Source organism: Uliginosibacterium aquaticum (assembly GCF_012972705.2).
In the GTDB taxonomy this organism is placed as follows: domain Bacteria; phylum Pseudomonadota; class Gammaproteobacteria; order Burkholderiales; family Rhodocyclaceae; genus Uliginosibacterium; species Uliginosibacterium aquaticum.
The window spans coordinates 670627-782932 of the sequence record NZ_JABCSC020000003.1; the positions used below are offsets into that span (position 1 = coordinate 670627).

The 112306-nt window shown below is 63.4% G+C and carries 100 protein-coding genes, 3 tRNA genes, 1 pseudogene and 1 riboswitch (1 of these 105 cut by a window edge); of the genes and pseudogenes, 54 read left to right on the plus strand and 50 right to left on the minus strand.

Annotated elements, in window-relative coordinates:
• Nucleotides 1-244 precede the first annotated feature (244 nt).
• Nucleotides 245-1483 carry a diaminopimelate decarboxylase gene (lysA, locus tag HJ583_RS14500; protein ID WP_170022557.1) on the plus strand — a complete coding sequence of 413 codons (1239 nt, stop codon included), beginning with the start codon at nt 245-247 and terminating at the stop codon, nt 1481-1483.
• A 115-nt stretch (nt 1484-1598) separates the two neighbouring features.
• On the opposite strand, the gene HJ583_RS14505 is transcribed toward lysA, so the two are convergent.
• The 4 genes from HJ583_RS14505 to HJ583_RS14520 are packed head-to-tail and all read right to left on the minus strand — an operon-like array spanning nt 1599 to nt 5678.
• Nucleotides 1599-2558 carry a CapA family protein gene (locus HJ583_RS14505; RefSeq protein ID WP_170022558.1) on the minus strand — a complete coding sequence of 320 codons (960 nt, stop codon included), beginning with the start codon at nt 2556-2558 and terminating at the stop codon, nt 1599-1601.
• A complete protein-coding gene (locus HJ583_RS14510) occupies nt 2555-2908 on the minus strand; it encodes a hypothetical protein (protein WP_170022559.1) in 354 nt (117 codons plus the stop codon). Before HJ583_RS14510 ends, HJ583_RS14505 begins: the two co-directional genes overlap by 4 nt.
• A gap of 41 nt (nt 2909-2949) precedes the next feature.
• Complete coding sequence (locus tag HJ583_RS14515) at nt 2950-3429, minus strand: cyanophycin metabolism-associated DUF1854 family protein (protein ID WP_170022560.1); 480 nt, start codon at nt 3427-3429, stop codon at nt 2950-2952.
• Nucleotides 3429-5678 (minus strand): cyanophycin metabolism-associated ABC transporter, encoded by a 2250-nt coding sequence (locus HJ583_RS14520; RefSeq protein ID WP_170022561.1) that lies wholly within the window; start codon nt 5676-5678, stop codon nt 3429-3431. Before HJ583_RS14520 ends, HJ583_RS14515 begins: the two co-directional genes overlap by 1 nt.
• Before the next feature lie 282 nt (nt 5679-5960).
• Between HJ583_RS14520 and HJ583_RS14525 the strand changes: the two genes are divergently transcribed.
• From HJ583_RS14525 to HJ583_RS14535, 3 genes are all read left to right on the plus strand, one after another.
• Nucleotides 5961-8108: a cyanophycin synthetase gene (locus tag HJ583_RS14525; RefSeq protein WP_217423425.1), complete on the plus strand. Its 2148-nt coding sequence runs from the start codon at nt 5961-5963 to the stop codon at nt 8106-8108.
• Between the two features lie 26 nt (nt 8109-8134).
• Nucleotides 8135-10705: a cyanophycin synthetase gene (gene cphA, locus HJ583_RS14530; RefSeq protein WP_170022563.1), complete on the plus strand. Its 2571-nt coding sequence runs from the start codon at nt 8135-8137 to the stop codon at nt 10703-10705.
• Between the two features lie 65 nt (nt 10706-10770).
• Nucleotides 10771-11229: a DUF2846 domain-containing protein gene (locus tag HJ583_RS14535; protein ID WP_170022564.1), complete on the plus strand. Its 459-nt coding sequence runs from the start codon at nt 10771-10773 to the stop codon at nt 11227-11229.
• Nucleotides 11230-11295: 66 nt separating this feature from the next.
• Here the strand turns inward: HJ583_RS14535 and HJ583_RS14540 are convergent, their stop codons facing one another.
• Nucleotides 11296-11883 carry a hypothetical protein gene (locus tag HJ583_RS14540; protein WP_170022565.1) on the minus strand — a complete coding sequence of 196 codons (588 nt, stop codon included), beginning with the start codon at nt 11881-11883 and terminating at the stop codon, nt 11296-11298.
• 266 nt (nt 11884-12149) lie between these two features.
• Between HJ583_RS14540 and HJ583_RS14545 the strand changes: the two genes are divergently transcribed.
• From HJ583_RS14545 to HJ583_RS14575, 7 genes are all read left to right on the plus strand, one after another.
• Nucleotides 12150-13694 carry a phospholipase D family protein gene (locus HJ583_RS14545; RefSeq protein ID WP_170022566.1) on the plus strand — a complete coding sequence of 515 codons (1545 nt, stop codon included), beginning with the start codon at nt 12150-12152 and terminating at the stop codon, nt 13692-13694.
• Nucleotides 13695-13890: 196 nt separating this feature from the next.
• Complete coding sequence (locus HJ583_RS14550) at nt 13891-16098, plus strand: EAL domain-containing response regulator (RefSeq protein WP_170022567.1); 2208 nt, start codon at nt 13891-13893, stop codon at nt 16096-16098.
• Nucleotides 16099-16167: 69 nt separating this feature from the next.
• A riboswitch (S-adenosyl-L-homocysteine riboswitch) is annotated at nt 16168-16272 on the plus strand.
• Nucleotides 16273-16340: 68 nt separating this feature from the next.
• Nucleotides 16341-17753 carry an adenosylhomocysteinase gene (gene ahcY / locus HJ583_RS14555; RefSeq protein ID WP_170022568.1) on the plus strand — a complete coding sequence of 471 codons (1413 nt, stop codon included), beginning with the start codon at nt 16341-16343 and terminating at the stop codon, nt 17751-17753.
• 44 nt (nt 17754-17797) lie between these two features.
• Nucleotides 17798-18637 carry a TlyA family RNA methyltransferase gene (locus tag HJ583_RS14560; protein WP_170022569.1) on the plus strand — a complete coding sequence of 280 codons (840 nt, stop codon included), beginning with the start codon at nt 17798-17800 and terminating at the stop codon, nt 18635-18637.
• Between the two features lie 9 nt (nt 18638-18646).
• Complete coding sequence (gene metF / locus HJ583_RS14565; RefSeq protein ID WP_170022570.1) at nt 18647-19483, plus strand: methylenetetrahydrofolate reductase [NAD(P)H]; 837 nt, start codon at nt 18647-18649, stop codon at nt 19481-19483.
• Nucleotides 19484-19552: 69 nt separating this feature from the next.
• A tRNA-Lys gene (locus HJ583_RS14570) sits at nt 19553-19628 on the plus strand.
• A 27-nt stretch (nt 19629-19655) separates the two neighbouring features.
• Nucleotides 19656-19731, plus strand: a tRNA-Lys gene (locus tag HJ583_RS14575).
• Nucleotides 19732-19838: 107 nt separating this feature from the next.
• Here HJ583_RS14575 and zapD read toward each other — a convergent pair.
• The 9 genes from zapD to glnA form a co-directional block, all read right to left on the minus strand.
• Entirely contained in the window at nt 19839-20594 is a 756-nt protein-coding gene (gene zapD, locus HJ583_RS14580; protein ID WP_170022571.1) for a cell division protein ZapD, read from the minus strand.
• Between the two features lie 60 nt (nt 20595-20654).
• Nucleotides 20655-21302, minus strand: a complete 648-nt coding sequence (gene coaE, locus HJ583_RS14585; protein ID WP_328824902.1) for a dephospho-CoA kinase — start codon at nt 21300-21302, stop codon at nt 20655-20657.
• Nucleotides 21280-21996: an SPOR domain-containing protein gene (locus HJ583_RS14590; RefSeq protein ID WP_170022572.1), complete on the minus strand. Its 717-nt coding sequence runs from the start codon at nt 21994-21996 to the stop codon at nt 21280-21282. Before HJ583_RS14590 ends, coaE begins: the two co-directional genes overlap by 23 nt.
• 22 nt (nt 21997-22018) lie before the next feature.
• Nucleotides 22019-22753: a type III pantothenate kinase gene (locus tag HJ583_RS14595; RefSeq protein ID WP_170022573.1), complete on the minus strand. Its 735-nt coding sequence runs from the start codon at nt 22751-22753 to the stop codon at nt 22019-22021.
• A 1-nt stretch (nt 22754) separates the two neighbouring features.
• Complete coding sequence (locus tag HJ583_RS14600; RefSeq protein WP_170022574.1) at nt 22755-23558, minus strand: biotin--[acetyl-CoA-carboxylase] ligase; 804 nt, start codon at nt 23556-23558, stop codon at nt 22755-22757.
• A gap of 52 nt (nt 23559-23610) precedes the next feature.
• Entirely contained in the window at nt 23611-25029 is a 1419-nt protein-coding gene (ntrC, locus tag HJ583_RS14605) for a nitrogen regulation protein NR(I) (protein ID WP_101943302.1), read from the minus strand.
• Between the two features lie 41 nt (nt 25030-25070).
• Nucleotides 25071-26147 carry a nitrogen regulation protein NR(II) gene (glnL, locus tag HJ583_RS14610; protein WP_101943303.1) on the minus strand — a complete coding sequence of 359 codons (1077 nt, stop codon included), beginning with the start codon at nt 26145-26147 and terminating at the stop codon, nt 25071-25073.
• Nucleotides 26148-26180: 33 nt separating this feature from the next.
• Nucleotides 26181-26657, minus strand: coding sequence for a DUF4124 domain-containing protein (locus HJ583_RS14615; RefSeq protein ID WP_170022575.1), 477 nt, complete (start codon nt 26655-26657; stop codon nt 26181-26183).
• A gap of 162 nt (nt 26658-26819) precedes the next feature.
• Nucleotides 26820-28229, minus strand: a complete 1410-nt coding sequence (glnA, locus tag HJ583_RS14620) for a type I glutamate--ammonia ligase (protein WP_101943305.1) — start codon at nt 28227-28229, stop codon at nt 26820-26822.
• A gap of 319 nt (nt 28230-28548) precedes the next feature.
• Between glnA and HJ583_RS14625 the strand changes: the two genes are divergently transcribed.
• The 4 genes from HJ583_RS14625 to clsB all read left to right on the plus strand — a co-directional run bounded on the left by HJ583_RS14625 (nt 28549) and on the right by clsB (nt 32255).
• A complete protein-coding gene (locus HJ583_RS14625) occupies nt 28549-29004 on the plus strand; it encodes a rhodanese-like domain-containing protein (RefSeq protein WP_170022576.1) in 456 nt (151 codons plus the stop codon).
• A 228-nt stretch (nt 29005-29232) separates the two neighbouring features.
• Nucleotides 29233-30330, plus strand: a complete 1098-nt coding sequence (gene nadA, locus HJ583_RS14630) for a quinolinate synthase NadA (RefSeq protein ID WP_170022577.1) — start codon at nt 29233-29235, stop codon at nt 30328-30330.
• 18 nt (nt 30331-30348) lie between these two features.
• The gene (locus HJ583_RS14635; RefSeq protein ID WP_170022578.1) at nt 30349-31095 is read left to right on the plus strand and encodes an endonuclease/exonuclease/phosphatase family protein; all 747 of its coding nucleotides are present in this window, start codon (nt 30349-30351) and stop codon (nt 31093-31095) included.
• Complete coding sequence (gene clsB, locus HJ583_RS14640; protein WP_170022579.1) at nt 31092-32255, plus strand: cardiolipin synthase ClsB; 1164 nt, start codon at nt 31092-31094, stop codon at nt 32253-32255. The genes HJ583_RS14635 and clsB overlap by 4 nt, the downstream gene beginning before the upstream one ends.
• 30 nt (nt 32256-32285) lie before the next feature.
• On the opposite strand, the gene gluQRS is transcribed toward clsB, so the two are convergent.
• From gluQRS to HJ583_RS14690, 10 genes are all read right to left on the minus strand, one after another.
• A complete protein-coding gene (gene gluQRS / locus HJ583_RS14645; protein ID WP_170022580.1) occupies nt 32286-33206 on the minus strand; it encodes a tRNA glutamyl-Q(34) synthetase GluQRS in 921 nt (306 codons plus the stop codon).
• 35 nt (nt 33207-33241) lie between these two features.
• A complete protein-coding gene (locus HJ583_RS14650; RefSeq protein ID WP_173863645.1) occupies nt 33242-33826 on the minus strand; it encodes a response regulator in 585 nt (194 codons plus the stop codon).
• A gap of 155 nt (nt 33827-33981) precedes the next feature.
• On the minus strand, nt 33982-35073 hold the full coding sequence (ychF, locus tag HJ583_RS14655) for a redox-regulated ATPase YchF (RefSeq protein WP_170022582.1): 1092 nt from the start codon (nt 35071-35073) through the stop codon (nt 33982-33984).
• 267 nt (nt 35074-35340) lie between these two features.
• Nucleotides 35341-35931 carry an aminoacyl-tRNA hydrolase gene (gene pth, locus HJ583_RS14660; protein WP_170022583.1) on the minus strand — a complete coding sequence of 197 codons (591 nt, stop codon included), beginning with the start codon at nt 35929-35931 and terminating at the stop codon, nt 35341-35343.
• A complete protein-coding gene (locus HJ583_RS14665; RefSeq protein WP_170022584.1) occupies nt 35931-36542 on the minus strand; it encodes a 50S ribosomal protein L25/general stress protein Ctc in 612 nt (203 codons plus the stop codon). Before HJ583_RS14665 ends, pth begins: the two co-directional genes overlap by 1 nt.
• Nucleotides 36543-36634: 92 nt before the next feature.
• A complete protein-coding gene (locus tag HJ583_RS14670; RefSeq protein WP_101943315.1) occupies nt 36635-37591 on the minus strand; it encodes a ribose-phosphate pyrophosphokinase in 957 nt (318 codons plus the stop codon).
• A 78-nt stretch (nt 37592-37669) separates the two neighbouring features.
• Nucleotides 37670-37743, minus strand: a tRNA-Gln gene (locus HJ583_RS14675).
• Nucleotides 37744-37796: 53 nt separating this feature from the next.
• Complete coding sequence (gene ispE, locus HJ583_RS14680; protein ID WP_170022585.1) at nt 37797-38672, minus strand: 4-(cytidine 5'-diphospho)-2-C-methyl-D-erythritol kinase; 876 nt, start codon at nt 38670-38672, stop codon at nt 37797-37799.
• Nucleotides 38660-39226: a lipoprotein insertase outer membrane protein LolB gene (gene lolB, locus HJ583_RS14685; RefSeq protein ID WP_170022586.1), complete on the minus strand. Its 567-nt coding sequence runs from the start codon at nt 39224-39226 to the stop codon at nt 38660-38662. The genes ispE and lolB overlap by 13 nt, the downstream gene beginning before the upstream one ends.
• A gap of 2 nt (nt 39227-39228) precedes the next feature.
• Nucleotides 39229-40848, minus strand: a complete 1620-nt coding sequence (locus HJ583_RS14690; RefSeq protein ID WP_170022587.1) for a tetratricopeptide repeat protein — start codon at nt 40846-40848, stop codon at nt 39229-39231.
• A gap of 102 nt (nt 40849-40950) precedes the next feature.
• Here HJ583_RS14690 and mutM point away from each other — a divergent pair, with 102 nt between their 5' ends.
• The gene (gene mutM / locus HJ583_RS14695) at nt 40951-41784 is read left to right on the plus strand and encodes a bifunctional DNA-formamidopyrimidine glycosylase/DNA-(apurinic or apyrimidinic site) lyase (protein WP_170022588.1); all 834 of its coding nucleotides are present in this window, start codon (nt 40951-40953) and stop codon (nt 41782-41784) included.
• 123 nt (nt 41785-41907) lie between these two features.
• Nucleotides 41908-43872, plus strand: coding sequence for a dynamin family protein (locus tag HJ583_RS14700; RefSeq protein WP_170022589.1), 1965 nt, complete (start codon nt 41908-41910; stop codon nt 43870-43872).
• Nucleotides 43873-43933: 61 nt separating this feature from the next.
• Here the strand turns inward: HJ583_RS14700 and HJ583_RS14705 are convergent.
• From HJ583_RS14705 to HJ583_RS14725, 5 genes and pseudogenes are all read right to left on the minus strand, one after another.
• Nucleotides 43934-44233: pseudogene (locus tag HJ583_RS14705) on the minus strand (YfhL family 4Fe-4S dicluster ferredoxin); the annotation flags it as partial.
• Nucleotides 44234-44248: 15 nt separating this feature from the next.
• Nucleotides 44249-44737, minus strand: a complete 489-nt coding sequence (coaD, locus tag HJ583_RS14710) for a pantetheine-phosphate adenylyltransferase (protein WP_101943322.1) — start codon at nt 44735-44737, stop codon at nt 44249-44251.
• On the minus strand, nt 44734-45285 hold the full coding sequence (gene rsmD, locus HJ583_RS14715) for a 16S rRNA (guanine(966)-N(2))-methyltransferase RsmD (protein ID WP_170022590.1): 552 nt from the start codon (nt 45283-45285) through the stop codon (nt 44734-44736). The genes coaD and rsmD overlap by 4 nt, the downstream gene beginning before the upstream one ends.
• Nucleotides 45286-45386: 101 nt before the next feature.
• Nucleotides 45387-46700, minus strand: a complete 1314-nt coding sequence (locus HJ583_RS14720) for a M16 family metallopeptidase (protein ID WP_217423428.1) — start codon at nt 46698-46700, stop codon at nt 45387-45389.
• A gap of 80 nt (nt 46701-46780) precedes the next feature.
• The gene (locus HJ583_RS14725; protein ID WP_170022592.1) at nt 46781-48145 is read right to left on the minus strand and encodes a M16 family metallopeptidase; all 1365 of its coding nucleotides are present in this window, start codon (nt 48143-48145) and stop codon (nt 46781-46783) included.
• Between the two features lie 72 nt (nt 48146-48217).
• Between HJ583_RS14725 and ftsY the strand changes: the two genes are divergently transcribed.
• Nucleotides 48218-49210 carry a signal recognition particle-docking protein FtsY gene (gene ftsY, locus HJ583_RS14730; protein ID WP_170022593.1) on the plus strand — a complete coding sequence of 331 codons (993 nt, stop codon included), beginning with the start codon at nt 48218-48220 and terminating at the stop codon, nt 49208-49210.
• Nucleotides 49211-49238: 28 nt separating this feature from the next.
• Complete coding sequence (locus tag HJ583_RS14735; protein WP_170022594.1) at nt 49239-50396, plus strand: dienelactone hydrolase family protein; 1158 nt, start codon at nt 49239-49241, stop codon at nt 50394-50396.
• A 42-nt stretch (nt 50397-50438) separates the two neighbouring features.
• Here HJ583_RS14735 and HJ583_RS14740 read toward each other — a convergent pair whose 3' ends face one another.
• Nucleotides 50439-51986, minus strand: coding sequence for an AAA family ATPase (locus HJ583_RS14740; protein ID WP_170022595.1), 1548 nt, complete (start codon nt 51984-51986; stop codon nt 50439-50441).
• Nucleotides 51987-52156: 170 nt separating this feature from the next.
• Here HJ583_RS14740 and HJ583_RS14745 point away from each other — a divergent pair, with 170 nt between their 5' ends.
• From HJ583_RS14745 to HJ583_RS14765, 5 genes are all read left to right on the plus strand, one after another.
• The gene (locus HJ583_RS14745) at nt 52157-52810 is read left to right on the plus strand and encodes a cell division ATP-binding protein FtsE (protein WP_170022596.1); all 654 of its coding nucleotides are present in this window, start codon (nt 52157-52159) and stop codon (nt 52808-52810) included.
• On the plus strand, nt 52807-53715 hold the full coding sequence (gene ftsX, locus HJ583_RS14750; RefSeq protein WP_170022597.1) for a permease-like cell division protein FtsX: 909 nt from the start codon (nt 52807-52809) through the stop codon (nt 53713-53715). The genes HJ583_RS14745 and ftsX overlap by 4 nt, the downstream gene beginning before the upstream one ends.
• A gap of 215 nt (nt 53716-53930) precedes the next feature.
• Entirely contained in the window at nt 53931-54947 is a 1017-nt protein-coding gene (gene xylF, locus HJ583_RS14755; protein WP_170022598.1) for a D-xylose ABC transporter substrate-binding protein, read from the plus strand.
• 85 nt (nt 54948-55032) lie between these two features.
• Entirely contained in the window at nt 55033-56562 is a 1530-nt protein-coding gene (locus tag HJ583_RS14760) for a xylose ABC transporter ATP-binding protein (protein WP_170022599.1), read from the plus strand.
• 80 nt (nt 56563-56642) lie between these two features.
• A complete protein-coding gene (locus HJ583_RS14765) occupies nt 56643-57788 on the plus strand; it encodes a sugar ABC transporter permease (protein ID WP_170022600.1) in 1146 nt (381 codons plus the stop codon).
• Nucleotides 57789-57810: 22 nt separating this feature from the next.
• Here the strand turns inward: HJ583_RS14765 and HJ583_RS14770 are convergent, their stop codons facing one another.
• Nucleotides 57811-58677: a metallophosphoesterase family protein gene (locus HJ583_RS14770; RefSeq protein ID WP_170022601.1), complete on the minus strand. Its 867-nt coding sequence runs from the start codon at nt 58675-58677 to the stop codon at nt 57811-57813.
• An 85-nt stretch (nt 58678-58762) separates the two neighbouring features.
• Here HJ583_RS14770 and HJ583_RS14775 point away from each other — a divergent pair, with 85 nt between their 5' ends.
• Genes HJ583_RS14775 through recG form a run of 3 tightly spaced genes read left to right on the plus strand, consistent with a single transcriptional unit; the run spans nt 58763 to nt 61970 of the window.
• Nucleotides 58763-59434 carry a MarC family protein gene (locus HJ583_RS14775; protein WP_170022602.1) on the plus strand — a complete coding sequence of 224 codons (672 nt, stop codon included), beginning with the start codon at nt 58763-58765 and terminating at the stop codon, nt 59432-59434.
• A gap of 52 nt (nt 59435-59486) precedes the next feature.
• Nucleotides 59487-59867, plus strand: coding sequence for a RidA family protein (locus HJ583_RS14780; RefSeq protein ID WP_170022603.1), 381 nt, complete (start codon nt 59487-59489; stop codon nt 59865-59867).
• 6 nt (nt 59868-59873) lie between these two features.
• Nucleotides 59874-61970, plus strand: a complete 2097-nt coding sequence (gene recG / locus HJ583_RS14785; RefSeq protein ID WP_170022604.1) for an ATP-dependent DNA helicase RecG — start codon at nt 59874-59876, stop codon at nt 61968-61970.
• Nucleotides 61971-61976: 6 nt separating this feature from the next.
• On the opposite strand, the gene HJ583_RS14790 is transcribed toward recG, so the two are convergent.
• Nucleotides 61977-62807, minus strand: a complete 831-nt coding sequence (locus HJ583_RS14790; protein ID WP_170022605.1) for an HDOD domain-containing protein — start codon at nt 62805-62807, stop codon at nt 61977-61979.
• Nucleotides 62808-62926: 119 nt separating this feature from the next.
• Here HJ583_RS14790 and ubiA point away from each other — a divergent pair, with 119 nt between their 5' ends.
• The 4 genes from ubiA (at nt 62927) to HJ583_RS14810 (ending at nt 66378) form a co-directional block, all read left to right on the plus strand.
• Nucleotides 62927-63793, plus strand: coding sequence for a 4-hydroxybenzoate octaprenyltransferase (gene ubiA / locus HJ583_RS14795; RefSeq protein ID WP_170022606.1), 867 nt, complete (start codon nt 62927-62929; stop codon nt 63791-63793).
• Complete coding sequence (locus HJ583_RS14800) at nt 63793-64248, plus strand: MEKHLA domain-containing protein (RefSeq protein WP_170022607.1); 456 nt, start codon at nt 63793-63795, stop codon at nt 64246-64248. Before ubiA ends, HJ583_RS14800 begins: the two co-directional genes overlap by 1 nt.
• 2 nt (nt 64249-64250) lie before the next feature.
• Entirely contained in the window at nt 64251-65744 is a 1494-nt protein-coding gene (gene ubiD / locus HJ583_RS14805; protein WP_170022608.1) for a 4-hydroxy-3-polyprenylbenzoate decarboxylase, read from the plus strand.
• Between the two features lie 211 nt (nt 65745-65955).
• A complete protein-coding gene (locus HJ583_RS14810) occupies nt 65956-66378 on the plus strand; it encodes a DUF4870 family protein (RefSeq protein WP_217423429.1) in 423 nt (140 codons plus the stop codon).
• Here the strand turns inward: HJ583_RS14810 and HJ583_RS14815 are convergent, their stop codons facing one another.
• The 4 genes from HJ583_RS14815 to HJ583_RS14830 form a co-directional block, all read right to left on the minus strand.
• Nucleotides 66379-66561 carry a DUF3079 domain-containing protein gene (locus tag HJ583_RS14815; RefSeq protein WP_101943342.1) on the minus strand — a complete coding sequence of 61 codons (183 nt, stop codon included), beginning with the start codon at nt 66559-66561 and terminating at the stop codon, nt 66379-66381.
• An 85-nt stretch (nt 66562-66646) separates the two neighbouring features.
• Nucleotides 66647-67651: a CobW family GTP-binding protein gene (locus tag HJ583_RS14820; protein ID WP_170022609.1), complete on the minus strand. Its 1005-nt coding sequence runs from the start codon at nt 67649-67651 to the stop codon at nt 66647-66649.
• A 156-nt stretch (nt 67652-67807) separates the two neighbouring features.
• The gene (locus HJ583_RS14825) at nt 67808-68002 is read right to left on the minus strand and encodes a YbdD/YjiX family protein (RefSeq protein WP_101943344.1); all 195 of its coding nucleotides are present in this window, start codon (nt 68000-68002) and stop codon (nt 67808-67810) included.
• 105 nt (nt 68003-68107) lie between these two features.
• Nucleotides 68108-70168, minus strand: a complete 2061-nt coding sequence (locus tag HJ583_RS14830; RefSeq protein WP_170022610.1) for a carbon starvation CstA family protein — start codon at nt 70166-70168, stop codon at nt 68108-68110.
• Nucleotides 70169-70444: 276 nt separating this feature from the next.
• Here HJ583_RS14830 and HJ583_RS14835 point away from each other — a divergent pair, with 276 nt between their 5' ends.
• The 4 genes from HJ583_RS14835 (at nt 70445) to HJ583_RS14850 (ending at nt 74609) form a co-directional block, all read left to right on the plus strand.
• Nucleotides 70445-71809 carry a cache domain-containing protein gene (locus tag HJ583_RS14835; protein ID WP_170022611.1) on the plus strand — a complete coding sequence of 455 codons (1365 nt, stop codon included), beginning with the start codon at nt 70445-70447 and terminating at the stop codon, nt 71807-71809.
• Nucleotides 71810-71823: 14 nt separating this feature from the next.
• Nucleotides 71824-72453 carry a response regulator gene (locus HJ583_RS14840; protein ID WP_170022612.1) on the plus strand — a complete coding sequence of 210 codons (630 nt, stop codon included), beginning with the start codon at nt 71824-71826 and terminating at the stop codon, nt 72451-72453.
• Nucleotides 72454-72581: 128 nt separating this feature from the next.
• Complete coding sequence (locus tag HJ583_RS14845; RefSeq protein WP_217423430.1) at nt 72582-73592, plus strand: hypothetical protein; 1011 nt, start codon at nt 72582-72584, stop codon at nt 73590-73592.
• A 156-nt stretch (nt 73593-73748) separates the two neighbouring features.
• Nucleotides 73749-74609, plus strand: coding sequence for an NAD(P)-dependent oxidoreductase (locus HJ583_RS14850; protein WP_170022613.1), 861 nt, complete (start codon nt 73749-73751; stop codon nt 74607-74609).
• 76 nt (nt 74610-74685) lie between these two features.
• Here HJ583_RS14850 and bfr read toward each other — a convergent pair whose 3' ends face one another.
• Both bfr and HJ583_RS14860 read right to left on the minus strand, forming a co-directional pair.
• Complete coding sequence (bfr, locus tag HJ583_RS14855) at nt 74686-75165, minus strand: bacterioferritin (protein WP_101943350.1); 480 nt, start codon at nt 75163-75165, stop codon at nt 74686-74688.
• A 174-nt stretch (nt 75166-75339) separates the two neighbouring features.
• Entirely contained in the window at nt 75340-75636 is a 297-nt protein-coding gene (locus HJ583_RS14860; protein ID WP_328824905.1) for a bacterioferritin-associated ferredoxin, read from the minus strand.
• Between the two features lie 198 nt (nt 75637-75834).
• Here HJ583_RS14860 and HJ583_RS14865 point away from each other — a divergent pair, with 198 nt between their 5' ends.
• Complete coding sequence (locus tag HJ583_RS14865) at nt 75835-76974, plus strand: hypothetical protein (RefSeq protein ID WP_170022614.1); 1140 nt, start codon at nt 75835-75837, stop codon at nt 76972-76974.
• A 31-nt stretch (nt 76975-77005) separates the two neighbouring features.
• Here HJ583_RS14865 and HJ583_RS14870 read toward each other — a convergent pair whose 3' ends face one another.
• The 7 genes from HJ583_RS14870 to add form a co-directional block, all read right to left on the minus strand.
• A complete protein-coding gene (locus HJ583_RS14870) occupies nt 77006-78409 on the minus strand; it encodes an ABC transporter ATP-binding protein (protein ID WP_170022615.1) in 1404 nt (467 codons plus the stop codon).
• Nucleotides 78406-79206 carry an ABC transporter permease gene (locus HJ583_RS14875; protein ID WP_170022616.1) on the minus strand — a complete coding sequence of 267 codons (801 nt, stop codon included), beginning with the start codon at nt 79204-79206 and terminating at the stop codon, nt 78406-78408. Before HJ583_RS14875 ends, HJ583_RS14870 begins: the two co-directional genes overlap by 4 nt.
• On the minus strand, nt 79199-80173 hold the full coding sequence (locus HJ583_RS14880) for an ABC transporter permease (RefSeq protein ID WP_170022617.1): 975 nt from the start codon (nt 80171-80173) through the stop codon (nt 79199-79201). The genes HJ583_RS14875 and HJ583_RS14880 overlap by 8 nt, the downstream gene beginning before the upstream one ends.
• Complete coding sequence (locus HJ583_RS14885; RefSeq protein ID WP_170022618.1) at nt 80170-81729, minus strand: ABC transporter substrate-binding protein; 1560 nt, start codon at nt 81727-81729, stop codon at nt 80170-80172. Before HJ583_RS14885 ends, HJ583_RS14880 begins: the two co-directional genes overlap by 4 nt.
• A gap of 8 nt (nt 81730-81737) precedes the next feature.
• On the minus strand, nt 81738-83873 hold the full coding sequence (locus HJ583_RS14890) for a TonB-dependent siderophore receptor (protein ID WP_170022619.1): 2136 nt from the start codon (nt 83871-83873) through the stop codon (nt 81738-81740).
• Between the two features lie 87 nt (nt 83874-83960).
• Nucleotides 83961-84299, minus strand: coding sequence for a hypothetical protein (locus HJ583_RS14895; protein WP_170022620.1), 339 nt, complete (start codon nt 84297-84299; stop codon nt 83961-83963).
• 419 nt (nt 84300-84718) lie between these two features.
• On the minus strand, nt 84719-85765 hold the full coding sequence (add, locus tag HJ583_RS14900) for an adenosine deaminase (protein ID WP_170022621.1): 1047 nt from the start codon (nt 85763-85765) through the stop codon (nt 84719-84721).
• 187 nt (nt 85766-85952) lie between these two features.
• Between add and HJ583_RS14905 the strand changes: the two genes are divergently transcribed.
• The 17 genes from HJ583_RS14905 to HJ583_RS14985 all read left to right on the plus strand — a co-directional run bounded on the left by HJ583_RS14905 (nt 85953) and on the right by HJ583_RS14985 (nt 106505).
• Nucleotides 85953-86930, plus strand: coding sequence for a BMP family lipoprotein (locus tag HJ583_RS14905; protein WP_101943358.1), 978 nt, complete (start codon nt 85953-85955; stop codon nt 86928-86930).
• A gap of 18 nt (nt 86931-86948) precedes the next feature.
• On the plus strand, nt 86949-87956 hold the full coding sequence (locus tag HJ583_RS14910) for a LacI family DNA-binding transcriptional regulator (RefSeq protein WP_170022622.1): 1008 nt from the start codon (nt 86949-86951) through the stop codon (nt 87954-87956).
• 2 nt (nt 87957-87958) lie between these two features.
• Nucleotides 87959-89536: an ABC transporter ATP-binding protein gene (locus HJ583_RS14915; RefSeq protein WP_217423431.1), complete on the plus strand. Its 1578-nt coding sequence runs from the start codon at nt 87959-87961 to the stop codon at nt 89534-89536.
• Complete coding sequence (locus HJ583_RS14920; RefSeq protein WP_170022623.1) at nt 89533-90687, plus strand: ABC transporter permease; 1155 nt, start codon at nt 89533-89535, stop codon at nt 90685-90687. Before HJ583_RS14915 ends, HJ583_RS14920 begins: the two co-directional genes overlap by 4 nt.
• Nucleotides 90680-91630: an ABC transporter permease gene (locus HJ583_RS14925; RefSeq protein ID WP_170022624.1), complete on the plus strand. Its 951-nt coding sequence runs from the start codon at nt 90680-90682 to the stop codon at nt 91628-91630. Before HJ583_RS14920 ends, HJ583_RS14925 begins: the two co-directional genes overlap by 8 nt.
• Nucleotides 91631-91632: 2 nt before the next feature.
• The gene (locus tag HJ583_RS14930) at nt 91633-92061 is read left to right on the plus strand and encodes a cytidine deaminase (RefSeq protein WP_170022625.1); all 429 of its coding nucleotides are present in this window, start codon (nt 91633-91635) and stop codon (nt 92059-92061) included.
• A gap of 1 nt (nt 92062) precedes the next feature.
• On the plus strand, nt 92063-92854 hold the full coding sequence (locus HJ583_RS14935; RefSeq protein WP_217423432.1) for a purine-nucleoside phosphorylase: 792 nt from the start codon (nt 92063-92065) through the stop codon (nt 92852-92854).
• Nucleotides 92855-92871: 17 nt separating this feature from the next.
• Complete coding sequence (gene deoC, locus HJ583_RS14940; RefSeq protein ID WP_170022627.1) at nt 92872-93651, plus strand: deoxyribose-phosphate aldolase; 780 nt, start codon at nt 92872-92874, stop codon at nt 93649-93651.
• A 10-nt stretch (nt 93652-93661) separates the two neighbouring features.
• Nucleotides 93662-94987, plus strand: a complete 1326-nt coding sequence (gene deoA, locus HJ583_RS14945; protein WP_170022628.1) for a thymidine phosphorylase — start codon at nt 93662-93664, stop codon at nt 94985-94987.
• Between the two features lies 1 nt (nt 94988).
• A complete protein-coding gene (locus HJ583_RS14950; RefSeq protein ID WP_170022629.1) occupies nt 94989-96209 on the plus strand; it encodes a phosphopentomutase in 1221 nt (406 codons plus the stop codon).
• A complete protein-coding gene (locus HJ583_RS14955) occupies nt 96206-96565 on the plus strand; it encodes a hypothetical protein (protein WP_170022630.1) in 360 nt (119 codons plus the stop codon). The genes HJ583_RS14950 and HJ583_RS14955 overlap by 4 nt, the downstream gene beginning before the upstream one ends.
• 23 nt (nt 96566-96588) lie before the next feature.
• On the plus strand, nt 96589-97002 hold the full coding sequence (locus HJ583_RS14960) for an ExbD/TolR family protein (protein ID WP_101943368.1): 414 nt from the start codon (nt 96589-96591) through the stop codon (nt 97000-97002).
• Complete coding sequence (locus tag HJ583_RS19265) at nt 97002-97706, plus strand: energy transducer TonB (protein ID WP_170022631.1); 705 nt, start codon at nt 97002-97004, stop codon at nt 97704-97706. Before HJ583_RS14960 ends, HJ583_RS19265 begins: the two co-directional genes overlap by 1 nt.
• An 80-nt stretch (nt 97707-97786) precedes the next feature.
• The gene (locus tag HJ583_RS14970; protein ID WP_170022632.1) at nt 97787-100150 is read left to right on the plus strand and encodes a TonB-dependent receptor; all 2364 of its coding nucleotides are present in this window, start codon (nt 97787-97789) and stop codon (nt 100148-100150) included.
• Between the two features lie 33 nt (nt 100151-100183).
• On the plus strand, nt 100184-100831 hold the full coding sequence (locus tag HJ583_RS14975) for a MotA/TolQ/ExbB proton channel family protein (RefSeq protein WP_170022633.1): 648 nt from the start codon (nt 100184-100186) through the stop codon (nt 100829-100831).
• 14 nt (nt 100832-100845) lie between these two features.
• On the plus strand, nt 100846-103620 hold the full coding sequence (locus HJ583_RS14980) for a S1/P1 nuclease (RefSeq protein WP_170022634.1): 2775 nt from the start codon (nt 100846-100848) through the stop codon (nt 103618-103620).
• 200 nt (nt 103621-103820) lie between these two features.
• On the plus strand, nt 103821-106505 hold the full coding sequence (locus HJ583_RS14985; RefSeq protein ID WP_170022635.1) for an ExeM/NucH family extracellular endonuclease: 2685 nt from the start codon (nt 103821-103823) through the stop codon (nt 106503-106505).
• Nucleotides 106506-106709: 204 nt separating this feature from the next.
• On the opposite strand, the gene dacB is transcribed toward HJ583_RS14985, so the two are convergent.
• The 3 genes from dacB to HJ583_RS15000 all read right to left on the minus strand — a co-directional run bounded on the left by dacB (nt 106710) and on the right by HJ583_RS15000 (nt 110191).
• Nucleotides 106710-108116, minus strand: a complete 1407-nt coding sequence (dacB, locus tag HJ583_RS14990; protein ID WP_170022636.1) for a D-alanyl-D-alanine carboxypeptidase/D-alanyl-D-alanine endopeptidase — start codon at nt 108114-108116, stop codon at nt 106710-106712.
• A gap of 97 nt (nt 108117-108213) precedes the next feature.
• Nucleotides 108214-109056, minus strand: coding sequence for an S-formylglutathione hydrolase (gene fghA, locus HJ583_RS14995; protein WP_170022637.1), 843 nt, complete (start codon nt 109054-109056; stop codon nt 108214-108216).
• Nucleotides 109057-109066: 10 nt separating this feature from the next.
• Nucleotides 109067-110191 carry an S-(hydroxymethyl)glutathione dehydrogenase/class III alcohol dehydrogenase gene (locus tag HJ583_RS15000; RefSeq protein WP_170022638.1) on the minus strand — a complete coding sequence of 375 codons (1125 nt, stop codon included), beginning with the start codon at nt 110189-110191 and terminating at the stop codon, nt 109067-109069.
• A 121-nt stretch (nt 110192-110312) separates the two neighbouring features.
• On the opposite strand from HJ583_RS15000, the gene HJ583_RS15005 reads away from it, so the two are divergent.
• Nucleotides 110313-111215 (plus strand): LysR substrate-binding domain-containing protein, encoded by a 903-nt coding sequence (locus HJ583_RS15005; RefSeq protein WP_170022639.1) that lies wholly within the window; start codon nt 110313-110315, stop codon nt 111213-111215.
• 107 nt (nt 111216-111322) lie between these two features.
• On the opposite strand, the gene HJ583_RS15010 is transcribed toward HJ583_RS15005, so the two are convergent.
• Together HJ583_RS15010 and HJ583_RS15015 are read right to left on the minus strand one after the other, a co-directional pair.
• On the minus strand, nt 111323-111643 hold the full coding sequence (locus HJ583_RS15010; RefSeq protein WP_170022640.1) for a helix-hairpin-helix domain-containing protein: 321 nt from the start codon (nt 111641-111643) through the stop codon (nt 111323-111325).
• Nucleotides 111640-112306, minus strand: partial view of an AraC family transcriptional regulator gene (locus HJ583_RS15015; protein ID WP_170022641.1) — the 3' portion only. 152 nt of this gene lie beyond the right edge of the window; the window shows 667 of its 819 coding nt (coding positions 153-819); its start codon lies beyond the right edge, outside the window; it ends in the stop codon at nt 111640-111642. Before HJ583_RS15015 ends, HJ583_RS15010 begins: the two co-directional genes overlap by 4 nt.

The following is a 112306-nucleotide window of genomic DNA, read 5'->3' on the forward strand; positions in this document are numbered from 1 at the left end:
CCGGCGCGGGTGAAAAGCTGGCTGCGCGCGGACTGCGGTTTTATGGCAGTGCTGCCGGAGCGGCACTGGAAGTCTGACGCGGCTGAGGCCCGAGGGTTCCCTGATTGATGGTTTGTATATCAAAAACGGATTGATTATGTATTTTTAAGTATTTTACTGAATCAACTTCGGGTGACATGCTTCGCCCTTCTTCAGCCGCTGCGGCCATTGCCCGCAACTGCGGCAACTCGACGGAGTTCTCTGCATGCAAAAGCCCCTGGACCAAGCCCGCCTGTGCCGCCTCTCCACCGAATTCGGCACCCCGCTGTGGCTTTACGATGCTGCCGTGATTCGCGCGCGCATCGCCGCGCTACGCGCCTTCGACCATATCCGCTTCGCGCAGAAGGCCTGTTCGAACACCCACATCCTGCGCCTGATGCGGGAAGAGGGCGTGGTGGTGGATGCGGTGTCGCCGGGCGAGATCGCGCGCGCCCTGGTCGCCGGCTTCAGCTCGAAAAATGGCAAGAGCGAGATCGTGTTCACGGCCGATCTGGCCACCGAAGAGACGCTGGATCTTGTCGTGCGCGAAGAGATTCCGATGAACGCCGGTTCGATCGACATGCTGCGCCAGTTGGGCGCGAAGGCGCCGGGCCATCGCGTGTGGCTGCGCATCAACCCCGGCTTCGGCCACGGCCACAGCAACAAGACCAACACCGGCGGTGAGCACAGCAAGCACGGCATCTGGCACACCGACCTGCCGGCCGCGCTGGCGGTGATCGCGCAATACGGCCTCAAGCTCGTCGGCCTCCACATGCACATCGGTTCCGGCGTGGATTACGGCCACCTGCAGCAGGTCTGTGGCGCGATGGTGCAGCTGGTGAAGGACGCGGGTCAGGACATCGAAGCCATCTCGGCCGGCGGCGGCCTGTCGATTCCCTATCGCGAGGACGACGCGCAGATCGATACCGCGCACTACTTCGGCCTGTGGGACGCAGCGCGCAAGGAAGTCGAGGCTCACCTCGGCCATCCGGTGAAGCTGGAAATCGAGCCAGGCCGCTATCTGGTGGCCGAATCCGGTCTGCTGCTGAGTGAAGTGCGCGCCACCAAGGACGTGGGTTCAAACCACTTCGTACTGGTCGACGCCGGTTTCACCGAACTGGTGAGGCCAAGCATGTACGGCAGCTATCACGCCATCAGCGTGCTGCCGCGCGATGGTAGTGATGTGGCCAAGCGCCCGTTGCGCGACAGCGTGGTCGCCGGCCCGCTGTGCGAATCCGGTGACGTGTTTACCCAGGCGGAAGGCGGCGTGGTCGAAACGCGCAGCCTGCCAGCCGCTGAGGTGGGCGATCTCTTGGTGCTGCACGACACCGGCGCCTATGGCGCGAGCATGTCCTCGAACTACAACAGCCGCCCGCTGATTGCCGAAGTGCTGCTGGAGGGCGAGGCTGCGAAGCTGATCCGCCGCCGCCAGACGATGGATGAGCTGCTGGCACTGGAGGCTTGATCTTGGCCTGTAGGTGCGGCTTCAGCCGCACACCGGGCTTGGCGGCGGACTGAATCCGCCCTGCATTCGAGGCTGGCTTCAGCCGCACGCCGACCCCGTACCTGTTGCCCTTCGATCAGCGTGTGCTGCACAGGCGGGGTGTTTTATCCCCGCGCTGGCCGCAAGGCGTTTTCGCTTCGGGGTTTGGGTGGGGCGTGCCGTCGTCATCCATGCGTGCTTCCACCGTATCCCAACTCACGACGCCAGCCTTGTCGAGCGTGAGGCGCAGCAGCCAGCCGGTACGGCCGGGGGCCTCGTCAAAACCGTCAAACACGAAGTTGCCGAGGCTGTAGATGACCGGCTTGCCACGATAGATCTCGGCGCCTTGCGTGACATGCGGATGCCCGCCGATCACCGCATCGGCGCCGGCATTGATCATCAGGCGGGCGAGCTGGCGCTGGCGGGCGTCGGCTTCGCGCACGTTTTCCCAGCCCCAGTGCATGAAGGGGATCACCAGATCGGCCCCGGCCTTGCGCGCGGCGCGGATGTCGGCGACGATGCGGCTATCCTCGCTCCACGCAATGCCGGGCCAGTCGGCGCCGGCTTCGAAGCTGCGCGGCTTGTACTCGTTGTAGGCGAGCACGGCGATCTTCAGACCCTTCTGTTCGATCCACAGCGGGCGATGCGCTTCGGCCAGATTGCGGCCGCCGCCGAAATAGCGGATGCCAGCTGCGTCCAGTAGCGTCATTGTTTCGACGAAGGCGGCCTGACCGTAATCGCCGGAATGGTTATTGGCCAGCGACACCGCATCGAAACGCCCTTGCAGTGACCTCAGTACGGCCGGCGCCGAGCGGAAGGTGACAATCTTGCTGGCGTTGGCCTTGCCGCTTGTGGCGACTGGGGTTTCGAGATTGCCGATGCGGTAGTCCACCTGCCGCAGGATGCTTTCAAAAGGCTTGAGCGGATCGCCGCCGCGCGCGATGAGGCGCCCGGGGCCGTCGTCTAGCATGAGGTCACCGGCGAAGACCAGACTCAGCGTTTCCGCAGCGTGGGCGGAGCCGGTAAGCAGTAGCAGGCAGGCGAGCAGGCGCTTCATCGGTGAGTCTCCCGGGGGCCTTGAATCTCGCACCAGTAGACCAGCTCGCTGTCACGGATCGGTTCATACACACGCTGTTCGCCGGTGAAGCCGAACTTGTCTTGCGAACGCGTGGCGGCCGGGTAGGCGTAGCGCGCCACATGCAGCGGCAATGGGCCATCCGGGTGGTCGGTGAGGCTGTAGAGCTTTACTTCCGTGGGCTCGAAAACCGGCCGGAACAGGAAGTAGGAGCCGATGGCGAGCGGCTTCTGCGTGTAGGCCGCCTGTGCGCTGGCGAGCTGAGGCTGCCGGACGCTGCGGGTTTCGCCGCCGTAGCTGTAATGGCAGACCAGCTCGGGTGAAGCGGCCATGGACGTCTGGCAAGCGACAGCCAGCAGCAGGGCTGCGCGCCTCACAGGAAGCGATCCAGCAGCTTGCGCGAATGGCGATCCAGCGCGGAGAGCTGACGGATCATGAACTGAATGCCATGCGCATCAGCAATCAGCAGGATGCCGCCGGGTAGGCGGCGAATGTCTTCTTCGCCCTTGAGCACGAAGCTGGCGGTGCCGCGATCCGTCTCCACTTCCCAGGTGCTGGGCGTGGCGAAGCTGGAGACCTTGTTCAGGCGCTGGATCTCGGGCATGAATTCGCGCGTGCTGAGCTCTTCCTCGATCAGCGCGCGCAGTGGAGCAGGCACCCAGGCCAGCAGCTCGATCCAGGCCACTTCATGGCCTTCCGTGCTCATCAGGGCGATGCCTTCGAGCGGTGCCGAGATCGGGTTGGCGCGGACCGGGGTCACGCCTTCATGGCGAATGCCATTGGCATCGATCAGCACGAGCTGGCCGAAGGCGTTGCGTTCGAGCGAGAAATTGACGTTTAGCGGCGCGCTCATCATTCGCCTCCTTCGAGAAGATTCTGTTCGGCATTGCGTAGCTGGGCCTGATACAGGCGCCAGTAAGCGCCCTCGGCGGCCATCAGTTCGTCGTGGTTGCCGACTTCGACGATCTGGCCACGGTCCATCACCACAAGGCGGTCGGCCTTGCGCAGGGTGGACAGGCGGTGGGCAATGGCGATGGTGGTGCGGCCTTGCACCAGGTTATCCAGCGCGCGCTGGATTTCCTTCTCGGTTTCGGTATCCACCGCCGAGGTGGCTTCGTCCATGATCAGGATGGCCGGGTCGATCAGCAGCGCGCGGGCAATCGACACGCGCTGGCGTTCGCCACCGGAGAGGCCCTGACCACGCTCGCCGACGATGGAGTCGTAGCCTTGCGGCAATCTCAATATGAATTCGTGAGCGTGGGCAGCGCGCGCGGCGGCGATGATCTCGGCGCGGGTCGCGTCCGGCTTGCCGTAGGCGATGTTCTCGGCAATCGTGCCGAAGAACAGGAAGGGCTCTTGCAGCACCAGGCCGATGTTGCGACGGAAGTCGGCGATGGCCACGCTGCGGATATCCACCCCGTCGATCATGATCGCGCCTTCCGATACGTCGTAGAAGCGGCAGATCAGATTGACGAGCGTACTCTTGCCCGAGCCGGAATGGCCGACCAGCCCGATCATTTCGCCGGGCTTGATGTCCAACGATAGGTTACGGATCACCGAGCGATTGCCATAGCGGAAGCCGATCTCGCGCATCTGGATGCTGCCTTGCACGCTGGGCAGCGGCACCGGTTTGACCGGCTCGGGCACGCTGGAGACGTGATCGAGAATGTCGAAGATGCGCTTGGCGCCGGCGGCGGCTTTCTGGGTCACCGAAACGATGCGGCTCATCGAATCGAGGCGGGTGTAAAAACGCCCGATGTAAGCGAGGAAGGCCACCAGCACGCCGACGGTGATGTCGTTCTTCGACACTTGCCAGATGCCGAAGGCCCATACCACCAGCAGACCGATTTCGGTGAGCAGGGTCACGGTGGGCGAGAACAGCGACCAGGTCTTGTTGATCCGGTCATTCACCGCGAGGTTATGCGCATTGGCTTCGCGGAAGCGCTGGGTTTCGCGCTTTTCCTGCGCGAAGGCCTTCACCACGCGGATGCCGGGGATGGTGTCGGCGAGGATGTTGGTAACTTCACCCCAGACACGGTCGATCTTCTCGAAGCCGGTGCGCAGGCGGTCGCGCACGGTGTGGATCATCCACATGATCAGCGGCAGCGGTAGCAGGGTCACCAGTGCCAGCCAGGGGTTGATCGAGAACAGGATCACCGTGGTCATGGCGATCATCAGCACGTCGGTGATGAAGTCCAGCGCATGCATCGAGAGGAACACGCTGATCCGGTCCGATTCCGAACCGATCCGCGCCATCAGGTCGCCGGTGCGCTTGCCGCCGAAATACTCCAACGACAGCTTGATCAGGTGCTCGTAGGTGGTGGTGCGCAGGTCGGCTGAAATGCGTTCGGACACCAGCGCCAGAATGTAAGTCTTGGCCCAGCCCAGCGACCATGAGAGCAATGCGGCACCGAAGAGGCCGGCAAGCAGCTTGATTTCGAGCGCGGTGTTCAGGGGCTGGCCGTTCTGATACGGGATCAGCACCTTATCCATCAGCGGCATGGTCAGATAAGGCGGCACCAGGGTGGCGGCGGTGGCGCCGGTCATCAGTGCGAAGCCCGAAACCAGTTGCCAGCGGTACGGTTTGGCGAAGCGCCAGAGGCGGAACAGGGTCCAGGTGGAAGGCGCTTCATGCAGCTCGCGCGCGCAGATCGGGCATTCGTCTTCGCCCGGTGGCAGTGGCGCCTTGCAGGTGGCACAGACCTCTTCTTCCGGCGTGGCCGGCGGCTGGCCGGTGAGGAGCGCTTCGACATGGCGCTCGAATTCGCTGATCAGCCTCAGTGCAGCGAGGTTCTGGCTCAAGGTGTAGCGCCAGTGGGCGAGGCGGCCACTGGTGTCGACCAGTTCCAGCGATCCGACGCCGGCATGATCCGAGTGGCGTAGGGTGAGGCCGGCAGCGAGCGGCCACTCCTGCCAGGACAGGTCCGGGCTGCAGGCCAGCAGGCGGCAGGGCGTGAGCAGCAGCAGGCCACGCGCAAACTGCAGGCGGGCGTCGAGATCCAGCTCCAGTGCGGCCAGTACGGTTTCACCGGGCATCAGGCGGGCGAGGGCGTCGGCTTGCCAGGTGGCAGGGAGCTTGGGCTCGGAAATCGGCAGCAGCATTGTGTTTGTCAGGTGCAGTGGTGTCAGTTTTTTGTCAGCAGCAGGCCGGATGCGGGGCGCCGGCCGGCACGGAAGTCCGGTAAACTCGCCGCTGGCAAGGCGGGATCGGCCGGGCAGAGGATGATAAACGCTGCAGGCTGGTTCAAGTTTACAGGGATCGTGGCAGGTGTCCGCCTTGTCCGGCCGGGTGTACTTCGTGCCCGTTCGTAAACCTTTCGCTGCCTGCGTCGTTTACCGGGCATTGGCGGAAGCCGGCAGGCACCCGCCCACTACATGGCTGACATGAGCAAAGACATCCGCATCCTCGGCGTGCAATATTTGCGCGGCCCCAATATCTGGACCTACCGCCCGGCCGTCGAGGCCCTCGTCGATATTGGCGATCTCGAAGACTGCCCCTCCAACACGATTCCCGGTTTTTACGAGCGCCTGTCGGCCTGGCTGCCTGGGCTGATCGAGCACAAGTGCAGCTACGGCGAGCGCGGCGGCTTCCTGCGCCGCGTGCAGGAGGGCACCTGGCCTGCGCACATCCTCGAACACGTCACCCTCGAGTTGCAGACCCAGGCGGGCCAGCGCACCAGCTTTGGCAAGGCGCGCAGCACCTCGCAGCGCGGCGTTTACAAAGTGGTGGTGCGCTCGCGCCAGAAGGATGTGACCATTGCCTGCCTCGAAGCGGCACGCGATCTGGTGATGGCAGCGATTGAGGACAAGCCCTTCGATGTGCCCGGAAACATCGCCCGTCTGCATGATCTGGCCGACTCCCTGTGCCTCGGCCCCTCCACGGCTTGCATTGTGGATGCTGCCACCGATGCCAGCATTCCATCGATCCGCCTGACTGATGGCAATCTGGTCCAGCTTGGCTGGGGCTGCCGCCAGCGCCGCGTTTGGACGGCCGAAACCGACCGTACCAGCGCGATCGCCGAAAGCATTGCCAGCGACAAGGATCTGACCAAGAGCCTGCTGGTGCCTTGCGGTGTTTCGGTGCCGGAAGGCCAGATCGTGAATAGCCCTGAGGAAGCCTGGGAGGCTGCGCAGGACATCGGCCTGCCAGTGGTCGTGAAGCCTTCAGACGCCAATCATGGGCGCGGCGTGTCGCTCGAGCTGATGACCGAGGACGAGGTGAAAGCCGCCTTCCCGGTGGCGGATGCCGAAGGCAGTGACGTGATCGTCGAGCGCTTCATCCGTGGCAACGAACACCGCCTGCTGGTAGTGGGCGGCAAGCTGGTGGCGGCCGGGCGCGGCGAGAATATTTTCGTGACCGGCGACGGCAAGTCGAGCGTGCGCGAACTGATTGACAGCCAGCTCAATACCGATCCGCGGCGCGGCGAAGCCGAGGAGTTCCCGCTCGAAACCATCAAGATCGATTCCGACCGCACCATGCAGCTCCTGATCGAGCGCCAGGGCTGCACTGCCGAATCGGTGCTGGCAGCCGGGCGCAAACTCACTGTGCAACGCAACGGCAATGTGTCGATTGATTGCACCGACGAAGTTCACCCCGAAGTCGCCGCCGCCGCCTCGCTGGCCGCGCGCATCGTCGGGCTGGATATCGCCGGCATTGATCTGGTGACCGAAGATGTATCGCTGCCGCTGGAGAAAACCGGTGGTGCGATCGTTGAAGTGAATGCAGGCCCCAGCTTGCTGATGCATCTGAAGCCGGCCCAGGGTCAGCCGCGCCCGGTGGGGGAAGCCATCGTGGCCCACCTGTTCCCGGGCGAGGGTAATGATGGCCGCATTCCGGTGGTGGGGGTTGCGGGGTGCGACGACAGTACCCGCATCGCCCGTCTGCTCGGCTGGCTGCTCCATGTGGGGGGCTACCATGCCGGCCTCGCCTGCCGTGAGGGCTTGTTCCTCGATCAGCGTGCCGTCGAGCGTTGCGATAGCGCCAATTTCGCCGCAGGTCAGCGCCTGCTGATGAATCGCCAGGTCGATGCGGCGGTGTTTGAGACGCCTGCGGCCAACATCCTCAGCGAAGGCCTGCCTTACGACCGTTGTGATGTGGGGGTGCTGACCAGCATCCGCGTGCTGCCCGAGCTGGAAGCTTTCGATGTGCGTGAGCTGGAGCAGGTGCGCAATGTGCTGCGTACCCAGGTCGACGTGGTGAGCGAATCTGGCGCTGCCGTGCTCAATGCCGATGACCCTGAAGTGGCCGGACTGGCCGAGCTGTGCGATGGCGAGGTGGTGTTCTACGCCAGCAGTGGCACGGCGCCCGCACTGGCCGCGCATCTGGCCACAGGCGGCCGCGCGGTGTATGCCGAGGCTGGCCAGCTGGTGCTAGCCAGTGGTGACAAGCGTCAGGTGCAAGCCAGCGATTTGCCGGCCGGCCGAGCGCTTGGGGCCGAACTGGCGGCAGTGGCCGCCGCTTGGGCGCTGGGTATTTCGCCGGATCTGATCAATAGCGGCATCGAGAGCTTCGAAGCCAGCCTGGCCCGCTGAGGCCGGAAACAACAGGAATACGTTCAATGGAAGTTTCCCGCATCCGCGCGCTGCGTGGCCCCAATCTGTGGAGCCGTCACACCGCCATCGAAGCCATCGTGACCTGTGAGTCCGGCGAGCGTTCGCTGGCAGACCTGCCCGGTTTCGATGCCCGCCTGCGCGAGCTGTTTCCGCAGATCGGCGAGATCCGTTCCACCGATCACGGTGAAACCCAATCCATGGCTCATGCCCTGGAGTTCGCTGCGCTTGGTTTGCAGGCTCAGGCTGGCTGCCCGGTAACCTTTAGCCGTACCACCACTACGACCGAGATCGGGGTGTACTTGGTTGTAGCGGAGTACAGTGAGGAGGCGGTCGGCAAGCGTGCGTTCGAACTGGCCCAGCAGCTCGTGCATGCCGCTGCGCACGGCGGCGAGTTCGATGTGGAAGCCGCGCTGGCCGAGTTGCGCGAGCTGGATGAAGACGAGCGCCTTGGCCCCTCCACCGGCTCCATCGTGTATGCCGCTGTGGCCCACAACATCCCCTTCCGCCGCCTCACGACCGGCAGCCTGGTGCAGTTCGGCTGGGGCAGCAAGCAGCGTCGCATCCAGGCGGCCGAGATCGATTCCACCAGTGCGATCGCGGAATCCATTGCGCAGGACAAGGATCTCACCAAGAAGCTGCTTGAAGCTGCCGGCGTGCCAGTGCCCAAGGGACGCCCGGCCACTGGCCTGGAAGACGCCTGGCTTGCGGCAAACGAGATCGGCTTCCCGGTGGTAGTAAAGCCGCAGGACGGCAATCAGGGTAAGGGTGTGGCGGTGAACATCACCACCCGCGAACAGTTCGAGATCGGCTATCGCGCGGCCAACGAAATCAGCGATGAAGTGCTGGTCGAGAAGTACCTGCCTGGCCATGATTTCCGCATGCTGGTGGTGGGCGACAAGCTGGTTGCCGCCGCTCGTCGCGAGCCGCCGCTGGTGATTGGCGATGGCACGCACACAGTGCGTCAGTTGGTTGAAGAGGTGAACAAGGATCCGCGTCGCGGCACCGGCCATGCCACCTCGCTGACCAAGATCCGTTTTGATGACATTGCACTGTCCAAGCTCGCCGACCAAGGGCTCAATGCTGAAAGCATCCCAGCCAAGGGCCAGCGGGTGATCCTGCGCAACAACGCCAATCTGTCTACCGGCGGCTCGGCTACCGATGTGACCGATGATGTACATCCGGACATGGCCGCGCGCGCGGTGGCCGCCGCGCAGATGGTTGGCCTCGATATCTGCGGTGTGGATGTGGTGTGCGATAGCGTGCTGCGGCCGCTCGAAGAGCAGTCTGGCGGTATCGTCGAAGTGAATGCCGCGCCGGGCCTGCGTATGCACCTGTCGCCCTCTTACGGCAAGGGCCGTAACGTGGGCGAGGCGGTGATCTCCACCATGTTTACACCGGGCGATGACGGCCGCATTCCGGTGGTAGCGGTGACCGGCACAAACGGTAAGACCACCACCGTGCGCCTGATCGCTCACCTGCTGATCAAGAGTGGTCTGCGTACCGGCATGACCAATACTGATGGCGTGTATGTGCAGGGCAAGCAGATCGACAGCGGTGATTGCTCCGGTCCGCGTAGTGCGCGCAGCGTGCTGATGCATCCGGATGTTGATGCCGCCGTGTTTGAAACCGCGCGCGGCGGCTTGCTGCGCGAAGGCCTTGCTTTTGATCGTTGCAAGGTGGCAGTCGTCACCAACATCGGCATGGGCGATCACCTCGGGCTGAACTACATCACCACCCTGGATGATCTGGCCGTGCTCAAGCGCGTGATCGTGCAGAACGTGGCTGACAACGGTTACGCCGTGCTCAATGCTGCTGACCCGATCGTGGCCGGCATGGCTGCCAATTGCCCGGGCCAGATCATTTACTTCGCCGCGGATCGCAATAACCCGGTGATGGCCACCCATCGTGCTCAGGGCAAGCGCGTGGTTTATGTCGAGAACGACGCCATCGTGTGTACCGAAGGCAAGAAATCACAGCGCATCTCGTTGGCCGGCGTGCCGATCACGCGTGATGGCACGATCAGCTTTCAGGTTGAGAACGTGATGGCGTCGGTGGCAGCGGCTTGGGGCGTCGGTCTTGAGTGGGATGTGATCCGCGCGGGTCTGGCCAGTTTCGTGGCCGATAGCGATAACGCGCCAGGGCGTTTCAACGTCTTCGATTACAAGGGTGCAACCATTATTGCTGACTACGGGCATAACCCGGACGCCATGCTGGCGCTGGTCAAGGCAGTCGAGGCCATGCCGGCCAAGCGTCGCTCGGTAGTGATCTCGGGCGCTGGGGATCGCCGCGATGAAGATATTCGTCAGCAAACCGAAATCCTCGGCGCTGCGTTTGATGGTGTGATCCTGTACCAGGATGCCTGTCAGCGCGGTCGTGCCGATGGTGAAGTGATCGGCCTCTTGCGCGAAGGGCTCAAGGGGGCTGTGCGTACTGCCGTGGTTGAGGAAATCAATGGTGAGTTCATCGCTATCGACCGGGCTTTGGAACTGCTTCAGCCGGGCGATCTGTGCCTGATCCTGATCGATCAGGTTGAAGAAGCGTTGGCGCATATTCGCCAGCGTGTGGCAGCGCAGTAAGCACAACTCAAGGCGCGAGCATCAAGGGCGGCTGCGGCCGCCTTTCAGCTTTCTGGAGGGCGATCATGAAGATCAAGCATCTGAGTGCTTTGTTGGTATCCGGGCTTTTGCTGCTTGCCTGTTCCACGCCGCAGATTCCTGTGGCCGGCACCCCGCAGATGGATGCACAGGCCAAAACCTTTGCAGTGCATCCGGCCCGCGCCCGGATCTATGTATATCGCAATCTCAGTAGTCTCAGCGAAGAGTTGCGGGTGAATGGTGTCGCAGTCGGCACGCTCATGGGCCGCAGTTATCTGCCGCTTGAAGTCTCTCCGGGTACTTATCGCCTGCAGGCCAAGCGTGAGCGCGAGACGATTCTGGAGTTGAATGTGCTGGCCGGGCGTAATTACTTCGTGCTGCTGGAGGCGATCGAATCGCCCATGAACTACCGCAGTTCGTTGCGAGAGGTGAGTGAGGCCGAGGCGCGCGAGGCGATCAAGAGCAGCCAACTGCTGCTGTCGTCGGTTTATCCGCTCAGCCCCTGAGGGGACGTCACGTCGACGAAAAAGAGCGCCCGCGGGCGCTTTTTTCGCGTTCTGCTGCGAGGCGAATTACTTCTTGGTTTTAGGGGCTGCCTGCGCCGTGACGGTGATGGCCAAGGCCTGGCTGAACACGCCTTCGACCTGATCACCGACCTTCACTTCCGCCAGCTTGGCCGGATCTTCCACCTTGAGTTCCACGATGCGACCAGCGGCGCCCTTTACAGTCACGAGTTTCTTGACGCTATCCACGGCAATCACGTCTGCCACGAACTGCACTTCGCGTTCGAACAGGGCGCCTGGCTTCTTGCCCTTGGGGGTACGGCCGACCATGGCTCCTGCCGTGGTGTGGGCTTCGCCTTTGACTTTCTTGAGCTGCATGGCAATGGCTTCAAAGTACTCGGCACTGACTTGATCACCTGCGCGCAGATTGTCCAGGTTACGGGCTTCCGCACCCGCGACCAAATCGAAAGTCTCGCCATCTTTGCTGCGCAGGGTCACCTTGCGGGATTTCAGGTTGACGGTGACCACCGTTGCTTCGAACTTGGCAGAAACCGCCATGCCGCCACCAGGCACACTGGCTGCTGCCGGCTCGGCAGCGAAGATCGGCGTGGCGAAGAGGCTAACGGTGAGCAGGGAGAGAGTGCAGAGTGCGCGCATGTGACGATCCTTGTGGTCAGAGTGAGAAACGGGAAGCGCTGGCGCATCGTTGAATGCCTTGATGGCCGGCGTATGGCGCTACGATCCGTGGGAACATAGCATGGATCAGATTCGTATTTTTTGCCCGCAGGGGCGGCTGCCGCCGCGCCCGGCCATCGGAGAGTTCTCATGCCTGGATCTGCCCGACTCGCCTTGCGTCTGATGCTTCTGTGCTATGCAATACGGGCCGCCGCCCCTTGTTCCGAGCTGAAGCTAGGTGGCGCGCAATGAAGTTCTTGCGTGGTGTGCTGCTGGCGTGCGTGTTGCTCATTGGTGCTTGTGCCACGCCGCGCCGCGATCCTGCGCGTAGCGAACTGCCCTTGCCGGAGCCCAACGATCCAACTCGGCTGGAGCAATTGGCGGAACAGGAACTGGGTACGAGCCCACAACTGAATGCCTTCCGTTTGCTCCCCGAGAGTGTCGAGGCTCTGCTGGCCCGCCTGATGCTGGCCCGCACCGCCGGACGCTCGCTGGACCTGCAGTACTACATCTGGCGCGATGACCTTACGGGGCGACTGTTGACCCAGGCATTGCTCGAAGCTGCCGATCGGGGTGTAAGGGTTCGCGTGCTGCTGGACGATGTGGGGAGCAGCGCCAATGACAAACTATTGCTGGCGCTGGATGCGCATCCACTGGTGGAAATCCGCCTGTTCAACCCCGTCAGCTCACGCTCCTTCCGTACCCTGGGCATGGTGCAGGACTTCTCGCGCATCAACCGGCGCATGCATAACAAGGCTTTCCTGGCTGATCGTAAGATGGCCATCGTGGGTGGGCGCAATATTGGTGATGAGTATTTCGGGGCCTCGAACGAGATTGCCTTCGGTGATCTTGATGTGCTGACCTTTGGCCCAGTGCTGTCGGAATTACAGGACTCCTTTCAGCGGTACTGGGATTCTCCGGCCGCTATTCCGATCGAGGATCTTCTGAACGACGTGGCGGGCCCTAATGAACTCGATGCCCTGCGCCGTGATCTGACTGGCTTTCTGAGCACACAGCGCGATAGTCCCTATGCGCAGCTTGGCAGCAGCATTCTGGCGACCTGGTTTGGCGATGCATCGATCACTTTTCACCGCGGTGATGCGCGCGTTCTGCAGGATGATCCTGCCAAGATCAGCCGCCCGCCGGGCAACATGGCTGGCACCCTGATCACCCAGTTTGGCTATTCGTTGGTTCAGCCTGCAGAAGAAGTCTTGCTCGTATCGCCCTACTTTGTGCCGGGCAAGGCCGGACTGGAGTGGTTTCGAGGCCTCACTGCGCGTGGCATACGGGTGACCGTACTGACCAATTCGCTGGCGGCTAGCGATGTGGCTGCGGTGCACTCCGGCTATGAACGCTATCGCAAGGAACTGCTGGCTGCCGGCGTGCGCCTGTACGAAATGCGCCCGGAATCGGACCCGGACGGTGAGCGCAAGCACACCCACATGTATCTAGGTTCTTCACGCGCTTCGCTGCACGCCAAGACCTTCGTTTTTGATCGGAGCTCGGTGTTCATCGGCTCGCTGAATCTGGATCCGCGCTCGGTGAAACTCAATACCGAGATCGGACTGCTGTGCGAGAGCCCGGCCATGGCCGAGGAGCTCTCAAGCGAGTTGGAGGATGAACTGGACGCCGTGGCCTGGCGGCTCGAACTGGCGGCAGACGGCAAAGGGCTCGTATGGGTGGAGCAGACTCCGGCGGGTGAGGTGCGTCACACACGTGAGCCACAGGCGAGCTCACTGCGCCGCTTCAGCGTCTGGCTGCTGGGGCTGCTGCCGATAGAGTCACTGTTGTGATGCTTGTGCTGACGAGCCCCTTTGCTACTAAAGTGTTAATGGGTGGCTATATACTTCATGGCGTTTGGTTGGGGCTGATGCCGATTGCGCATGTCGGCTTGCGGCTTCAGAATTTACGCCATTAGTCGTAGACCCATCCTGAAGGGCGGCCAGCTGCCGCTGGAGGAGTGCTTGCGTGCAAGAAAACCAGACAGGAATGGAAGGACCACTCCTGTTCGCTGAGGATGACACTGCCGGGGAAGTACCCAGGCGCCTGAAAAGCTGGCGCTGCCTGATTGTGGACGACGACGAGGGCGTCCATCAGTCCCTTGCTTTCGCCATGAATAACCTGCCGGTGCTCGAAGGGCGCATCGAGTGGCTGCACGCCTATACCGCCCGCGAAGCACGTGAAATCCTCGAGCGTGAGCGTGATGTGGCAGTGATCATGCTTGACGTGGTGATGGAGCATGAGCAGGCCGGCCTTGAACTTGTGCGCGTGATCCGTAACGAGCTAGGGCTGAACGACACCCGCATCATCCTGCACACAGGCCAGCCGGGCTTCGCGCCAGAAATCACCGCGATCCGCGAATACGACATCAACGATTACCGGACCAAGGCCCAACTGACGCGCGGCCATGTGTATACCTGCCTGTCCTCGGCCATTCGTACCTATCGCCAGATCCGTGCAATTGCCCAGGGGCGCGAGCAACTGCGGCGCATTATTGAAGCCGGTGACGAGCTGATGATGCAGGTGGATGAAGCGGCCTTTGCGCGTGGCGTGCTGGCCCATTTTGCCCAATTGCTCGATACCGGCTTGTCTGGTTTCGCACTGACGGCAACCCGGCCCGATAGCCTGAGCCTGCAGCCCTTGCTGGTGGCCGAGGGTCAGCACGCTGGCCGTGCCGGGCGCTCCCTGAATGCCAGCGAGGCGGCTGAAGCCTTGGCCTGTTGCCTGCAAAGTTTGAGCGGGCACGGCGTTGCCTGGGGCGCTCGGGGCGCAGCTTTGTGCATCCGGAGCCATCCTGGCGCAGTGTTGTGCCTCTACCTGGATCTTCAGGTGCCGGACCCGGAATCGGTTGACCCCGGAGTGATCGATGTCTTTGCCGGGCACTTTGCTTCCTGCCTGGACAACCGCAGCCTGCTGCACCAACTGCAGCACGACGCTTATCACGACCGCCTCTCCGGGTTGCCGAACCGGCGCGCGCTCGGTGAGGAGCTGGGGCGCTGCCTGGTCGCAGGCCAGACTTCTGGCCTCTCGCTGGCCCTGATCGATATCGATGCCTTCGGCGAGATCAACGAAACCCTCGGCCACGCTTTCGGCGATGAACTGCTGCGCGGCATTACGGCGCGCCTGCGTACCTCCGCCACCCCCGAAGTCATGGTGGCGCGCATCTCGGCGGACATCTTTGCCGTGCTGGGGGCCGAGCGCCGCATCACGCCGGAATTCGTGTTGCCCCTGTTTGCGGAGCCGTTCACTGTGGGGGGCGAGGAAAGCATGGTCTCCGTTACGGTCGGCTTTACCCGCCTGGGAGACGTAGAGGCGCAGGCGGGAGGGGAGTTGCTTGAAGCCGCTTTCCAGGCCCTGCGTTATGCCAAGACCTATCAGCGTGGCCAACTCGCCTGGTATGACCCGGCACTCACCTCGCAGACCCATGAGCGGGTGCGCCTGCTCAATGGTTTGCGCCATGCCCTGCAGGGCGACGGGCTATATGTGGTGTTTCAGCCTCAGGTGTCACTGGAGGACCAGCGCCTGATCGGTCTGGAAGCCCTGATGCGCTGGCGTACAGAGGATGGCAGCGTGATTCCGCCGGATCGCTTCATCCCGGTGGCTGAGCAGTCCGGCCTGATTCGCGAGCTAGGTTTTTTCGTGCTGCGTGAAGCCTGCTCTTTGCTGGCCCGTCTGCACGCCGAAGGGCATGCCGGTGTGCGCATGGCGGTCAACGTGTCGGCGGTCCAGTTCCGCAATCCGTCATTTCTCAGTGAATTGCGCCAGATCGTCGGTGCCAGCGGTATGGATGCGCATTATCTGGAACTCGAAATCACCGAATCGATTGCGATGGAAGATTCCGCCTATGTGCGCGAGGCACTGGAAGCTTTGCGTACGATGGGGGTGCAACTGGCTGTGGATGATTTCGGTACTGGCTATTCCTGTCTCGCGCAGCTCAAGCAGCTGGCATTCAATCGCCTGAAGATCGACAAGGCGTTCGTTCACGATCTCAGCGAGGAGGAGGCGGATGCGAGTATTGCCGGCGTGGTGATCCAGATCGGCCAGCGTCTGGGCAAGGAGGTCATTGCGGAAGGCGTGGAAACCGAGGCCCAAGCCCAGATCCTTGGGCGCCTGGGCTGCCGTGAGGCGCAGGGTTATCTGTATGGCCGGCCGATGCCGGTGGCAGAGCTCTATCGCTGGTTGAAGTCACGCGCCTGAGTATTGTCAGAGAATGTGGCCGCGCCATGGCTTTCTGGCGCCGGCCAAACTTCCTGCCTATAATCCGGACTCTCCGAGGAGCGCTGCGAGAGCGTTGGGTGCTTCCACCCACGATCCCAGGCTCGGAGTTTCGCCAGCGCCAAGCGCGGCAGGATTCAACTGCGCTCACCTGTTCAACCGTGCCGGGCACGGGAAGACGGTGAGCCCCTTTGTAAGCTCCCCTCCCGCTCGGCCACCTGTTCATGGAGAACATCGTGGCTCAATTCAATGATTACGTGATTGCCGATCTCAAGCTGGCCGACTGGGGTCGCAAGGAGATCCTCATTGCCGAAACCGAAATGCCGGGCTTGATGGCCATTCGCGAAGAGTTCGCGAAGGCTCAGCCGCTCAAGGGCGCGCGCATCACCGGCTCGCTGCACATGACCATCCAGACCGCCGTGCTGATCGAGACGCTGACCGCTCTCGGCGCCGAAGTGCGCTGGGCCTCGTGCAACATCTTCTCGACCCAGGATCACGCCGCCGCCGCAATTGCCGCCGCGAACATCCCGGTCTTCGCAGTCAAGGGCGAAACGCTGGTCGACTACTGGGACTACACCCATCGCATCTTCGAATGGGCCGACGGCGGCTACTCGAACATGATTCTGGATGACGGCGGCGACGCCACCCTGCTGCTGCATCTGGGCGCCAAGGCCGAGAAGGATCTGTCTGTCATCAGCAAGCCAGGCTCCGAAGAAGAAACCATCCTGTTCGCCGCGATCAAGGCCAAGCTGGCAATCGACCCGAGCTGGTACTCCGTGCGTCTGGCCGCCATCAAGGGCGTGACCGAAGAAACAACCACCGGCGTGCATCGCCTGTACCAGATGCATGCGCGCGGCGACCTGAAGTTCCCGGCGATTAACGTCAATGACTCGGTCACCAAGAGCAAGTTCGACAACCTCTACGGCTGCCGCGAGTCGCTGGTGGACGGCATCAAGCGCGCCACCGACGTGATGATCGCCGGCAAGGTCGCCGTGATCGTCGGCTACGGCGACGTGGGCAAGGGCTGCGCTCAGGCCATGCGCGCGCTGTCGGCACAAGTGTGGGTTACCGAAATCGACCCGATCTGTGCCCTGCAAGCCGCCATGGAAGGCTATCGCGTCGTGACCATGGAGTACGCTGCCGACAAGGCCGACATCTTCGTGACGACCACCGGCAACTTCCACGTCATCACCCATGACAACATGGCCGCGATGAAGAACAACGCCATCGTCTGCAACATCGGCCACTTCGACAACGAAATCGATGTCGCCTCGCTGGAGAAGTACCAGTGGGAAGAGATCAAGCCGCAAGTCGATCACGTCATCTTTCCGGACGGCAAGCGCATCATCCTGCTGGCTAAAGGCCGTTTGGTGAACCTGGGCTGTGGCACGGGCCACCCGAGCTACGTGATGTCATCAAGCTTCGCCAACCAGACCATCGCGCAGATCGAGTTGTTCACGCGCACCGCTGAATACCCGGTGGGCGTGTACACCCTGCCCAAGCATCTGGATGAGAAGGTCGCGCGCCTGCAATTGAAGACGCTCAACGCCCAGCTCTCCGTGCTGCGCCCCGATCAGGCCGCCTATATCGGCGTGCCGGTTGAAGGCCCGTACAAGGCTGATCACTACCGTTACTGAGCGACCTTGAACCACGCCGGCGCAAGCCGGCGCGGGCCTGCCCCATGGATTCCTTTCACGGCCGCCATTCGCGACTCAAGACGGCTCCGCTTGCTGAATCGGCAATACCGGAGCGCACCGCATCACGCGCCGACCAGTTGCTGGTTGAGCGTGGTCTGGCAGAGTCTCGCACGACTGCGCAGCGCATGATCGGGGCCGGCCGGGTGAGCTGGCAGGATCTGGGGAGCGTGAAGGTGGTACGCAAGGCATCCGAGTCAATTCCGGGCACGGCTGAAATCCTGATTGAGCCCGATGAGGCGGATCGCTATGTGTCGCGAGGCGGCCTCAAGTTGGCTGGCGCGCTGAGCAGCGTCGGGCTGGATGTGACTGGCTTGCATTGCCTGGATCTCGGTCAGAGCACCGGCGGCTTTACGGATTGCTTGCTGCAAGCCGGCGCAGCCAGTGTGCTGGGCATCGAGGTCGGCCATGGCCAGCTTCATCCACGCTTGCATGGCGAGCCTCGCTGCAGCACGATCGAGGGCCTGAATGCACGTGATTTGCATGCAGCCCAATTGGGCGAAAGCATGCCGGAAGCGGGTTTTGATCTGATCGTTTGCGATGCGAGCTTCATTTCGCTGACGCTCCTGCTGCCGCAATGGCCGACTCTGATGGCGGCAAATGGGCGCGCGCTGGCGCTGGTCAAGCCTCAGTTCGAACTGGGGCCGCAAGCCCTCGGCAAGGGGGGCGTCGTGCGCGACCCCGCGTTGTATCCGGCGGTCGAAGCGCGCATCCGCTCGGCCTGTCAGGTCGCTGAATTGGACGTGCTGAACTGGTGCGATAGCCCGATCACAGGCGGCGATGGCAATCGCGAATTTTTCGTCTTCGCTCGCAAAGCGCAGGCCTGAGGAAAGAACATGAGCAAGAAACTTGAATTCAGTCTCGAATTCTTCCCGCCGGCAACGGCGGAAGGTGTGGAAAAGCTGCGTGGCGTGCGCACCGAACTGGCGGCGTTGGGCCCGGAGTTCATTTCCGTGACCTACGGTGCGGGTGGCTCCACGCGTGACCGTACCCTTGAAGTCGTGCGCGAGATCCGCGCTGCCGGCATCGACGCCGCCCCACATCTTTCCTGCATCGGCTCCACCCAGGCCAGCATCCGCGATCACCTCGCCGAATTCCGCGAAATGGGCGTTAAACGCATCGTTGCGCTGCGTGGAGATCTGCCTTCCGGCATGGCCGACCCGGGCGAGTTCCGTTATGCCAACGAACTGGTCGAATTCATCCGCAAGGAGACCGGCGAAGAATTCTTCCTTGAGGTTGCTTCCTATCCAGAGGTTCATCCCCAGGCTCGCAGCTATGAGGCAGATCTCAAGGCTTTCGTGAACAAGGTCAATGCTGGCGCCAATTCATCGATCACCCAGTATTTCTACAACGCAGATGCCTATTTCACCTTCTGCGATGCGGCACGAGAGGCGGGGGTTCGTATTCCCATCGTGCCGGGCATCATGCCGATCGCCAGCTTCAGCAAACTCGCTCGTTTCTCAGAGAGCTGTGGTGCAGAAATCCCGCAGTGGATGCGCCGCAAGTTTGAAGGTTTTGGTGATGATGCTGAAAGCGTGCGTGCCTTCGGCCTGGATGTGGTCACCGGTCTGTGCGAGCGTCTGATTGCGGGTGGTGCACCGAGCCTGCACTTCTATACGCTGAATCAGACAGCTCTGACCCGAGAGCTATGCCAGCGCCTGGGGCTCGCCTGAAACTTTGGCGCAAAAAACGTTTGACATGGCCTGAATAGGTTTCTATAATTCTGATTCTTCGCTTTCGGCGGGTCGTTAGCTCAGTTGGTAGAGCAGCGGACTTTTAATCCGTTGGTCGCAGGTTCGAATCCCGCACGGCCTACCAATCAAAGGTAGAAGCGAAGCAGATTTTGGGGGTATAGCTCAGTTGGTAGAGCAGTTGACTCTTAATCAATTGGTCGTAGGTTCGAATCCTACTGCCCCTACCAAATATGTAAAAAGCCCAGTCTTCGGACTGGGCTTTTTACATTCCGGAGAAGCTAGGAAAAAGCCCGATCGAGATCGGGCTTTTTTTATACGCGTTACTTGGCGCTGTTCAGAGACTGCAGAAGGTCAGCTCGAAGGGGATGTCGGCTTCGGACTGGCGCGGACGGGAGATGACATCCGGGGCCACGAAGCGGATGTTGAACGCGTATTTGTTGGCACTGATCTCTGGGACGGCGCTGATTTCACGCGCAAGACGTACGCGGACCAATTGGGCACTACGGCCGGTCATCATGATCTGGTAGCTGCCGCGTTTGGCGAGTTGGCTTTCGGAGCGACCGCTTTCACGCAGCAGGCGTAGCACGATGGTGAGACCGTCGCGAATCGGCAGCATGGGATTGAGCCAGGTTGTCAGATCGTGCCTGCGCAGATGGAAATCCCGGTTGAGCCAGAAGTGGTAGGAGGGCAGGTCGAATTCACAAGCGCCTCCCGGGATGGCCGTGCGCGAGCGAATCGCCATCAGCCACTCTGATTCTCGCAGATACTGACCGATGCGGCCTGCCATGGCCAGCAGCGCACTGCTGGCCTGCTCGATCTCATAGAGTGCACCGGACAAGGCTTCTTCGGAAATCTGTGGATTGTCGCGGAAGGCGAGCAGGATCTGACGCTGACGCTCAAGCTCCTGAACCAGATCAACTTTCAGATCGGCACGACCGGCTACGTCGAGAATCTCGAATAACGCCAGAAGGGCTGTGTGGTGTTCGTAGGGGCCGTCGGCAAGGGAGAAGTGCAGGACCTTGTCGAAGAGGTCTTCCAGCCGCAGCAGAGTGCGGATGCGTTCGCCGAGAGGGTATTCGTAGGTGATCACCGCTGGCCGCTACCGGGAAGATGTGTGCTTTGCAGGCGTTGGAGTGCCCGCATCATATCATCAAGGATTCTGATTGGGCTGAGCTGCCAGCTGCAGATAGTGCGCATGCAGCTTGGCAACCTGCGCGGGAAGTGCAGCAGGTGGGCCTGAGTTGTCGAGAACGTCATCCGCGACAGCAAGACGCGCAGCGCGCGTGGCCTGGCTGGCGATGATCCGGCGCGCCTCGGCTTCCGCCAGGCCGCTGCGTGCCATGACGCGCTGAAGCTGGATATCTTCCGTACAGTCGATGAGTAGAACACGCCGGCATAGCGGCAGATAGTGGCCGGTTTCTACCAGAAGCGGGACTGCCAGCAACACGTAAGGGGCTGCGCAGGATTTCAGCTGCGCGAGGCTGGTGCTGCGGATCAGGGGGTGCAGAATGGCTTCGAGCTCGGTGCGGCGAGATGGTTCGGCAAACACCAGGGCTCGCATCGCGGCGCGGTCCAGTGCGCCATCCGGGCGCTGCATGTCCGTACCGAAGCTGGCCAGGATAGCGGGCATGGCGGCTCCGCCGGGCGCTGTGAGTTGGTGGGCAATCCGGTCTGTGTCGACGAGCCCGGCGCCGTGAGCCGTAAAAAGCTCCGAGACAGTGCTTTTGCCACAGGCAATGCCGCCAGTGAGTCCGATGATGCAGGCGTGTGCTTGCTCAGCCTGGCTGGCAGTCTTCACGCTGCGCTTCCTTGAGGCGGGACATGAGATCCTCCACCAGCGGCAGAACCTTGCCGGCGCTGCCGCGCACTTCAACCCTGGCCGCAAAGTTGGTGTTGTCGCGTACGGTGATGCGCGCGGTTTTCACATTTTTCTTCTGCAGCTGTTCGATCAGGCGTTTCGCGGCCTCTTCACTGCGGAACAGGCCCAGCGAGATGGCGAACTGGTTGGGGCCTGCTTCACGCACAATGATGTAATCAGTAATGCCAGCCTTGGCGAGGATTTCTCCGCGTCTGGCGGCGCCGTCCTTGCCGCCACCAGGCGGAATGTTGACCCAGTAAGAGCTTGGCAGCACACCGCTGGCCTTGAGTTTGACGGCTTCGCCGAGCGGGCTGGCGATGGTCGTGATCTGGGTCACGTCGTCTGCCCCGAGGTGTTTCAATGCCACGCAGGCTGCTGCATCCGGATTACTGGTGACGGCTGCCGGAGCGGGGGCGTTTACAAGCACAGGCTGCGGTGAGGCGGAAGCGAGCGAGGCTGCCGGGCCGGTGTTGAGCAGAATGATCTTTTCGGCAGAGAGTTGGCGCTTCAGGCGCTCGGCTTCACCACCGGCTTGCCAGGGCGCTTGGACGCCTGCCAATCCGAGGCCGCTGAACAGGGTCAGCACGATGTTGATGGCGAGCAGCAGGTAGAAGAAGGTGCGGAGGATCTGCATGGTGGGATTATCCTGCGAGGCGTTACGCTCTCCAAGCCTTGTCGTCAGTTTCCGAGCGGTCCATTGCTATCGCCAGCAGGCCTTGTAGGACCAGATCGGACTGCAGGCGTGCGGCGCTCCCCAGGTGCGGCAGGAGGCGTGCGCCGTTTCCACCGGCAACGAGAATTGGCGTGCTTGGCGGAAGTTGCATGGCCATCAGTTGGATGGCTCCCGCTTGGGCCAGTAGGCAGCCGCTGGCAATGGCGTCATGGGTGTTGCGTGGCGGCATGACGTAGTTGCCCCTGCTGCGTGGCAGACCGGCCGTGTTGTGGGTCAATGCGTCGAGCATCAGCTCCAGCCCGGGCAGGATGCTGCCACCAGCAAAGTTGCCGGTGTCTTGCACGATGTCGATGGTCGTAGCGGTGCCAGCGCAGACAACTAGCGCGTTGCTGCGCAGCAGATGCCAGGCGCCGATCGCGGCTGCCCAGCGATCCGCACCGAGGCTGGCGGGGTGTTCGTAGTCGTTACGCAGGCCGCAGCGCATGGCGCTGGCCATGAGCCATTCACGCGAAGCGTGGATGTCAGTGAGCAGGCGCTCCAGGTGTGTAGCGACGCCGGGGCCTGCGACGTTGGCAATCACGATGCGGGCGGGAGCGAAGCCGTCGGGAAGCGCCAGTCCAGGCGCGTCGAGCGCTACCGCATGCTGGCTCAGCCACTGGCTGCCATCATGGCAGGCGTACTTGAGGCGGGTATTGCCGGCGTCGATCAGCAGATACATGTCATGCGTCCTCCGCCAAGGCCAGACGCAGGCTCAGGTCGCCACTGGTAATCAGTACGCGCGCACCACAAGCGGTCAGCAATTCCAGCGCCCCCTCTGCGTTGGCGTGGCCGCAGCGCCCGGTGTGGCTACCGCTCTCGGAAGAGACTGTGACGGGCAGACCGTACAAGGCGTTGCGGGCGGCCCAGTCCTGGCGCAGGGCGGCGAAGCCCGCGCGGGCAAAGTGATCGAGACGTAGCGCAAGCTGGCTCAGAATCGTGCCCAACACCTGTTCGCGGGTGAGCTCGGGAAGGGCTTCGTCGAGGCTGGCGAAGGCCTGGTCGATGCCTGCATCGCGGGCGGCATCGCGCCGCAGGTTGAGGCCTATGCCGATGATGAGTCCTAGCCCGGCTTCATCCGATTCGACCTCGATCAGTACGCCGCCGAGCTTGCGCCCAAACAGCCAGATGTCATTGGGCCACTTGAGGCCCACCGCAGGGACGTTCAGGCTCTCCAGCGCTTGAGCCACGGCAAGGCCAACCGCAAGGCTGAGGCCTGCGCTTGAGCAGCCAGGGGCGAGACGCCAGAGTAGCGAAAAGGTGAGGCTGGAAGATGCGTTGCCGGAGCGCCAGCTGCGGCCCCGGCGTCCGCGCCCGGCGGTTTGCTCGTCGCATACCACGACGCTGCCCGAGGGTACGCCTTGGGATGCGCGCGCCAGCAAGACGCTATTGGTGGAGTCGCAGCGCTCGATATGGTCGACATCAAAGCGCGCGCGCTGGTCGCCCAGCGCGACGAGGAGTGCGGTGTAATCGAAAACAGCGGGCATCCGTGAAAAGGCGGGGGCGGAAAGCCCGGAGTCTAGCCCGAAACAGCGCTGTTTACTCTTCGTTGCGACCTGCGTCGATGCCCAGCTCCTGGATCTTGCGGGTGATGGTATTGCGGCCGATGCCGAGTACCTGGGCGGCCTCCACGCGCCGTCCACCCGTGCTGGCGAGTGCTCGCAGGATCAGGCTTTTCTCGAATTCGCGGCTGAGGCGGTCGAAAACTTCGCCGGGAGCGCTGGCAATCAGCCGGTCGGCTTCGGCATTCAGGGCGGAGAGCCAGTCGCCCGCTGCGCCACCGCCGGTGGTGCTGGGGACCGCATCCCGCATTTCAGCAGGCAGGTCGGCCACGTCAACGCTCTGGCCAGGAGCCATCACAGTGAGCCAGTGGCAGAGGTTTTCGAGCTGACGCACGTTGCCGGGGAAGTCAAAGGCCTGTAGACGCTTGAGGGCGGCATCGGTGAGGCGCTTGGTTTCGACGCCGAGTTCCTGGCTGCTATGAGCAAGGAAGTGCTTGGCCAGTAACGGAACGTCTTCCCGGCGCTCACGTAACGGCGGCAGGCGCAGACGTATTACATCGAGGCGGTGAAACAGATCTTCACGGAACAGACCATCGCGGACGCGCTGCTCAAGATGCTGGTGGGTGGCGGCGATCACACGCACGTTGGCCTTCACCGGGGTGTGGCCGCCGACGCGGTAGAAGTGCCCATCGGAGAGCACACGCAGCAGACGCGTCTGCAGTTCCGCCGGCATGTCGCCGATTTCGTCGAGGAACAGGGTGCCGCCTTCTGCCTGCTCAAAGCGGCCGCGGCGCTGGGCTGCTGCACCGGTGAAGGCGCCACGCTCATGACCGAAGAGTTCGGATTCGAGCAGGTCTTTCGGAATCGCGGCGGTGTTGATAGCGACAAACGGACCGTCCTTGCGCGGGCTGTGGCGGTGCAAGGCGCGCGCTACGAGCTCTTTGCCGGTGCCGGACTCGCCATTGATCATCACGGTGGCTGAAGATTGCGACAGGCGGCCGATGGCGCGGAACACCTCCTGCATCGAGGCTGCCTGACCAAGAATTTCAGGCACCGAGCTGGCTTGTTCTTCTGCACCTTCCTGGTGCGTGCTTTCCTTTAGGGCGCGTTGCAGCAGATCGAGAGCCTGATCTACGTCAAAGGGCTTGGGCAGGTATTCAAAGGCGCCGCCCTGAAAGGCGGAGACCGCGCTGTCCAGATCCGAGTAGGCGGTCATGATGATGACCGGCAGGTTGGGGTATTTTTCCTTGGCCCTTTGCAGCAGGACCAGGCCGGACTCACCCGGCATATGAATGTCGGAGATCAGCACCTGGGGAGGCGTGGCGCCGCTATCGAGCACCGTGAGTGCTTCGCTGGCGGAGGAGAAGCTGCGGTGCGCAATGTTTTCGCGGGCTAGGGATTTTTCCAGCACCCAGCGGATGGAGCGGTCGTCGTCAACGATCCAGACTGCGTTCATGTCGTGTATTCCGTTGTTCTGCTTGTCGGGGGCTTCGTGCCTCAGGCCTGGGTGATCGGCAGGAGGATGGTGAAGCAGGTTCGGCCGGGGTCGCTCTCTAGATCGATGGTGCCCTGATGCTGTTCGACAAAACTCTGTGCGATCGACAGACCGAGGCCCGTGCCGCCTTCACGTCCCGACACCAGCGGGTAGAAGATCTTGTCGCGGATTTCCAGCGGGATGCCCGGTCCGTTATCGATTACTTGCAATTCCAGTGCCAGCTTGTGGCGTTTCTTGGCCAGGGTGACCTGACGGGCAGCTCGGGTACGCAGCGTGATGCAGCCTTGACCTTCCATGGCTTGGGCGGCATTACGTGAAATATTCAGGATGGACTGGATCAGCTGCTCGCGATCAGCCGTCAGCATCGGCAGGCTGACGTCATAATCTCGCCGCACCGTGACGTCCGGAAACTCGGCCTGAACGAGACGCAGGACGCGCTCAAGCACATCATGCACATTCACCACCGAGGGGTGCATCATGCGGTGCGAATTGAGCAGGCGGTTCATCAGATCCTGCAGGCGATCAGCCTCGGCAATGATGACCTGGGTATATTCGCGCCACTCCGGGTTGTCCAGTTCGCGCTCAAGTAGCTGAGCCGAGCCACGGATGCCGCCGAGCGGGTTCTTGATCTCGTGAGCGAGGTTGCGGACGAGTTCGCGATTGACCTGCTGCTGCTCGGCCAGGCGTTCTTCACGGGCCACCTTGAGCTGGGCGTCAATCGGGCGAAACTCCAGCAGCAGACGTGCGGGTTGCAGATCGATGGGGGTGGCGGTGCAGTCGACATGCAGCACCAGCGTATTGGGCCGGCGGATAGCGAGATTCTGTCCGGTGTGGCTCCAGTTGTTGGCCAGCGCATTGTCCAGCGCCGCCCACAGGCCAGGGATGTCACCGAGCAGGGCCGATAGATGGTGACCGAGAATCTGCCGGCCGCTGGTTGCGAACAAGTGTTCGGCCGAGGGGTTGACGTAGCAGACCGAGCGGTCTGCGCTGATCATCACGACGGCTGAGGACAGCAGCTCAAGGCCGGCCGTGGATGCACTCAGCGTGTTTGATTGCGGGTTCAGGCTTGGAGGGCTCATAAGCGATCAACGCAAGCAAGAAGCACGCCGCGATTATTTCAGCTTGGCAATTTCCTTGTTCAGGGATTCGACATTGCGCTCATGAAGTGCGACTTTGTCCTTGTACGACTGAATGCGGTCGATGTATTTCTGGTAGTTCTTCTCGTCTCCGAGACGCACAGCTTCCTGTTCAGCCAGATCCTTCCGGGCTTGTGCCAGCAGTTTTTGCTCTGTCTCCAGTTCGGTTTCGAGGATCTTGCGGCGATCGTTGTCGCGGCCCTTCTGGGTGTCGGTATCGACCTTGGGAAAGGCTGCAGGAGAGGGCTGGGCGGAGGATTTTCGCTGTGCCGGCACAGTGGTGACGGGCTGTTCCTTGGTCATCAGGGAGCAGGCCTTGCGTTGCCCGGCTTCCGGTTTGTCATTGGTGTAAGTGGTGTGGCCAGAGTCGTCCACACACTTGTAGATGTCGGCCAGTGCGTTGCCGGTCAGCAGACTGATACTCAGGACAAAGACGTAATGAAGTGGGCGCATGACAGGTTCCGCAGGAGGGTTGCTTGGAGTTTAAGGCGCGAGGCGCAAAACGCAAACTGCGCGCCGACCTGATGCCGGGCGGGCCGGGTGGGCGGCAAAAAAAAGGACGGGCAAGCCCGTCCTTTTTTACGCAGGGGCCGAAGCCCCTGTACGCATCGCTGATTACAGCGAGTAGTACATGTCGAATTCCACCGGGTGGGTGGTCATGCGGGTGCGGTTCACTTCGCCCATCTTCAGCTCGATGTAAGCGTCGATGAACTCGTTGCTGAACACGCCGCCACGGGTCAGGAACTCGCGGTCAGCGTCGAGTGCAGCCAGCGCTTCTTCCAGCGAGGCGCAAACGGTCGGGATCAGTTTGTCTTCTTCCGGCGGCAGGTCGTACAGGTTCTTGTCGGCCGGTTCACCCGGGTGGATCTTGTTCTGCACGCCGTCCAGACCGGCCATCAGCAGAGCCGAGAACGCCAGGTAGGGGTTGGCCAGCGGATCCGGGAAGCGGGCTTCGACGCGGCGAGCCTTGTCCGATTGCACGTGCGGGATGCGGATCGAGGCGGAACGGTTGCGAGCCGAGTAGGCCAGCTTGACCGGAGCTTCGTAGTGCGGAACCAGGCGCTTGTAGGAGTTGGTGCCCGGGTTGGTGATGGCGTTCAGTGCCTTGGCGTGCTTGATGATGCCGCCGATGTAGTACAGAGCGAAGTCAGACAGGCCAGCGTAGCCGTTGCCGGCGAACAGGTTCTTGCCATCCTTCCAGACGGACTGGTGCACGTGCATGCCGGAACCGTTGTCACCCACGATGGGCTTGGGCATGAAGGTGGCAGTCTTGCCGTACTGGTGAGCAACGTTGTGCACCACGTACTTCAGGGTCTGGGTCCAGTCAGCGCGTTGCACCAGAGTGCTGAACTTGGTGCCGATTTCGTTCTGGCCTGCGGTAGCCACTTCGTGGTGGAACACTTCGACCGGGATGCCCAGTTGTTCGAGCAGCAGCACCATGGTGGCGCGGATGTCTTGGTGGCTATCAACCGGGGGAACCGGGAAGTAGCCGCCCTTGACGGTCGGACGGTGGCCGATGTTGCTGCCGTCCTGATCTTCAGCGGTGGCCCATGCGCCTTCGTCGGACTTGATCTTGACGAAGCAGCCAGAGATGTCGGCAGACCAGCTCACGCCGTCGAAGATGAAGAATTCGGGTTCCGGGCCGAAGTAGGCGGTGTCGCCCAGGCCGGAGGACTTCAGGTAGGCTTCAGCGCGCTTGGCGATGGAGCGCGGGTCGCGGTCGTAGCCCTTGCCGTCGGACGGTTCGATCACGTCACAGGTGAGGATGACGGTGGTTTCGTCGAAGAAGGGGTCGATCTTGGCGGTGGAGGGGTCCGGAGCCAGCAGCATGTCGGAGGCTTGAATGCCCTTCCAACCAGCGATGGAGGAGCCGTCGAAAGCGTGGCCGTGGTCGAACCACTCTTCGTCCACCACATGCGACGGAACGGTCACGTGTTGTTCCTTGCCGCGGGTGTCGGTAAAGCGCAGGTCCACGAACTTGGCGTCGTTTTCCTTGATCAGCTTGAGTACGTCTTGAGGGGTCATTTAACTCTCACTCCTGGTGTGTTGAACCGAGATGGACAAACCTGTCCGCGCCAGCTGGGCTGTGCGTTAACGTCGGACAGGAAGCATGTACCATGCCATAGGGCGGGGCGGATTTCCGCGTTCGACGTATTCCGGCCAAAAGGGCACCGGCCTACAGGGAGCGGCAATTGTGCCACAAGCGTCCTGCAAGGTGATTTTCTGTGTCAGCACCAAAACAGCGCATTGATTGTCTTTGATGCACCAGCATGGTGTTTTTTTGCTTTTGGGGTCTCACGGGCCATACTTCCTGCTCCCGACAAACTGAGTAAGAGTTGAAGCCATGGCTAGTCTGAGTGAGTTGCTGGGTCTGGCGCGCGAGCGTGCCGAAAAGATGAATCTGCCGTACGCTGGGGCGCTGACGCCAAGGGAGGCGTATCGCGTGCTGGAGCTTGCCGGTGGAGCGGCGCGTATTGTGGACGTACGTACGCGCGCCGAACTCGACTGGGTCGGACGGATTCCGGGCGCTGTTGAAATCGAGTGGAACAGCTATCCCGGCAGTGTGCCCAACCCGGATTTCGAGCTGCAGCTGAAGAAACAGGTTGATAACGAGGCCTTGCTGATGTTCATTTGCCGTAGTGGCGCCCGCTCGCACAACGCGGCGATGGCTGCGGCGGCGGCTGGGCTGGCCGAGTGTTACAACGTTCTCGAAGGTTTTGAGGGGGACAAGGATGCGCATGGTCGGCGCGGCAAGATAGGCGGCTGGCGTCATGCGGATTTGCCTTGGTCGCAATCCTGACTCGGCATTGAGGTGTAATGAGCTGTTCACGGTCTGACTGCGAGGCCGTGATCAGGGCTCATGCGCTGCTCGGAATCCTCATTGATCAACATAAACTCCGGTTCCTGTGCTGCTCTTCACCCTGCTGACGGCCTCTCGCTACAGATCGTGAACAGCTTCTAAGGAGCGCTGCGCGAGGGGTAGAATCCGTCTTCCCTGGGGTTTCCCCTTGCTCCTCCCCTCACGGCAATGCAACAGATCATTTCCTTCGACCACTTCAATGCTCTCAAGGATGCCGAGGCACATGCGCGCATCCGCGCCGCCAAGGAAAAGCTTGGCAAGCGCGTCGTGTTGCTGGTGCACCATTACCAGCGGGCCGATGTGTACCAGCACCTGGATCTGACTGGCGATTCGCTCAAGCTCTCGCGCCTGGCAGGTGAGACGGATGCCGAGTACATCGTGTTCTGCGGCGTGCACTTCATGGCCGAAGTGGCGGACATCCTGTCCAAGCCGAATCAGATCGCGATCCTGCCGGATCTGGCCGCAGGCTGTTCGATGGCTGACATGGCTAATCTGGCCAAGGTCGAGCGTTGCTGGCGTGAGTTGCGCGAGGTGCTGGGTACGCCCGATGAACAGGTAACTCCGGTGACCTACATCAACTCGGCGGCAGACCTGAAAGCCTTCTGCGGCGAGCATGGCGGCATCGTATGCACTTCCAGTAATGCACCGAAGATCCTCGAATGGAGCTTTGCCCAGCGCGAGAAGATCCTGTTTTTTCCGGATCAGCATCTGGGCCGCTGGAGCGGCTACAAGATGGGCATTCCGCTGGAAGACATGATGGTGTGGGATCCGGATCAGCCCTATGGCGGCCTGACTCATGAGCAGATCAAGAAGGCCAAGATGCTGCTGTGGAAGGGCCACTGCGCGGTACATCAGATGTTCCAGCCCTCGCACATCGCCAACTGGCGTAAGGCGAATCCGGATGGCATGGTCATTTCGCATCCGGAGTCGGCATTCGAGGTCTGTCAGGCGTCCGATTATGTGGGTTCCACCGAGTACATCATCAAGGTGGTGAAAGAGGCTGCGCCGAATACCAAGTGGCTGGTCGGCACCGAACTGAATCTGGTTAACCGCCTTGCTGAGGAGGTGAAGCACGAGGGCAAGCTGGTGCAGTTCATGAGCCCGATGGTGTGCATGTGCTCGACCATGCAGCGCATCGATCCGCAGCATCTGGCGTGGACACTGGAGAACTTGGCTGCCGGCAAGATCGTCAACCATATCAGCGTGCCTGCCCACGAGGCCGCGTTGGCGAAGCTCTCGCTGGAGCGCATGCTGGCCGTATCCTGAGCGCCGTTCGCGGAGACCATGGCAAACAGCCTGCGCATCTGCAGTTACAACATCCACAAGGGCTTCTCGCATCTGAATCGCCGTATGGTGATTCACGAGATGCGGGAGTGTCTGCACCGGCTTGATCCGGACATCTATCTGCTGCAGGAAGTGCAGGGCTTGCACCTGAAGCATGCGGCCCGGCACCATGACTGGCCCGAACAGCCTCAGCATGAGTTCCTCGCGGCTGGCCTCCTGCATTCTGCCTACGGCAGCAATGCCGTTTATGATCATGGGCACCACGGCAATGCCGTGCTGTCGCGTCATCCCATTGTGCGCAGCCGCAACAGTGATGTGAGCCTCTATCGCCTGGAGCGACGCGGCATCCTGCATTGCGAGGTGGCCTTGCCCCACGGTCTGGTCGTGCATTGCCTGTGCGTGCATTTTTCCTTGACGGAGTACCAGCGCCAGCGCCAGCTCTTGATGTTGGCTGAATATGTCGAGCGGCACGTGCAGGTGGGGGCGCCACTGATCATCGCTGGCGACTTTAATGACTGGCGTGGCCGTGCGAACGATTGGCTGGCCGAGCGGCTACATGTCTGTGAGGTGTTTACTGAGCTGACTGGTGCGCCGGCGCGCAGTTTTCCGAGCAGCCTGCCCATGCTGCGTCTGGACCGTATCTACGTGCGTGGGCTGCGGCCGGACAATTGTGCGGTGTATTGGGGCAAGCCTTGGTCTGGAGTGTCAGATCATGCCTTGCTGGCAGTGGAGTTGCTCCTGCCATGAGGCAAGGCATGCTTGCCGGCAACCGGATCGAGTTGCTGCAGTCAGGTGTCGAGTATTTTCCTGTCCTGTTGCAGGCGATTCGCAGCGCGCAACGTGAGATTCTGCTGGAAACCTATATTTTCGAGCGTGATGCTACGGGTGTTGAGGTGGCGGACGCCTTGCGTGCCGCAGCTTTGCGAGGGGTGGTGGTGCGCTTGCTGGTGGATGGCTTTGGTGCGCGAGAGTTTGTTCGCAGCGGGCTTGCCGATTTGCAGAGTGATGGCGTTGAGGGCCTGGTGTTCCGCCCGGAGATCCGGCAACTGTCCTTGCGCCGCCATCGCTTGCGCCGCCTGCACCGCAAGCTAGTGGTGATTGATGGTCGTACCGCTTTCGTGGGGGGCATCAACATCATTGATGACATGGACACGCCGGGCCAGATCCCGCCGCGCTTTGATTTTGCCGTGCGGCTGCAGGGGCCGCTGGTGGCCGAGGTGCATGAGGCCATGGCGCGTCTGTGGCGCCTAGTGTTGTGGGCAGGTCTGCATCGGCGTCTCACGCCGCTGCGCTGGGTCAGGCCAGGTCACGCACGCGTGGGCAGCATGCATGCTGCTTTCGTGATCCGCGACAACCTGCGCCATCGTCGTGATATCGAGAACGCCTACCTTGGCGCCATTCGCATGGCGCGTCATGAAGTGCTGATAGCCAACGCTTATTTTTTCCCCGGCCGCGCCTTCCGTCATGCGTTGATCGAGGCGGCGGGGCGTGGCGTGAAAGTCACCCTCCTGTTGCAGGGGCGGGTGGAGTACTGGTTGCTGCACCACGCTTGCCGCGTGCTTTATCCCAATCTCATGGAGGCGGGCGTGCGCATCGTGGAGTATCGCAAAAGCTTCCTGCATGCCAAGGTGGCGGTAGTGGATACGGACTGGGCGACAGTGGGGTCCAGCAATATCGACCCCTTCAGTTTGCTGCTGGCGCGTGAGGCAAACGTGGTGGTGCGGGATCGCGGTTTTGCTGCAGATCTGCGTCATGCCCTGCATGTGGCCATTGCGGACGGCGGTTGCGAACTGACTGCGGTTCACTGGCAGCGCCAAAGCCTTCTCCAGCGTGCACTGAGCTGGCTGGCCTATGGCTTGCTGCGCCTGTTGCTGGGGGTGGCCGGCTATGGCCGGCGGGCGTTATAGACGCATGAGATGCCTGCCAGCTTCAGCTTGTCAGGCATCGTTTGGGCAGCTTGGGTCTTCCTGGGCACGCACGCGCGGCACGCTGGCAAGTTGCCAGTGTTTGGATGCCCAGGCCCACACCTCGGCTACGCTGGCCCGGCCGAGATCGGCGGGCGGGTTCTGGCCGAGCAAGCTCAGTGCGGTGCACAGGGCTGGTGCTGCGTGGGCTGGCTGCAGTGCGGGAGCAAGGGTCTGCTTGGAGAGCTTTTCACCCGCGCGATTGGTGAGGACTGGCAGGTGGGCATAGGCGGGCTGAGGATGGCCCAGCAGGCGCTGGAGATGGATCTGGCGCCCGGTAGAGTCCAGCAGATCGGCGCCGCGCACGACATGCGTCACCCCTTGCCAGGCGTCATCCACAACTACGGCGAGCTGATAGGCGAACTGGCCGTCGGCACGCAGCAGGACAAAGTCCCCCACGCTTTCGGCCAGTTTCTCGTGTTGTTCCCCCTGGATGGCGTCGGACCAGTGCAGGTCGCTGGCGTCGCTCAGGCAGCGCCAGGCGCGGGCCACCCGCCCGGAAGGTAGGCCTGTGCGACAGTTGCCGGGGTAGCGCAGCGAGCCGTCTGGTGCTCGCAGGGCCGAGTCGGCGATTTCCCGGCGCGAGCAGGCGCAAGGATAGGCGTACTTGTGCTGGATGAGTTGATCGAGTGCGTAGCGATAGGCGTCGAGCCGCTGGCTTTGCCATAGCACCGGGCCGTCCCATTCAAAACCGCAGGCTTCGAGCTGACGCAGGATGGTGTCGGCCGCTCCGGGTTGGGTGCGCGGCGCGTCGACGTCTTCCATGCGCACCAGCCATTGGCCTTTGCTTGCTCGGGCGTCAAGGCAGGAGGCGAGGGCGGCGATGAGCGAGCCCTGGTGCAGGGGGCCACTGGGTGAAGGGGCAAAACGGCCGATGTAGATGCCAAGTGTCATGCCCGGATTGTAAGCATGCAGCAGCGTGACCGGGCTCAGTTGGCTGTGTCGAGGCGCTCGTCTGCACCGAGCAGAATCTTGCTGATGACATCCATCATCAGGCCGAAGGTCTGTTGGGTTTTCTGCATATAGCCTTCGACAGCATAGCGCTGCTCGATGCTGCCTTCGTGTTCGGCGCCGGGTTGGCCCGAGCGGATCAGAATTTTCAGATCCTGGCGACCGAGTGGTCCACGCAACTCGCGCACCAGACGTAGGCCAGCATCGCGGGTCTCCATCATCACGTCGAGCAGCACCAGATCAATATGCGGCTCAGCCAGTATTACTTCGCGGGCTTCCGCAGCGGAATGGGCGTGCAGGAAGCGGAATGGGCGATCGCCGATACGTCCCCGGCGCAAGGTCAGGGTGGTGGCCTCATGGACCTGCTGTTCGTCGTCCACGATCAGCAGTACCCAGGGGGCTTCGGTTTGCGTTGGCGGGCGCTCTTGTGCTTCTTCTTCCATGAAGGAGAAGAGGTCGTCTTCAGCGTTGCCCGCTCCGGGTTCGGTCGAGTCCGCCTGCAGGCGCAGCTTGTGCGCAGCCCAATCGAGGCGAATGGGATCGGAGGTAGAGGTGTTGCTCAAGGGCATCGGGACTCCCGGGAACGCAGGAACGAGACTGTCAGGGCCGGCACAGCGATCGCGGCAGCGCGGAAAGCGCAAGCATACCTATAACTTTCGTCTAGTGCAGCTGTTGCGCTCCACGCCGTTTCGATGCTTGCCTGTAGTCAATATTTAGTTCATACGTTGAACAGGAAGTTCAGCACGTCACCGTCTTTAACGATGTACTCCTTACCTTCGGAGCGCATCTTGCCGGCCTCCTTGGCGCCTTGCTCGCCCTTGTACTGGATGAAATCGTCAAAGGCGATGGTCTGGGCGCGGATGAAGCCCTTCTCGAAGTCGGTGTGGATTACGCCGGCGGCTTGCGGGGCGGTGTCGCCCTTATGGATGGTCCAGGCGCGCACTTCCTTTACGCCGGCAGTGAAGTAGGTCTGCAGGCCGAGCAGGTCGTAGCCAGCGCGGATCAGGCGGTTCAGACCGGGCTCTTCGAGGCCGATGTCGGCGAGGAAGGCCAGCTTGTCTTCGTCATCCAGATCAGCCAGCTCGGCTTCGATCTGCGCGCACAGCGCGACGACCGGGGCACCTTCCTTGGCGGCGTGCTCACGCAGGCGATCGAGGTGAGGGTTGTTCTCGAAGCCGTTTTCGAGCACGTTGCCAACATACATCGCCGGCTTCAGGGTCATCAGGCACAGCGGCTTGAGCTGCACCAGATCGTCTTCGGTAAGCTTGAAGGTACGGGCAGGCTGGCCTTCGTTCAGATGCGGCAGCATGCTTTCAAGCAGGGCTACGAACTTCTGTGCATCTTTGTCGCCTGCGCGGGCCTTCTTCTGTTCGCGCTGTATGGCCTTTTCCACGGCCGTCATGTCGGCCAGCGCCAGTTCGGTAAGGATGGTCTCGATGTCGGCAATCGGGTCGACGCGGCCAGAGACGTGCACCACGTTTTCGTCATCGAAGCAGCGCACCACGTTCACGATCGCGTCAGTTTCACGGATGTTGGCCAGGAACTGGTTGCCCAAGCCTTCGCCCTTGGAGGCGCCGGCGACCAGACCAGCGATGTCGACAAACTCGACGATGGCCGGCTGCATGCGCTGAGGTTTGACGATTTCGGCGAGCTGGGCCATGCGCCCATCCGGCACCTCAACGATGCCGACGTTCGGCTCGATGGTGCAGAAGGGGTAGTTCGCTGCTTCGATGCCGGCCTTGGTGAGGGCGTTGAAGAGGGTGGATTTGCCGACGTTGGGCAGGCCGACGATGCCGCACTTGAGACTCATGTTGTTTCCTGGGGTCAGTTAGCAGTTATTTGCCGGTCGCGCGTGCGTTCAATTGAGTGTGGAACAAGGCGCAGCAACGAAGGCAGGGTGGCTCCCTGTCTAGGCGCTGCAACGTAGTGCCACGCTCAATTGAGCGCACGCCCTCCGGGTTGAATCTTATGGCTCATGGATACTGCGTTGCACTCCTTGTGTGGGGCACCTCCCCACACTGCGTCGCGCGTCTTGTCCCATAAGCCATAAGACTCAACGCGATCCGGTAAATAACTACTAACTGACCCCCGGCGCAGCAGGGCGCGCGTTGATGTGTTGGGTGGCGGCATTCCACTCGCCGCTGGCAATTTTGGGCCAGGCTGCGAGGGCACGATCGATCGCCATGTCGATTTCGCTTTGTTCTTCGCGACGCGGGCGGTTCAGGACGAAGTTGGCGACTTCGTTCTTGTCGCCGGGGTGGCCGATGCCGATGCGCAGGCGCCAGTAGTCCTGCGTCGACAGGCGCGAAGAAATGTCCTTGAGACCGTTGTGTCCGCCAAGACCCCCACCGAATTTGAGCCGCAGCTGGCCGGGCGGGATGTCGAGTTCATCATGCACGACGAGGATCTCATTCGGCAGGATGCGGTAAAAATGCGCCAAGGCCAGGACTGATTGGCCGGAGCGGTTCATGAAAGTCTGCGGCAGAAGCAACCAGGTGTTGCCTGCCTTGCCGACGAAACCATGAAAACGGCTTTCATGATTGAAGCGGGCGCCCAAATCCTGTGCCAGGCGCTCACAAAACCAAAACCCGGCGTTATGCCGGGTCTCGGTGTATTCGGCCCCGGGGTTGCCGAGGCCGACAATCAGCTTGGGAGCCGATTGGCTCATCAGGCCTTGGCTTCGCCTTCAGCGGCGGCCGCGTCAGCAACTGCACCGCGCACGGTGACGATGGATGCGAGCACCTTGTCGCCATCAGCGGCGTGGGCCAGCTCAACGCCAGCCGGCAGCTTCAGGTCACGAACGTGCAGGGCAGCACCGTTGTCCAGATCCTTGCAGTCAACTTCCAGGAATTCCGGCAGGCTGCCCGGCAGACCCTTGACGTCAAGTTCGTTCACGCCGTGCGACAGCATGCCGCCGTGCAGCTTCACGCCCGGGCACACATCACCATTGATGAAGTGAACCGGCACCTTGATGTGGATGGCGTGGGTGGCGTCGACGCGCTGGAAATCGATGTGCAGCACGATTTGGCGGAACGGGTGCCATTGTACGTCACGCAGCACGGCGGTCTCGGTCTTGCCTTCGACGTCGATGCTCAGCATGGAGCTGTGGAAGGCTTCCTTGCGCAGGGCGTGGAACAGGTCGTTGTGATCCAGATTGATCTGGACGGCAGGTTGACCGGCGCCGTAGATGATGCCCGGGGTTACGCCGGCATGACGCTGGCGGCGGCTCGCACCCTTACCCTTGACGTCACGCTTGGTGGCTTTGACATTGAATTGCATGTTGAACTTCTCCAGTAAATGGCGAGAACCGCGACCAGATCCCACCAGGGCAAAAAGGCGGAGCTTGGTGGCTCCGCCCGAAACTTGTACGACTATTCGTCCATGAACAGCGAGGACACTGACTCTTCATTGCTGATGCGCAGCATGGTGTCTGCCAGCAGGGAGCCGATCGAAATCTGCTTGATCTTGGGGCAGGCGCGGGCATCTTCGCGCAGGGCGATGGTGTCGGTCACGACCAGCTCGTCCAGCTCGGATTCGGTGATGCGGGCAATAGCGGAGCCGGACAACACGGGGTGGGTGATGTAGCTCACCACACGCTTGGCGCCGTGTTCCTTGAGTGCCTGGGCCGCCTTGCAAAGGGTTCCTGCGGTGTCGACGATGTCGTCGACGATCACGCAGGTGCGGCCCGACACGTCGCCGATGATGTTCATCACTTCGGAGACATTGGCTTTAGGGCGGCGCTTGTCGATGATGGCCAGCTCGGTTTCCAGCTGCTTGGCCACGGCACGGGCGCGCACCACGCCGCCCACATCGGGCGAAACGACCATCAGGTCGCTGGAGTGCTCGGCCTTGCGCAGGTGAGACAGTAGCAGCGGCGTGGCGTAGATGTTGTCGACCGGAATGTCGAAGAAGCCCTGGATCTGGTCGGCATGCAGATCGACGGTCAGCACGCGCTGCACGCCCACGGCCTGCAGCATGTTGGCCACTACCTTGGCGGTGATCGGCACGCGGGCTGAACGCGGACGGCGATCCTGGCGGGCGTAGCCGAGGTAGGGGATGGCGGCGGTGATGCGACCGGCCGAGGCGCGCTTGAGCGCGTCGACCATGATCATCAACTCCATGAGGTTGTCGTTGGTCGGGGTGGATGTCGGCTGAAGCACGAAAACGTCTTTACCGCGGACGTTCTCAAGCAGTTCGACATTCACTTCGCCGTCGGAGAAGCGACCGACCGTGGCGGAGCCAACGGCGATGCCCAAGCGTTTGACGACGTCGGCAGCCAGTTTGGGATTGGCGTTGCCAGTGAAGACCATCAGGCTGCGGTACGCCATGACTACCTCGTGTATGCGTTGGCAGAAACAATTCGGGCAGGCCGACAGCCTCGGCTGTGACCTGCCCGTTCATTGGGGCTGGGGAAGAAGGATTCGAACCTTCGAATACCGGAATCAAAATCCGGTGCCTTGACCAACTTGGCGACTCCCCAACAAAACCTGTGTTGCGCGATGGAAGCAACGCTTGAATCCATCGTACAAAAATTCAATCTCTTGCCCAAGCATGCAATGGATGCTTGTCCAGTGAAGGGGCGCACCACACGCGCCATTTGTCCTGCACTGCTTCAACAACTTTTTTTGCCTCGGCTTCGCGCTGACAGGAAAGGAACACGCAGGCTCCGGATCCACTCATTCGCGCAGTACCGAAAGGAGTCAGCGCATCAAGCGCTTGCTGCACTTCCGGATACAGCCGGCAGGCTACTGCTTGCATGTCATTGCGTCCCTGTTGCTCCAGAAACGCTTGTGTTTGCTCAGCAGCGAAGCCCGGCATTATCAGGATCGAAGAGTCTCTTGTCAATTCTTTTGCACGAAAAATTTCAACAGTGGGGACGGCAACCGGGGGTTCGATCACGACATACCACGCTGGCGGCAATTCGAGCGGCTGCAATGCTTCGCCAACGCCCTCGGCCCAGGCCGTCTGTCCGAAGAGAAAAAACGGCACATCGGCGCCTAGCTCCAGACCCCAGGCTTGCAGTTCTGCCCGGCTGCAGCCGAGTTGCCACAGATGGTTCAGCGCCAGCAAGGTGGTGGCGGCGTCCGAGCTGCCGCCACCGAGTCCGCCACCCATGGGAAGTTGTTTGTCGATGCAGATCTCCGCACCCTGCAGGCAGCCTGTGCGGGCTTGCAGCAGGCGTGCCGCACGCACGACGAGGTCTGAGTCCTCGGCGACGCCGGGCACTTCGCTCAGGCGCCGGATGGCGCCGTCCTCGCGGACGCGGAACCCCAGCGTGTCACCGTGATCGAGCATTCGGAACGCGGTCTGCAGCAGATGGTAACCATCGGCACGGCGGCCGGTGACATGCAGGAACAGATTGATCTTGGCGGGAGCCGGGCAGTACAGAAAGCCGTCTAGATGAACCATTCTTCGATCACGAGCTTGAGGCGCAGCCCCGGTTGTTCAATTTCCAGCGTGCGCGGCAGGGCGTTGGCCTGTTCGCTTTCATAGCCGGTGATGCGGACTGCCCAGCCCTGATCGAGGGCGTCGAGCAGGCGGCCTTGCGCATCGCGGCGGATTTCGCTGGCCTGGACGCTGAGGCGGCCGAGTACCCATTGGCTGAGTGCGTTGAGGGGGATCGGGGTGTCGGTGAAGTGGGTCATCAGGCGCTCAGGCGTGCGGGCTTCGTAGAGTTCGCCGTCGGCACTGGTCCAGCGCGCACCTTTTGGGCTGCTCTGCAACTCGGCCAGCATGTTGCCCAGCGGTGAGGCAAAGCCGAGCGAGTCACTGTCGCGGTTGTGCTCCCACATGATGCGCACGTTGTTGGCGCTCTTCCCTTGGTCGATGGCGACTCGTCCGCTGAGGGCGAATTTTTGCACGCTGTCGCGTGCCGGCCGGGGTGGAATTTCCTGCGGAGCGGGAGGAGTGCTGGCACAGGCTGTCAGCAGCAGGGTGATGAGAGCAAGCAGAAGGCGCTTCATGGTCAGAGTCCCAGGCGTTTGCCGAGGCGGGTCAGGAGTTCGTTGGCCGGGTTGCGGGTTGCATTTTCCTGCCAGAGCAGGCGCGCGTCGTCACGCTTGCCGGCAGACCACAGCACTTCGATCAGATGGCTGGCCACTTCTGGATCTGGAAAGAGTGCGTAAGCCTGGCGCAGGAGCGGTTCGGCCAGATCGAAGCGCTTCTGGCGGAAGCGCAGCCAGCCCATGCTGTCGAGGATGGCCGCGTCCTGCGGGGCGAGCTGGAGGGCCTGGGTGAGCAGTTGCTCGGCTTCCTCAAGGTGCTGGTTGCGATCCGCGAAGGAGTAGCCCAGGGCGTTGAGGGCGTGGGCATGGTCTGGCTTGAGGAGCAGGATGCGCCGCAGGCGCTGCTCCATCAGCGCCGGTTTGCCAAGCTGTTCGGCGAGGAGGGCAGCGTCATAAAGGACGTCGACATGATCGGGCTGGAGCTTCAGCTCTTCTTCCAATACGGCCAGTGCGCCGCGCTGATCTCCCTGTTCGCGCAGTAATTGGGCTTCCTGCAAGCCGATGGCGGCACGCTCTTCCGGCATGGCGCGGCGGGCGGCAGTCAGCCCGGCGCGGGCTTCTGGCAGTTGCTGGTTGCGAGCCAGCAGACGAGCCTTGTTGGCCTGAGCGTTCACGTAGTGCGGGCCGGGGGCGACACTGTCGAAAGTCTGGATGGCTTTGGTTGTGTTGCCGCGTTCGGCTTCGATCTGGCCGAGGATCAGTTGCAGGCGGTCCGCTTCCCCCCAGTTCTGCTCGAGCAGCTTTTCGAGGAGACTTTCGGCGGTGGCCAGGTCATTGAATTCGAGGGCTAGGCCGGCCAGTGCAAAGGCGATTTCGGGGCGTTCGGGCGGTGTCTGTATCAGACGGAGATAGGCCTCACGTGCCTCGGCCTTTTGCTGGCCCTGAAGCATCAGGCGGATCTGAGCAATTCCGAGGTCGTGGGCGCGAGGATTGCGTTGCAGGTAGGTGGCCAATAGTGCGCTGACTTCCTCGCGCTGGGCGTCGCCCGCCAGATCGGCGAGCAGCAACAAGGGCGGCTCCCAGTCCGGCTTGAGGCGATGCGCGCGTAGAGCTGCCGCGTAGCTGGCCGACGGGTCCTTGATGTCACGCTGGACAAGGGCTTCGCTGAAATGCGCTTCGGCCATGCTCTGGTAGGGCTGGAGCAGCTTCTGTACGGTGCGCAGGACGTAGGCCTTGTCACTGTTGCGACCATAAAGACCGGGCAACTGGAGGATCAGGCGCTCGCGCCCCGCGGGTCGTTCGGCCAGCAGTTTGCGCAGCGTTTCTTCTGCGTCGTCCGGACTCTGCTGCATGAGCAGCAGGAGGCGGGCGAGATCGATTTCATTGGCGCGTAGCTGGATGCGCGGGTCGCCCGAGCGGCGTGCCAGGTCGTTGTAGCCGAAGGCGGCATCGTCGATCAGCCCGCGTGCCAGTGCGATTTCGCTCAGCAGCATCTGCGCCAGCAACTGGGCGCTGTTGACCGGCACAGCGCTGTTTTTGCCCTGAGTTGGCTTGGTTTGGCGTGGTGCTTCGGCGTGGAGATTGCTGGCAAAGAGCAGGCCGAGGGCCAGCAGGCAGGGCTTCAGACGGGGAGAGGACATGAAGTATTCCGGCAATCAGGGGGCAGCGCCCGGCACGGGCTTGAAGCCGATCTTAGCAGCAGTGTACTGTTTTGATCTTTGTCGCAGCCAGAAGGACAGCGCATGCCGGAGTTGCCGGAAGTTGAAGTAACCCGTCTGGGGATCGAGCCGCATCTGCTCGGGCAGGTCGTGAGCGACGTGTCCATCCGCCAGCCGCGCTTGCGTTACCCGGTGCCGGACGATCTGGCGGGGCGGCTGAGTGGGCTGCGGGTGGAGGCGGTGCGGCGGCGGGCCAAGTACCTGCTGATCGATTTTGCGGTCGGCAGCTTGCTGATCCATCTGGGGATGTCTGGTAGCTTGCGCATTCTTGCGGCGGATTCGCCAGCGGAAAAGCATGATCACTTTGACTTGGTGCTCGGCGCTACGATCCTGCGCCTGCGGGATCCGCGGCGTTTTGGCGCCGTGCTGTGGCTGCCGCATCCGCCTGAGGCGCATCCCTTGCTTGCCGGACTGGGCCTGGAGCCGCTAGGGGCTGGCTTTGATGGGGCGGCCTTGCAGAACATGTGCGCTGGCCGCAAGACGCCGATCAAGCTTCTCATCATGGACGGTCATCTGCTGGTCGGGGTCGGCAATATTTACGCTTCCGAAAGTCTGTTCCGGGCGCGGATCCACCCGGCTACGCCGGCCGGGCGCCTGTCGCGCGCGCGTTGCGAGAGGCTGGCGCAGTGCATTCGCGAGACCTTGCAGGACGCGCTGGCTGCTGGCGGCAGCACTTTGCGCGACTTCCTGCACAGCGATGGTTCGGCGGGTTATTTCCAGCAGCAATATTTTGCCTATGGGCGGGCGGGGGAGGCTTGTCGGGTGTGCGGCGGCAAGATCAACAAGCGCGTGATGGGGCAACGTGCCACGTTCTTTTGCCCCCGCTGCCAGCGCCTGCCGTCGGGCGGGAAAGTCTGAGCGGGCCGCCGATAAATTGTCCAAACCCTTGATTAAAAGGGGGGTAAGGGCGCTATCCTACGCACAACTTGAGCGCCGCGATTCGTCCGCTGCGTACCGGATTTCAGACCTTGGAGCCTTGCAATGGCCCTGATTGACAGCTTTTCCGCCTATACCCGCTGGCGTGCCGATGTCGGCAACGCCGTGCAGCATCTGCGCTCCTGGCTGGCGCACAACGAGATCGGTGATGCCCAGACCGAGTTGCGCCTGAATTGCGTGCTGGATCGCCTGAAGGAAGACAAGCTCGTTGTGGCATTTGTCGCGGAGTTCTCGCGTGGCAAGTCCGAGCTGATCAATGCGATCTTCTTCTCGCACTATGGCAGCCGCATCCTGCCTTCCAGCGCTGGCCGCACCACCATGTGCCCGACCGAGCTGCAATGGGAGCCGGGGCAGACGCCAGGCGTACGCCTGTTGCCGATCGAGACGCGCAATCGCCAGGAAAGCGTGGCCGATCTGCGCCGCATCCCTTCTGAGTGGGTGCTGGAGCCGATCGATCTGAACGATGCTGAGAGTCTGCAGCGTGCTTTTGCCCGCGTCGGCGAGACGCGTCTGGTGCCGCGTGACACGGCCGAGCAGCTGGGTTTCGCGGTGGACGACAGCGGCGTGGAAGGTACCCGGCCGAATGCAGAAGGCATGGTCGAGATTGCCTGCTGGCGCCACGCCATCGTGCAGTTCCCGCACCCCTTGCTGGAGCAGGGGCTGGTCATCGTCGACACCCCGGGGCTGAATGCCATCGGTTCGGAACCCGAGCTGACGCTTTCGCTGCTGCCCTCGGCGCATGCTGTGCTGTTCATCCTGGCGGCAGATACCGGCGTTACGCATAGCGACCTGCAGGTCTGGCAGAAGCATGTGAACGTTGGCCATACCCAGCGCCATGGCCGCATGGTGGTGCTCAACAAGATCGATGGTCTGTGGGATGGCCTGCGCTCCGAAGCCGAGATCGATGCCGAGATCGCCAAGCAGCTGCGCACGGCTGCGGCCACTCTGGATGTGCCGGAGTCGCTGGTGTTCCCCGTGTCTGCCCAGAAGGCCCTGCTAGCCAAGGTGAGCCAGGATGGCGCGCTGCTCGAGCGCTCGCGCATTTCGGCGCTGGAAAGCGCGTTGTCGACCGAGCTGTTGCCGGCTCGGCAGGACATCATCCGTGAGAACGCCCTGCTCGAATGCGGTGAAATCATCCGCCGCGCGGGCGAGCTGCTGCATACGCGGCTGGTTGGCCTGCGTGAGCAGCTCAAGGAGATGGCGGATCTGCGCGGCAAGAATCAGAGTGTGATCGAGTACATGATGCGCAAGGTGCGCGCCGAGAAGGATGAATTCGATCAGGGCCTGCAGAAGTATCACGCGGTGCGCAGCGTGTTCACCAACCTGTCCAACAAGGTGTACTCGCACATCGGCATGGACGCGGTGCGCACCGAGACCCGCCGCACCCGTGAAGCCATGGGCACGGCTACTTTCTCGCGCGATCTGCGTCAGGCCATGCTGGAGTTCTTCGATGCACTGCGCTCCAAGCTGCGTGACTCCTCGGGCGAGATCAACGAGATCACCACCATGCTTGATGCGATGTACAAGCGCCTGGCCGTGGAGCATGGCCTCAAGCTCGCCTCGCCGAACACCTTTTCGACCCTGCGCTATGAGCGCGACATTGTGCGCCTGGAGCGTGCCTTCAACGAGGAGCTGAATACCCTGGCCTCAATGGTGACTCACACCAAGAGCACGCTGACCCAGCGTTTCTTCGAAACGGTTGCGCTGGAGGCTCGCAAGACCTTCGAAATGGCCAATCGCGATGTGGAGCAGTGGCTGCGCGTGGTGATGTCGCCGCTCGAAACCCAGGTGCGCGAGTATCAGCTGCAGTTGAAGCGGCGCCTGGAAAGCGTCAAGCGCGTGCATGAGGCGACCGGCACGCTCGAGGAGCGCATCCGCGAACTGATGCAGGCCGAAGGTTCCTTGCTGCGCCAGATGAAGGAAATCGATGCGATGCGTTACGTGATCGAGAAGGCTCTGGGCGCCTCGATCGATTCGGTGCCGCGGCGCGAGGATGATCTGGCTGCCTGAGCGGGCCAATACACAAAAAGAAACCGGGCCTTGGCCCGGTTTCTTTTTGTGCTGAGGAGGCTTACTTCTGGGTCAGCTTGATGAACTTGGCCATCAGCTGGTCCGGGTTCTCGACCCGATCCGGGTCATGCGGGATGCAGTCGACTGGACAGACCTGCTGGCACTGCGGCTCATCGTAGTGGCCCACGCATTCGGTGCACTTGTCCGGATTGATCTCGTAGATTTCCTCGCCTTGCGAGATGGCGCCGTTGGGGCATTCAGGTTCGCAGACGTCGCAGTTGATGCAGTCGTCGGTGATGATCAGGGCCATTCGGGTCTTTCCTTTCGGTGTTGCAGTGGCTGCCCGGCGGACCGGGCTGGCTGGGTTATTCCGGGTTCAGCGGGCGGCGAGCTTGGCGCGGATGCGCGTGGTGACCGTGGGGTGCACGAACGTGCTGACGTCACCGCCAAGCAGGCCGATCTCTCGCACCATGGTTGCCGAGAGGAACATGTTTTCCTCGCCGGGGGTCAGGAACAGGGTTTCGACATCCGGATGCAGGCGGCGGTTCATGCCCGCCATCTGGAACTCGTATTCGAAGTCGGAGACGGCACGCAGGCCGCGCACGATTACGCCAGCGCGTTTCTCGCGCACAAAATCAATCAGCAGACCCGAAAAGCCCAACACTTCGATGTTGGGCAAGTCACCCAATACCTCCTGGGCGATCTCCACCCGCTCGGCCAGCGAGAAGAGCGGATTCTTGCCACTGCTGGCAGCGACGCCGAGGATGATGTGATCAAATATACGGGCACTGCGGCGCAGCAGGTCTTCGTGGCCGCGGGTGAGCGGATCGAAGGTGCCGGGGTAGACGGCGATGCGCGGATTCATGCGGATTCTCCTGCCGGGGGAAGGGCGAACAGCCGATAGTGTACCTGACCCGCCTTGCCGGATTTGCGCAGTGCGAGGCCGGCGTAGGCGTCCACCGCCTCCTCGGCTTCGAGATAGACCCGTGCACCGGGGGCGAGCACCTTGGCCAGATGGGGCTCCAGGCGCTCCAGCCAGCCCTGGCGATAGGGCGGATCGAGAAACACCAGATCGAAGCGCTCCGGTGTGTTCTGCAGGTATTTCAGCGCATCCCCCGTGATCAGCTTCAGGTTGCCGAACGCCAGCTTGGCCTGATTTTCACGCAGATGGCTGGCGACCTTCGGCGCGAGTTCCAGCAGCGTGACGCTGGCGGCTTCCCGCGAAGCCGCCTCGAAGCCCAGCGCTCCGCTGCCAGCAAACAGGTCCAGGCAGTGGAGGCCGTCCAGCTCCTGCCCGAGCCAGTTGAAGAGGGTTTCGCGCACGCGATCCGGCGTCGGCCGCAGGCCGATCGAGTCGGGCACTTCAATGAGGCGGGAGCGGTGCGTGCCGCCAATGATGCGAACCTTGCTCACAGGAGTTCGGGTGAATGGAAAGGCGCGCATTTTCGCATGGCTTGGGCTACACCGGCAGTTGGCGGCGATGTGCTACAGCCCCGCCGCCAGTTTGCAGGGGCTTATCTGCTTGGCGTGGGTTTGCCGCCCACGATCACGGTGACCAGATGTTCCGGTTTCACATGGCGCGCGAAAGCGGTGCGTACATCTTCCAGGGTGACGGCTTCGACGCGGGCGGCGTAGGTATCCAGCGCGTCGAGTGGGCGGCGGTAGAAGCCAAGGTCTGCGACCTGACCGAGCAGCTTGGCGTTGCTGTCGAGGCGCAGCGCGAAGCTGTTGATCAGGTTGGCCTTGGCGGCGGCCAGCTCTTCGGCGCTGGGGCCTTCGGCGAGGAATTTCGCCAGCGTGTCCTGCGCGACCTTGACGGCTTCTTCAGCCTGTTCTGCCTTGGTCTCGAGGCCGATGCGGAACAGGCCTTCGGCGGCCATCGGGGCGAAGTAGCTGTAGGCGCCGTAGGCGAGGCCGCGCGCGTCGCGGATTTCCTTCATCAGGCGGGCATTGAAGCCACCTCCGCCGAGCGTGTAGTTGCCGACGGTGAGGGCCATCAGGTCTGGATCGGCGCGCTTCAAGGCGGGCATACCGATGGCGATGTGGGCTTGCACGGAGGGATGCGGGATACGCTCGAGGCCGCCCTTGGGCAGGCTTACGGCGGGTAGAGGCGGAGCTTCGTTGCCGGTCGGCAACCCGGCGACCAAGGCGTTGGCGATGGCTTCGGCCTGGGCGCGGCTGAGATCGCCGACCAGCGTGATCTGGGCATTGCGGCTGACATAGAAGCGGCGGTGGAAGTCGATCAGGTCTTGGCGCGTCAGGCGCTTCAGGTCCGCCTCGCTCAGGATCTTGCCGTAGGGGTGGTCGCCGTAGTTGAGCTGGCCGAAACGACGGGCGAGGACTGCGGCAGGCTGGGTCATGCCCTCTCTCAAGCCGGCAATGGCACGGGCGCGCTCGCGCTCCAGCACCGCAGGCGGAAAACTCGGTTCTGTGAGGATCTGGCGCAGCAGACCCAGTGCGGCCTCGCGCTCGCTGACGTTGCTGAGCACGCGCAGGTGCAGGCTGGCACGGTCGGCATCGATGCCGCCGCCGAGTTGGGCGCCGACGTCGGCGAGGCGGTCGGCAATCGCGTTGTCATCCAGCGCACGCTTGCCCTGGCCAATGCCGGCGTCGAGCAGGCCCTGGGTCAGGGCCGCCGTGCCGGGCCGGGCGGGCGGATCAAAGGCCGAACCGGCCGCGAAATCGATCTGCACGTCGAGCATGGGCAGATTGTTGTTTTTGACGAAGAGCACCCGTGCCTCGTTCGCTGTATTCCAGCTTTCGATGGCGACGCCAGCGTGCGCAAGGCCGCTGAGCAGGGTGAGCAGGCTGGTGAGGATCAGTTTCATTGCAGGCATCCAGTTCTGTAGGGAGGGCTCGGGTCCGCCATCGGTGCTGATGCGCGGCTTAAGCCATCCCTAAGGGGGCGTCATTGCGGCGTGTGATTCGGCTTAGCGGGCAGGGGGATAAGCTCGGCAACGGTGAGCGTGTCGTCCCCCAGCAGCGTCCGGGCTGCGGCCTGCACTTCGGCCGGGGTGACGCTGCGCATTGCGTCGAGCAGGTGATCTTCGTCGCGCCAGGAAAAACCGCTCATTTCGAGGCCGGCGATCTGCATCGCCTGGCCCATGTTGGAATCCTGCGAAAAGACCTTGCCGGCGAGCAGTTGGGCCTTGATGCGGGTGAGTTCGGACTCCTTGACGCCCTCTTTGGCGATCCGGCTGATCTCGCCGCGCAATGCGGTTTCGAGCTGGGCCACGCTGACGCCCTTGCTGGGCACCCCTTCAAGCATGAATAGGCTCTGGCGGCCGCGCGAGATCGGGTCGTAGCCGGCGCCGGCCGACACGGCCAGCTTGTGCTCGCGCACTAGGCTGCGGTTGAGGCGTGCGCCGTCATAGCCATCCAGCACGGCAGCCAGCACCTGCAGGCTCAGTGCCGTGCGGGTGGTGGGGGCCTGCGTGTCGAGCGAAGTCAGGCTCGGCGCGCGCCAGGCCAGCATCAGGTAGGGCAGTTCGGCCGGGGCTTTCACTGCGATGCGGCGTGCGCCGTTCTGGGCGGGTTCGCTCAGTGCCTTGCGGGGGGGCAGGGGGCGTGCGGCGAGCGGGCCATAGATCTCCTGCGCCTGCTTGAAAACGGCCTCGTGATCCACGTCGCCCACCACCACCAGCGTGGCGTTGTTCGGCCCATACCAGCGCGCATACCAGTCACGCACATCCTGTGCCGTCATGCTGTCCAGCTCCGGCATCCAGCCGATCACCGGGCGACCATAAGGGTGAGCCTGATACACCGCGGCCATCAGCGCCTCCTGGGCTTTCGAGCGTGGCTGGTCGTCGGTACGCAGGCGGCGCTCCTCCTTGATGACTTCGATTTCCTTGGCGAAGAGCTCATCCTGAACGATCAGGTTGGCCATCCGGTCCGCCTCCAGCGCCATCATGGCGGCGAGGCGCTCTTTCGGGATGAGCTGGAAATAGGCCGTGTAGTCCTGCGAGGTGAAGGCGTTGTCGCGCCCACCGACGGCAGCCACCAGCTTGTTGAACTCGCCCGGTCCGTACCGCCGGGTGCCCTTGAACATCATGTGTTCCAGCGCGTGGGCCACGCCGGTGCTGCCGGTGAGCTCGTCCATGGCCCCGACGCGATACCAGACCATGTGGGTGACGGTCGGCGCGCGGCGGTCTTCCTTGACGATCACCTTCATGCCATTGGCCAGCGTGGTTTCGAAGGGATTGGCGTTGGTCGCCAGACTGGTCGTCAGGACCAGGCCGAGCAGGGCAGGCTTGAGCAGGCGAAGCAGGGGCATCTGTTAGACTTCCTCATCGTTTTCATTGGCTGGCGCGCCCGCGCCGAGCCGGCATCGTAGACCAAACATTCCATGTTCAGTTTCTTCAAGAAATCCGAAACCCCTGCAGAGACCGTGGCGACGCCTGTCGAAGCGCCCAAGGCTTCGTGGCTATCGCGCCTGAAGGCAGGGCTCGCGCGCACCAGCTCTTCGCTTGGTAGCGTGTTCTCGCTGCGCAAGATTGACGAGGAACTCCTCGAGGATCTGGAAGCCACCCTGCTGATGGCTGATTGCGGCGTCGAGGCCACCCAGACCCTGCTGGCCGAGCTGCGTCGGCGCTGGAAACACGACAAGCTCGAGACCGGCGAGCAACTGCGCGCCGCGCTGGCCGAGCATCTGGTCAAGCTGCTCACGCCCTTGCAGCAGCCACTGGTGATCGACGGTCACAAGCCCTACATCATCATGCTCTCCGGCGTGAACGGGGCGGGCAAAACCACTTCCATCGGCAAGTTGGCACGCCACTTCCAGAGCCAGGGCAAGAGCGTGCTGCTGGCTGCGGGGGACACCTTCCGCGCCGCCGCACGTGAGCAGCTCGTCGAATGGGGCAATCGAAACAACGTCTCGGTGATCGCGCAGGACGGTGGCGATCCGGCCGCCGTGGCCTTTGATGCGATCAGCGCGGCCAAGGCGCGCGGGATCGATGTGGTGATGGTCGACACCGCCGGCCGCCTGCCCACCCAGCTGCACCTGATGGAAGAGATCGCCAAGGTGCGCCGGGTGATTCAGAAGGCCGAGCCTTCCGGCCCGCACGAGGTGCTGCTGGTGCTCGATGGTAACGTCGGCCAGAACGCGCTGGCCCAGCTCAAGGCTTTTGACAAGGCCGTGGGCATCACCGGCCTGATCATCACCAAGCTCGACGGCACCGCCAAAGGTGGCGTGATTGCAGCCATCGCACGTACCCATCCCAAGCCCTTGCGCTTTATTGGCGTGGGCGAAGGCATCGAGGATTTGCAGCCCTTCATGGCAACGGAGTATGTTGACGCACTTTTGGCGACCGGTAACACGGGCGCCGCCGAGGCAGTCTGAGCATACTGACAATCATGAAGGAGACATCATGGGAGCATGCAGCAAGCTGGTGGCCGGGATCATGGCGATGAGTGCAATGGGCGCTGGCGTGGCGGCCGATCTGGATTTCCAGAAGAGTGGCGTCACCAAGGACAACCTGCCGGTGATGGCTGCGCAGATCAAGTCGCGCCTGACTTTCCCGCTGGCGTGGACGCCGCAGGTCAAGGATCTGGCCGCCTGGCAGAAGGCTGGCCGCGCCAAGCTCTGGGAAACGACTCTGCATGCCCCGGACAAGACGCCCTTCGACATGCAGGTGCTCGACGAAGTGGATCGCGGCAGCTATGTGGCGCGCAAGGTGATCTTCAACCTCACTGCCGACAGCCGTGTGACGGGCCTGCTGCTGGTGCCCAAGGGCAAGGGGCCGTTCCCGGCCGCGATCATGTACCACGACCACGGTTCCAAGTTCGACATCGGCAAGGAAAAGTGGATTGCCACCTGGAATGACGACGCTCGTCTGGAATCCTCGAAGGGCTGGGCCAAGCGTTTCTTCACCGAACGCTTCCCCGGCGATGAGCTCGCCAAGCGCGGCTACGTGGTCTTCGCGCATGACGCGCTGGGCTGGGGCGACCGTGGCACGCTGACCTACGACATGCAGCAGGCATTGGCCGCCAACTTCGCCAACATGGGCTCCTCGCTGGCTGGCCTGATGGCGCAGGAGGACGCGCGCGGCGCCGAGTTCCTTGCCAGCCTGCCGGAAGTAAACAAGAAGCAGGTGGCGGCGGTTGGCTTCTCGATGGGGGCCTTCCGTGCCTGGCAGGCTGCGGCACTGACCGATGCGGTGACCGCGACGGTGGCGGTCAACTGGATGGGTACGGCCGAGGGTCTGATGGTGCCTGGCAACAACCAGCTGCGCGGCGGCTCGGCCTGGCAGATGACCCATCCGGGCTTGATGCGTTTCCTTGACTACCCGGATGTGGCCAGTCTTGCCGCACCGAAGCCGATGCTGATCTATGCCGGCGAGAAGGACACGCTGTTCCCGCTCGAGTCGGTGAATGCGGCCTTCGGCAAGATGAGCAAGGTGTGGGGCGCCTGGAAGGCGGCTGACAAGTTCGAGTCCAAGGTCTGGGCCGGCGGTCATGTGTTCGAAGCCGAGCAGCAGGACTACGCCTATAACTGGCTCGATCGCCAGTTCGGAATTCGACGCTGAACAGTGTCCTGAATCTTGAAGGGCGCCCGCGGGCGCCCATTTTCATGCCTGCACGGTGCGGGTCTGAGCCCAGCTGCGCAGCTCGCTCATGGACTCAGCCATCAGCACCGAGAGGGGCCGGGTACGCGCCATCTCCGCGACGAGATGCTGCGTGGCCAATGCCTGGCGGGCGGCATGCGCCTCGAAACTGGCAGCGATTACGGCCTGCTCGATTTCGGCGCCGGTGAAGCCTTCGCTGGCGCGTGCCAGTTGGTCGAGTTCAAAGCGCTCGGGCGTGTGCTGGCGCCGGGCGAGGTGAATGCCCAGAATTTCGCGTCGTGTGGCCAGATCCGGCAGGTCTACAAAGAAGATCTCGTCGAAGCGCCCCTTGCGCATCAGTTCCGGTGGCAGGCTGCGGATTTCGTTGGCCGTGGCGGCAATGAAGACCCGTGAATCATGTTCGGCCATCCAGGTCAGCAGGCTGCCCAGCACGCGCCGGCCCACGCCGCCATCACTGTCCGCCGAGCCTTGGGCGAGGGCTTTTTCGATCTCGTCGATCCACAGCACGCAGGGGGCGAGGGCCTCGGCGGCGGCCAGAGCCTTGCGCAGCTTGCGCTCGGTTTCGCCGTGGAATTTGTCGAACAGACTGCCCATGTCCAGGCGGGCCAGCGGCACATTCCATGCCCCGGCGATGGTGCGGGCGGCGAGACTCTTGCCGGCGCCTTGCACGCCCAACAGCAGGATGCCGCGCGGCCATGGCAGATCTGCCGCCTGACCCGCGAAGGCGGCCTGGCGCAGCGCCAGCCAGCGTTTGAGATTGGGCATGCCGCCGACCCGGGCGAGGTCCGTGGCAGCGAACTCGATTTCCAGCGCAGAGTCCGCACACATTTCGCGTTTCACCTGCACGACCCTTGCCACGTCAGCATGGGTGATCGCCGCGTCATCGCGGATCGCCAGGCGCAGCAGGCGGCGTACGTCTTCTTCGCAGAGTCCCAGCAGATGCTGGACCAGCAGATCCGCTGCGGCCTGCTCGCCCTGCACCTTGCGCCCTTCGCGCGAGCGCGCGAACAGCTCGATCTCTTCGGCAAAGATGGCCTTGATCCGTGCGACATCCGGCAGGCTCAGGCTGTGGAACAGGGCGTGGCGGGCGATTTCGGGGGGCAGGCTGATGTCCGGCCCGATCAGCACCAGGGTGCGGGCACAGTCGGCATGGGTGAAGGCGATTTCGCGCAACAGGCGTTGCACGGCGGCTTGTTCAAGAAAGGGATGCACGTCACAGAGCAGGTAAAGGCCGGCCTTGCCCGCCTTGTCGATGTGATGCAGTGCCGCTTGCAGTTCCTGCGTGTTCTCGACGGCGCGTTGCTGTCCTTCCTGATCGTCGCGCTCAGGTTGCCAGCCCTCCACCGTCTGCCAGTTCTGACGGCGATCTCCGCCGTACTGAAAATTGGCGTGACTCAAACCGTCGGCAATACTCCATTCGTAGAGTGCGCCGCCTGTTTCCGCTGAAAGCTTGCGCAGCAGCGCCCGTGCGCGGGGCTCTTCGTGGGTTTCAATGCACAGGATCGGAAAGCGCGAGGCCAGCGCGTGGCGAAGTGCGTCAAGATCGTTCATGGCGTGCTTTTCGCGTGGGAGATGACGGGCGATTGTAATCGCTGCCTTCGTTTGCCTGCCGTGGTCAGCCTGGGCTGAGCAGGATCAGCGGCAATGCTGCCGGTTTGCACGGGCGCCGATGGGCCGCTTTGCGGGTAAACTTCTGGCTTTCCCTGCCGGCCCCATTTTCCATGATCCGTTTTGAACGAGTCACCAAACGCTATCCCGGCGGCCATGAGGCGCTCGCCGACGTGAGCTTCGAGATCCGCCACGGCGAACTGGTGGTGCTGGGCGGCCACTCGGGAGCCGGCAAGAGTACCCTGATCAAGCTGATCGCTGCGCTCGAGAAACCCACGGCCGGCAAGGTGTGGGTGAGCGGGCAGGATGTCGGCAGCCTGCGCCCGAATCAGGTGCCCTATCTGCGCCGCAGCCTCGGCCTGGTGATGCAGGAGCATCGTTTGCTGACCGACCGCACGGTGTTCGACAACGTGATGCTGCCGCTGCTGGTGACCGGTTATCCGCCCAAGGATGCGGCCAAGCGCGTGCGCGTGGCGCTCGACAAGGTTGGCATGGGGGCCTTCGAGCAGGTGATGCCGATGACGCTTTCGGGCGGCGAGCAGCATCGCGTGGCGATTGCCCGCGCGATCGTCAATCGCCCTTCGGTGCTGATCGCTGACGAGCCGACCGCCCATCTCGACCCGGCCTATGCGCGCGAGATTGCGGCGCTGTTCCGCTCCTTCCATCAGGCCGGCGTCACCATCCTGCTCGCCACGCATGACGAGACCCTGTTCTCGCCTTACGGCTCACGCCGCATCGAACTCGACCATGGGAGGCTGGTGGCATGAGCATCGCCCTGTTTCCGCACCGCTTGGCCTTGCGTCAGGCGCTCGCCCGCCTCACCGCCAAGCCGCTGGCGACCTTCCTTTCCGCGCTGGTGGTGGCCATTGCCCTGTCCTTGCCGGCACTGGGCCTGGTGCTGATGGACAACCTCGGCGGTCTGGCGCGCGGCGTGTCCGGCAAACCCGAGATCAGCGCCTTCCTCAAACGCGAAGTGAGTGCTGAGCAGGCCCAGCGCGTGGAAAACCGCCTGCAGGCCGACAAGCGCATTGCCGCGCTGCGTTTCGTGCCGCGTGATCTGGCGCTCAAGCAGCTGGCCGCACGTGGCGGCTTTGCTGATGTGAGCGGCGCACTGGTCGAGAATCCTTTGCCGGACGCCTTCATCATCGAACCGACCGGTGAGAATCCGGCCGTGTTCGAAGCCATCCGCACGGCACTGGCCGCCATGCCCGAGGTGGCGCATGTGCAGCTCGACTCGGCCTGGGTTGAGCGGCTGCATGCCGCTGTTGAGCTCGGGCGCTGGTCCATGCTGCTGCTCGCCGGCTTGCTGGGTGCGGCGCTGGTGATCGTGACCTTCAACACCATTCGTCTGCAGATCCTCACCCAGCGCCACGAAATCACGGTGAGTCTGCTACTGGGCGCCACGCGCAACTTCGTGCGCCGCCCCTTCCTGTATTTCGGCCTGCTGCAAGGCTTGCTCGGCGGGTTGGTGGCCTGGGCCCTGGTCGAAGGGGTGATGGCGTTGATCGCCCCGCGCATCGAGGATCTCGCCCGCAGCTATAACATCGTGCTCGACTTGCATGGCCCGACGCCGCTGCAGGCTGCCGGTCTGCTGGCCTTCGCCGCGCTGCTGGGCTGGTTGGGGGCAGGGCTGTCGGTTCGCCGCCACCTGCACGACGGGGCAGTCGATTGAATGAGGCAGAAGCGGGCTTGCTAGTCTGGCGCGGCAAACCTGTATTGCAAAAGTAGTGTGGTCGCACTAAGTTGGCTGCCTGCTGCATGCATGACCTGAAAACAAGAATATGTTCGTCTGATGTGCCGCTGGACCCTGCTGCCGGACATCCGGCTGCGGGCATCGAGAGAGGCTTCGGGACTCCCGGTCTCTCTGTGCAACCAAAGGAGACCCTGATGAGCCGTTTTACTACCCGTCGTACCGTTCTGGCCGTTCTGGCGGCTGTATCCACCCTTGCATCCCTGCCGGCCTTCGCTTCGAAGGACAAGCCGGTGATCGGCTTTTCGATTGACGATCTGCGCGTGGAGCGCTGGACGCGCGATCGTGACTATTTCGTTGAGGCGGCCAAGGGACTGGGGGCCGAGGTCAACGTGCAGTCGGCCGATGCCAACGAGCAGCGCCAGATCTCGCAGATCGAGAATCTGATTGCCAAGAAGGTCGATGTGATCGTGATCGTGCCCTTCAACTCCAAGGTGCTGACCAACACCGTGAAGGAAGCCAAGAAAGCCGGCATCAAGGTCGTGTCCTACGACCGTCTGATCCTGAACGCTGATATCGATGCCTACATTTCCTTCGACAACGAGCGCGTCGGCGCGATGCAGGCCGAAGGCATCGTCAAGGCCGTCCCCAAGGGTTCTTACTACCTGCTGGGCGGCGCACCGACCGACAACAATGCCAAGCTCCTGCGTGCGGGCCAGATGTCGGTGCTCAAGCCGTATGTCGACAAGGGTGACATCAAGATTCTAGGCGATCAGTGGGTGAAGGACTGGAACCCTGAAGAGGCTCTGAAGATCATCGAGAACGTGCTGACCAAGAACGCCAACAAGGTGGATGCCATCATTGCCTCCAACGATGGCACGGCAGGCGGTGCGGTGCAGGCGCTGGCTGCCCAGAAGCTCGCCGGCAAGGTCGCGGTGTCTGGTCAGGATGCCGAGCTGGCGGCGGTCAAGCGCGTGATTGCCGGTACCCAGACCCTCACGGTTTACAAGCCTATCCGCGAAATCGCCGCAGGCGCAGCCAAGCTCGCCGTGCAACTGGTGAAGGGCGACAAGCCCGCCTTCAATGCCCAGCTCGACAATGGCGCGAAGAAGGTTGATTCGGTGCTGCTCTCGCCGACCACCATCACCAAGGCCAATGCCGATCTGCTGGTGACTGACAAGTTCTTCACCAAGGAACAGCTGGGTCTGAAGTAAGAAGCACCTGTCGCGTCAGCACTCCTGCCCGGTAGGGCGGAGTGCTGACGCGACGGCTTCTGTTCCAAGCCGGTCTGGAGGTTGCGTGGCTGAATACCTGTTGGAGATGCGTGGCATCGTCAAGGATTTCTCCGGCGTGAAGGCGCTGAATGGAATCGATCTGGCGGTGCGTGCCGGTGAGTGCGTAGGCCTGTGCGGCGAGAACGGCGCAGGCAAGTCCACCCTGATGAAGGTGCTCTCTGCGGTGTATCCGCATGGCAGCTGGACGGGCCAGATCCTGTGGAATGGCCAGGAGCTCAAGGCACGCGGTATCCGCGAAACCGAAGAGGCCGGCATCGTGATCATCCACCAGGAGCTGATGCTGGTGCCGCATCTGTCGGTCACTGAAAACATCTTCCTTGGTAACGAAATCACCGGCTTTGCCGGCACGCTCGATTACGCCGCGATGCATCAGCGCGCGGCCGAGCTGATGCGCGACCTGAAGATGCCGGAGGTGAATGTGGCACTGCCGGTGTCGCAGTACGGCGGTGGCCACCAGCAATTGATCGAGATCGCCAAGGCGCTGAACAAGAAGGCACGCCTGCTGATTCTGGATGAGCCGACGTCCTCGCTGACCAAGGCCGAAACGGCGATCCTGCTCGACATCATTCTGGACCTCAAGAAGAAGGGTGTGGCGTGCGTGATGATCTCGCATAAGCTCGACGAGATCGCAGCCGTGTGCGACACGATCAGCGTGATCCGCGACGGCACCCATGTCGGCACCCGGCCGATGGGCGAGCTGTCGGTGGACCAGATCATTACCATGATGGTCGGGCGCGAGATCACCAACCTTTTCCCGCGTGAAGAGCATCCGATCGGTGAGGTGATCTTCGAAGCGCGCAACGTGACCTGTTTCGATATCGATAATCCGGCACGCAAGAAGGTGGATGACGTCTCCTTCCAATTGCGCCGCGGCGAGGTGTTGGGTGTGGCCGGGCTGGTTGGTGCCGGGCGCACCGAACTGGCGATGGCGATCTTCGGCTGTTACCCGGGCAAGTCCTCCGCCACGGTGCTGCTCGATGGCAAGCCGGTGCACATCGATTCACCACAGACGGCCGTGAAGTCAGGCTTGTGCCTGGTGCCGGAGGACCGCAAACGTCACGGCATCGTGCCGTTGATGGGGGTGGGGCACAACATCACGCTGTCCGTGCCCGAGCAGTTCAGTCGCTTTGGCGTGATCGATCAGGCGGCCGAGATGCAGACCATCGAGAAGATGATCCGCCGCATGCGCATCAAGACGGCTACCCCCATGTTGGCGATCCAGGGCCTTTCCGGCGGGAATCAGCAAAAGGCCGTCTTCGCCAAGATGCTGCTGCCTGCGCCGCGGGTGCTGATCCTGGACGAGCCTACGCGGGGTGTCGATGTGGGCGCCAAGTACGAGATCTACAAGCTGATGATGGAGCTGGTGAAAGAAGGCATGTCCATCATCATGATCAGCTCCGAGCTGCCGGAACTGCTGGGCATGAGCGATCGGGTGCTGGTGATCGGCGAGGGGCGCCTGCGCGGCGACTTCATCAACAATGGCCTGAGCCAGGAAACCGTGATGGCCGCCGCCATCGGGCAGACAGAGACGTAGGTGCGACTTCAGTCGCATGTCACAAGCGGATGGCCGACTGAAGTCGGCCCTACAAGAAAAGAAATGGGCAGGGTATTGATATGACATTTTTCCGCAGTCTTCAGCAGGTTTTCTCGCGCTACAAGATCCTCGCCTTGCTGATCGCCATCGCGCTGATCTGGAGCTTCTTCGCCTGGCAGAGTGAGGGCGCTTTCCTTACCGCGCGCAACCTTTCCAACCTGCTGCGCCAGATGGCGATCACCGCGATGCTAGCCTCCGGTATGGTGTTCGTGATCATCGCCGGTGAAATCGATCTATCGGTAGGCTCGATGCTGGGCTTGCTCGGTGGTGTGGCGGCGGTGCTGGATGTGAGCTTCCATCTGCCCTTTGGCCTGAACCTCGCCATCGTGCTCACGCTGGGCCTCTTGCTGGGGCTTTTCAACGGCTACTGGGTGGCTTACCTGCGTGTGCCGTCCTTCATTGTGGGCCTGGCTGGCATGCTGGTGTTCCGCGGCATCCTGTTGGCGGTGACGGATGGCTCCACCATTGCGGTCGAATCCGAGACCTTCATTGGCTTCGGTCAGGCCTACCTGCCGATCAGCGTGGGCAATGTGCTGGCAGTCCTGCTGTTCGTGATGCTGGTGGTGCTGACCCTGCGCGCTCGCGCCAACCGTGTGCGCTACCAGCTGGCGGTGCCACCGTTGTGGCAGGAGCTCGGCAAGCTGGCGGCGATTGCCATCATCATCGCAGGCTTCGTCACGGTGCTGAACAGCTACGAGGGCATTCCGGTGCCGGTGCTGATCATGCTGATCATCCTGGGGGCTTTTTCCTTCATGGCGCGCAACACCGTGTTCGGCCGGCGTATCTACGCGGTGGGCTCCAATCTGGAGGCAACGCGCTTGTCCGGCGTGAATACACGGCTGGTGAAGATGGCCCTGTTTGGCCTGATGGGCCTGATGTGTGCGCTGGCTGGGCTGACCAACACCGCGCGGCTGGCCGCCGGCTCGCCCTCGGCCGGCAATATGGGCGAGCTTGATGCGATCGCCTCCTGCTTCATCGGCGGTACCTCGATGCGAGGTGGCTCTGGCACCATCCTTGGGGCGATCATCGGTGCGCTGATCATGGCGAGTCTGGACAACGGCATGTCCATGCTCAGCGTCGAGAGTTACTGGCAGATGATCGTGAAGGGCTCGATCCTGCTGCTGGCGGTATGGATAGACGTGGTGTCGGGTTCCAGCGAGCGCTGAGCCTGGCTGCAATAGGGCCAGCTCAGCGCTTGGCCCGGCAGTTATCCATGCCGGCGTCTAGTGGAGCTTGGTCGCCTACCGACATGAAGGCCCAGCGGTAGCTGGCAGGCTTGAGGCGCAACAGCAGCACGCCATGCTGTCCGTAGATGCGCGCCTCGCTGCCCGCCTGCTGGGTGCCCTCGGGATACAGGCCCGCGCCGCCCGTACCCACCACGAAGTGACGGATCCCGCCGCGGCTGACGGGCCGGCCTTTGGTATCGAGGCGGGCGAAACGCTCGTAGTGATGATCGTGCCCGCTCAGCACCAGATCGGCGCCGGCTGCTTCGAGCAGCGGCAGGGCGGCCAGCATGCTGGCATCGTTGCCATGCGGGCCGGAGCTGAATACCGGGCGGTGCCACAGGGCCAGCAGGCAGCGACTCCGGTTCGCGGCGAGATCCTGGCGCAGCCAGTCCAGCTGGGAGCGGGCTTCTTCGTCCTTGAGTTCGCTGTTGAGTGACACGATGTGCCAGCCACCCAGCTTGCGGCTGTAGTAGCCACGGCGTTGCGGCCCGGCAATCCTGCCGAAGTAGTCGAAGTAAGCGTCGGCCTTGCCGGTGCCGTAATCGTGATTGCCGGGCGCGGGCAGGCTACGGCGGCGGAAGCGGCCCCAGGTCGGCTCAAAGCAATCGGCATACTCCTGGGCTGTGCCCAGCGGGTAAGTCAGATCGCCGGTCAGCGCCACCCAGGCTCCGGGAATGCGTGCTGCCAGTGCTGCTGTGCGGGCTGCGGCAGATTCCGCTGCCGGTTTGTTGTCGCATTGCGCAATGTCGCCGACCACGATCAGCGGTACTTCGGCGGCCACGCTGGTCAGAGGTAGCAGTAAGGCGATCAGCAGGCAGAGTGGGCGCATGACGGCAGCGGGCAGGGCAGATGTGGCATGCTCGCACCCGGAGTGCTGCCGATCAAGCGCGGTGGCCCAGTTGAAGGGAAGTTGAATGCAAGCCCTGATTGAATTTCTGCAGGCCACGCTGGTGGTTCCGCTGGCCTTGCTGCCCATCATCAATCCGCTCGGTGGTGCGGCGCTGTTCGCCAGCATCACGGGCGGTAGTGAGCGGTTGGCCAAGCCCATGGCGCGCCAGGTGGCGATCAATGTCTGGATCATCCTGATCGTGGCGATGCTGGTGGGCTCCTATGTGCTGGAACTGTTCGGCATTTCTCTGCCCATCGTGCGGGTGGGCGGGGGCTTACTGGTGGCTGTGACCGGTTGGCGCATGCTCAATGATGAGGGGAGCGATGCCGTGCGTGATGCGGTGGCGAACGAAACAGCCGAACTCTCATCGCAGGAGATTGCCAAGCGCAGCTTCTTTCCGATGAGCTTTCCGCTCACTTCCGGCCCGGGCTCCATCGCCACCTCCATCGCGCTGGGTACGCGCTTTCCGCATACGCCGACCAACTATGTGCTGGGCGTGATCGTGGCTGCGATTGGTGCCGCGCTCACTGCAGCAGTCGTGTTCTTCTGTTACCGCTATGCCGTGCGCCTGCAGAAAAAGCTGGGTGACATCGGTGTGATCGTGGTGGCACGCATGTCCGCCTTCATCCTGCTGTGCATCGGCATCGAGATGATGTGGGGTGGCTGGGTGGATCTGAACCGTGCCCTCACCCACTGAAACTGTTTTGATCGGCTAGACTTTCCCGCTTCCCCCGTACCAGGAGTTCAGTATGTCCGCTCAGGTCATTTCCACTGCCGCAGCGCCTGCCGCCATAGGCCCCTACTCGCAGGCCGTGCGCGCCGGCAATACGGTCTATCTTTCGGGCCAGATCGGCCTCGATCCGGCCAACGGCCAGCTGGCCGAAGGGTTTGAAGCCCAGGCCGTGCAAGTGTTTGCGAATCTCAAGGCGGTGATTGAAGCCTCCGGCGGCACGCTCGCGAATGCGGTGAAACTCACTATCTATCTGACTGATCTGGCCAACTTTGCGCGCGTCAATGACTTGATGCAGCAGCATTTTGTAGCGCCTTATCCGGCGCGCGCCACGGTCGGTGTGAGTGCCCTGCCGCGCGGGGCGCTGGTCGAGATCGATGCGGTGCTGGTTCTCGACTGAAGCATCTTGACCGACGCGCCCAAGCCCCGGAAAACGCATGCCGCCAAGGGCAAGACGCCGGCGGGGGCGGACGCGCCCGCACGCAAGCCGGTCTCGGCTCTCACCGGCCGGCTGCACAAGCTCGGCATCTACAATGATGCCGACATGTTGCTGCATCTACCGATGCGTTATGAGGACGAGACCCGAGTCGTCTCCATCCGCGAGGCCGCCCCTGGCCTGCCGGCTCAGATCGAGGCCGAGGTCGAGCATGCCGAGATCACCTTCAAGCCGCGGCGCCAGCTGGTCGCCAAATTGCGCGATGACAGCGGCGTGATCTATCTGCGCTTCCTGAACTTCTACCCGGCGATGCAGAAGCTGCTGGAGCCCGGGCGCCGCGTGCGCGCCTTTGGCGAGGTGCGCAGCGGTTTCTGGGGCGAGGAGATGATTCACCCGCGGGTTCTGGCGGTGACAGAAGGCGAGGCCTTGCCGCAATCGCTTACGCCGATCTACCCGGCCACCGCCGGCTTGGCCCAAGCCGCGCTACGCAAGCTGGTGCTGCGAGCTTTTGAGCGCTCCAGCCTGGTTGATTTTCTGCCTGAAGCCTTGCGCAAGAGCCTGCGCCTGGCTGGCTGGGAGCGCAGCCTGCGCTTCCTGCATCAGCCGCCACCCGAAGCCAGCCAGAGTGCGCTGGAAGAGCGCAGCCATCCGGCCTGGCGGCGTGTGAAGTTCGACGAATTGCTGACCCAGCAGATCCAGTTGCGTCGTGCCTACATCGAGCGCCGCGCGCATGCTGCGGCGAGCCTGCCCGCGCAAGGGCGCCTGCCCGCGCAATTGATTGCCGCGCTGCCCTTTGCGCTGACGGGTGCGCAGGCGCGTGCGGTGGACGAAATCGCCCGCGATCTGGCCCAGGCGTATCCGATGCAGCGTCTGCTGCAGGGCGACGTGGGCAGTGGCAAGACCATTGTGGCGGCGCTGGCCATGTTGCAGGCGGCCGAGAATGGTCTGCAGGCGGCCCTGATGGCGCCGACCGAGATTCTCGCCGAACAGCATTACCGCAAGCTGGACCAGTGGCTCACGCCGCTCGGCATCGGCGTAGCCTGGCTCTCGGGCTCACAGAAAAAGAAGGAGCGTGCCGCGATGCTGGAGAAGATCGCCAGGGGTGAAGCGCTTCTGGCCGTGGGCACTCATGCGCTGATCGAGGATACGGTGGGGCTGGAGAAGCTGGGCCTGGCGGTGGTGGACGAGCAGCACCGCTTCGGCGTGCGTCAGCGCCTCGCGCTGCGCGAGAAAGTGGCCGGCCGCCTGCCGCACATGCTGATGATGAGCGCCACGCCGATCCCGCGCACGCTTGCCATGAGCTATATGGCGGATCTGGATGTGAGTGTGCTCGATGAACTGCCGCCGGGCCGCACGCCGATCGTGACCAAGCTGGTGGCCGACTCGCGCCGCGAGGAAGTGATCGAGCGCGTGCGTGATGCCTGCCGCGAAGGGCGCCAGGCCTACTGGGTGTGCCCGCTGATCGAGGAATCTGAAACGCTGCAGTTGCAGACCGCGGTCGAGACCTACGAGACCCTGGCTGCCGAGCTGGCTGAACTCAGGGTCGGGCTGGTGCATGGTCGCTTGAAGCCGGCCGAGAAGGCCGAGGTGATGGAGGCCTTCCTGCGCAACGAAACCCAGGTACTGGTGGCGACCACGGTGATCGAGGTCGGCGTGGATGTGCCCAACGCCAGCCTGATGGTGATCGAGCATGCCGAGCGTTTCGGCCTCGCGCAATTGCATCAGCTGCGCGGCCGGGTTGGGCGCGGTGCGGCGGCCTCCACCTGCGTGCTGGTGTATGCGCAGCCGCTGTCACAGAACGGCCGCGAACGCCTCAAGGCTATCTTCGAAACCACCGATGGCTTCGAGATCGCACGGCGCGACCTGCAGTTGCGCGGCCCGGGTGAATTCATCGGAGCGCGCCAGAGCGGTGTGCCGCTGCTGCGTTACGCCGATCTGGAGGCTGACGTGGATCTGATCGAAGTGGCCAAGCAGGCCGCTGAAGAACTGCAGGCCCGCTATCCCGAAGCGGCAGATGCCTTGCTGCGCCGCTGGTACGGCGGGCGGGCGGAGCTGCTCAAGGCCTGATATTGCTCAGGAGTATTGCTCGGAGCCGGCGCCAGCCGCCTCGCGCATTTTCACCAGTTCGACCAGCCAGTCGACCTCTTCCAGCCCCAGGGTGCGCACGATGGCGTGGTTGACGCGCGAGAGGATCACTTCGTCCGGCAAATCCTGTTCGATACCGAAGGCCAGCGAGGCCGCCAGATGGACGACGCCCGCGTAGGGCGTGGCGCCCTCGGCATCCGGCTTGATGTAATGCAGCAGCGCATCCTGGATCTCCAGCGGAAAATGCCACTGCCTTGCCAGCTCGGCGCTGACTTCCGCATGGTTGAAGGACAGGTTCAGGCGCTCAAGCGCCGCCAGTTCGCCCACCGAAAGGTTGCGGCAATTTTTGGCCACCTGCTGCCCGATCTCAGGGAAGCTCAGATTGATCAGCAACTGTCCGATGCGGTGCATCAAGCCGGCTGCATAGGCATATTCGGGATTGATGCCGGCCAGCTTGGCGAGCGCCCTGGCAGTCTGCGCAGTGAGCTGCGAATGCTTCCAGAAGCGCGCCAGATCGATGCCTTCCACCCGGGCGATGGCGCCGGTGACGCCCGAGGCGATCACGATGGAGCGCAGCGAGTTCAGGCCGATCATGGCCACCGCGTCGTCGATTCCGCCCACCGTCTTGCGTCCGCCGTAGTAGGGCGAGTTCGCTAGGCGCAGGACGCGCGCGGACAGCGACTGATCCTGCCGGACCTTGGCGATCAGGTCTGCGAGATCGACATCGTCCCGGCCTAGCGAGGAGATCAGTTCCTGAACGATGGCGGGGATGGTCGGAAGCTGGGGCAGTTTCTGGAACAGGCGGTCAACGGGGCGCATGGTGTCTCTCTGCTGGTGGTGGGCTTGTCGACCGGCTTACGGCTAGCCAGGAGTCGCCTTGAGTGCCCTTTGGGGGCGACGCGGGCTATCATCGGCCCATCTCACCCGGAACTGCCCTCATGACGCTACTCGAACGCCTGGATGCCTACGAAAAACTGATGCGTCTGGATAAGCCCATCGGCATCCTGCTGCTGCTGTGGCCCACCTTGTGGGGGCTGTGGTTTGCGGCCAGCGGTCTGCCCAATCTGTGGGTGCTGTGGATCTTCGTGATGGGCACGGTGCTGATGCGCTCGGCTGGCTGCGTCATCAACGATTGGGCTGACAGAGACTTCGACGGCCATGTCGGCCGCACCCGGGAGCGCCCGCTGGTGATCGGCCTGGTGTCCGCGCGCGAAGCCCTGTGGCTCGCCGCCGCGCTGGCACTGCTGGCCTTCGTCCTGATCCTGCCGCTCAACCGGCTGGTGATCTGGCTCTCTATCCCGGCGGTGTTGCTGGCCGCGAGCTATCCCTTCACCAAGCGCTTCTTCGCCATCCCTCAAGCATATCTGGGCGTGGCCTTCGGTTTCGGCATCCCGATGGCTTTTGCGGCGCAGACCGGCATGGTGCCGGCGCAGGCCTGGTGGCTGCTGGCGGCCAACGTGTTCTGGGCGATTGCCTACGATACGGAGTACGCCATGGTCGATCGCGAGGACGACCGCAAGATCGGTATCCGCACCTCGGCGCTCACCTTCGGCCGCTTCGACATTGCTGCGATTGCGATCTGCTACGCGGCCTTCCTCGGCTTGATGGCCTGGATCGGTTATGCCGACGGGCGTCGGGGCGCCTATTTCGTTGGCGTCGGCCTTGCCACGCTGATTGCACTGCATCACTTGTTCCTGATCCGTGATCGTGAGCCCGCTGCCTGCTTCAAGGCTTTTCGCCACAACAACTGGCTCGGGCTGGTGGTGCTGGTAGGCCTGTTGGCCGATCATCATCTGCATCCCTGATGACCCAGAGCGAACTCGTGGCCCTGATCTGCGCCTCGCATCAGCGTCTGCTGGGCGTGCCGCTGGCCGATCCTGCATTGAGTACTCTGGCTGCTGCGCGCTGGCTGGCTGAAGAGGCGCCGTTCTGCGTACTGGCGCATGAGGCGGGAGTGGATCCGCGCTTCATCTTCGCCAATCGCGCGGCCTGCGAATGTTTCGAATATCCGCGCGAAGAGCTCGTCGGGCTGCCCTCGCGCCTGTCGGCCGAAGCGCCGGATCGCGCCGAGCGCCAGGCTTTGCTCGATGCCGTGGCAAGCAAAGGTTTTGCGACCGGCTACCGCGGGCTGCGCATCGCGAAGAGTGGGCGGCGCTTCTGGATCGAGGACGTGACGGTGTGGAACCTTGTCGATGAGGCGGGCGTCACACAGGGGCAAGCGGCCACTTACCGGCGCATCACGCCGCATGAAGGAAACTGAAGATGCAATACAAGGATCTGCGCGATTTCATCGCCCAGCTCGAAGCCATCGGCGAACTCAAGCGCATCCGCGTGCCGGTGGATACCCATCTGGAGATGACCGAGATTGCTGACCGCGTGCTGCGCGCCGGCGGCCCGGCCTTGTTATTTGAGAAACCGCATACACAGGGCGTGGCGCAGGCCATGCCGGTGCTGGCCAATCTTTTCGGCACACCGCGGCGTGTTGCGCTCGGCATGGGGATTGGTGAAGAGGCTTCGAAAGACTGGCAGAAGCCGCTGCGCGAAGTGGGTAAGTTGCTGGCCTTCCTGAAAGAGCCGGAACCGCCCAAGGGCTTGCGCGATGCCTGGGAAAAATGGCCGGTGCTCAAGCAGGTGATGAACATGGCGCCCAAGGTAGTGAGCCGCGCGCCCTGTCAGGAGATCGTGTGGGAAGGTGATGAGGTCGATCTCGCGAAATTACCCATTCAGCATTGCTGGCCGGGTGATGTAGCGCCGCTGATTACCTGGGGGCTGGTGGTGACGCGCGGCCCGCACAAGGCGCGGCAGAACCTCGGCATCTATCGCCAACAGGTGCTGGGCAGGAACCGCGTGATCATGCGCTGGCTGGCGCATCGCGGCGGTGCGCTGGATCTGCGTGAGTTCCAGCAAGCCAACCCCGGCAAACCCTTTCCGGTGAGCGTGGTGCTGGGCTGCGATCCGGCGACGATTCTCGGCGCGGTGACACCGGTGCCGGACTCCTTGTCTGAGTACCAGTTCGCCGGACTCTTGCGCGGCGCCAAGACCGAGCTGACGAAGTGCGTGGGCAACGATCTGCAGGTGCCAGCTACAGCCGAGATCGTGCTGGAAGGCTTCATCTACCCGGATGAGATGGCGGCGGAAGGCCCGTACGGCGACCACACCGGTTACTACAACGAAGTGGCCGAATTCCCGGTGTTCACCATCGAGCGCATCACGATGCGCCGCGAGCCGATCTATCACAGCACTTACACCGGCAAGCCGCCGGATGAGCCGGCGATGCTGGGCGTGGCGCTGAATGAGGTTTTCGTGCCGCTGCTGCAGAAGCAGTTCCCGGAAATCACCGATTTCTACCTGCCGCCGGAGGGCTGCTCCTACCGCATGGCGGTGGTGAGCATCAGGAAGGCTTACCCCGGCCATGCCAAGCGGGTGATGTTCGGGATCTGGAGCTTCCTGCGCCAGTTCATGTACACCAAGTTCATCATCGTGGTGGATGAGGATGTGGACGTGCGCAGCTGGCAGGAAGTGATCTGGGCGATCACCACGCGCATGGATGCCACGCGCGACACCACGCTGGTCGACAACACCCCGATTGATTACCTCGATTTCGCTTCTCCCGTGGCGGGGCTGGGCAGCAAGATGGGGCTGGATGCGACCAACAAGTGGCTGGGCGAGACCCAGCGCGAGTGGGGCCGTACGATCGAAATGGATGCCGCCGTGAAGCAGCGTGTGGATGGGCTGTGGAGCGCGCTGGGCCTGTAGGGCCGGCTTCAGCCGGCGGGGCCCGGATCGAAAAAGAGGGGCTGCGGCTGAAACCGCACTTTGTATGATCAACATCTTTCGTAGGGGCGAGCCTTCAGTCGGTCTTCCACGCGTGGTGTGCGACTGAAGTCGCACCTACGTCGCAGCGAGCGCCTGCGTCGGATTACGAGCGTGTTTGATATCGCCCGCAAGGGAGTGGAAAGGATTGCAGATGACTGACAACAACACCCTGGATGTGATCGAAGGCGAAACCTTCACGCCGGCGGACCCGAAGCTGATCCAGCTGACCCACATGCTTTACGCATTGCATGCGGTGGGGCTTGTGATCGGCGCCTGGTCGCAGGCTGCGACCATGGTGGGGGCTTTCGTGTTTGGCTGGACCTCGATCATCGCCATCATCATCAATTACGTGAAGCGGGATGAGGTGAAAGGCACTTTCCTCGAAAGCCACTTCAGCTGGCAGGCCGACACGTTCTGGCGTTGCCTGATCGTGATGCTGATCGGCCTCGTGCTCTACCTGCTCTTGATCGGCATCCTGATCAATTGGCTGATCTTTGGCCTGGTAGGCCTTTGGGCGGTGTATCGCATCATCAAGGGCTGGCTGGCGCTGCAGGCCGCCCGTCCGGTAGCTTGATCAGGAGGCTGCGTCTGGAGCTTCGCGCTGCCAATCCAGCCAGTCGTCGCCAAACCACTCGATCGGGTGAGCCGTGCGCTCGGAGCCGTTACCGCAGGCCATGTCGGTCGCGGCGCAGTATTTGTCGCAGCCCCAGCAGATGCGCTCGGGGTGTTTCGGATGGGTCGGGAATTTTTTGGCCATGCTGCATCGCCTTCTTTGGCGCGGCCTGAAAACTCGCCGCTGACTCAATGATCCTCCTTGAGCGCGCGGCGGGCCCTATTCTGGATCAAGTTCCGGCGCAGGCGGCAAAGCCCGCACGCAGGCTGTCCTGCGGCAAATCGCGGCCGATCAGCACGATGCGGCTCTTGCGTTCGGCGTCGGACTCCCAGGGACGGCCGTAGTCGAAGCCGGCAATGCGATGCACGCCCTGGAAGACCAGGCGCTTGTTTTCTCCCGCAATCGACAGGATGCCCTTGTAGCGCAAGAGATCGTGGGCGTGCTGCTCGACCAGCTGATCGACGAAGGCTGAGACGGCGGCCATGTCCACCGAGCCCGGTGCTTCGAGCAACACGGTTTCGATGGCGTCATCCCAGGAGCGGGCGGGTTTGCCGCCCAGCGCATTCAGCGGTCTGGCGGCCGAATTGTGGCGGAACGGGTTGGCGGGGGGCAGGCCTTTTTCATTCAGGGCGAAGCCGCCGGTGGCGAGGAGTGCGGGCCAGTGCTGGTCCAGCTCGCGCACATCCAGTTGCGGGGCGCGGGCGTTGATGGCGGCGAGGCGTGTGGGTAGAGCGTCCGGTGTCGCCAGATCAGTCTTGGTGAGGATGATCCAGTCGGCGTAGGCAATCTGGGCGGCGGCGACGCGCTCGCGGTCCAACTGCCCGGTGGCATGGCAGACGTCCACCAGAGTGATCACGGCATCAAGCTGGAAGCGGTGGCGGAGTTCCTCTTCCCAGAAAAAGGTCTGTACGACCGGACCAGGATCGGCGAGGCCGGTGGTTTCGATGAGCAGGCGATCGAAGGCGAGTTCGCCGGTGTCGCGCTTGCTGAGCAGATCGGCCAGGGAGGTGGCCAGCTCACCACGCACGCTGCAGCAGATGCAGCCATTGGAAAGCTCCACGATGGCCGTGGCCTGAGGGGCGATCAGGGCTCCGTCGATGCCTACCGTGCCGAACTCGTTTTCCACGATGGCAAAGCGCACGCCGGGATTGGCTGCCAGCAGGCGGTTGAGCAGGGTGGTCTTGCCTGCGCCAAGAAAGCCCGTGAGCAGGGTGACCGGAATGAGATCAGTCATGGTGGGAGTCCTGTAAGCGGGTTTTGGCGGAGGGCATGAAAACGCCCCTCCTGCCTGGAGCCCAATCGGTGAAGAGGGTGACAGGGATCAATCTTGCGGCACTCGGGAGGGCTGTGGGAGCGAGGTCAGTGCCGCGTCCACAAAACAGTTGGCGCTCTAGCAGCACTTCCCGGCGCCACCGCCGTAGCGAGCCTCCTGGCGCTCGCGGAAGAACTCCTCATAAGTCATCGGCGTGCGCTCCGGATGTTTCAGCCGGGTGTGCTGCACGTAGCTGTCGTAGTCGGGCAGGCCCACCATCATGCGGGCGGTGTGGCCGAGGTACTCACCCATCTTGGCTAGGTTCTGGAACATCCGTCGTCTCTCTGGTCACGGGTTTTTTTCTGGCCTGCCGCCTCGGTGAAGCGGCAGGCCGGAAAAAGCCCGGCAGGCATTGCCTGCCGGACACTTTCGTGGCGCTCAAGCCCGCTCGGGCAGCGCCTGATAAGGCGTTTCCTGAGTGGTGACGCGGGCGTCGGCACGTGCCTTCATGCAGGCGCGGAAGCCGAAGATCATGATCGAAACCACCACAAACATGAACAGGCCGCACAGCGCCGCATCCAGGTAGTTGTTGAAGATGATCTGCTGCATCTGCCCCACGCTCTTGGCCGGTGCCAGCACTTCACCGCGCTCCGCTGCGGCAGAGAAGCGTGCGGCATTGGCGAGGAAGCCCACCTTCGGGCTGGCATCGAAAATCTTCTGCCAGCCGGCGGTGAGAGTGCACATCAGCAGCCACACGGTGGGCACGATGGTGACCCAGGCATAGCGCTCGCGCTTCATCTTGAACAGCACCACGGTGCACAGGATCAGTGCCACGGCGGCCAGCATCTGGTTGGCCACACCGAAGAGCGGCCACAAGGTGTTGATGCCACCCAGAGGATCGACCACGCCCTGGTACAGGAAGTAGCCCCAGGCCGCCACGCATGCGCCGGTAGCGATCAGGTTCGGGCCCAGCTTGTCGGTGCGCTTGAAGCTCGGGATGAAGGCGCCCAGCAGATCCTGCAGCATGAAGCGGCCGGCACGGGTGCCCGCATCCACTGCGGTGAGGATGAAGAGGGCTTCGAAGAGGATAGCGAAGTGATACCAGAAGGCCATCATCGCCTTGCCGCCAATGGCGCCAGAGATGATGTGGGCCATGCCAACGGCCAGGGTCGGGGCGCCGCCGGCACGCGAGATGATGCTCTTCTCGCCCACGTCGGCTGCGGTTTGCAGCAGCACGTCAGGGGTGATCACGAAGCCCCAGCTGGATATCTTTGCCGCTACGTCGACGGCTTCCTTGCCAATCACGGCCGCCGGGCTGTTCATCGCGAAATACACGCCCGGATCGATCACCGAGGCGGCAACCAGTGCCATCACCGCGACGAAGGATTCCATCAGCATGCCGCCGTAGCCGATGAAGGCCGCGTGGCTTTCATTCTCAAGCAGTTTCGGCGTGGTGCCCGAGGCGATCAGGGCATGGAAGCCGGAAACCGCACCGCAGGCAATGGTGATGAACAGGAAGGGGAACATGTTGCCGGACCAGACCGGGCCGGTGCCGTCGATGAACTTGGTGACGTGCGGCATCTGCATCATCGGAGCCACCACCACGATACCGATGGCCAGACCAAGAATGGTGCCGATCTTCAGGAAGGTGGAGAGGTAGTCACGCGGGGCGAGCAGCAGCCACACCGGCAGCGAGGCGGCAACGAAGCCGTAGCCCACGAGCATCCAGGTCAGCTGGGTGCCGGTGAAGGTAAACATCGGGGCCCAGGTTTCGCTGGCGGCCACCTGGCCGCCGAGCAGGATCGCGCCGATCAGCAGGATGAAGCCCACCACCGAAATCTCGCCGATCTGGCCCGGGCGGATGTAGCGCATGTAGACGCCCATGAACATCGCGATCGGGATGGTGGCGAAGACCGTGAAGGTGCCCCAGGGGGAGTCGGCCAGTGCTTTCACCACGATCATGGCCAGCACTGCGAGGATGATCACCATGATCAGGAAGGCGCCGAATAGCGCGATCATGCCGGGAACAGCACCCAACTCACTCTTGACGAGGTCGCCCAGGGAGCGGCCGTCACGGCGAGTCGAGACGAACAGCACCATGAAATCCTGCACCGCTCCGGCCAGCACCACACCGGCTACGAGCCATAGCAGGCCGGGCAGATAGCCCATCTGCGCGGCGAGCACTGGGCCCACCAGCGGACCGGCGCCGGCAATCGCGGCGAAGTGGTGGCCGAAGAGCACGTTCTTGTTGGTCGGAACGTAGTCGAGGCCGTCGTTATGGCGTACCGCCGGGGTCATGCGGGTCGGGTCGATGCCGACGACCTTGTTGGCGATGTAGAGGCCGTAGAAGCGGTAGGCGGCCATGTAGATGCCGACGGCGGCCGTCACCACCCACAGGGCGCTGATGGTTTCGCCGCGCGACAAGGCGATGTAGGCCAGGCAGAAAGCGCCGATCAGCGCCAGCGCGGTCCACCCCAGCTTGGGCAATATGCGGTTCATTGTGTCTCCTCCATGTCATCGTGCCCGTGCAGGGCATGAATGCAAGGCTGTTGGTGTGGGCCTGGCGCGTGAGGCTGAGCCTTGCGCGTTTCCGCCCGTCGGGCCCGGCGCTGCTTTGCCGGGCTGCGCTGAGTATGGTTGGCTGCGCAAGCAAAAAAATCCGCATGACTACGCAGGCCGGCTCCGTGCCGCCACATAGGGGAAAACGGCATTCGGAACCGAATGGCGGAAAGTCCGGCTGTTGCGTAAAGCCCTTCCGGATTAGGATTCTGCGCCATGAACCTGCGTCTGAAGGTCCTTCTGCTGGCGGTTGCACCGCTGCTCCTCGCCATCGCTGCGATCGCTTCCGTGGTGCGTATTGAAGCGCGTGCGTTGGCTGACGCTGAGACCCAGGCCGTGTTGCCGGTGCTGGAGTCGTCCCGGCGGACCGAGCTCAAGCATTACGTGGATCTGGCGCTGGGCGCGATCGAGCATCTGCATGGCATGGAGGATCAGGGCGTAGCTCGTAGTCAGGCGCTGACCATCCTGCGTCAGCTCGATTACGGTGAGGACGGCTACTTCTTCGTCTACGACCAGCAGGGGCGCAACCTGATGCACCCGCGCCAGCCGCAACTGGTGGGTCAGGATCTGTGGGAGTTGCGCGACAACAGCGGCGTACCCACCATCCAGCGCCTCGTGGCGCAGGCCAAACAGGGTGGTGGCTATGTCGAATTCATGTGGAACCGGCCTTCCACCGCGCGCACCGAGAGCAAGCTTGGCTATGTGCAGCTGGAGCCACGCTGGGGGTGGGTGATTGGCACCGGGATTTATCTCGACGACATGGCCGAGGCGCGCCTGCGCATCGATAATGCCGCCAGCCGTGCCATCTCCGCCACCATGGTCATCATCACGGTCATTACCGGCACGGCGATCCTGATCGTGGCTGTCTGTGGCTTCGCGCTGAATCTTTCCACCCAGCGCAGTGCCGAGGCGCGGATGCGCGCGCTGGCACATCAGGTCGTGCTGTCACAGGAAACCGAGCGGGCGCGGGTGGCCCGCGAGCTTCACGATGGCGTGAGCCAGCTGCTGGTGTCGGTCAAGTTCCTCTTCGAGTCAGTACAGGAGCGCGTTGGTAGCCTCGGCGGTGAAGGCCGCGATGCGCTGATCGAGCTGACCGGCAAGGGCGTGACCCGCCTGCACGACGTGCTGCGTGAAGTGCGCCGCATTTCGCATGATCTGCGCCCCACCGCACTCGATGATCTGGGCCTCAAGGCGGCCCTGGCCCAGATGCTCAATGAATTCGGCCAACGTACCGGGCTCGCTGTGCAGCTCAAGGCAGAGGACAATCCTTCGCTGCCCGGTCCGGTCGCCACCGCCCTGTTCCGCGTGGTGCAGGAAGCGCTCACCAACATCGAGCGCCACGCCCGTGCGTCTGAAGTGACCCTCACCCTGATGAGCCGGCCGCATGCCTTGCGTCTCACCATCGTCGACAATGGCCGCGGCTTTGATCTCGAAGCGCTGGTCGCGCAGCCGCGCAGCGGGCTCGGCCTCACCAGCATGCGCGAGCGCATCGAAACCCTCGGCGGCATCTTCGTGATGCGCGCCAGCGAGGCCGGTACCAGTATCGAAATCGTGCTGCCGGCCAGCGCACTCCGGAATTGAAGGAAGGACGGAATATGGAAGCATCCCGCGTCAAACTCATGCTCGTCGACGATCACCCGCTGGTGCGCGACGGGCTGCGCCTGCGCCTGGCCACCGTGCCCGGCTTCGAGATCATTGCCGAGGCCGACGATGGCGTCGCCGCGCTGGCTGCGCTGGAGCGCCAGGAGCCTGATGTGGTGCTGATGGACATTGCCATGCCCGGTGCTAACGGCATCGAGCTGGTGAAGAAGCTGCATGAGCTCTATCCACAGGTGCAGGTGATCATGCTCACCATGCACGATCAGCCGCAATACGTTGTCGAGGCCTTCCGCCAGGGCGCCCGCGGTTATGTGCTGAAAGACAGTCCGGCGCAGGAAATCGTCGCTGCCATCCACGCCGTGATGGCCGGCAAGCGTTACTACTCCGCCGGCGTGGCCGACGCCCTGGCCGCCGGCGCCACCCCCGCACCACTCCTCACACAGCGCGAGCAGGAGGTACTGGCGCTGATTGCCGAAGGCCGCTCCAGCAAGGAAATCGCCTCCAGCCTGAACCTCTCGGTGCGGACCGTGGAGACCCACCGCCTCAACATCAAGCGCAAGTGTGAGCTCGAAGGCTCCTCGGCACTGGTCAAGTTTGCGGTAGAGCGGAAGTGGACCGGGCTTTGAGGGGGCACGCGGCTGCCGGAGCAATGACCGTGAATGCTGTTCGTGGAAACGGGCGATGCCTGCAGAATGATGACTAGGCCGTGCTCACGGGGGGGTGGGAAAATCCTGGCTCATCTTTCAGAGCGCGCTTGCACTCAACCCTTTACGCTTCCTACCTGATGATCGTTCCTGACTACTGGGCGGAAGCCCGCCAGCAGCATCGCGCGGCTGGCAAGCAAATCACCATCCGTCGCTGGGGCTGGTCAAGCTGCAGTGAAGACGATGCGCGTGCAATGGCCGAAGCCCGTGCGGCAGAGGCCTTGCAGCGTCTTCTGGGTGGGGAGAAGCTGACGCGCCGCGAGCCCAAGGCGGCCTACAACGGAGCCTCCGGCGTTCCCATTCGCGAAGAGGTGTTGTCCCGCCATGGAGAAGAGGTTGTTACCCGAAATTCATATGGCGCGCACTGCCTCAACACTCCGCGTGCGTTATTTGCCGATGTGGATTTCGCGAGCACCCCGCGGGCCGGACTGCGTTTCGCTGTCTTCGGATTGTTGGCGCTGTTGGCGGTGATCGGCGGAATCCATTTGCAGAGCTGGGGCGTCGCGGGAGGCTTGTTGTTGTTGGCCCTGCTACTGACTGGGCCGCTTGCCGGAGGCGTGGATCGCCTGAACCTGTTGCGCAAGGGTGGGCATGAACGCATCGCCCGGCAGCGCCTGATGGATTTCCTGGCCGGGCATCTGGCCTGGAATGTGCGCCTCTATCGCACGCCGGGCGGCTTCCGGCTGCTGGCCACACATCAGGCCTTCGAGGCATCCGCACCCGAGGTGCAGCAGTTCTTTGCGGCGGTCGGGGCGGACCCGGTCTATGTGCGCATGTGCAGCAACCAGCAATGCTTTCGTGCCCGGCTGACGGCCAAACCCTGGCGGATCGGCATCGGCGACCATATGCGGCCCCGCCCCGGGATCTGGCCGGTGCACCCGGATCGGCTGGGCATCCGGCAGCAATGGGTGGCGGCTTACGAGCGGGCGGCGGCCTCGCATTCAGCCTGTCATTTCGTCGAGTCACTGGGTTCCGGCAAGGTGGATCCGGAAATCAGCGCGGTGGTGGCATTGCATGACCGCGAGGCACGGGCGCACGAGTTTGCGCTCGCCGTTGCCTGAGAAGCCCGAGCTCGGCGGCGGGGCTGCCGGCCCTCTCATATAGCAAACATCAGCCCGCTGCCATTGGCAGCGCCGGTTTGCTGACGCACCATTACGGCCTGTCTGCCGGAGGCTCACTCCGGCGAGCGTGAGTGCTGAATTCATAGGAGTGTTGTTGTGGCAAGAATCGGTTTTCTGGGGCTGGGCATCATGGGGCGGGCGATGGCCGCCAATCTGCTCAAGGCGGGTTTTGAAGTGACGGTGTGGAATCGCTCGGCAGCCAAGTGCGTGCCGCTGGTGGCGCAGGGGGCGGCTCAAGCGGCTACGCCGCGCGAAGTGGTGGAAGCCTGTGATTTCACCATCGCCATCCTGGCCGACCCGGCCGCGGCACGCGAAACCGTGTTCGCGGCCGATGGCGTGCTGGCAGGTATGTCTGCTGGCAAGGGCTACATCGACATGTCCACCGTTGATGACGCCACCGCCCGTGAGATTGCTGGCGCGATTGCCAGCAAGGGTGGGCGTTTTCTCGAAGCGCCGGTGTCCGGCACCAAGAAGCCGGCGGAAGACGGCACGCTGGTGATCCTTGCCGCGGGGGATCAGAGTCTCTACGACGAAGCCGGGCCAGCTTTCGACAAGCTCGGCAAGAAGCGCGTGTTTCTCGGTGACGTGGGGCAGGGCGCGCGCATGAAGCTGGTGGTCAACATGATCATGGGCTCGATGATGGTGGCCTTGAGCGAAGGCCTGGCGCTGGGGCTCAAAGGGAATCTGGATGGCGCCAAGATCCTCGAGGTGATCGAGGCGGGCGCGATGGCCTGCCCGATGTTCAAGGGCAAGGGGCCGATGCTGCTGAACGATGACGCCAGCACCAGCTTCCCGCTCAAGCACATGCAGAAGGATCTGCGCCTCGCGCTGGCCCTCAGCGAGGAGCTGGGCCAGTCGCTGCAGGCGGCCTCTGCAGCCAACGAGGTGTTCAAGCGCGCCAACATCGCCGGCCATGGTGACGACGACATTGCTGCGGTGTATCGCGTGGTGCGCTGAGCCGCTTGTCGCAGGCTGCAAAAAGGCCCGGTCAGCCAGATGCTGCCGGGCCTTGTTACATCAGAGATCAGGCGGATCAGGAGCCTTCGGGTTCGAGCTGGCTTTGCAGGTAGTTCTGCAGCCCCACCTTTTCGATCACTTCGAGCTGGGTTTCGAGATAGTCGATGTGTTCCTCGGTCGCTTCGAGGATCTCCATCACGATGTCGCGCGAAACGAAGTCGCGCACGGACTCACAGTAGGCGACGGCTTCCTTGAGGTCGGCGTGGGCCGTGACTTCGAGCTTGAGATCGCCGGCTAGGCATTCCGGCACATTCTCGCCGATCAGCAGCTTGTTGAGGTTCTGCAGGTTGGGCAGACCGTCGAGCATCAGGATGCGCTCGATCAGCATGTCCGCGTGATGCATTTCCTCGATGGACTCCTTGTACTCGTGCTTGCCGAGTTTCTCGAAGCCCCAGTGCTTGTAGATGCGGGCGTGAAGGAAATACTGGTTGATGGCGCTCAGTTCGTGGGTGAGCTGGCGGTTGAGCAGCTGAATGACTTTCTTGTCACCTTCCATGCTGGGACTCCTCTCAAGGGCTGGGGGCGTACCGCGTGGAGAGGGGCTTCTCCGCCGCAGGCATGAGTCCATTGTGCACAAGACAAACGCCATGCATCAAGGCCAATTTAATGAATGACCCTGATAGGCATGGCGCGGAAGGCGCGCGAGGAAGGTGCGTGGAGCACAAAGCCTTCAGGCGGTCGCGAACTCCCTCTGGCCGAGCCCATCTCCGGCGACATGCAGCAAGGGGATTGTTCTGTGCGGTGCTGCACTCGCCTCCTTCAGGCAGGCGTGGGCACACTGGGCGCAGCGGCCGCAACTGCTGGCCACGCCGAGCGATTCGCGCAGGTCGCGCACCGTGCGTGCGCCATCGGCCGCAGCGCGTGCGATATCGCGATCAGTGACAGCATGGCAGACGCAAACATACATGGCGGTACCCGGGGTGCGTGGTGGGGTGATGGATTGAAAGATAATGCGATCCGTTCTCATTTGCAAGCCTATCTTTGCTGGAATGGCTGTCACCGCCGCCGCAGGGCGATGCCACTGTTCCGTGCCTCCCGCAGCAAAGCCCGGTGCAGCCTAGTCCAGCCAGGTGTTAGAGTCCTGCCGTGCCGCCAGGCGGAGGCGCTTATCGCTTGAATGCCGGCGTGCTAGGGTCGCGGGCATGTCCCGACTCCCGGTTTTCTCATGAGCACATCCGATTCAAGCTGGCGCCAGATTGCCCTGTGTGCCTGGGGCAGCCAGTATCTCGCCGGCGGCAATGAGCTGGACGACTGGTTCCGCCACGGCGTGTTCTGGGAAGCGCCCCAGCTGTTCCGGTCCTTGCCTGGACGGACACTGATCGCCGCCGATTTCTGCGCCTGGCTGTTCTGGCTCAGATCACGTGGGGCCATGCGTCTTACCCTGCATGCGACGGAGTCCGGGCAGGTTCCCGCGGACGAGGATTTCTACTGGGGGGAGCGCCTGATCTGCGTGCATTTTGCGGAGGGCTGTGAGCGTTGGCTGACGGGGGAAGAAATACCGGGCTGTACGGACGCCAACGACGCCGCGCTCGAAGCCGCACGGGAGGCGAGTGGCGAGTGGAGCTGGGTGCCTGACCCAGGGGCGTATGCCGGCGACATCGAAACCTGGTGGTGCCTCGGCATGGGCGAGGCGGTTTCGGTGCCGGAGACCGACTGGAGCGCCAGCGCCGCGCGTCTTAAAGCCGAACTCTTTCCGGAGGATGGCCTGCGCGGCCGGTGGCGTCTGCCAGACCAGACAGAGCTTCGAGCAGGCAACAAGGGGGATGCGGAGTGGTCCAGCTTGCCGACCTTGCCGCGCTCCCGAAGCCTGACCCTGCCGCATCGCCTGCTCGATTATCTGCATGGCGAGCAGGCGCGCTTTTCAAACGACACGCACCCCAAGAATGAAGGCAATCTTTATGTGTGCGCCAGTGCCGAGGAGGCCGCGAGGATTGATCGCTGGGGGGAGCGGCTCAATGCCTGGGTCGATACCTTGCAACGCGCCGCAGCCAACGAGCGTCGTTGGAATGAAGGTGGGAAAGGCGGCGCGGTGCTGATGCCTGTGCTGCCTGATGCCGCTGTATCGGCCGCGCAGCAGGACGCGGCCAGCGCCCCGGTTACCGAGACGATTCCGCCCTCTGCGCCGCGCGTGATCGAGCAGCCTGCGGCCCAGGCGCGCGCCATCCCCCCGCTGTTGATCGATGGCATCGTACTGGCTGTGCTCTGTGTGCTCATTGTCGCCCTGGCAAAGGTGCTCAGCCGCTACGAATGGATCAGTCTGCTGATTGCCTTGCCCTGGATGCTTTACGTGCGGCGCCGTAAATAGATGCTCCCCGGGCGAGGCGGCCTCCCCATGGTCAGTGCGCAGCAAACACCTGCTGGCGCTGGCCGAAGACCCGCGCAATGTCTTCGTCATGGGTGACCAGCATCAGCGCTGCGCCGCTTTCATCCATGGCATCACCCAGCAGCTCAAGTGCCTGGCGCTGGGTGAGCGGATCGAGGCGGGACGTGGGCTCGTCCGCAAACAGCAGGGCGGGCCGTGCGCACAGCACGCGGGCCAGGGCGATCCGTTGCAACTCGCCGCCGGAGACCTGACTGGGTCGGCGCGTCAGCAGACTGGCGTCGATCTTCAGGCGTTCCAGGCGGCCCTGCAGCGCAGACCAGGCCTCTCCGTGGAGCTGGCAGGCATCGCGCAGGCTGCTGCCCAGGGTTTGCCGCGGCGGGAAGGAGGCGACAGGATCTTGGTAGAGCTTCTGCAAGGCCGTGGTCGCGAGGCCGGGCGCCCGGATCACGCTGCCGGCATCGGGCCGCAGCAGGCCCAGCAACACGTTGCCCAGGGTGCTCTTGCCGGTGCCGCTGGGGCCTTGCACGACGAAGCGCTCGCCGGCGTGCAGATCGAGGTCCAGCGCTTGAAAGAGTGATTTGCCGTTGAAGGCCTTGCTGAGTCCGCGCCCCTGCACGATGAGCGGACCGCTGACAGGTGCCTGACGTACCGGCCAGTGCGCAGGATCGGCCGCAATCAGCTCACGGGTGTAGGCATGGCTCGGCGCGCGCAGGATGTCGGCCATCTCGCCGGCCTCGATCAGTTCGCCGGCACGCAGCACCAGCAAGCGCCCGCCCAGGGCCTCGGCTACGCGCAGATCGTGGGTGATCAGCAGCACGGCACCGCCTGTTTCTGCGACCGTCCGTAGCATTCCGGTGACATGATCGCGCCAGTGCGCGTCAAGCCCCTTGGTGGGCTCATCGGCAATCAGTAGCGAAGCGCCGCCGGCCAGGGCCATGCTGGCGACAGCGCGCTGCGCCATGCCACCCGAGAGTTGCCAGGGGTATTGAGCGCCAGAGGCGCTGAGGCCGGCGGCTTGCAGTTGGGCGGCGCTCTGCTCGGCCGCTGCGTGAGCGGGCAGGCCACGCACCAGCTGCAGGACCTCTTCGAGCTGGCTGCCGACGCGCCGCACCGGATTCAGCGCCAGGCTGGGCTCCTGAGGCAAGAGACCGATCTTGCGGCCCCATAGCGGGCGGCGGGCTCGCGCATCGCGGGCAGCACTGCGCTGCCCCTGGATGCAGACTTCGCCGCCGGCGACCAGGCCTGCCGGCAGATTGCCCATCAGCGCGTCGGCCAGCAGGGACTTGCCCGCGCCGCTTTCGCCCAGGATGGTCAGCACTTCGCCTGCCCGCAGCGTGAAGGAAAGCTCGCGCAACAGGCGTTGGCTGCCGGCGTGCACCGAGATGCCGGAGGCTTCGAGGATGAGGTCCGCATTCATGTCAGTTCCTTGTCACCTGCCAGCAGCATCATGCCCAGCACCAACAGGATTAGCAGCGTGACAGGTGCTGCGATCAGCCAGGGGGCTTCACTGTAGAAAGGGAAAAATTCGATCATCATGACGCCCAGCTCCGGCGTTGGCGGCTGCAGGCCGACCCCGATGAAGCCCAGCGCGGCCAATGCCAGCACGGCTTGCGCAGCACTCAGCGGTAACAAGGTGGCCAGCAAGGGCGTCAGCGCAGGCAGCACGTGTCGGCGCAGAACATAGAGCTTGCCAAAGCCCAGCAGGCGCGAGGCCTGAACCGCATCACCGTGCAGGATCGGCCGGCTGGCGGCGCGCGTGACCCTGAAATATTCCACCCACAGCGACAGGGCCAGGCCGATGTACAGCGCCCAGTACTGCCCCGGCGCAATGGCGGCGAAGAGCAACACCAGCAGCAGGCCGGGCACAGCCATGCAGGCGTCGGCCAGCATCACCAGCCCGCGCTCGATGCGACCACCGCACCAGCTGGCGGTGACACCGGTCAGTACGCCGGGCAGCGCCGCACTCAGGGCCGCGAGCAGCGCCAGCCCGAGTGAAAGTTGGGCGGCGTGGGCAATGCGCGCCAGCACGCTGCGACCGTAGACATCGGTTCCCAGCCAGTGGCTGGCGCCCGGAGGTAGCAGGGAATCACCGAGGGATTGCGTCGCCGGATCGATTCCGATCAGTGCCGGGCCCAGCAGGGCGAAGCAGGCGATCAGGATCAGCAATCCCAGGCCGCAATGCCGGGCGAGGCGGGCGGAGAAAGTCTCAGGCATCGGAGGCTCCCGGCTTGCGCTGGCGAGGATCGATGGCGAGCATCAGGGCGTCCAGCAGCAGATTGAAGAGGATGAAGAGCAGACCCATGCTCAGTGCCGCCCCCTGGATGACGGGGACATCGCGGGCAAATACGGCATGCACCAGTGCGTGGCCCACACCGGGCCAGGCGAAAAGACTTTCGACGACCACCGTGCCTTCCACTAGCAGCACCAGATGCACGCCCAGATAGGCCAGCACAGGCAGGGCCGCCAGCGGCAGGGCGTGGCGCAGCAGCGCCTGGAAGTCCGACAAGCCCTTGCTGCGGGCGAACTCGCAGGCCGGCGAGGCCAGCGCTTCGCGCACTGCGCTGCGGCTGATCCGCGCCAGCCCGGCGGCCAGCCCGAGTGCCAGCGTCAGCGCCGGCAGCCACAGGGTGCCCCCTTGATCGTCGTGTGCGGCGGGCAACATGCCCCAGTGCACCGCGAGCAGCAGCATCAGCAGGATGCCCAACAGGAAGGCCGGCGTGGCGCGCAGCACAACCGCGAACAGCAGCGCGATCCGGTCTGCGACACCGCCCGGCCGCACTGCGGCCGCGACGCCCAGCGGCAGACCGATCAGCATTGCCAAAATCAGCGTGGTGACCGCTAGATCGAGGCTGGCGGCGAGATGGTGGGCCATCTCGTGCCATACGGCTTCGCCGCTGACCAGTGACTGCCCCAGATCCAGGCGCAGGAGCTGGCCCAGCCATTCCAGCCAGGCCTGCCACAGCGGGCGTTGCAGTTGCAGCTCTTGCGCCACGGCACTGGCGGCGGCGCTGCCGACGAAATCGTAGCCGTAGCGGCTGGCGGCAATGCGCATCGCCATGTCGCCGGGCAGGGCCCGCACCATCAGGAAGCAGACGCTGCCGATGATCAGCAGGAGCGCCAGGACCTGGATCGCGCGCCGCAGCAGCAGCCCGCGCCAGGCGGAGGTTTGGGTCGAACTCATGCTTTCCACCTCATGCCAGTGAGGCGGAAGCTGCGTTCCAGCGGATCCAGGCTCACGCCTTCGAGGCGTTTGCTGACCGCGACGTTCTGGCGATACCAGCACACCGGGATCAGCGGCAGCTCGTCATGCAGGGTCTGCAGCAAGCGTTTGCGCTGGGCGGCGAGCTGCGCCTTGTCGAGCCCGCCGCGCACCAGACGCTGCAGGGCGTCGACCGCGACCGGGCTGGACCAGTTTGTGGCGCCCCAGTCGCCGCCCTGGGGGCCGAAGTCCTGCGCCAGGGTCGCGGTCGGGTCCGGCACGATGGCGTAGTTGCGGGCGGCCAGGGCCAGCTGCAAGCTGCCATCACGATGGGCCAGCGGAATATCGCCGGAGTTGCCGATGCTCACGCTCACGGCAAAGCCCGCTTCGCGCCATTGGGCCTGCAGCGCGCCTGCGATCACGGGCAGCTCGGGGCGATCCGGGAAGGTCTGCAGCTTGAGGCGCAGAAGCTGGCCTTGCGTATCGCGCCAGCCTTCCGTGCCGAGCGTCCAGCCTCCCTCGCGCATCAGCTGCTTGAGGGCGACCGGGTCGCGTTGCAACGGCGGGAGCGAGGCATCATGCCAGCCCGCCAGCGTAGGAGGCATCAGCTGGCTGGCGGCCAGCTCCGGGTCGCGCAGCAGGGCACGCGCGATGCCGGGCCGATCGATGGCCAGACTCAGGGCCTGGCGCACGCGCAGATCCTTGAGCCCGGAGAACGCTGCATTCAGATTGATGACCACGGTGCGTGGAACGGTCACCGAGGCAATGTTGACCGAGCCCCGTTGACGCAAGCGGGTAATACTGGCGGGGTCCAGGTTGTAAGCCAGGTCGGCCTGACCCGATTCGGCCATCAGGCTGCGGGTTTCGGCGCGCCCGGCCGCCATGTATCGCACCTCGGCAATGGCCGGGCGCGGGCCATCGTAATGTTCGGACACGCGGGTCTCGACCTGATGCGGGGCTTCCAGCTTGCTGATCCGGTAGGGGCCGCTGCCGACGATCTCGCGTACTGTGCCGCTGGCTTCGAAGCTGGCCGGCGCGAGGATCATCGTGCTGCTGTGGGCCAGCAGGCTGAGCAGCGGCATGTAGGGGCTGCTCAGACGGATCCGGAGCTGCTTTTCGCCTGTCGCTTCGATACTGCGGATCGGGGCCATGCTCAGCACCCCCGGCGGAGTGCGCGCCAGGTTCAGGCTGCGCGCCACGGCCTGTGCCGTGACCGGGCTAGCGTCATGGAAGCGTGCGCCGGGGCGTAGTTCGAAGTGCCATTCGAGGCCATCCGGCGAGACCTTCCAGCTCGCAGCGAGTGCCGCCTTCGGCGTGCCGTCGTCCTGCGCGTCAAGCAGGGTTTCGGTGACTTGCAGGCGGGTGAAGATGTAGCCGCTGGCGGCGGGGGCGAGGCCACTGATTTCCCATGAGGAAACGATCAGCAAGGGCTTCACGGCAGGCTGCGCGCGCAGGGGCGGGCAGGCCAGTGCCAGGGCGCCGAGGCCGGCGCCCTGCAGAAGACGGCGGCGAAGGCCGTCGGGTTCAGGCTGGGTCATGGTCATTCTCAGAAGCTGTACTGCGCGCCAAGGGTGAAGCTGCGGCCGCTGCCGGGCGACACCCACAGCGTGCTGTAGGAGCTGGTGTAGTACGTGGTGTCGAAGAGGTTGTCGATATCCAGCGTGAGGCGCAGCGACTTTGTCGGGCGCCAGTACGCATTCAGGCGTACCGTGGTGTAGGCCGGCAGATTGAAGGCGGGGCTGCCTGCGTTCGCTTCGGCCTGGGTGCGGGCCTGGCCAAGACGCTCGCCTACATAGGTCGCTCCGCCGCCTGCGCCATAGCGCTGACCATTGCTGAACGCGTTCTCGTACATTGCCATGGCACTGGCGACCACCGCAGGCACATTGAGCAGGCTCTCGCCGATGGCCAGGGTGTTGTCGCGCAGCACTTCGACCTGGGTGTAGGACACGGCGCTGTTGACGCGCCAGCGCGGGGTGATCTGGCCGGAAAACTCCAGCTCGGCGCCACGGCTGCGCACTTCGCCGGCGGCGACCGAATAGCTGCTGTTCTGCGTATCCGCGGTCAGCACATTCTGTTTGCGGATCTGGAACAGCGCGGCGTTGGCGGCCAGCTTCTTGTCCGTACTTTCCCACTTGCTGCCCAGCTCGAAAGAGCGCCCCTTCTCCGGCTCGAAAGCTTCGCTGTTGCGATCAGAGCCCGCGTTGGGGCGGAAGGACTGGCCGCTGTTGGCGAACAGCGTCCATTGCTTCGAGGGCAGCCAGCTCAGCCCCAGGCGTGGTGAGGTGGCTGACGGCGATTGCTCCGTGGTGCTGCTGGTGCGGCGGTTCTGCAGCGACTGGCTGTAGTTGTCCACACGCAGGCCGGCCATCAGGCGCCAGGCTTGCGCCAGACTGATCGAGTCTTGCAGGTAGAAGGCGTTGTTGCGCTGGGTTTCGTAGGTGTCGGTGTTGGCCCCCGGCGTGGGTTGAGCCTGGCCGTAGATCGGGTCATAGATGTTGATCGCATAGGGCGAGGCGGAACTGGGGTTGGCGCGCAACATCACCGTATCCATGGTGTAGCGATAGGTTTCGTAGCCGAACAGGATTTCGTGCGGCGTGCTGGCGAGCTCAAGATTGCCTTGCAGCTCGGCCTGGAAGCCCAGGTCCTGCGAGTCGTAATCGCGGTAGCGGCGCTGGCGGCGCAGGCTGCCATCACTTTGCAGGGCGGACGCTTCGGTCGAGTAACCCTCGAGACTGGTCTCGCGCTCCGAGAGCACGAAGCGACTCAGCCAGGCATCGTTCCAGATGTGGGTCAGGATGGCCTGTGAGTTGGCGTTGCGCAGGGTGACCTTGCCATCGGAGGGCTCGCCAAGAAAACGCTCGCGCGGAATCTGGCCGAGTTGGCCATTTACAGCGACCACACCGCGATCGAGCGGCGCGGCATGGCGCAGGTACTCGCCCACGAATTCAAGCTGGGTGTCGGCACCCATTTTCCAGGTGAAGGCGGGGGCCACAACCTGCCGATCGGAATCCGTGTAGTCGCGGAAACCGTCGCGGCTTTCGGCGGCTAGGTTCAGGCGATAGGCCAGGTTCTCGCTCAAGGGGCCGGTGCTGTCCAGCGCGGTACGCCAGTAGCCATGGCTGCCCGCGTAAGTCTCGATCGAGTTGGCGGCTTGCCACAACGGGCGCTTGGAGACGATGTTCAGCGTGCCCCCCGGTTCGCTGCTGCCATACAGCGCGGCGGCCGGGCCCTTGAGGAATTCGATGCGCTCCACGCTGGCCAGATCGCGCGGCGCGTTGAAGCCACGGCTGGCCGTCATGCCGTTGAGCAGGGTGGCGATGCCGGTATTCTCGTTGCCGGGCAGTCCGCGCACGGCGACGTTGTCCCACAGACCACCAAAACTGTTCTGGCGCGAAATCCCGCCCACAAAGTCGAAGACATCATCCAGGCGCGTGGCGCCCAGATCGTCGATGGCCTGCTTGGTGAAGACCCGGATCGATTGCGGCACTTCGCGTACCGGCAGGCTGGTTTTGGCGGCAGTGGCTTCTTCCGAAAGATAGCTACTGCTGCTGCTGCGACCCACCACGGTGATGGCCTCCAGCTCGACAGGGGCCTGCTGGGACTGGGCCTTTGCGGCCAGCGGCGAAAGTGTGGTCAGGACGGCGAGGCTCAGGTGTTTGATATTCAGCTGGGGGGTATTCATGGACAACTCCAGAAGGCAGACGTGTGCGTATCCCGGCCGGGCGCGTAGCGCTGGCCAGAGTGTGTGTGTGCTACGGGGAGCCTGGGTTCAGGCTGCGTCTGGAGGGTCGCGGGGGAAGTGCAGCCAGCTACGGGTGAGGGCTGGCGGAGCAGGCAGCTCACGCCTTGGCGCAAGGCTGAGGCTGAGCGGATGGTGTGCGTCTGGTGGCGCAAGCCTCGGCGCGATCAGGTGGGCAAATATCTGGCACTGGCTGCAGAGAGGGTGAGCCAGGCCTTCGTCGCTATCCGCTGGAGTGCTCTGCTCGAAGCTGGTCTGCGGGGCCTGCTCGAAGTGCTCTGCCCAATGCAGGCTGCAGATGAGCGAGGCGTTCAGCCAGAGGATCAGGAGCAATGCGCGCAGGATCAGCAATTGTCCGCGTGAGCGCATGCCTGCCCCCAGCGCATGTTTTTGGCGGGAGACGGGCCTGAGCTGCTTGAACGGAAAGAGGGTGGGGCTTCTCATGCGTGGCGCGACAGCTTCAGGCGCCGTGTCAATGGGAGGTTGCGGATTCCAACACAAGTCATTCTTATATGCAACCATGTTGCGTATGGTGGCATATCTGCCGCAGACACCAAAGCCCATGCCAGGGCTTTGGTGCGCGCAGCGAGGAGGATGCAGGGCAGGCCACTGTTTCCGGAGTGGTCCAGGAGGCCGCTGGATTGTCAGCGAAGAGTTTCAGAACCACCGCAGAGCGCTTTGGGGTATCGCGGAGAGCGGGCTCCGCTATGCCCCAAATTTGCGCCTGTTTCACCGCTTTGGTGCTGAGCAATCGTTTGCGCAAACGATTGCCCGTGTTTTCAGACCTTTCAGGCGGTGGAGCGTACGAGCCATTGATCGAGTGCTTGCATGGCTTTCAGGCGCTGGGATTCGTCCAGGAACGAGGCCCTGATGGCGTGCCGGGTCAGGCGTACGGCTTCGGTGATGGAGAGCCCCAGGTGTTGCTCCAGGCTGGAAAACTCTTCACTGAGCGTGACGCCTGACATCAGCCGGTTATCGGTGGAGCAGGATACCGACAAGCCTGCAGCCAGCATGCGGCGGATCGGGTGCTCGGAGAGCGATGCCACCGTGCCGGTATGCACGTTGCTGCTGGGGCAGACTTCGAAGTGCAGGTTCAAGGCGCGTGCCTCGGCGAGCCAGGCCGCGCCGGTGGCGTCATCCGGGGGCGCCATGATGTTTACGCCATGGCCGATGCGGCGGGCACCGATCTGCGCGGCTTCCAGTACGCGGCTGCCAAGGTCCGCTTCGCCGGCGTGGCAGGTCAGGCCCAGCCCGGCTTCGCGGGCCACGCGGTAGGCCGCTTGGTGGCTGCCTGGCGGGTAATTGAGCTCGGCACCGGCCAGGTCAAAGCCGACGACGCCTTGATCGCTGTAGCGCGCTGCCAGGCGGGCGGTGCGCAGCGAGGCTTCGGGCGTATCGGTGCGCATGGCACAGAGAATCAGGCCGCTGGCCAGGCGGCTCTCCTTCAGGCCGCTCAGCAAGGCTTCGACGACCGCTTCCGGTGCGATACCGAAAGGCTCCAGCAGCAAGGGTGCCATGCGGAACTCGGCCAGCACGCAGCCGTCGAGAAGCGCGTCCTCAGCCGCCTCGAAGGCAACGCGCTGGCATGCGGCTGCGCTGGCCATGGCTTCAACGGTGAGGGCAAAGCCTTGCAGATAGCGCACCAGGCTGCCCGAGTTGGCGTTGCTCTGCATCCATTGCGCCAGTTCTGCAGCGCTGCCGGCAGGCACGGCAATTCCGCGCTCAGCGCACAGGTCCAGCAGGGTCTGGGCCCGCAGGCCGCCGTCCAGATGTTCATGCAGCAAAGCCTTGGGCATGGACGGCCAATTCACGGTGCCGGGGGTGGGGTGAGTCATTGTTGTTGTCCTTCCTGGATTGATCTGATCTTGGAGCAAGAATTGCTCGTCCTGCAACAGCAGGTTTCAGGCCAGCACGAGCGTCACATTTCTATAACCAAAGTTGGCATGGAGCCTGCTTATACTTTCTCAATGCAAACGTTTGCAGAGCGTGAATCAAATCCCTTTGATGACAGGAAGCCAACAGATGAGTAACGCACTGAAATTTGTTCATCGCATCGGGCTGATGAGTTTAGTGCTGGGTTGTAGTGTCGCAGCGGCCGAGCCAGGCATCGTCTATGAACTGGGCGGCAAGTTCGACAAATCTTTCAACGAGGCGGCCTATCGCGGCGTCGAGCGTTGGAGCAAGGAGACCGGGCAGCGCGTGGCTGAATTCGAGGTCTTTGCCGAGACCCAGCGCGAGCAGGCATTGCGCCGGATGGCTGAGCGCGGCACCAATCCGGTGATTGCGATCGGCTTTTCACAGCAGTCCGCCGTTGCCAAGGTTGCCAAGGATTTTCCCGGGAAGCGCTTCGTGATCATTGACGAAGTGGTGCCCTTGCCGAACGTCCAGTCGATCCTGTTCAAGGAGAACGAAGGCAGCTACCTCGTCGGCGCACTGGCGGCGCTCTCCAGCAAGAGCGGCAAGATCGGTTTCGTTGGCGGGATGGATGTGCCGCTGATCCGCAAGTTTCAGTGCGGTTACGAGCAGGGAGCGAAGTTCGTCAATCCGGGGGTGGAGGTGATGGCCAGCATGACCGGCACCACTGGGGCGGCCTGGAACGATCCGGCACGAGGCGGTGAGCTGGCCCGGGCGCAGTTCGCGCGTGGTGTCGATGTTGTGTTTGCGGCGGCCGGCGGCACCGGGACCGGTGTTTATCAAGCGGCCAAGGATGCCCGCAAGCTGGCCATCGGCGTCGACAGCAATCAGAACTACATGCAGCCGGGCACCATGCTGACCTCGATGATCAAGCGGGTCGATGAAGCGGTGTATCAGGCGCTGGTGACTACACGCACGGGGCTCTCAGTGATGGGCCTCAAGGAGGGCGGTGTGGATTACGCGCTCGACAAATACAACGCGGCACTGATCTCTTCAGAGATGACCAAGAAGGTCGAGACGATCAAGGCCGACATCATCTCCGGTCGTGTGAAGGTTCCCGACTATGTCAATGGCGTTTGCAAGTAAGCCGACAGGACACAAGGCATGAGTACGATCAAGGATGTCGCCGCGCGGGCCGGCGTGTCGTTCACCACGGTTTCCCATGTGCTCAACGGCACGCGGCGGGTGAGCGATGCAGCACGTGCCAGGGTGGAACAGGCAGTGGCCGAAATGGGCTATGCGCCCAGCGCCGTGGCGAGGGCACTGAAAACCAGTGAAACCTTCGTGTTCGGTGTGCTGGTGCCCAACATCACCAACCCCTTCTTTGCCGAGCTGACGCGCGGAATCGAAGAGCGCTGCCGGCAGACGGACTACTCGGTGTTCCTGTGCAATACGGACGATGAGTCCGAGCTGCAGACGCACTATCTGCAAACTCTGCTCGAGCGGCGCGTGGATGGGCTGCTGCTGGCGGCGGCGGCTGGTGAGCCGGAGCCGCTGGTCAGGCGTCTGGGTTTTGCGCGCGTGCCGACGGTGGTGGTGGAGCGGCGTATTCCGGGTCTGGAAGCGGATCTGGTGCGGGTTGATCATGACGCAGGGGCGCGCCTGGCCGCGTCCCACCTGGCGGCGCTCGGACACCGGCGGATTGCCTGCCTGTCCGGCCCGTCGCGTTTCCTGGTTAGTCGCGAGCGCACGGCAGGCTGGGTCGCCGGCTTGCAGGAGGCGGGTATCGAAATCCGTGCCGACTGGATGCTGGAAGGGGATTTTTCTGCGGCGGCTGGCCATGCGCTGGCGCATGAGTTGCTCCGCCAGCGCGAGGTGACGGCCATCCTGGCCGGTAACGACATGATGGCCATCGGGGTGCTGCGTGCCGCGGCCGAACTGGGCGTGTCCGTACCCGGCGAGCTGTCCGTGATCGGCTTCGATGGCATCGATATGGGCAGCTATATGTTCCCGGCATTGACTTCGGTCGGCCATCCGATCCGTGAGCTTGGCGAGATGGCGGCATCGGTGCTGCTCGAGCGTCTGGGCAAGCGCGTGTTGCCGGTCCGTGAGGTAGTGATGGCGCCGCACCTGATCGAGCGCGCTTCCACCGGACCGGCGCCGAAAGGATGAGCATGACTGAACAGGTGGAAGTGAAGCCTCTGGCCGTGCGGATGCACAACATCCACAAGCGTTTCGGCACGGTGCAGGCCAACGATGCGGTGAGCCTGAGCGTGCGGGCTGCGACGGTTCATGCCCTGGTAGGCGAGAACGGCGCGGGCAAGAGCACCCTGATGTCGGTGCTGTATGGCTTCTATCAGGCCGATGAAGGCGAGATCGAGATTGAGGGCCGTCCGGTCAGGATTCCCGATGCGCATGCCGCCATCGCGCTGGGGCTGGGCATGGTGCATCAGCACTTCATGCTGGTCGACCGGCTCAGCGCGCTCGACAACATCCTGCTCGGCGCGGAGCAGGGCTTTTTCCTGCGCCGGGCCCAGGCCATGGCGCGCGAGCGCTTGCTGGCGCTGATGCAGAGCAGCGGCCTGGTGGTGGATCTGGACGCGCGGGTGGGCGATCTGAGCGTTGGAGACCGACAGCGTCTCGAAATCCTCAAGGCCCTGTACCGGGGCGCCCGCATCCTGATTCTGGACGAGCCAACCGCGGTGCTGACCCCCGCCGAGACCGAGCAGCTGTTTGCCGTGCTGGCCAAGCTGCGCGAGCAGGGCTGCACCGTGATCCTTATCACTCACAAGCTCAAGGAGGTGATGCGCTTGTGTGATCAGGTAACGGTGATGCGCGCCGGGCGTGTGGTGCATGAATGCGCCATTGCCGAGACGACGGTGGAGCAACTGGCGGAGGCCATGGTTGGGCGCAAGGTTTCGCTGGGCCGAAGCGAGCCCGCGGAAGAGGTGGCAGGAGAGATCCGCCTCGTCGCAGAGGGTTTGCGCTTCACTGATGCCATGGGCTGTGTGCGGCTGAAAGAGGTGAGCCTGAGCCTGCGTGCCGGCGAAATCGTGGGCGTGGCTGGCGTGGCGGGCAACGGTCAGAGCGAGTTGCTCGCCGTGCTCTCGGGCCTGGCAAGCCCGCAGGCGGGGCGTTTGCAATTGGGTGCGCAAACGTTTGGGGTTATGCCCGGCGAGCGCTGGCTGGATCCGCGCATAGCACGTCAGCTTGGCCTGGCCCATGTGCCGGAAGATCGTCACGCACGGGCCATGGTGATGGACTTCCCGGCCTGGGAGTCTGCGGTGCTGGGCTATGAAGCGCTGCCTGCCTACAGCCACAAGGGCTGGATGCGGCGTGCCGCGATGATGGCGGCAACGGCTGCGATGATGAGCCGCTTTGATGTGCGCCCGCCGCTGCCGCAACTGGGCAGCTCGAAATTCTCCGGCGGCAATCAGCAGAAGCTGGTGCTGGCGCGAGAGATCGGTCAGAACCCGGTGCTGCTGCTGGTGGGGCAGCCGACGCGCGGCGTCGATATCGGCGCCATCGAATTCATTCATGCCCGCCTGCGGGAACTGCGCGATGCCGGCTGCTCGGTACTGGTGGTGTCGAGCGAGCTGGATGAAATCCTGGCGCTGGCGGATCGCGTGTTGGTCATGAATGCCGGACGCATTACGGGTGAGTTGCCGATCGAGGCATGCGACGAGAAAACCCTGGGCATGCTGATGAGCGAAACCGACGTTGCCCAGGTGGCTGAGGAGGTTGAGGCATGATCAGCTTCTTCAAATCGGGCGCGACCCCACCGATGCCTCGCTGGGCAGAGCTGGTGCTGATGCCGCTGGTCAATCTCGCCATCGCGTTTGCGCTGGCGGGGGGCGTCGTGGCGCTGGTCGGGCAGGCGCCGGGGCTGGTGCTGGAAACCTTGCTGCAGGGCGCTTTTGGCAGTCTGCGCGGAGTTTCCTACACGCTGTATTACACGACCAGCTTCATCTTCACCGGACTGGCCGTGGCACTGGCTTCGCATGGCGGGCTATTCAATATCGGTGCGGAGGGGCAGGCGAGCATCGGCGGCCTGGGCATTGGCCTGCTGGCGCTATGGCTCTCGAACAGCCTGCCCTGGTATCTGATGTGGCCCCTGCTGCTGATTGCCGGCATGGGCTTTGGGGCCCTGTGGGCCGCCGTGCCGGGCTATCTGCAGGCCTGGCGGGGCAGCCATGTGGTGATCACCACCATCATGTTCAACTTCATGGCCAGCGCCTTGCTGAGCTATCTGCTGGTGCATCAGCTCAAGGTCAATGACGGCATGGCCGTAGAGAGCGCCCCCTTCGGTGCATCGGCCCACCTCTCCGGGATTCATCAGGTGCTGGCGAGCCTGGGAGTGGAATGGCCGTCTTCCCCGCTGAATCTCAGCTTCGTGCTGGCGCTGGGGGCCGCCGTGGCGGTGTATCTGCTCTTGTGGCGCAGCCGTGCGGGCTTTCGCCTGCGCGCGTTCGGATCCAGCGCCAGCGCTGCCGAATATGCCGGTATCAATCCGCGTCATCAGACCCTGTTGGCGATGGCCTGCTCGGGAGCGCTGGCGGGGATGGTCGGGATGAACGAGATCGCTGGCGTGAATGACAAGCTGTTGCTGGATTTCGTGGGTGGCGCAGGCTTCACCGGCATCGCGGTGGCGGTGATCGGGCGCAATCATCCGTTCGGGATCGTGATGGCCAGCCTGTTGTTTGGTGCGCTGTTTCAGGGAGGCGCGGAAGTGGCTTTCGAAGTCCAGGGCTTCACCCGTGACATGGTGGTGATGCTGCAGGGCCTGATCGTGCTGGTCTCCGGCGCAATGTCGCATGTGGTGGCCGGGCCGGTGGCGCGCCTTGTGCACGCGTGTTCCCGCCGTGAGGCATCTTTTACCGAAAAGGAGACGCAGCATGGATGAGCTCATGCTGGGCACCCTGCTGGCCTCAACCCTGAGGGTGGCGACCCCGCTGATCCTGTGCGCGCTGGCGGGCGTGCTGGCGGAGCGTTCCGGGGTGATCGACATCGGTCTGGAAGGCAAGATGCTGTGTGCGGCCTTTGCTGCCGGTGCCGCCGGTGCCGTCTGGGGGAGCAGTTTTGTGGCTCTGGCGGCCGCCATTGGCGTGGCGTTCGCCCTGTCCATGCTGCATGGCTATGCCTGCGTGATCCATCGCGGGGATCAGGTGGTGTCGGGGATGGCGATCAACATCCTTGCGGCGGGGCTGACCGTGGTGCTGGGCATTGCGTGTTTTCATCAGGGCGGGCAGACCCCTGCGCTGCCCGATGAAGTGCGCCTGCGTGCCTTGTGGCCGGAAGCGCCGGAGGTGCTGGGGGATCTGATCGGCAATGGTCTGGCCGGCTACAACGTGCTGGTCTATCTGGCGCTGGCACTGGTGCCCGGGGTCTGGCTGCTGTTGCAGCAGACCCGCTTCGGGCTGCGCTTGCGTGCCGTTGGCGAGAACCCTCACATGGTGGATGCCGCCGGCGTATCGGTGCATGGCCTGCGCTTCTCAGCACTGGCGCTCAACGGGTTGTTGTGCGGGCTGGCAGGCAGCTATCTGGTGCTGGCCCAGAACGCCGCTTTCGCCCCGCATATGACCGCAGGGCGGGGCTACATGGCGCTGGCGGCGATGATCTTCGGCAAGTGGCGTCCCTTGCCTGCCCTCGCCGCCTGCCTGCTGTTCGGTTTTCTCGATGCACTGGCCATCCGCCTGCAGGGTGCGGTGCTGCCGGTCATCGGCGAGGTGCCGGTGCAGTTCATCCAGGCACTGCCTTATCTGATGACCGTGATCCTGCTCGCCGGGTTCATGGGCAGTTCCCAGGCCCCGGGGGCTTTGGGTCGTCCCTATCTCAAGGAGCGCTGAGCATGTCAGCCATTGTTTTACCCGAATCGATTCGCACGGCCCTGTGGAAGACCGCGCTGGATGCACAGCTGCGGGCTTACGCGCCGTATTCGCACTTTCTCGTTGGCGCTGCGGTGCTGGATGAGCATGGCTGCATCCATGCCGGCTGCAATGTCGAGAACGCGGCTTACCCCGAGGGGCTGTGTGCCGAAGCCGGGGCGCTCAGCACGATGGTGCTCGCAGGTAGCCGGGCGGTGAAAGCCGTGCTCGTCGTGGGTGAAGGCCCGGGGCTGGTGACGCCCTGTGGCGGCTGCCGCCAGAAGCTGCGTGAATTTGCCTTGCCCAACACCCCCATTCTCATTGCAGACAGGCAGATGGTGCGCGCCAGCTTCACGCTCGCCCAGCTGCTCCCAGAGAGCTTTGGTCCGGAACATCTTAAAAATGACAAATGAAATGAACGCAGCACAGAAACTGAAAGCGCTTTACCCCCAGCACAAGCCCCGCATTGCGGTCGTGCTGGGATCGGGCTGGGGAGGGCTCACCGGACATGTCGTCGATCCGGTGCGGGTGCCTTACGCCGAGCTGCCCGGTTTTCCCGAGGCAACCGTGCAGGGCCATGGCGGCGAGCTGTGGCTGGGGCGGATCGGCCAGACCGAGGTGGCTGTCATGAGTGGGCGCAAACATGCCTACGAGGATGGCGTGGTCGACGGCATGCGCCTGCCGCTGGAAACGCTCAGGGACATCGGCTGCGAAGCGATCGTGCTGACCAACGCGGCGGGCAGCCTGAGGCCGGCCATGGAGCCTTGCAGCCTGATGTTGATCAATGACTACATCAATGCCACCCAGCGCTCGCCGCTGGTGGGGGAGATGGGCAGCGAGCGTTTCGTGGACATGAAGGATGCCTACGATCCCGCGCTGCGCCGGGTGGCGCATGAGGTGGCACGCGAGAGCGGCACCCGTCTGCACGAAGGCGTTTATCTGTGGAGCTTCGGCCCCCAGTTCGAAACGCCTGCGGAAATCCGCATGTTCGAGCGCATGGGCGCCGATGCCGTAGGCATGAGCACGGTGCCGGAAACCATCCTGGCGCGGCGCATGGGCTTGCCGGTGCTGGCTTTCTCGCTGATCACCAATATGGCGGCAGGGCTCTCTGGCGAGAGTCTCAGCCACTCTCACACCCTGTCCCAGGCCCGAGCTGCCGGCGACACCGCCAGCGGCCTGCTGGCACGCATCATTGCCAATCTCTGAACTGCGGAGTCTTACCGATGAATACCGAACAACTGCAGCAAGCCGCGCGGATCGCCTTGGCCAGTCTGGATCTGACCACACTCAACAATCACGATACCGAAGCGGATGTCGAACGACTGTGCCGACGCGCTCAGGGCGCTTTTGGTCAGGTCGCGGCCGTGTGTGTGTGGCCGCGCCTTGCAGGCTATGCGCGCAATCGTTTGCCTGACAGCATCCGGGTGGCCGCCGTTGCCAATTTTCCGGATGGTTACGCGGATGTTGAACGCGCGGTGCGGGATACCCGCGAGATCGTGGCTGCCGGTGCACAGGAAGTGGATCTGGTGCTGCCCTGGCAGCATGTGCTGCGCGGCGATGATGCCGCTGCACTCAAGGTGATGCAGGCCACGCGTGAGGCCTGCCCGGATCTGACCCTGAAGGTGATTCTGGAAACCGGCATGCTGCTGCAGCACGAAGCCATCGCCCGTGCCTCGCGCCTGGCGCTGAAGGCCGGTGCCGATTTCCTCAAGACCAGTACCGGCAAAACCACCATCAGCGCCACGCCCGAAGCTGCGCGCCTGATGCTCGAGGCGATCCGGCAGGATCCCGCGGCCGCAGGGCGTGTCGGCTTCAAGCCTTCCGGCGGAATCCGCACGGTGAGTGATGCGGCGACCTACATCGAATTGACCCGCAGCCTGCTGGGCGAGGCGGCACTTTCTGCAGAGCGTTTCCGGATCGGCGCCAGCAGCGTGCTGGACGACATCGAGCGGGTGCTCTCCGGTGAGGCCTCGCACAGCAGTGCCGCCCCTGGCGTCTACTGAGGGGGCAGGCATGCTTGCACAGGAAGTCATACGGCATAAACGTGACGGTCTGGAACTGCCTTCCGCAGAGATCGATCACTTCGTCGATGGTCTGACCCATGGCGGCTGGAGCGATGCCCAGGCAGCCTCGATGGCCATGGCCATTTTTCTCAATGGCATGAGCCAGACTGAAAAGGTGAGCCTGACCCGGGCGATGATGAACTCCGGGGATGTATTGAAGTGGGGCGAGGCCCATCTGCCGGGGCCGGTGCTCGACAAGCACTCCACCGGCGGCGTGGGTGACAAGGTGAGCCTGCCGCTGGCGCCGATCCTCGCCGCATGTGGTGCCTTCGTGCCGATGATTTCGGGGCGGGGCCTGGGCCATACCGGCGGGACGCTCGACAAGTTCGACAGCATTCCCGGCTATCAGACCGCACCATCGCTGGAGCGCCTGCGCGCCTGTCTGACGGAAGCGGGCTGCGCCATCATCGGCCAGACCGGTGAGCTCGCGCCGGCAGATCGTCGCCTCTACGGCATTCGCGACGTAACCGCAACCGTCGAATCCATTCCCCTGATCACGGCCAGCATCCTGTCGAAGAAACTGGCGGCAGGCTTGCAGGGCCTGGTGATGGATGTGAAGACGGGCAACGGCGCTTTCGCTGCCAGTCTCGAGATGGCTCGCGCCCTGGCGCAATCGCTGGTGGAGGTGGCGGTGGGTGCGGGCTTGCCAACGCGGGCCTGGATCACCGACATGAATCAGGTGCTGGGCGACTCCTGCGGCAATGCGCTGGAAATGCATGAAGCGCTGGCCTTGCTCAAGGGGGAACCGGTGGATGCGCGTCTGCTGGAGCTGACTCGCGTGTTGTGTGCCGAGTTGCTGTGCATCGGCGGCATCGCGGTGGATTTTGGTGCCGGGCTGGAGCGTGTCGACGCCGCCCTGCGTAGTGGCGCGGCGCTGGAGCGCTTCTCTCGCATGGTGTTTGCGCTGGGCGGGCCGGCAGACTTTGCTGAGCGTCCGAATCAGTATCTGGCTGCCGCCCCGGTGCGTGGTGACTTCGTTGCGCCATATGCAGGCTGGGTGTCTGGTGTGGCAACGCGGGATATTGGCTTGCTGCTGATCGAACTGGGCGGCGGGCGTCGCCAGACGAGTGACCGCATCGATTATCGCGTGGGTCTCACCGGGGTGGCCGGCATCGGCCGGAAGGTGGCCGCCGGTGAGGTGCTGGCGCATATTCACGCGGCTGACGCGGCAGGGCTGGCGCTGGCACAGGCACAACTGGCAAAGAGTTTCACGCTCAGCGAGGCACCGGTGCAAACAAGCCCGGTGCTGGTCGAAGCCTGCCGGGGAGGCGTTTAGCATGGCGCGCGCCATTGTTGTGGTGCTGGACTCGCTTGGCATCGGTGCGACGCCGGATGCCGGGGCCTACGGGGATGCCGGTGCCAACACGCTGGGGAACATCGCTGCCCGCTGTGCGGTGCAAGGCCAGCCCCTGAAACTGCCCAACCTTGCCCGCCTTGGTCTGCCGCAGGCTGCGCAGCTGGCAAGCGGGGTCTGGCCGCAAGCCATGCCGGTTGATTTCTCGCCCGAGGGAGCCTGGGCCGCTGCACGCGAACGCAGCCGCGGCAAGGATACGCCCAGCGGGCACTGGGAACTCATGGGCTGCCCGGTCGAGTTTGACTGGGGCTACTTCCCGCGCGCCGAGTCACCGGCAGAAAACGTTTTTCCTGCTGCACAACTGCAGCGCTGGCTGACCGCCTGCGATCTGCCGGGCAGCCTTGGCAACACCCACGCCAGTGGCACTGAAATCATCGAGTGCTTCGGCGACGAGCATGTCCGTACCGGCTGGCCGATCTGCTACACCAGCAGCGACAGCGTGTTCCAGATCGCCGCGCACGAAGAGCATTTCGGTCTTGCGCGTCTGTATGACATTTGCGAGAAGGCGAAAGTCATTTTCGACGAACTGAACATTGCCCGGGTTATCGCACGTCCCTTCGTGGATGCCGCGCCCGGGCAGGCGCAGCGCTTTCGCCGTACCGGCAACCGGCACGACTACACCACGCCACCGGTTTCCCGCACTTTGCTGGACGCGCTCGTCGAAGCGGGCAGGGAAGTTCACGGTGTGGGCAAGATCCGCGACATTTTTGCAGCGCGTGGCATCACCCACCATCACGCCGCCGACGGCAATGCCGCACTCTGCGAAGCAACGCTGGCCGCGATGTCGGCCTGCGCGTCGGGTGGGATGGTGTTCGCCAATCTGGTCGATTTCGACATGTTGTATGGCCACCGCCGTGACATTCAGGGCTACGCCGACGCACTGCGCGAGTTCGATGCTTTCCTGCCACGCCTTCTGGCCGCGATGCAGGACGGTGATGTGCTGGTGCTCACGGCCGACCATGGTTGCGATCCCTCCTGGCCTGGCAGTGATCACACGCGCGAACACGTACCGCTGCTGTTTGCCGGTGCCGGCGTACCTGCCGGGCGTTCCCTTGGTGTGCGCGAGAGTTTTGCCGATCTAGCCCAGACCTTGGCTGCACACCTCGGGCTGGCGCCTGTGGCGTGCGGTGAGAAAGCGTGGTGAGCGGAATGCACCAAGAGGGAATTTCCTGCACCAAGCTGGATGCCGAAAGCGGGGAATTTCTCCGCCTCGGGGCGCATTTCATCTCCTTGTCACGCGGCGCGCAGAAAATCGCCGCTGTTATATCCAAAGACATACCTGATTGTTTATTTACGTCATTACAAGGCAAACGTTTGCCTAGCGGTTTTAACCGTATGGAGGCGGGTTTTTATGGTCCGTTTGGCGGAAATTTCCTGAAAACTGCTGTTTTGATTTTTTTGAGTAATTTGAAGCAAAAATTGGCATTCAAATTGCTAAAAGGTATCTGCAAGCACTGTTTTTCCGTGTGTTGCCTGCAAAGAGCGCAAACGTTTGCTTAATCAGCCGAAGAGAGTCGTCAGCCATGTTGCATTTTGAAGAGCCGCCCCCCCGCAAAGCCCGCATCGAGATCATCCCGATGATCGACGTGATGATGTTTCTGTTGATCTTCTTCGTGTTGATCAGCCTGAACGTGATTCCTGCCTTCGGCCTCAAGACGACGCTGCCCGACAGCAAGACCGCCTCACGGGCGACGGTCGATGAGGCGCCGATCGTGGTGTCCTTGCAGGCGGATGGCTCCGTGGCGCTGGACGGGCAGTTGCTGGCGTCCGAGCAGTTGGGCGGTGCGGCGAAGGCCGCGCATCAAAAGGATCCAAAAAAGCGCTTCATCGTCAGTGCGGATCAGACCGTGCAGTGGAAAGGCGTGGTGGCCGCGATGGATGCCTTGCGCGAGCAGGGGATTGAGTCGATCACCTTTGCGACCAAGCGGGTGCAGTGATGATTCTGGAATCCATCTACGGTCATCGCGATCCGGCCGCAGTTGGCGGCATGCTGATCGTCATGACCGCCCTGTTCGGAGCCTGGCAGTTCATGCCGCCGCCTCCGCAACTGATCTCTTCGCGGGATGAAACCGTCATCACGATGGAGGATCTGCCGCTGCCTCCTCCTCCTGAAGCGCCACCGCCACCGCCGAAAGTGGAGCCGCCTCCGGAGGCCCCGCAGCCAGTGGTGAAGGCTGTTCAGCCAACTCCGGCTCCCACTCCGACGCCGATGCCAACGCCGGCCCCGGCCGCTCCGTCGCTCACACCGGCGCCAGCGCCGACGCCGCAGCCGCCCACCCCGGCTCCGCCACCACCACCCCCGCCGCCACAGCCTGTGCGTGCCGCATCGGCTTCGGCCGACCAGGCCTACGAGGCGAACCTGCGGGCCTATCTGGAAAGCATCAAGCGCTATCCGAACAGTCGTGAGGCAAGGCAGTTGCGCCCCACCGGCGTGGTCAAGATCTGGATCGAGATCGACCGTGAAGGCCGGTTGATCGATGCCGGCGTCGAGACTTCATCCGGAACCATGTTGCTGGACAAGGAGGCCCTGCGCACCGTGCGCAATGGTCGATACCAGGCTTTCCCCGGTGAAGCTTTTGCCGGTCAGGGCATGCGCCGCTTTGCGGTGCCCATCGAATACGTGCTGGAAGGAACTTCGTGATGCGTCCCTCCTGCGCTTTTGCAAGTACTGCTTTGTTTCACCCCTCTTCCGCCCCCCGAACTTAAAGAAGGCAGCCCATCATGCGTACATACACTTTGAAACCCCTCACGCTCGCAATCATTGCCATGCTGGCGTCCGGCCAGCTGCAGGCGCAGCAGACCTCTGAGCTCAGCAAGATCACCGTGACTGGCGAGGGCGACAAGCTCGGCACCGGCCTGCTGGTCGATGAAGACACCCCCAAGGCCAAGAGCACCGTGACCAAGGCACAGCTGGACAAGACCCGTTCCAGCTCCAATGCCTTCCAGGACCTGAATCTGCTGCCGGGTGTGAATGCTTCCAGCACGGATCCCACCGGCATGTCGGGCGGCAATCTCCGCGTGCGTGGTTTCAACAGTGACCAGATGGGCTTCACCGTTGATGGTGCTCCGGTGAATGACTCGGGCAACTTCGCGGTCTATCCGCAGGAGCTCACCGACAAGGAAAACATGTGTGACCTCTTCGTTACCCAGGGGGGCACCGATGCCGAAGCGCCGCACGTGGGCGCATCGGGCGGCAATATCGGCATGAACAGCTGTGGGCCGACCAAAGAGATGCGTTTGCGTGTCGCGCAATCGTTTGGCCAGCTCGATTACCTGCGTAGCTATGTGCGCGTGGATACTGGTGAAATCGGCAAGTTCAAGGGCTATCTCTCCTACTCCAAGTCCAGCGTCGACAAGTGGAAAGGGGAGGGCGAGAACAACCGGCAGCACATCGACAGCAAGCTCGAGTATGACCTTGGCAAAGGCTCGCGCCTGTCCATGGGCATGCTGGCCAACGAGCTGATGAACCACAACTATCGCAGCATGACGCTGGCCGAAATCCAAGCGGAAGGTTACAAGGCCGATTACAGCGGCGACATGCCCAAGCACGTGACGCCGGTGAATGGCACGGCGCAAACCGAGAGCGCAGGTACGGTCAACTACTACGATTACGCCCGCAACCCCTTCAAGAACTACCTGCTCACGCCCAAAGCCAATCTGCAGGTGGGCGAGCGCACCCGTCTGGATATCGAGCCTTACTACTGGTACGGCTACGGCGGCTCTACCTACCCGACCACCATCACCGAATCGCGGAGCAGCAGCAATGTGCACGGTGGGGTGTCCGACATCAACGGCGATACCGATGTGCGCGACCGGGTGCTGGTGCTGACCGGCTCGATGACCGAAACCAACCGGCCCGGCATCAACGTCAAGGCCACCCACGATCTGGACAACCACAAGATCACCACCGGTCTCTGGTTTGAGCGCGCGCGTCACCGTCAGACCCGTCCCGCCACCTATGTGGACAACAGCGGCACGGTGCTGGACTGGTGGCTTGATGACAGCGACGCGCTGATCAAGTATCAGGATGGCAATCCGTATCAGGCGCGCGACTGGCTCACCATCTCGACGGGCAAGAGCGCCTTCCTGCAGGACACCATCGACCTGATGGACAGCCGCCTGCAAATCACGCCTTCCGTGACCTACAAGGTGCTTCAGCGCGATTTCCGCAACTTCTCCAACAACGGCACCGCCTCCACCTCCGCGACCTCGGCTGCCGGTAATGGCTATCTGGATTACCGGGTGGTCGAAAAGTATCAGCAGGTGCAGCCGGGCCTGGGCACTTCGTTCAACATTACCGACAAGGTGCAGACCTTCTTCGGGGTGGCCAACAACTTCCGTGCGCCGAGCAACTCCGACTACGCCAACCTGATCAGGACTTACTCCGGCAACACCATCACCAGCATGTATGACGTGCCGGTGAAGCAGGAAAAATCCACCAACTACGATCTCGGTACGCGCTTCAAGGGCGACTGGGGCAAGGCTTCCGTTACGGCCTTCTTTGTTGATTTCCGTGACCGGATTGCCTCCAGCTACGACCCGACGCTGGGCTACAGCCACTCGTGGAACGTTGGGGATTCGACCACCCACGGCCTCGAACTGGAAGGTGGCTCCGCGCCCTATCATGGCTTCAGCATGTATGGCTCGTTCAGCTACACCCTCTCGAAGATGAAGGAGAACATGCCTTCCGGCAGCACGACTTACTACGCCACCGCCGGCAAGCAGTTTCCCGATACGCCGAAGTATCTGGCTTCGCTCTCCTTGCAATATGCCTACGGCCCGTACATGGCCAACCTGGCAGCCAAGTACACCGGTGAGCGTTACCTGACCCTTGTGAATGACGTGTCCATCCCGAGCTACACCCTGCTGGATCTGAACACGGCCTGGAGCATGCCCTTCAACGGCGTGTGGGGTTTCAAGAACCCGATCCTGCGTTTCAACATCAGCAACCTGACCAACAAGAAGTACTACGTTGCCAATGCCGGCAGCGGCTCCAACGTCACGATCTCCAACGACGTCGCCGCGCCGCGGGTCTATACCGGTGCCGGCCGCTTTGCCAGCATGACTTTCCAGGTCGATTACTGATCGAACCGAACCGAAACATCAGGAAACCGAATCATGAACTTCAATCTTCTGCATGAAATAGTCCTCGCCGCGATGGTGGTCCTGCTGGCGCTTGCCGTGGCGGTGATCATCGAGCGTTTCATCTACTACAGCTTCGTCGAGCGTACCCGCAAGCGTCTGGGCAAGGCGCTGGCCAGTGGCGACTCGTCCGCCATCGAAGCGGCGGTGGGCGTAGCGCGCACGCCCCATGGCCGCATCATGGCCGGGGTGTTGGCCTTTGCCGGCGCATCCAAGGATCAGTTCGAAAACAAGGTCCAGGCGCTCTACCTGCAGCAACAGAGCAGCGTGAAACGGCTGCTGTGGGTGATCGACACCACGATCACGCTGTCTCCGCTGCTGGGTTTGCTGGGCACCATCCTGGGCATCATCGACACCTTCAACGCACTGGCCACGCAAGGGGTGTCCGATCCGCAGGCGGTCAGCCAGGGGATCGGCACCGCCCTGTTTGCCACCGCGGCGGGGATCGGCATTGCGGTGTTCTGTCTGGTGTTCCACAACTATTTCAACGAGCGTGTGGAGCGCATCAACGAGCAGCTCAAGGTGATGGCGCTGGAGCAGGCCGGAGCCATGGGTGGTGAAGAAATGGAAGTCCGTGGCGGTCGCGAGCCCGCCCGGATTCAACCCAAGGCCGTTGCTGCCTGATTCTGGAGAGTGTGATGAATGCGAGACTGCTGCGTCCCCTGTGTCTGTTGATCGCCACCCTGGTCTCCAGTGCGGCGCTGGCCTGGAATTCCGCTGGCCATCAGGCCGTGGGCGCCATTGCCGACCGCCTGCTGGAAGGGAGTTATGCCGGCCAGATGGTCCGCCAGACTCTGGGGGGCATGAGCCTGGAAACCGCCGCGGTGTGGGCCGATTGTGTGAAGGGCACGTCCTCGAAGGATGGCGTGAATTTCACCTATACCGCCAACCCGCAGCGCTTCACGGAGTGCATCCCCTTCAATACGCCTGAGCAGCAGGCTCGCATCATTGCCTTCGTCAAGGCCAACTGGACCCAGTGCGGTACGGCACAGGGCAACGAGTGGTGCCACAACCAGTATCACTACACGGATGTCGCGCCGCAACGCGAGCGTTACGACCGCAAGTTCGCCGGCACCAGCGATCACGATGTCGTACACGCCATTCCGGCCATGCTGGCGGTGCTCAAGGGCCAGACGCCACCGGCGCCGTTCCAGATCGCGGACGCCCGCGAGGCGCTGATGCTCTTGAGCCACTACGTGGGCGATCTGCACCAGCCTTTGCATGTTGAGTCGATCTATCTGGGCGCGGATGGCAAGCCGGTCGATCCGGACGAACATGGCCTGGATCACGCCAGCGAAACCGCCGGCGGCAATTTGATTTTTGATGGCAGCAAACGTTTTCACGCGTTCTGGGACGACATCCCCCTGAACCTGGCCGTGCAGGGCGAGGGCTTTGCCGGAATGCTGGCACGGGCGCGCCAGGTGACAACCCCTGGGGGAGACGCCAGTGGCTGGGCACAGGCCTGGGCGACTGAGCTGGTGCAGACCGGCAAGGCGGTGTACGCGCCGCTGAGCTACACGCCGCGTCCGGCGCAAGCCAATAGCTCTTCCGCCGCCGGCTGGTCGGCCAGTGGGATGACAGATGCGTATCGCAAGCAGGCTGACCAGCTCAAGCAGGCGCAGCTGGCTCTGGCCGGTGCCCGGCTGGCGAAAATGCTTCAGGCCGTGTGGCCCGAGCCCAGCAGCATGGGGCCGCACAAGGCCGGCGTGAGTGTGCGCCTGATTGCATTCAACGATTTTCACGGCAATCTGGAGCCGGGTAGTCTGAGCCTGGCCTGGACCGATCCGCTGCAGCCCGAGACGCGCGCGCGCATTCCGGTCGGTGGTGCTGCTGCGCTGGCTGGAATGATCAAGGCCCTGCGCAGTGAAGTGCCTGCCAGCCTGGTGCTCGAAACCGGTGATCTGGTGGGCGGCTCGCCGCTGGTGTCGACCCTGTTCCGGCATGAAAACACCATCGCCCTGATGAATGACATGGGGGTGGATGTCGGGGTGCTCGGTAATCACGAGTTCGATGCCGGCATCAAGGAACTCAAGCGTCTGGAGAAGGGGGGGTGTGCTGCCAGTGCGCCGGATTCGATGACCAGTTCCTGCGCCGAGGGCGCGTATGCCGGCATGAAGTTCAGCCTGCTCGGCGCTAATGTGCGCGATGCCCGCACTGGCAAGGCGCTGTTCGCGCCTTATACGATTCGCAAGGTGAAGGGCATTCCGGTGGCCTTCATTGGTGCGGTGACGCGCGAAACCCCCAGCGTGGTGGTGCGCTCCTCGATTGCAGGCCTGCGTTTCGACGACGAAGCCAACACCCTTAACCGCACCGCACGGCTGCTGCGCAAGAACGGCATCAAGGCCATCGTGGCCATGGTGCATGAGGGGGGCGAAATTGGCAGTGAAGAAAAACCGGCGGACTGGAATGACGCGAGCTGCCCGCAGGCCAAGGGGGCGATCTTCGAGATCGCCAAGCGCACCACGCAGGATATCGATGTGATCTTCTCGGCGCATACCCACCAGGGCTACCGCTGCGTAATCGATGGGCGTCCGGTGATGCAGGCGGTCAATTACGGCCGTGGGGTGTCGGTGGTCGATCTGGTGCTGGATCCGAAAACCCATGATGTGGATCGCCAGCGCACCGTGAGTGCCAACCTGCCCGTGGTGGGAGAGCGCACGACCTTGCTGCAGCGCCTGCAACTGGCGCGGGTGACCGCCCCGGCCTTCAGCGGCGCACTGCTCAACGCCGAGCCGGACCCGGCTATCGCTGCCCGGGTGGAGGCCTTCGTGCAGCAGGCTGCGCCGAGGGCGCAGCGGCCGGTGGCACGGGTGACGGCTTCCTTTGTGCGGGGTGAAACCCGCAGCGACAGCACGGCGGGCCGGCTGATAGCCGATGCGCAACTGGCTGCCGCCCGCCCGGAAGACAAGGGCGCCGCGCAGATCGCCTTCCTCAACGAAGGCGGCATTCGTGCCGATCTGCTGTGCAAGGAGGCCAATGGCTGCACCGTGGGCTTTGGGCAGATCTTCGCCATGCAGCCCTTTGGTAACAATCTGGTGGTGATGACGCTGACTGGCGCACAGATCAAGACGGCACTGGAAATGCAGTGGCCCGCCGGTGCAAGCAAGCCGCGCTTCCTGCAACCCTCGGCTGGCTTCAGCTATGTCTGGCACGACGATGCACCGCTGGGTAGCCGGGTGAGCGACATCGTGCTTGAGGGGCTGCCGCTAGAAATGACTAGGGAATATCGGGTGGTGGTGAACAACTTCCTCTCGGAAGGGGGCGATGGCTTCCTGGTGTTCCGCGATGGGCGCAATCGGCAGGCCGGTGGTCAGGATATCGACGCCTTGCTCGACTACATGAAGCCCAGTCTCGCGGCAGACGGTAAGGCTTTTGCGCCAGACGCCCAGGTGCGCGGCAAACGCATGCCTTGATTTGAAAAGGGCCGGGTTCTCCGGCTCGCCAGAATGACCAGGCCGGTTTGTGTTCCTGCCCTTGCCGGGCGGGAAGGGCTTTCTGCGCCTGAAAATCGGATCAAAGGGGCCACAGAGCCTCGAGAACATGCGTCGGTTGACGGTCCGCGTGGCGGGCCGGGCCGGCAAAGAGCATTCACTCTCAACCCCGGGGAAGTCAGATGGTCAAGTTAAAACAGCAGTATCCCGCGCTATCGGCGATGGTTGCCGGCGCGTTCGCTCTGGGCCTTGCGGCTTGTGGTGGTGGTGGCGCCAGCAGTTCGGAGAGTGCCGTCGCCAGTGGCAGCAGCGCAGGCAGCTCCGGTGCGAGCAGCAGTGCCGCAGCCTCGTCGGCCAGCAGCACCAGCGCTTCGAGCGCGTCCAGCGTCGCCTTGCCGGCCTGTGCCACGCCCACTAATCCTCTTCAGGCCATCACCGCTGTGCAGGGCAGCACCGACACCAGCCCGCTGGCCGGGCAAGCCGTGGCGGTGCGTGGGGTGGTCACCGCCATCTTCCAGGCCGACACGCAACTGAAGGGCTTCTTCATCCAGCAGCCGGTGGCCGATGCGGATCCCTTGACCTCCGAAGGGCTCTTTATTTACGCCCCCAGTGCGGCCGCCGTGGCCGTGGGCGATTACGTGCAGGTTGAAGGCAGCGTTGTGGAGTACAAGGCCAGCAGCGATACGCGCGCACTGACCGAGATCAGCGCGCCGACTGCCATCAGCGTGTGTGGCAATGGACTCTCCATCTCGCCTGTTGCCCTGAGCCTGCCGCTGACCAGCGCTGATGCAATGGAAGCCTATGAAGGCATGCTGGTGAAGTTCGAGCAGACCCTGACCGTGACCGACGTATCCGACCTCGGCCATTACGGTTCGGTACAGCTCTCCAGCGGCCGCCTGTGGGAGCCCTACAACCATCCGAGCCTGAGTGCCAGCGCGGCCACCAGCGCCAACGTCCTGAATCGCATGATTCTCGACGATGGCAGTACCAAGGCCTATCCGAATCCAATCCCCTATCTCAGCGCGAGAGACACCAGCGGTACGCGCCGCGTGGGGGATACGGTGGCGGGCGTCGCCGGTGCGCTCACCTGGAGCTCCAACGCCTGGCGTGTGCATCCCTCGGCCGCTCCAGCATTTGTTGCCAGCAATCCGCGCAGCACCGCACCGGCGAGTGTGGGTGGCACGCTGAAAGCCGCGCATTACAACCTGGAGAATTTCTTCACCACCTTGGGCTCGCGCGGGGCCGCTTCGTCGGGCGACTTCACCCGCCAGCGCGCCAAGCTGGTGGAGGCCATCGCCGGGATTGATGCCGATGTCCTGGCCCTGATCGAAACGCAGAACGACGCGGGCTATTCGCTGGATAATCTGGTCACCGCCCTGAATGCCAAGATGGGCGCAGGCACCTACCGCTATATCGATGCCGGCATCGCCGGGGACGATGAAATCACCTCGGCCATGATCTACAAACCCGCCAAGGTCAGCCCGGTAGGCAATGCGCAGATCATCACTGACACCAACTTCGCGGTCTCCGGGGGGATTCGCCCATCGATCGCGCAGCGCTTCGCGGCGCTGAGCAATGGCGGCATGTTCTGGATGGTGGCCAACCACCTCAAGAGCAAGGGTTCCTGCCCGAGCAGCAGCTCCAGCGTTGAAGCAGATTACGGTCAGGGCTGCTGGAATGCTTCGCGGGTGACTCAGGCCAAGGCCTTGCGTGACTGGGTGGCTTCGCTGGTGAGCAGCTCCGGCGAGAGCGATGTGCTGATGATGGGCGACTTCAATGCCTATCTGAATGAAGATCCGCTGGCGGTGCTGGAAAGTGCCGGCTACGAGGCCGTGCTGCGTCGTTTGCCTGCCGAGCAGCGTTACAGCTACCAGTTCGACGGCACCACCGGCGCACTGGATCACGCCTTTGCCAGCAGCAGCCTGAAGGCGCAGCTCAGCGGTATCAGCGTCTGGCACATCAACTCAGAAGAGCCGGAGATCATCGACTACACCACCGCGAGCAAGACGGATGACCGCTATGCGGTGAGCCCGTATCGCGGCTCGGATCATGATCCGGTGGTGGTGGGGCTGACTCTCGGTGCCGATGCGGCGGTGGCTGCGACCACGCTGAGCGCCAGCGTGCCGAGTACCGGCACGGCGGGCACGGCGGTCAGCATCACGAATCTCTCTGCCAGCAATGGCAGCAGCCTGAGCGTGAGCTGGGGGGATGGCACGACGGAAAGCCTGGCCACCACGGCGACGGGCGCAAGCCATACCTATGCCGCAGCGGGCAGCTACTCGATCACCCTGACGCTCACCGGCAGCGGCTTGCCGGCCAAGCGCATCAGCACGATCAAGATCAGCGCAGCCAGCACGGGCGGCACGACGAGCGGACCGGACCTGTTCTTCAGCGAGTACATCGAGGGCACCAGCAACAACAAGGCGCTCGAGATCTACAACCCGCTCTCGAGCAGCGTCGATCTGTCTGCCTATACCGTTCGCATGTATGCCAACGGCGGTACGACCGCGACCAACTCGCTGACGCTCAGCGGTAGCCTCGCCGCAGGCGGGACGCTGATCATCCGCCACCCGAGCTTCACAAGCACCTACACCTTCCCCGCCAGCGCGATCAGCAGCAGCGTGACCAACTTCAATGGTGATGATGCGGTGACCCTGGAGAAGAGCGGGGCGGTGATCGACGGTATCGGCGTCTTGGGCGTGGATCCTGGCGTGTCGTGGACCAGCGGTAGCGTCGCGACCCAGGACAAGACCCTGCGCCGCAAGGCCAGCGTCACGCAGGGCAGCATTCCTGGCACGAGCTGGGATGTGGCCGCCGAATGGGATGTGTATGACGTCGACAGCTTTGGCGGTCTGGGGGCGCGCTGAAGGGTGAGCCGGGCTGGATCGGGAAGCGAAGGCCCGATCCAGCCACGGACGCTGTTCAGAAACTCTCCGGAAAGCCTGATTGGACGCTCGCTGAAACAGGGCAGAGAGCGCTTTTTATCCGGTGCGGGCCGCAAGGCGCGCACCGGTTTTTTTTAGTGCCGTCGCTGGCGCAGAGCGCGGCCCGCCTCGTCAGCTCCAGCGGGCTCAGTGTTCGTAGATCCAGCGCAGCGTGGCTTCCACCGTGTTCTCGGCGGCGGGGGCGCGGGGGTGATTCAGCAGAAGCGCAAACGTCTGCCAATTGCCGCTGGCATCCTGCACATAGCCAGCCGCGCTCTTCACGCCATCGAGGGTGCCGGTTTTCACATAACCACGTCCGGCCAGCGGGCTGTCGACGAGGCGCGTGCGCATGGTGCCGTCCTTGCCAATCACCGGTTGGGCCATCAGGAATTCGGGCATGCGCGGGCTTTTCCACGCGGCGCGCAAGAGTGCGCCGAGCTGGGCGGCCGTTGTGCGCTCCACGCGCGAGAGGCCGCTGCCGTTCTCCAGCACCCATTGCGCTGGATCCAGCCCTTGCCCGGGCATCCAGGCCTGCAGACGGGCGATGCCCTTCTCGGGCGTGAGCGCGCCGCCACCGTCATTGCCAAGCGCCAGCAACATCTGGCGGGCCATCACGTTGTTGGACCACTTGTTCATGTCGCGCAGCACTTCCGGCAGCGTGGGGGACTCCCAGCTGGAAAAGGCTGTGATGGCGGCCGGTACGCTGCCACGCTGAACTTCACCGAACCAGCTGCCGCCGAGCTCCTGCCACTGGGCGCGGATCACCAGGCTGGCCCAGCGCAGGCTGTCGTCCACCTTGAGGTTGAGCTGGCGTTCGCCGCAGCTCTGGGCGAGGCGGCCTTCGAGCGTTAGCACCAGCCCCTTGCCTTCCGGCGTGAAGGCGCCGCGCAGGCCGCTGCGCCAGTCGCCGCAGGCGCCCGGAATACTCTTCAGGTGATTCACGATGCGCAGCGGCGCGGCCGGGGTGAGCGGCGCGACCTCGACCGGCGTATTCGGAGTGCCGGCAGTCAGGCGCAGGCTCAGGGCGCCGAAATTCACCAGAAAGGCATCCGGCTGGGCGTTATAGGCGCGGTGCTGGGCTTCGTCGAAAGGCGCGCCGGGCGGGGTGGTGGCGAAGAGGCTGGTGTCGATCACGATGTTGCCGCGGATCTGGCGCAGGCCGCGGCTTCGCCAGTCGCGCAGCCACTGGCCGAGGCGATCCCAGGTGAGCGCAGGATCCCCACTGCCAGCGATCAGCACATCACCCTCGAGCACGCCTTCGCGCAGCACTCCGCGCAGGGCCGCCTGGGTTTTCCAGGTGTGGGCCGGGCCGAGCAGGTCCAGCGCAGCGTAGCTGGTCAGCAGCTTCATGACCGAGGCCGGGTTCATCAGCTGCTCGGCATTGTGCTGCACGCTGGCTGCGCCACCCGCGGCGGGAGCAATCCACAGGCTGACGGATTCAGGAGGCAGGCCGGCCTCGCGTGCGGCGCGGGCAAGGGGCTCGGGCAGGGCTGCCTGGCTGGCCAGCGAGAGGCCGGCCAGCAGGCTCAGGGCAACATGACGGATGCTTTTCATGGGGGCATTGTAAAGGCCCGCCCCGGCTGCCCACGCGCTTCAACTGCGCGCCCGGCGTTTTCTGATGCTTTGCGGAGGGTGTCCGCCAGTGCCCGGCTCAGCCCAGCGCGCGGGCGTGGAATTGCAGGTGCTCGTCGATGAAGCTGGCGATGAAGAAGTAGCTGTGATCGTAGCCGGCCTGCAGACGCAGGCTGAGCGGGTAGCCGGCGGCCCGGGCTGCCGCCTGCAGGGCTTCAGGCTTGAGCTGGGCTTCGAGGAAGTTGTCGCGATCCCCTTGGTCGACCAGCAGCGGCAAGCGCTCTTCGGCCTGGGCGATGAGCAGGCTGGCATCCCATTCGCGCCAGGTGCTGCGGTCCTCACCCAGATAGCGGCTGAACGCCTTCTCACCCCAGGGGCAGGCGGTGGGTTGGCTGATCGGGGCAAAGGCCGAGATCGAGCGGTAGCGCCCGGGGTTGCGCAAGGCGCATACCAGCGCACCATGGCCGCCCATCGAGTGGCCGGAAATGCTGCGCGCATCGGAGGCCGGGAAGCTGGCTTCGATCAGTGCCGGCAGCTCATGCACCACATAGTCGTGCATGCGGTAGTGGGTGTTCCACGGGGCCTGGCTGGCGTTCAGATAGAAGCCTGCGCCATGACCGAAATCCCAGGCGCCGTCCGGATCGCCCGGTACATACATGCCGCGCGGGCTGGTGTCCGGCGCCACGATGATCAACCCCAGTTCGGCGGCCATGCGCATCGCGCCGGCCTTCTGCATGAAGTTTTCATCCGTGCAGGTGAGGCCGGAGAGCCAGTACAGCACGGGCAGCGGCTTGCCCAGTTCGGCCTGTGGCGGCAGGTAGATGGCGAACACCATGTCGCAGGCGAGGGTGCTCGAGCGATGGCGGTAGCGCTTGTGCCAGCCGCCAAAGCTCTTGTTGCAGGCGATGTTTTCGAGGCTCATGGTGTGGCGCTCAGAAGTGGATCACGGTGCGGATGCTCTTGCCTTCGTGCATCAGGTGGAAAGCTTCGTTGATCTCGGCCAGCGGCATGTTGTGGGTGATGAACACATCCAGCGGGATCTCGCCGCTCTGGGCTTTCTTCACATAGCTGGGCAATTCGGTGCGGCCCTTCACGCCTCCGAAGGCCGAGCCGCGCCAGACGCGGCCGGTCACCAACTGGAACGGGCGGGTGCTGATTTCCTGTCCGGCACCGGCGACGCCGATGATGGTCGATTCGCCCCAACCCTTGTGGCAGCACTCCAGTGCCGCGCGCATCAGCTTCACATTGCCGACGCACTCGAAGGAGTAATCCACGCCGCCGTCGGTCATTTCCACGATCACGTCCTGGATCGGGCGCTCGAAATCCTTGGGATTGACGAAATCGGTGGCGCCGAGCTGCTTCGCGATCTCGAACTTGGCCGGGTTGATGTCCACCGCGATGATGCGGCTGGCTTTCGCCATGCTCGCGCCAATGATGGCGGCCAGACCGATGCCGCCCAGGCCGAAGATGGCCACCGTGGCGCCTGCCTCCACCTTGGCGGTGTTGAGCACCGCGCCGATGCCGGTGGTGACGCCACAGCCGAGCAGGCAGACTTTCTCCAGCGGCGCTTCCTGCGGAATCTTCGCCAGCGAGATCTCGGGCAGCACGGTGTATTCCGAGAAAGTGGAGCAGCCCATGTAGTGGTAGATCGGCTGGCCCTGGTAGGAGAAGCGCGTCGTGCCGTCCGGCATCAGGCCCTTGCCCTGGGTGGCGCGCACTGCCTGGCACAGATTGGTCTTGCCGGATGTGCAGAACTTGCACTGGCGGCATTCGGCCGTGTACAGCGGGATCACATGATCGCCTACGGCTAGTGAGGTGACCCCTTCGCCCACCGCTTCGACGATGCCGCCGCCTTCGTGGCCGAGAATCGCCGGGAAAATGCCTTCCGGATCATCGCCCGAGAGCGTGAAGGCATCGGTATGGCAGACGCCAGTCGCCACGATGCGCACCCGCACTTCACCCTTCTGCGGCGGAGCAACGTCCACCTCGACGATCTTCAGGGCTTCACCGGCGGCAAAGGCAACGGCAGCACGGGACTTGATGGTGGTGGCGGACATGGGGCGTCTCCAAGGGTTGATCAGGGTGCCGGCGAGTCTAATTGAAGGATGTGGCGGGATAATTGCTGTTAATGGGAAAGACTGTTGCTGGTGGGGGATAATCCTGGCGAGGAGAAAAAGCATGAATCGCTGGGAAGGCCTGGAAGAATTTGTCGCCGTGGTGGAGTGCGCGAGCTTTTCGCGCGCAGCCGAGCGGCTGCGGGTGTCGTCCTCACATGTAAGCCGCCAGGTCGCGCTGCTCGAAGAGCGCCTGCAGGCCCGCCTGCTCTACCGCACCACGCGCAAGGTGTCGCTCACCGAAGCTGGGCAGACCTTCTTTGCGCGCTGCCAGCGCCTGATCGAGGAGCGCGATGAAGCCTTCCTCGCCATTACCGACCTGCACCGTGCGCCTACCGGCTTGTTGCGCATGACCGCAGCCGTAGCCTACGGCGAGCGCTTCATCGTGCCGATCGTGAATGCCTTCATGGCCCAGTACCCGCAACTGCGCGTGGAGATTGAGCTCACCAACCGGGTGATGGATCTGGTGCACGAGGGCTTCGATCTGGCGATCCGCCTCGGCCGGCTGGAGAACTCCAGCTTGGTCGCCAGCCGCATCGCCCCGCGCGCCCTGTATCTGTGCGCCGCGCCGGCCTATCTGGAGCGCTACGGCCGGCCGCACTCGCTATCGGAACTCGCCGGCCACAACTGCCTGATCGGCACCGGCGACACCTGGCCCTTCCGCCAGGACGGCCGCGAACACCTCTTCAAACCCGCCGGCAACTGGCGCTGCAACAGCGGCCAAGCCGTGCTGGACGCGGCCTTGCGCGGCCTCGGCCTGTGCCAGCTGCCGGATTACTACGTGCTGGATCCGCTCCGGCGTGGCGAGCTGGTGTCCCTGCTAGAAGCCAATCAGCCGCCGGATACTGCGGTGTGGGCCGTATCGCCCCAGCGCCGCTACCCACTGCCCAAGGTGCGGCTGCTGGTGGAGGCGCTCAAGGCCGGGCTGGCCGGCTTGCCGGAATATCAGTCGGGCAGGAGCGCGTAGGGCTGGCTTCAGCCGGCTGAGCCCGGATTCGCGTCGGTTTGTGCGGCTCAAGCCGCACCTACACAGGGATCGCCGGCCAGCCTCGAATGGGGTGTGTAGGGCCGGCTTCAGCCGGCGGGGCCCGGACTTGCGTGGGGCGCTCGTTCGGCCAGCGCAGCTTTCCGGATCGCCGTGAAAGCCCACCAGGGGCGAGCGGGCTCTCCGTTCATGAAACAGGTCACGGACATGAAGACGTCAATGACGCAAGGATCATGGCGCAGCCCGGTTTTCTCGCAAAGCCGGCGATACAACTCGAACGGGCACATTCCAGCAAGCTGCGATGCCTCGTTGATTCCAATCAGGCGCAAGTCCTCGGCAGACGCCTTGCCAATATTGGGCAAGTCCGTGAGCCGGGCAATGCGGGTTCGATCAACTTTAAGAGGGTTCATGGTGTCTCGTCAGTGGCGATCTGGCCGAAGAAATTCTGCGGTGAGCGACCGAAGTGTTGCCCGAACGCAGCTACGAAGGCGCTAGCGCTGCGATAGCCCAATGAGTGCGCGACAGTGGTACTGCTTTTGCCCTGTCGCAGGAGTTCGATTGCATTGAGCAAGCGCAGGCGGCTACGCCACTGGCGGAAGCTCATCCCCGTTTCAGCGACGAAGAGTCGCTCCAGCGTGCGCACGCTGGCGCCGGCGATCCGGCTCAGCTCCGGCAGAAGGCGCTGCTCGTCCGGATGGCGCAGCAGGTGGCCGATCAGCCGGCGCAGGCGAGCGTCCTGTCCCGCCGGCAGGTTCTGTGGCGTAGCTTCAAGCTGCTCGATCTCATCGATGGCGACCAGCCCGAGCCGTTGGCGGCACGCGCCATCGTTCGCAGCGCTGGCCGAGGTCAGGCGCAGGATGATCTCGCGCATCAGCGGGGTCAGCAGCAGCATGCTGCAGCCGGGCGTTTGCTGGCGCACCGGAATGCTCGGGTCTATGTACAGGTTGCGGGTGCGTGCGCTGGTTTCGGTCAGGAGTTGGTGTATGTGGCCTCCGGGGATCCACACGGCATGGCTGGCCGGCACGATCCAGACGTCCACCTCGGTGGTCACGCGCAGCACCCCCTCTGCGGCC

Excerpts from the sequence above, each read along its gene's own strand:
- HJ583_RS14830 (WP_170022610.1), bottom strand. The coding sequence starts at position 70,168 with ATGAACCGCATATTGCCCAAGCTGGGGTGGACCGCGCTGGCGCTGATC.
- HJ583_RS14725 (WP_170022592.1), bottom strand. The coding sequence starts at position 48,145 with ATGCCCCTGCTTCGCCTGCTCAAGCCTGCCCTGCTCGGCCTGGTCCTG.
- HJ583_RS14925 (WP_170022624.1), top strand. The coding sequence starts at position 90,680 with ATGGATGAGCTCATGCTGGGCACCCTGCTGGCCTCAACCCTGAGGGTG.
- HJ583_RS14935 (WP_217423432.1), top strand. The coding sequence starts at position 92,063 with ATGAACGCAGCACAGAAACTGAAAGCGCTTTACCCCCAGCACAAGCCC.
- HJ583_RS14625 (WP_170022576.1), top strand. The coding sequence starts at position 28,549 with ATGGCTAGTCTGAGTGAGTTGCTGGGTCTGGCGCGCGAGCGTGCCGAA.
- HJ583_RS14665 (WP_170022584.1), bottom strand. The coding sequence starts at position 36,542 with ATGCAATTCAATGTCAAAGCCACCAAGCGTGACGTCAAGGGTAAGGGT.
- ahcY (WP_170022568.1), top strand. The coding sequence starts at position 16,341 with ATGGAGAACATCGTGGCTCAATTCAATGATTACGTGATTGCCGATCTC.
- HJ583_RS14770 (WP_170022601.1), bottom strand. The coding sequence starts at position 58,677 with ATGCGCCCACTCTGCCTGCTGATCGCCTTACTGCTACCTCTGACCAGC.
- HJ583_RS15010 (WP_170022640.1), bottom strand. The coding sequence starts at position 111,643 with ATGAACCCTCTTAAAGTTGATCGAACCCGCATTGCCCGGCTCACGGAC.
- ftsY (WP_170022593.1), top strand. The coding sequence starts at position 48,218 with ATGTTCAGTTTCTTCAAGAAATCCGAAACCCCTGCAGAGACCGTGGCG.
- HJ583_RS14800 (WP_170022607.1), top strand. The coding sequence starts at position 63,793 with ATGACCCAGAGCGAACTCGTGGCCCTGATCTGCGCCTCGCATCAGCGT.
- pth (WP_170022583.1), bottom strand. The coding sequence starts at position 35,931 with ATGAGCCAATCGGCTCCCAAGCTGATTGTCGGCCTCGGCAACCCCGGG.
- HJ583_RS14635 (WP_170022578.1), top strand. The coding sequence starts at position 30,349 with ATGGCAAACAGCCTGCGCATCTGCAGTTACAACATCCACAAGGGCTTC.
- clsB (WP_170022579.1), top strand. The coding sequence starts at position 31,092 with ATGAGGCAAGGCATGCTTGCCGGCAACCGGATCGAGTTGCTGCAGTCA.
- HJ583_RS14860 (WP_328824905.1), bottom strand. The coding sequence starts at position 75,636 with ATGAGAACGGATCGCATTATCTTTCAATCCATCACCCCACCACGCACC.
- HJ583_RS14525 (WP_217423425.1), top strand. The coding sequence starts at position 5,961 with ATGAGCAAAGACATCCGCATCCTCGGCGTGCAATATTTGCGCGGCCCC.
- ubiD (WP_170022608.1), top strand. The coding sequence starts at position 64,251 with ATGCAATACAAGGATCTGCGCGATTTCATCGCCCAGCTCGAAGCCATC.
- HJ583_RS14910 (WP_170022622.1), top strand. The coding sequence starts at position 86,949 with ATGAGTACGATCAAGGATGTCGCCGCGCGGGCCGGCGTGTCGTTCACC.
- HJ583_RS14980 (WP_170022634.1), top strand. The coding sequence starts at position 100,846 with ATGAATGCGAGACTGCTGCGTCCCCTGTGTCTGTTGATCGCCACCCTG.
- nadA (WP_170022577.1), top strand. The coding sequence starts at position 29,233 with ATGCAACAGATCATTTCCTTCGACCACTTCAATGCTCTCAAGGATGCC.
- HJ583_RS14875 (WP_170022616.1), bottom strand. The coding sequence starts at position 79,206 with ATGCCTGAGACTTTCTCCGCCCGCCTCGCCCGGCATTGCGGCCTGGGA.
- HJ583_RS14510 (WP_170022559.1), bottom strand. The coding sequence starts at position 2,908 with ATGGCCGCTTCACCCGAGCTGGTCTGCCATTACAGCTACGGCGGCGAA.
- HJ583_RS14970 (WP_170022632.1), top strand. The coding sequence starts at position 97,787 with ATGCGTACATACACTTTGAAACCCCTCACGCTCGCAATCATTGCCATG.
- HJ583_RS14840 (WP_170022612.1), top strand. The coding sequence starts at position 71,824 with ATGGAAGCATCCCGCGTCAAACTCATGCTCGTCGACGATCACCCGCTG.
- HJ583_RS14560 (WP_170022569.1), top strand. The coding sequence starts at position 17,798 with ATGGATTCCTTTCACGGCCGCCATTCGCGACTCAAGACGGCTCCGCTT.
- HJ583_RS14535 (WP_170022564.1), top strand. The coding sequence starts at position 10,771 with ATGAAGATCAAGCATCTGAGTGCTTTGTTGGTATCCGGGCTTTTGCTG.
- HJ583_RS15000 (WP_170022638.1), bottom strand. The coding sequence starts at position 110,191 with ATGTCCGCCACCACCATCAAGTCCCGTGCTGCCGTTGCCTTTGCCGCC.
- HJ583_RS14815 (WP_101943342.1), bottom strand. The coding sequence starts at position 66,561 with ATGGCCAAAAAATTCCCGACCCATCCGAAACACCCCGAGCGCATCTGC.
- HJ583_RS14810 (WP_217423429.1), top strand. The coding sequence starts at position 65,956 with ATGACTGACAACAACACCCTGGATGTGATCGAAGGCGAAACCTTCACG.
- HJ583_RS14515 (WP_170022560.1), bottom strand. The coding sequence starts at position 3,429 with ATGAGCGCGCCGCTAAACGTCAATTTCTCGCTCGAACGCAACGCCTTC.
- deoA (WP_170022628.1), top strand. The coding sequence starts at position 93,662 with ATGCTTGCACAGGAAGTCATACGGCATAAACGTGACGGTCTGGAACTG.
- dacB (WP_170022636.1), bottom strand. The coding sequence starts at position 108,116 with ATGAAAAGCATCCGTCATGTTGCCCTGAGCCTGCTGGCCGGCCTCTCG.
- lysA (WP_170022557.1), top strand. The coding sequence starts at position 245 with ATGCAAAAGCCCCTGGACCAAGCCCGCCTGTGCCGCCTCTCCACCGAA.
- HJ583_RS14885 (WP_170022618.1), bottom strand. The coding sequence starts at position 81,729 with ATGACCCAGCCTGAACCCGACGGCCTTCGCCGCCGTCTTCTGCAGGGC.
- HJ583_RS14960 (WP_101943368.1), top strand. The coding sequence starts at position 96,589 with ATGTTGCATTTTGAAGAGCCGCCCCCCCGCAAAGCCCGCATCGAGATC.
- ftsX (WP_170022597.1), top strand. The coding sequence starts at position 52,807 with ATGAGCATCGCCCTGTTTCCGCACCGCTTGGCCTTGCGTCAGGCGCTC.
- HJ583_RS14745 (WP_170022596.1), top strand. The coding sequence starts at position 52,157 with ATGATCCGTTTTGAACGAGTCACCAAACGCTATCCCGGCGGCCATGAG.
- HJ583_RS14775 (WP_170022602.1), top strand. The coding sequence starts at position 58,763 with ATGCAAGCCCTGATTGAATTTCTGCAGGCCACGCTGGTGGTTCCGCTG.
- HJ583_RS14520 (WP_170022561.1), bottom strand. The coding sequence starts at position 5,678 with ATGCTGCTGCCGATTTCCGAGCCCAAGCTCCCTGCCACCTGGCAAGCC.
- deoC (WP_170022627.1), top strand. The coding sequence starts at position 92,872 with ATGAATACCGAACAACTGCAGCAAGCCGCGCGGATCGCCTTGGCCAGT.
- fghA (WP_170022637.1), bottom strand. The coding sequence starts at position 109,056 with ATGAGCCTCGAAAACATCGCCTGCAACAAGAGCTTTGGCGGCTGGCAC.
- HJ583_RS14975 (WP_170022633.1), top strand. The coding sequence starts at position 100,184 with ATGAACTTCAATCTTCTGCATGAAATAGTCCTCGCCGCGATGGTGGTC.
- cphA (WP_170022563.1), top strand. The coding sequence starts at position 8,135 with ATGGAAGTTTCCCGCATCCGCGCGCTGCGTGGCCCCAATCTGTGGAGC.
- HJ583_RS14870 (WP_170022615.1), bottom strand. The coding sequence starts at position 78,409 with ATGAATGCGGACCTCATCCTCGAAGCCTCCGGCATCTCGGTGCACGCC.
- glnL (WP_101943303.1), bottom strand. The coding sequence starts at position 26,147 with ATGAGCCCTCCAAGCCTGAACCCGCAATCAAACACGCTGAGTGCATCC.
- HJ583_RS14890 (WP_170022619.1), bottom strand. The coding sequence starts at position 83,873 with ATGAATACCCCCCAGCTGAATATCAAACACCTGAGCCTCGCCGTCCTG.
- metF (WP_170022570.1), top strand. The coding sequence starts at position 18,647 with ATGAGCAAGAAACTTGAATTCAGTCTCGAATTCTTCCCGCCGGCAACG.
- HJ583_RS14920 (WP_170022623.1), top strand. The coding sequence starts at position 89,533 with ATGATCAGCTTCTTCAAATCGGGCGCGACCCCACCGATGCCTCGCTGG.
- HJ583_RS14540 (WP_170022565.1), bottom strand. The coding sequence starts at position 11,883 with ATGCGCGCACTCTGCACTCTCTCCCTGCTCACCGTTAGCCTCTTCGCC.
- HJ583_RS14615 (WP_170022575.1), bottom strand. The coding sequence starts at position 26,657 with ATGCGCCCACTTCATTACGTCTTTGTCCTGAGTATCAGTCTGCTGACC.
- HJ583_RS14820 (WP_170022609.1), bottom strand. The coding sequence starts at position 67,651 with ATGACTGATCTCATTCCGGTCACCCTGCTCACGGGCTTTCTTGGCGCA.
- HJ583_RS14790 (WP_170022605.1), bottom strand. The coding sequence starts at position 62,807 with ATGCGCCCCGTTGACCGCCTGTTCCAGAAACTGCCCCAGCTTCCGACC.
- HJ583_RS14690 (WP_170022587.1), bottom strand. The coding sequence starts at position 40,848 with ATGTCCTCTCCCCGTCTGAAGCCCTGCCTGCTGGCCCTCGGCCTGCTC.
- xylF (WP_170022598.1), top strand. The coding sequence starts at position 53,931 with ATGAGCCGTTTTACTACCCGTCGTACCGTTCTGGCCGTTCTGGCGGCT.
- HJ583_RS14930 (WP_170022625.1), top strand. The coding sequence starts at position 91,633 with ATGTCAGCCATTGTTTTACCCGAATCGATTCGCACGGCCCTGTGGAAG.
- HJ583_RS14740 (WP_170022595.1), bottom strand. The coding sequence starts at position 51,986 with ATGAACGATCTTGACGCACTTCGCCACGCGCTGGCCTCGCGCTTTCCG.
- ntrC (WP_101943302.1), bottom strand. The coding sequence starts at position 25,029 with ATGAACGCAGTCTGGATCGTTGACGACGACCGCTCCATCCGCTGGGTG.
- HJ583_RS14700 (WP_170022589.1), top strand. The coding sequence starts at position 41,908 with ATGGCCCTGATTGACAGCTTTTCCGCCTATACCCGCTGGCGTGCCGAT.
- ispE (WP_170022585.1), bottom strand. The coding sequence starts at position 38,672 with ATGGTTCATCTAGACGGCTTTCTGTACTGCCCGGCTCCCGCCAAGATC.
- bfr (WP_101943350.1), bottom strand. The coding sequence starts at position 75,165 with ATGGAAGGTGACAAGAAAGTCATTCAGCTGCTCAACCGCCAGCTCACC.
- ubiA (WP_170022606.1), top strand. The coding sequence starts at position 62,927 with ATGACGCTACTCGAACGCCTGGATGCCTACGAAAAACTGATGCGTCTG.
- HJ583_RS14720 (WP_217423428.1), bottom strand. The coding sequence starts at position 46,700 with ATGAAACTGATCCTCACCAGCCTGCTCACCCTGCTCAGCGGCCTTGCG.
- HJ583_RS14895 (WP_170022620.1), bottom strand. The coding sequence starts at position 84,299 with ATGCGCTCACGCGGACAATTGCTGATCCTGCGCGCATTGCTCCTGATC.
- HJ583_RS14590 (WP_170022572.1), bottom strand. The coding sequence starts at position 21,996 with ATGCAGATCCTCCGCACCTTCTTCTACCTGCTGCTCGCCATCAACATC.
- HJ583_RS14865 (WP_170022614.1), top strand. The coding sequence starts at position 75,835 with ATGAGCACATCCGATTCAAGCTGGCGCCAGATTGCCCTGTGTGCCTGG.
- HJ583_RS14950 (WP_170022629.1), top strand. The coding sequence starts at position 94,989 with ATGGCGCGCGCCATTGTTGTGGTGCTGGACTCGCTTGGCATCGGTGCG.
- lolB (WP_170022586.1), bottom strand. The coding sequence starts at position 39,226 with ATGAAGCGCCTTCTGCTTGCTCTCATCACCCTGCTGCTGACAGCCTGT.
- ychF (WP_170022582.1), bottom strand. The coding sequence starts at position 35,073 with ATGAGTCTCAAGTGCGGCATCGTCGGCCTGCCCAACGTCGGCAAATCC.
- HJ583_RS14600 (WP_170022574.1), bottom strand. The coding sequence starts at position 23,558 with ATGCCCGCTGTTTTCGATTACACCGCACTCCTCGTCGCGCTGGGCGAC.
- HJ583_RS14915 (WP_217423431.1), top strand. The coding sequence starts at position 87,959 with ATGACTGAACAGGTGGAAGTGAAGCCTCTGGCCGTGCGGATGCACAAC.
- HJ583_RS14670 (WP_101943315.1), bottom strand. The coding sequence starts at position 37,591 with ATGGCGTACCGCAGCCTGATGGTCTTCACTGGCAACGCCAATCCCAAA.
- HJ583_RS14545 (WP_170022566.1), top strand. The coding sequence starts at position 12,150 with ATGAAGTTCTTGCGTGGTGTGCTGCTGGCGTGCGTGTTGCTCATTGGT.
- HJ583_RS14595 (WP_170022573.1), bottom strand. The coding sequence starts at position 22,753 with ATGTATCTGCTGATCGACGCCGGCAATACCCGCCTCAAGTACGCCTGC.
- HJ583_RS14825 (WP_101943344.1), bottom strand. The coding sequence starts at position 68,002 with ATGTTCCAGAACCTAGCCAAGATGGGTGAGTACCTCGGCCACACCGCC.
- HJ583_RS14780 (WP_170022603.1), top strand. The coding sequence starts at position 59,487 with ATGTCCGCTCAGGTCATTTCCACTGCCGCAGCGCCTGCCGCCATAGGC.
- HJ583_RS19265 (WP_170022631.1), top strand. The coding sequence starts at position 97,002 with ATGATTCTGGAATCCATCTACGGTCATCGCGATCCGGCCGCAGTTGGC.
- add (WP_170022621.1), bottom strand. The coding sequence starts at position 85,765 with ATGACTCACCCCACCCCCGGCACCGTGAATTGGCCGTCCATGCCCAAG.
- glnA (WP_101943305.1), bottom strand. The coding sequence starts at position 28,229 with ATGACCCCTCAAGACGTACTCAAGCTGATCAAGGAAAACGACGCCAAG.
- coaD (WP_101943322.1), bottom strand. The coding sequence starts at position 44,737 with ATGAATCCGCGCATCGCCGTCTACCCCGGCACCTTCGATCCGCTCACC.
- HJ583_RS14880 (WP_170022617.1), bottom strand. The coding sequence starts at position 80,173 with ATGAGTTCGACCCAAACCTCCGCCTGGCGCGGGCTGCTGCTGCGGCGC.
- HJ583_RS14985 (WP_170022635.1), top strand. The coding sequence starts at position 103,821 with ATGGTCAAGTTAAAACAGCAGTATCCCGCGCTATCGGCGATGGTTGCC.
- HJ583_RS14550 (WP_170022567.1), top strand. The coding sequence starts at position 13,891 with ATGGAAGGACCACTCCTGTTCGCTGAGGATGACACTGCCGGGGAAGTA.
- HJ583_RS14835 (WP_170022611.1), top strand. The coding sequence starts at position 70,445 with ATGAACCTGCGTCTGAAGGTCCTTCTGCTGGCGGTTGCACCGCTGCTC.
- HJ583_RS14765 (WP_170022600.1), top strand. The coding sequence starts at position 56,643 with ATGACATTTTTCCGCAGTCTTCAGCAGGTTTTCTCGCGCTACAAGATC.
- gluQRS (WP_170022580.1), bottom strand. The coding sequence starts at position 33,206 with ATGACACTTGGCATCTACATCGGCCGTTTTGCCCCTTCACCCAGTGGC.
- HJ583_RS14735 (WP_170022594.1), top strand. The coding sequence starts at position 49,239 with ATGGGAGCATGCAGCAAGCTGGTGGCCGGGATCATGGCGATGAGTGCA.
- HJ583_RS14905 (WP_101943358.1), top strand. The coding sequence starts at position 85,953 with ATGAGTAACGCACTGAAATTTGTTCATCGCATCGGGCTGATGAGTTTA.
- HJ583_RS15005 (WP_170022639.1), top strand. The coding sequence starts at position 110,313 with ATGAATCGCTGGGAAGGCCTGGAAGAATTTGTCGCCGTGGTGGAGTGC.
- HJ583_RS14505 (WP_170022558.1), bottom strand. The coding sequence starts at position 2,558 with ATGAAGCGCCTGCTCGCCTGCCTGCTACTGCTTACCGGCTCCGCCCAC.
- mutM (WP_170022588.1), top strand. The coding sequence starts at position 40,951 with ATGCCGGAGTTGCCGGAAGTTGAAGTAACCCGTCTGGGGATCGAGCCG.